Origin of the sequence: Synechococcus sp. OH20 (assembly GCF_047502685.1) — a bacterium.
Classification (GTDB): domain Bacteria; phylum Cyanobacteriota; class Cyanobacteriia; order Thermostichales; family Thermostichaceae; genus Thermostichus.
In genome coordinates this window covers 95379-184185 of the sequence record NZ_JANSIQ010000030.1, presented here as the reverse complement: position 1 = coordinate 184185, position 88807 = coordinate 95379, and the positions used below count along the sequence as shown (strand labels likewise).

General features: G+C 61.0%; 84 protein-coding genes and 2 pseudogenes. 35 read left to right on the top strand and 51 right to left on the bottom strand.

Annotated features, from left to right (window positions below; all coding sequences use genetic code 11):
* Nucleotides 1-657 (bottom strand): ribonuclease PH (gene rph / locus NW826_RS07165; protein ID WP_414509776.1); only part of this gene is annotated, 657 nt, incomplete at its 3' end.
* Between the two features lie 175 nt (nt 658-832).
* The gene (locus NW826_RS07160) at nt 833-1585 is read right to left on the bottom strand and encodes a DUF561 domain-containing protein (protein WP_414509775.1); all 753 of its coding nucleotides are present in this window, start codon (nt 1583-1585) and stop codon (nt 833-835) included.
* 186 nt (nt 1586-1771) lie between these two features.
* On the opposite strand from NW826_RS07160, the gene speB reads away from it, so the two are divergent.
* The 4 genes from speB (at nt 1772) to proC (ending at nt 5499) form a co-directional block, all read left to right on the top strand.
* A complete protein-coding gene (speB, locus tag NW826_RS07155; RefSeq protein ID WP_414509774.1) occupies nt 1772-2677 on the top strand; it encodes an agmatinase in 906 nt (301 codons plus the stop codon).
* A gap of 147 nt (nt 2678-2824) precedes the next feature.
* A complete protein-coding gene (locus NW826_RS07150) occupies nt 2825-3547 on the top strand; it encodes a YggS family pyridoxal phosphate-dependent enzyme (protein WP_414509773.1) in 723 nt (240 codons plus the stop codon).
* A gap of 573 nt (nt 3548-4120) precedes the next feature.
* Entirely contained in the window at nt 4121-4690 is a 570-nt protein-coding gene (locus NW826_RS07145) for a cell division protein SepF (protein WP_414509779.1), read from the top strand.
* Nucleotides 4691-4695: 5 nt separating this feature from the next.
* A complete protein-coding gene (proC, locus tag NW826_RS07140; protein WP_414333444.1) occupies nt 4696-5499 on the top strand; it encodes a pyrroline-5-carboxylate reductase in 804 nt (267 codons plus the stop codon).
* On the opposite strand, the gene NW826_RS07135 is transcribed toward proC, so the two are convergent.
* Nucleotides 5485-6702 (bottom strand): NAD(P)/FAD-dependent oxidoreductase, encoded by a 1218-nt coding sequence (locus tag NW826_RS07135; RefSeq protein WP_414509772.1) that lies wholly within the window; start codon nt 6700-6702, stop codon nt 5485-5487. The genes proC and NW826_RS07135 overlap by 15 nt on opposite strands.
* A 138-nt stretch (nt 6703-6840) precedes the next feature.
* Nucleotides 6841-7353 carry a Holliday junction resolvase RuvX gene (ruvX, locus tag NW826_RS07130; protein WP_414509771.1) on the bottom strand — a complete coding sequence of 171 codons (513 nt, stop codon included), beginning with the start codon at nt 7351-7353 and terminating at the stop codon, nt 6841-6843.
* A 110-nt stretch (nt 7354-7463) separates the two neighbouring features.
* Here ruvX and ahcY point away from each other — a divergent pair, with 110 nt between their 5' ends.
* Nucleotides 7464-8744: an adenosylhomocysteinase gene (gene ahcY, locus NW826_RS07125; protein WP_414333450.1), complete on the top strand. Its 1281-nt coding sequence runs from the start codon at nt 7464-7466 to the stop codon at nt 8742-8744.
* A gap of 78 nt (nt 8745-8822) precedes the next feature.
* Here ahcY and NW826_RS07120 read toward each other — a convergent pair whose 3' ends face one another.
* Nucleotides 8823-10034, bottom strand: a complete 1212-nt coding sequence (locus tag NW826_RS07120; protein ID WP_414509770.1) for an argininosuccinate synthase — start codon at nt 10032-10034, stop codon at nt 8823-8825.
* A 182-nt stretch (nt 10035-10216) separates the two neighbouring features.
* Here NW826_RS07120 and NW826_RS07115 point away from each other — a divergent pair, with 182 nt between their 5' ends.
* Nucleotides 10217-12145 carry an FAD-dependent oxidoreductase gene (locus NW826_RS07115; RefSeq protein ID WP_414509769.1) on the top strand — a complete coding sequence of 643 codons (1929 nt, stop codon included), beginning with the start codon at nt 10217-10219 and terminating at the stop codon, nt 12143-12145.
* A gap of 15 nt (nt 12146-12160) precedes the next feature.
* Here NW826_RS07115 and secF read toward each other — a convergent pair whose 3' ends face one another.
* On the bottom strand, nt 12161-13156 hold the full coding sequence (gene secF, locus NW826_RS07110) for a protein translocase subunit SecF (protein WP_414333455.1): 996 nt from the start codon (nt 13154-13156) through the stop codon (nt 12161-12163).
* Nucleotides 13153-14499, bottom strand: a complete 1347-nt coding sequence (secD, locus tag NW826_RS07105) for a protein translocase subunit SecD (RefSeq protein WP_414333457.1) — start codon at nt 14497-14499, stop codon at nt 13153-13155. Before secD ends, secF begins: the two co-directional genes overlap by 4 nt.
* Nucleotides 14500-14756: 257 nt before the next feature.
* On the opposite strand from secD, the gene tatC reads away from it, so the two are divergent.
* The 6 genes from tatC to NW826_RS07075 all read left to right on the top strand — a co-directional run bounded on the left by tatC (nt 14757) and on the right by NW826_RS07075 (nt 21148).
* Nucleotides 14757-15539 (top strand): twin-arginine translocase subunit TatC, encoded by a 783-nt coding sequence (gene tatC, locus NW826_RS07100; protein WP_414333459.1) that lies wholly within the window; start codon nt 14757-14759, stop codon nt 15537-15539.
* Nucleotides 15529-16140 carry a nucleotidyltransferase family protein gene (locus NW826_RS07095; RefSeq protein WP_414333461.1) on the top strand — a complete coding sequence of 204 codons (612 nt, stop codon included), beginning with the start codon at nt 15529-15531 and terminating at the stop codon, nt 16138-16140. Before tatC ends, NW826_RS07095 begins: the two co-directional genes overlap by 11 nt.
* Nucleotides 16141-16161: 21 nt before the next feature.
* On the top strand, nt 16162-17502 hold the full coding sequence (locus tag NW826_RS07090; RefSeq protein WP_414333463.1) for an NAD(P)/FAD-dependent oxidoreductase: 1341 nt from the start codon (nt 16162-16164) through the stop codon (nt 17500-17502).
* Nucleotides 17503-17610: 108 nt separating this feature from the next.
* A complete protein-coding gene (locus tag NW826_RS07085) occupies nt 17611-18465 on the top strand; it encodes a DUF2993 domain-containing protein (RefSeq protein ID WP_414338548.1) in 855 nt (284 codons plus the stop codon).
* 251 nt (nt 18466-18716) lie between these two features.
* Complete coding sequence (locus tag NW826_RS07080; protein WP_414333466.1) at nt 18717-20153, top strand: hypothetical protein; 1437 nt, start codon at nt 18717-18719, stop codon at nt 20151-20153.
* A 77-nt stretch (nt 20154-20230) separates the two neighbouring features.
* Nucleotides 20231-21148 (top strand): methylenetetrahydrofolate reductase, encoded by a 918-nt coding sequence (locus NW826_RS07075; RefSeq protein ID WP_414338544.1) that lies wholly within the window; start codon nt 20231-20233, stop codon nt 21146-21148.
* On the opposite strand, the gene dapB is transcribed toward NW826_RS07075, so the two are convergent.
* The 6 genes from dapB to rpsL all read right to left on the bottom strand — a co-directional run bounded on the left by dapB (nt 21145) and on the right by rpsL (nt 26960).
* The gene (dapB, locus tag NW826_RS07070; protein WP_414333497.1) at nt 21145-21981 is read right to left on the bottom strand and encodes a 4-hydroxy-tetrahydrodipicolinate reductase; all 837 of its coding nucleotides are present in this window, start codon (nt 21979-21981) and stop codon (nt 21145-21147) included. The genes NW826_RS07075 and dapB overlap by 4 nt on opposite strands.
* Before the next feature lie 91 nt (nt 21982-22072).
* Nucleotides 22073-22390: a 30S ribosomal protein S10 gene (gene rpsJ, locus NW826_RS07065; RefSeq protein WP_414328725.1), complete on the bottom strand. Its 318-nt coding sequence runs from the start codon at nt 22388-22390 to the stop codon at nt 22073-22075.
* A 92-nt stretch (nt 22391-22482) separates the two neighbouring features.
* Nucleotides 22483-23712, bottom strand: coding sequence for an elongation factor Tu (gene tuf / locus NW826_RS07060; RefSeq protein WP_414333470.1), 1230 nt, complete (start codon nt 23710-23712; stop codon nt 22483-22485).
* Nucleotides 23713-23743: 31 nt separating this feature from the next.
* Nucleotides 23744-25867 (bottom strand): elongation factor G, encoded by a 2124-nt coding sequence (gene fusA, locus NW826_RS07055; RefSeq protein ID WP_414338541.1) that lies wholly within the window; start codon nt 25865-25867, stop codon nt 23744-23746.
* 153 nt (nt 25868-26020) lie between these two features.
* A complete protein-coding gene (gene rpsG, locus NW826_RS07050; RefSeq protein ID WP_414333474.1) occupies nt 26021-26491 on the bottom strand; it encodes a 30S ribosomal protein S7 in 471 nt (156 codons plus the stop codon).
* 61 nt (nt 26492-26552) lie between these two features.
* Nucleotides 26553-26960, bottom strand: coding sequence for a 30S ribosomal protein S12 (gene rpsL, locus NW826_RS07045; RefSeq protein WP_414333476.1), 408 nt, complete (start codon nt 26958-26960; stop codon nt 26553-26555).
* Between the two features lie 161 nt (nt 26961-27121).
* Between rpsL and NW826_RS07040 the strand changes: the two genes are divergently transcribed.
* Complete coding sequence (locus NW826_RS07040; protein ID WP_414333478.1) at nt 27122-27823, top strand: ComF family protein; 702 nt, start codon at nt 27122-27124, stop codon at nt 27821-27823.
* Here the strand turns inward: NW826_RS07040 and NW826_RS07035 are convergent, their stop codons facing one another.
* Together NW826_RS07035 and NW826_RS07030 are read right to left on the bottom strand one after the other, a co-directional pair.
* Complete coding sequence (locus NW826_RS07035; RefSeq protein ID WP_414333480.1) at nt 27824-28762, bottom strand: prohibitin family protein; 939 nt, start codon at nt 28760-28762, stop codon at nt 27824-27826.
* A gap of 106 nt (nt 28763-28868) precedes the next feature.
* Nucleotides 28869-29672 (bottom strand): prohibitin family protein, encoded by an 804-nt coding sequence (locus NW826_RS07030; RefSeq protein ID WP_414333482.1) that lies wholly within the window; start codon nt 29670-29672, stop codon nt 28869-28871.
* 236 nt (nt 29673-29908) lie between these two features.
* Here NW826_RS07030 and NW826_RS07025 point away from each other — a divergent pair, with 236 nt between their 5' ends.
* Nucleotides 29909-30190 (top strand): hypothetical protein, encoded by a 282-nt coding sequence (locus NW826_RS07025; protein WP_414509768.1) that lies wholly within the window; start codon nt 29909-29911, stop codon nt 30188-30190.
* 20 nt (nt 30191-30210) lie between these two features.
* Here the strand turns inward: NW826_RS07025 and NW826_RS07020 are convergent, their stop codons facing one another.
* From NW826_RS07020 to NW826_RS07005, 4 genes are all read right to left on the bottom strand, one after another.
* Nucleotides 30211-30354, bottom strand: a complete 144-nt coding sequence (locus NW826_RS07020) for a hypothetical protein (protein WP_414338529.1) — start codon at nt 30352-30354, stop codon at nt 30211-30213.
* Nucleotides 30355-30682: 328 nt separating this feature from the next.
* On the bottom strand, nt 30683-32728 hold the full coding sequence (locus NW826_RS07015; protein ID WP_414333487.1) for a PhoX family protein: 2046 nt from the start codon (nt 32726-32728) through the stop codon (nt 30683-30685).
* A gap of 211 nt (nt 32729-32939) precedes the next feature.
* Entirely contained in the window at nt 32940-34376 is a 1437-nt protein-coding gene (locus NW826_RS07010) for a DUF2079 domain-containing protein (RefSeq protein WP_414509767.1), read from the bottom strand.
* A 174-nt stretch (nt 34377-34550) separates the two neighbouring features.
* Nucleotides 34551-35684, bottom strand: a complete 1134-nt coding sequence (locus NW826_RS07005) for an anhydro-N-acetylmuramic acid kinase (RefSeq protein WP_414509766.1) — start codon at nt 35682-35684, stop codon at nt 34551-34553.
* Nucleotides 35685-35802: 118 nt separating this feature from the next.
* Between NW826_RS07005 and NW826_RS07000 the strand changes: the two genes are divergently transcribed.
* The 4 genes from NW826_RS07000 to fmt all read left to right on the top strand — a co-directional run bounded on the left by NW826_RS07000 (nt 35803) and on the right by fmt (nt 40779).
* Nucleotides 35803-37527, top strand: a complete 1725-nt coding sequence (locus NW826_RS07000; protein WP_414509765.1) for an electron transfer flavoprotein — start codon at nt 35803-35805, stop codon at nt 37525-37527.
* A gap of 73 nt (nt 37528-37600) precedes the next feature.
* On the top strand, nt 37601-39001 hold the full coding sequence (mgtE, locus tag NW826_RS06995; protein WP_414509764.1) for a magnesium transporter: 1401 nt from the start codon (nt 37601-37603) through the stop codon (nt 38999-39001).
* Nucleotides 39002-39077: 76 nt separating this feature from the next.
* The gene (locus NW826_RS06990) at nt 39078-39785 is read left to right on the top strand and encodes a hypothetical protein (RefSeq protein ID WP_414509763.1); all 708 of its coding nucleotides are present in this window, start codon (nt 39078-39080) and stop codon (nt 39783-39785) included.
* Nucleotides 39786-39810: 25 nt separating this feature from the next.
* Nucleotides 39811-40779, top strand: a complete 969-nt coding sequence (gene fmt, locus NW826_RS06985; protein ID WP_414509762.1) for a methionyl-tRNA formyltransferase — start codon at nt 39811-39813, stop codon at nt 40777-40779.
* Between the two features lie 67 nt (nt 40780-40846).
* Here fmt and radC read toward each other — a convergent pair whose 3' ends face one another.
* The 3 genes from radC to NW826_RS06970 are packed head-to-tail and all read right to left on the bottom strand — an operon-like array spanning nt 40847 to nt 44346.
* Entirely contained in the window at nt 40847-41578 is a 732-nt protein-coding gene (gene radC / locus NW826_RS06980) for a RadC family protein (protein WP_414385941.1), read from the bottom strand.
* 7 nt (nt 41579-41585) lie between these two features.
* Nucleotides 41586-43292, bottom strand: coding sequence for an ArnT family glycosyltransferase (locus NW826_RS06975; protein ID WP_414509761.1), 1707 nt, complete (start codon nt 43290-43292; stop codon nt 41586-41588).
* Entirely contained in the window at nt 43285-44346 is a 1062-nt protein-coding gene (locus tag NW826_RS06970; RefSeq protein WP_414338513.1) for a CIA30 family protein, read from the bottom strand. The genes NW826_RS06975 and NW826_RS06970 overlap by 8 nt, the downstream gene beginning before the upstream one ends.
* Before the next feature lie 273 nt (nt 44347-44619).
* Between NW826_RS06970 and NW826_RS06965 the strand changes: the two genes are divergently transcribed.
* A complete protein-coding gene (locus NW826_RS06965; RefSeq protein WP_414509760.1) occupies nt 44620-46038 on the top strand; it encodes a 2-succinylbenzoate--CoA ligase in 1419 nt (472 codons plus the stop codon).
* Here the strand turns inward: NW826_RS06965 and NW826_RS06960 are convergent.
* Nucleotides 46035-46592 carry a DnaJ domain-containing protein gene (locus NW826_RS06960; protein ID WP_414335518.1) on the bottom strand — a complete coding sequence of 186 codons (558 nt, stop codon included), beginning with the start codon at nt 46590-46592 and terminating at the stop codon, nt 46035-46037. The two genes, NW826_RS06965 and NW826_RS06960, sit on opposite strands and share 4 nt — an antisense overlap.
* Before the next feature lie 310 nt (nt 46593-46902).
* Here NW826_RS06960 and NW826_RS06955 point away from each other — a divergent pair, with 310 nt between their 5' ends.
* On the top strand, nt 46903-47658 hold the full coding sequence (locus NW826_RS06955; RefSeq protein ID WP_414338510.1) for an ankyrin repeat domain-containing protein: 756 nt from the start codon (nt 46903-46905) through the stop codon (nt 47656-47658).
* A gap of 960 nt (nt 47659-48618) precedes the next feature.
* Here the strand turns inward: NW826_RS06955 and NW826_RS06950 are convergent.
* From NW826_RS06950 to NW826_RS06935, 4 genes are all read right to left on the bottom strand, one after another.
* Nucleotides 48619-49164, bottom strand: a complete 546-nt coding sequence (locus tag NW826_RS06950; protein ID WP_414336194.1) for a metal-binding protein — start codon at nt 49162-49164, stop codon at nt 48619-48621.
* A gap of 305 nt (nt 49165-49469) precedes the next feature.
* Nucleotides 49470-50441 carry a putative 2-dehydropantoate 2-reductase gene (locus NW826_RS06945; protein WP_414334019.1) on the bottom strand — a complete coding sequence of 324 codons (972 nt, stop codon included), beginning with the start codon at nt 50439-50441 and terminating at the stop codon, nt 49470-49472.
* A 47-nt stretch (nt 50442-50488) separates the two neighbouring features.
* Complete coding sequence (gene pyrR / locus NW826_RS06940) at nt 50489-51037, bottom strand: bifunctional pyr operon transcriptional regulator/uracil phosphoribosyltransferase PyrR (protein WP_414334020.1); 549 nt, start codon at nt 51035-51037, stop codon at nt 50489-50491.
* The gene (locus NW826_RS06935) at nt 51015-51215 is read right to left on the bottom strand and encodes a helix-turn-helix domain-containing protein (RefSeq protein WP_414334022.1); all 201 of its coding nucleotides are present in this window, start codon (nt 51213-51215) and stop codon (nt 51015-51017) included. The genes pyrR and NW826_RS06935 overlap by 23 nt, the downstream gene beginning before the upstream one ends.
* A gap of 204 nt (nt 51216-51419) precedes the next feature.
* Here NW826_RS06935 and NW826_RS06930 point away from each other — a divergent pair, with 204 nt between their 5' ends.
* Entirely contained in the window at nt 51420-51905 is a 486-nt protein-coding gene (locus NW826_RS06930; protein ID WP_414334024.1) for a DUF3531 family protein, read from the top strand.
* A 3-nt stretch (nt 51906-51908) separates the two neighbouring features.
* On the opposite strand, the gene NW826_RS06925 is transcribed toward NW826_RS06930, so the two are convergent.
* A complete protein-coding gene (locus NW826_RS06925) occupies nt 51909-53573 on the bottom strand; it encodes a sulfatase (protein ID WP_414334026.1) in 1665 nt (554 codons plus the stop codon).
* A gap of 82 nt (nt 53574-53655) precedes the next feature.
* Nucleotides 53656-54654, bottom strand: coding sequence for an LPS export ABC transporter periplasmic protein LptC (gene lptC, locus NW826_RS06920; protein WP_414509759.1), 999 nt, complete (start codon nt 54652-54654; stop codon nt 53656-53658).
* A 9-nt stretch (nt 54655-54663) separates the two neighbouring features.
* Between lptC and NW826_RS06915 the strand changes: the two genes are divergently transcribed.
* Genes NW826_RS06915 through NW826_RS06905 form a run of 3 tightly spaced genes read left to right on the top strand, consistent with a single transcriptional unit; the run spans nt 54664 to nt 58817 of the window.
* Complete coding sequence (locus tag NW826_RS06915; protein ID WP_414509758.1) at nt 54664-55626, top strand: branched-chain amino acid ABC transporter permease; 963 nt, start codon at nt 54664-54666, stop codon at nt 55624-55626.
* Nucleotides 55626-56585 (top strand): branched-chain amino acid ABC transporter permease, encoded by a 960-nt coding sequence (locus NW826_RS06910; protein ID WP_414334031.1) that lies wholly within the window; start codon nt 55626-55628, stop codon nt 56583-56585. Before NW826_RS06915 ends, NW826_RS06910 begins: the two co-directional genes overlap by 1 nt.
* 57 nt (nt 56586-56642) lie before the next feature.
* Entirely contained in the window at nt 56643-58817 is a 2175-nt protein-coding gene (locus tag NW826_RS06905; RefSeq protein WP_414509757.1) for an RNA degradosome polyphosphate kinase, read from the top strand.
* 25 nt (nt 58818-58842) lie between these two features.
* Here NW826_RS06905 and NW826_RS06900 read toward each other — a convergent pair whose 3' ends face one another.
* A complete protein-coding gene (locus NW826_RS06900; protein ID WP_414509756.1) occupies nt 58843-59421 on the bottom strand; it encodes a DoxX family protein in 579 nt (192 codons plus the stop codon).
* A 283-nt stretch (nt 59422-59704) separates the two neighbouring features.
* On the opposite strand from NW826_RS06900, the gene NW826_RS06895 reads away from it, so the two are divergent.
* Nucleotides 59705-60694, top strand: a complete 990-nt coding sequence (locus NW826_RS06895; protein ID WP_414509755.1) for a GntR family transcriptional regulator — start codon at nt 59705-59707, stop codon at nt 60692-60694.
* 140 nt (nt 60695-60834) lie between these two features.
* Nucleotides 60835-61269, top strand: coding sequence for a hypothetical protein (locus NW826_RS06890; RefSeq protein ID WP_414509754.1), 435 nt, complete (start codon nt 60835-60837; stop codon nt 61267-61269).
* Between the two features lie 42 nt (nt 61270-61311).
* Here the strand turns inward: NW826_RS06890 and ribB are convergent.
* The 13 genes and pseudogenes from ribB to NW826_RS06825 form a co-directional block, all read right to left on the bottom strand.
* Nucleotides 61312-62460, bottom strand: a pseudogene (gene ribB / locus NW826_RS06885) (3,4-dihydroxy-2-butanone-4-phosphate synthase); the annotation flags it as partial.
* 123 nt (nt 62461-62583) lie between these two features.
* Nucleotides 62584-63741 carry a molybdopterin-synthase adenylyltransferase MoeB gene (gene moeB, locus NW826_RS06880; protein ID WP_414334040.1) on the bottom strand — a complete coding sequence of 386 codons (1158 nt, stop codon included), beginning with the start codon at nt 63739-63741 and terminating at the stop codon, nt 62584-62586.
* 2 nt (nt 63742-63743) lie between these two features.
* Nucleotides 63744-64025 carry a MoaD/ThiS family protein gene (locus NW826_RS06875; protein ID WP_414334041.1) on the bottom strand — a complete coding sequence of 94 codons (282 nt, stop codon included), beginning with the start codon at nt 64023-64025 and terminating at the stop codon, nt 63744-63746.
* Nucleotides 64026-64248: 223 nt separating this feature from the next.
* Nucleotides 64249-64737 (bottom strand): M67 family metallopeptidase, encoded by a 489-nt coding sequence (locus NW826_RS06870; RefSeq protein ID WP_414334043.1) that lies wholly within the window; start codon nt 64735-64737, stop codon nt 64249-64251.
* Between the two features lie 149 nt (nt 64738-64886).
* Complete coding sequence (locus NW826_RS06865) at nt 64887-65168, bottom strand: DUF6464 family protein (protein WP_414334045.1); 282 nt, start codon at nt 65166-65168, stop codon at nt 64887-64889.
* A 121-nt stretch (nt 65169-65289) separates the two neighbouring features.
* Nucleotides 65290-66750 carry an argininosuccinate lyase gene (argH, locus tag NW826_RS06860; RefSeq protein WP_414509753.1) on the bottom strand — a complete coding sequence of 487 codons (1461 nt, stop codon included), beginning with the start codon at nt 66748-66750 and terminating at the stop codon, nt 65290-65292.
* 86 nt (nt 66751-66836) lie between these two features.
* Nucleotides 66837-67055: a hypothetical protein gene (locus NW826_RS06855; RefSeq protein WP_414334049.1), complete on the bottom strand. Its 219-nt coding sequence runs from the start codon at nt 67053-67055 to the stop codon at nt 66837-66839.
* Between the two features lie 86 nt (nt 67056-67141).
* A complete protein-coding gene (locus NW826_RS06850) occupies nt 67142-68782 on the bottom strand; it encodes a PP2C family protein-serine/threonine phosphatase (protein ID WP_414368007.1) in 1641 nt (546 codons plus the stop codon).
* Nucleotides 68783-68883: 101 nt separating this feature from the next.
* Nucleotides 68884-70053: a glycosyltransferase family 4 protein gene (locus tag NW826_RS06845; RefSeq protein WP_414509752.1), complete on the bottom strand. Its 1170-nt coding sequence runs from the start codon at nt 70051-70053 to the stop codon at nt 68884-68886.
* A 112-nt stretch (nt 70054-70165) separates the two neighbouring features.
* The gene (locus NW826_RS06840) at nt 70166-71698 is read right to left on the bottom strand and encodes an MFS transporter (protein WP_414509751.1); all 1533 of its coding nucleotides are present in this window, start codon (nt 71696-71698) and stop codon (nt 70166-70168) included.
* 155 nt (nt 71699-71853) lie between these two features.
* A complete protein-coding gene (locus tag NW826_RS06835) occupies nt 71854-72198 on the bottom strand; it encodes an MgPME-cyclase complex family protein (RefSeq protein ID WP_414334055.1) in 345 nt (114 codons plus the stop codon).
* Nucleotides 72199-72282: 84 nt separating this feature from the next.
* Nucleotides 72283-72729, bottom strand: a complete 447-nt coding sequence (locus tag NW826_RS06830) for a hypothetical protein (RefSeq protein WP_414334056.1) — start codon at nt 72727-72729, stop codon at nt 72283-72285.
* Nucleotides 72730-73022: 293 nt separating this feature from the next.
* Nucleotides 73023-74141: a class I SAM-dependent methyltransferase gene (locus tag NW826_RS06825; protein WP_414334057.1), complete on the bottom strand. Its 1119-nt coding sequence runs from the start codon at nt 74139-74141 to the stop codon at nt 73023-73025.
* Nucleotides 74142-74394: 253 nt separating this feature from the next.
* Here NW826_RS06825 and NW826_RS06820 point away from each other — a divergent pair, with 253 nt between their 5' ends.
* The 5 genes from NW826_RS06820 to NW826_RS06800 all read left to right on the top strand — a co-directional run bounded on the left by NW826_RS06820 (nt 74395) and on the right by NW826_RS06800 (nt 77928).
* Nucleotides 74395-75051 carry a response regulator gene (locus tag NW826_RS06820; protein WP_414334058.1) on the top strand — a complete coding sequence of 219 codons (657 nt, stop codon included), beginning with the start codon at nt 74395-74397 and terminating at the stop codon, nt 75049-75051.
* Nucleotides 75051-75731 carry a queuosine precursor transporter gene (locus tag NW826_RS06815; protein WP_414509750.1) on the top strand — a complete coding sequence of 227 codons (681 nt, stop codon included), beginning with the start codon at nt 75051-75053 and terminating at the stop codon, nt 75729-75731. Before NW826_RS06820 ends, NW826_RS06815 begins: the two co-directional genes overlap by 1 nt.
* 184 nt (nt 75732-75915) lie before the next feature.
* Nucleotides 75916-76101 (top strand): photosystem II reaction center protein PsbZ, encoded by a 186-nt coding sequence (psbZ, locus tag NW826_RS06810; RefSeq protein ID WP_414334060.1) that lies wholly within the window; start codon nt 75916-75918, stop codon nt 76099-76101.
* Between the two features lie 180 nt (nt 76102-76281).
* Nucleotides 76282-76902 (top strand): DUF2808 domain-containing protein, encoded by a 621-nt coding sequence (locus tag NW826_RS06805; RefSeq protein WP_414348942.1) that lies wholly within the window; start codon nt 76282-76284, stop codon nt 76900-76902.
* 192 nt (nt 76903-77094) lie between these two features.
* Nucleotides 77095-77928 (top strand): undecaprenyl-diphosphate phosphatase, encoded by an 834-nt coding sequence (locus NW826_RS06800; RefSeq protein WP_414509778.1) that lies wholly within the window; start codon nt 77095-77097, stop codon nt 77926-77928.
* On the opposite strand, the gene NW826_RS06795 is transcribed toward NW826_RS06800, so the two are convergent.
* Together NW826_RS06795 and NW826_RS06790 are read right to left on the bottom strand one after the other, a co-directional pair.
* A complete protein-coding gene (locus tag NW826_RS06795; RefSeq protein ID WP_414509749.1) occupies nt 77888-79471 on the bottom strand; it encodes an NAD(P)H-hydrate dehydratase in 1584 nt (527 codons plus the stop codon). The two genes, NW826_RS06800 and NW826_RS06795, sit on opposite strands and share 41 nt — an antisense overlap.
* Before the next feature lie 5 nt (nt 79472-79476).
* Entirely contained in the window at nt 79477-79872 is a 396-nt protein-coding gene (locus NW826_RS06790; protein WP_414348853.1) for a VOC family protein, read from the bottom strand.
* 149 nt (nt 79873-80021) lie between these two features.
* On the opposite strand from NW826_RS06790, the gene NW826_RS06785 reads away from it, so the two are divergent.
* Together NW826_RS06785 and rpe are read left to right on the top strand one after the other, a co-directional pair.
* Nucleotides 80022-80243: a hypothetical protein gene (locus NW826_RS06785; protein WP_414509748.1), complete on the top strand. Its 222-nt coding sequence runs from the start codon at nt 80022-80024 to the stop codon at nt 80241-80243.
* 102 nt (nt 80244-80345) lie between these two features.
* Nucleotides 80346-81056: a ribulose-phosphate 3-epimerase gene (gene rpe / locus NW826_RS06780; RefSeq protein ID WP_414509747.1), complete on the top strand. Its 711-nt coding sequence runs from the start codon at nt 80346-80348 to the stop codon at nt 81054-81056.
* Between the two features lie 150 nt (nt 81057-81206).
* Here the strand turns inward: rpe and NW826_RS06775 are convergent, their stop codons facing one another.
* Nucleotides 81207-82061 (bottom strand): hypothetical protein, encoded by an 855-nt coding sequence (locus tag NW826_RS06775; RefSeq protein WP_414509746.1) that lies wholly within the window; start codon nt 82059-82061, stop codon nt 81207-81209.
* Nucleotides 82062-82182: 121 nt separating this feature from the next.
* Here NW826_RS06775 and miaA point away from each other — a divergent pair, with 121 nt between their 5' ends.
* Nucleotides 82183-83199: a tRNA (adenosine(37)-N6)-dimethylallyltransferase MiaA gene (gene miaA, locus NW826_RS06770; protein ID WP_414509745.1), complete on the top strand. Its 1017-nt coding sequence runs from the start codon at nt 82183-82185 to the stop codon at nt 83197-83199.
* Here the strand turns inward: miaA and menD are convergent.
* Both menD and NW826_RS06760 read right to left on the bottom strand, forming a co-directional pair.
* Nucleotides 83123-84925, bottom strand: a complete 1803-nt coding sequence (gene menD, locus NW826_RS06765) for a 2-succinyl-5-enolpyruvyl-6-hydroxy-3-cyclohexene-1-carboxylic-acid synthase (protein WP_414509744.1) — start codon at nt 84923-84925, stop codon at nt 83123-83125. The two genes, miaA and menD, sit on opposite strands and share 77 nt — an antisense overlap.
* Complete coding sequence (locus tag NW826_RS06760; protein ID WP_414367994.1) at nt 84922-85824, bottom strand: cyanophycinase; 903 nt, start codon at nt 85822-85824, stop codon at nt 84922-84924. Before NW826_RS06760 ends, menD begins: the two co-directional genes overlap by 4 nt.
* 187 nt (nt 85825-86011) lie before the next feature.
* On the opposite strand from NW826_RS06760, the gene NW826_RS06755 reads away from it, so the two are divergent.
* Complete coding sequence (locus tag NW826_RS06755) at nt 86012-86254, top strand: hypothetical protein (protein ID WP_011433628.1); 243 nt, start codon at nt 86012-86014, stop codon at nt 86252-86254.
* A 124-nt stretch (nt 86255-86378) separates the two neighbouring features.
* Here NW826_RS06755 and NW826_RS06750 read toward each other — a convergent pair.
* The 3 genes and pseudogenes from NW826_RS06750 to NW826_RS06740 form a co-directional block, all read right to left on the bottom strand.
* Nucleotides 86379-86750 (bottom strand): annotated as a pseudogene (locus tag NW826_RS06750) (fasciclin domain-containing protein); the annotation flags it as partial.
* A gap of 160 nt (nt 86751-86910) precedes the next feature.
* Nucleotides 86911-87132: a DUF3134 family protein gene (locus tag NW826_RS06745; protein WP_414337549.1), complete on the bottom strand. Its 222-nt coding sequence runs from the start codon at nt 87130-87132 to the stop codon at nt 86911-86913.
* A gap of 104 nt (nt 87133-87236) precedes the next feature.
* Nucleotides 87237-88574 (bottom strand): UDP-N-acetylmuramoyl-tripeptide--D-alanyl-D-alanine ligase, encoded by a 1338-nt coding sequence (locus NW826_RS06740; RefSeq protein ID WP_414348847.1) that lies wholly within the window; start codon nt 88572-88574, stop codon nt 87237-87239.
* Nucleotides 88575-88807 lie beyond the last annotated feature (233 nt).

Here is an 88807-nt window from a genome sequence, read left to right as displayed (position 1 = left end):
CAACAATTGCGGTCGGCTGAAGCAGCCGGCTTCGGCAGTGCCCTGAATCTCGATAAAGGATCCCTGCTCGTTCATGACAATGTTCATGTCTACCTCGGCTTGGCTGTCTTCCTCATAGCACAAATCTACGAGGACTTCCCCCTGCACAATTCCCACCGAAAGGGCCGCCACTTGCTGCCGCAGCGGCGATCCCTGAGCCGGATCCAGCAACCCCTGTTTGCATAGCCAAGTGACGGCGTCGTGCAGGGCCACATAGCCCCCCGTGATCGCGGCGGTGCGAGTTCCGCCATCGGCCTGCAACACATCGGCATCGAGGGTAATGGTGCGGGATCCCAGCTTCTGGAGATCCAGAGCGGCGCGCAGGCTGCGTCCGATGAGGCGTTGGATCTCGGCAGTACGGCCCGATGGTTTCAACATCTCCCGTGGCTGTCGTTGTGGGGTGGCTCCGGGCAACATGCGGTACTCCGCCGTCAGCCAGCCTTGACCGGTATTCTGCAAAAAAGGGGGAACTTCTTCCGCCACACTGGCGGTGCAGAGGACATGGGTATCGCCAAACTTCACCAACACCGATCCGGGCGCATAGCGGGTGAAGCGGCGCTGGAAGGAAACCGGGCGCAATTGAGCAGCCGTGCGGCCATCGGGGCGTTGCCAGCTCATGGGCAGTTCAAAAAGGGATCCCTCGCATTGTCAACCATGTCTGGGCTCAGGGATTGGAAACTATACAGAGCATGACTCGGCTGCCGGCGAGAAACGGATGCGGACGGAAGCGATAAAAAAATGCACCAGCACAAGCTGGCGCCAGCAGTTTAACTCTCACCGGTCAGGCATCAACCTAGACAAAGGCAGGGATCCGAGAGTCTCCCAGGGCCTCTACCAGCGCCCGCACTTGGGCCACCATGGCCACTTCATCCTGGAGCCGGCTGACAGCTTTGCCCACCCCCACACCTGAGGCACCGGCAGCGATGGCCAGGCGCACCGTTACCGTTGAGAGGCCGGAAGCGCAGATAACAGGCACCGAGACCACACGGCTGATCTCATAGGCGGCGGCCAAGGTGGGGGCAGCCTTCTCGATCAAGCCCAGGGATCCCCCGTGAACCGGCTCGGCACTGGTGCTGCCCTCGGTTTGGATGAGATCGGCCCCCAGATCTTCCAGTTTCTCGGCCAATTCCGCCTGCTGATCCAAAGGCAGCGTGTGGGGAACGGTTACCGACAAAAGCGTGCGCGGCAGCAGAGAGCGGGTTTGGCGGGTGAGCTCTAGAACTTCCGTAGCGGAGAAGATGCGGCCCGAAGGGTAGAAGCTGTCGTAATTGCCGATTTCAGCCATGTCGGCCCCCGCCTGCACAGCGGCAGCCAATTGCTGCGGCTCCACTGCCGACACACAGATGGGCAGCTCGATCTGGGCGCGCACCTGCTGCACCAATTCGGGACTGGCGGCGATGTCCACCCAAGTGGCTCCTCCCTCCTGGGCGGCACGGGTGACTTTCAGCACCGACTGCAGGTCGAAGTTTTGCAGGCCACTGATGATCTTGAGGGCACGGCGCCGGGCAAGGGCGTCGAAAAGGGCAGCTTGAGAGGCTGTGGTCATAGGCTCGTTAGCTTGTTGAAACGGGATACAAGAGGAGTGAAAGCAAATCGGCTGGGGCAACCTTTGCTCAGTCTAGAGGGTTTGCTGCCATCCTACAAGGGATCCGCCCTTGGCCGGTCACCCCAATCTTTGCGGGCTATCCCAAGATCTTTCAATACAATAGGGATCCCCCCTTCTGCTCTTGCCATGTACCGCTCTCCTTTCCCCTTCTTGGGCCTGGCTGAGCCGGATCCGGAGCTGGCCCAAGCCATTGTGTTGCCTATCCCCTACGAGGCCACCACCTCCTACGGCAAAGGCACGGCCAAAGGCCCTCAGGCGCTGTTGCAGGCTTCTGCCTATGTAGAGATCTACGACGAGGTGAGAGACTGCCAGCCGGCCCTCCACCCCGACTTTGCCGCAGAGACCTCCCGCTACTGGACGGCGCCGCCAGTGGAGTTCGAGGGGCTGGACGCCCACGAGTTGGCCATGGCCGCAATTCAGCGCCGCGCTGCCGAGTGGGTAAGGCCAGGGCGGTTTCTGCTCTCCATTGGCGGGGAGCACTCCATCACTGGCCCCTTGATTGCTGCCCACCTGTCCCACTACCCAGAACTGCACGTGCTGCAAATCGATGCCCACTGCGACCTGAGAGACAGCTACGAGGGATCCCGCTACTCCCACGCTTCCGCCATGGCCCGTGTGGTGGAGCAAGTGGGCGGCCGCCTCACCCAAGTAGGGATCCGCTCCCTCTGCGCCGAAGACCGCCAGGCCATTCGCAAGCACCGCTTGCACACCTTCTTTGCCCACAGCCTGCACGGCAAGCCAGCCCAGGACTGGATCCCCGAGGTGATCGCCACGCTGGGATCCCAGGTTTACCTGACGGTGGATGTGGACGGGTTGGATCCTGCGGTCGTGCCGGCCACGGGCACCCCCGAACCCGGCGGCTTGGGCTGGTGGGAGACCGTAGAGCTGATCCGGGCCCTGGGGCAGCAGCGGCAAATCGTCGGCGCCGATGTGGTGGAGCTGGCGGTCACCGGGGAACGGGAAACCGATCGCCGCAGCGCCTTCACCGCCGCCAAGCTGGCCTATCAGATCCTGGCGGCGGCCTTGGGCTAGGCTCCAGAAGAACTGGGCTATGGCTGGGTTCCCCCTGTTTCCACCTGGCCGCTGGAGCACCGGCTCCAATCTCGAAGTATCCAGACAAAACGAGGACTGGACTCTCTCTGTCGAGATCTTCTGCTAGCTTCCTAGGTGGCCCTAGCCATGTCTCCGCCTTCTTCCAGCTCCCTTGAAGCGTCGCCGCCCCTCGTTGACGAAGAGCTCATCCACAGCCGCATTCAGGCCATCCGCGCCCGGATCCCAGGCCATGTGGAGATCATGGCGGTGAGCAAAGGCTACAGCGTCAACCACATCCGCGCCGCCTATCGAGCCGGGATCCGCCACTTTGGCGAAAGCCGAGTGCAAGAGGCAGCCGCCAAACAGGCGCAACTGCAGGATCTGACCGATATTGTCTGGCACTTGATCGGGCATTTGCAGACCAATAAGGTAAAGCCGGCCCTCAGACAATTTGCCTGGATTGACAGCGTCGATAGCCTGCGCCTGGCCAAGCTGATCAACCAAAAAGCCTGGGAGCTGCACCTTACCCCCAAGCTCTGCTTGCAGGTGAAATTGGCCCCGGATCCCAATAAATTCGGCTGGCTCATCCCCGATCTGCTGCAAAGCCTGCCGCAACTGAACCAACTGCTACAGGTGCAAATTGTGGGCCTGATGACCATTTTGCCTTTGGGCTTGAGCTCAGAGGCAGCTCTAGAGCTGTTTCGCAAGCTGGCCGAGCTGGCCGATCACATCCAGCGCAGCGGCTACGAGCATCTGCAGTTGCACACCCTCTCCATGGGCATGTCCGACGATTACCCCCTGGCGGTAGCCGCAGGCTCCAACCTGATTCGGCTGGGGCGCGCTTTGTTCGCCGATGCCGAACGGAAATAGATAGATGGAGTCTCTATGAAGCCGTTAAATTGTGATTAAATTTTGTGTAAAGCCGCGCAACTCCGGAGTTGCCCTGCAGGGCACGCTCTGGGCTGGAGTTCGGCCTGAATCGGGCAAAAACAGGGCAATCCCGCCCAAAATTTACCCTGTCGGGGAAATTTTAGGGAAACTTGTAATCATTTGCGTCACTCCCGTTAACACGTGTTCAAGCTGGACAAGGAGCGCAGTAGACTCTGGCCAAAGCAGTGGCTGGACAAGTGGGATGACATCTTCACTTCTTCTGGGTAAACTCGACTCGTCGGGCCCATGGGTTTTTTAACCTGCCTCGGCAGCTTCTCGAGCAAACCCTGTCTCGGCCTTCTGAAAGACTTTAACTAAAAAAATAAAGGTTGGAGATGCCCTTTGGCTTGACTGGGCCACTCAAGATCCAATCAAGAGCCTGAATCCTGCGCTTGCCGCAAACCATGACCTGTAGTGAGGATGTGGACGATGAATGTCAATGGAATCTGGAGCAGGGTAAGAGATTTTGTGGGCCTGAATGATCCCGTGGACGGCCTGGAAGAGTACCCTGAGATGGAAGGGCAGGATGATTACCAACTGATCTACGAGGGACGCCGTTCCCAACCGGCTCCTGAAGAGCAGGAAGCCAATACCCTTCCACGCGGACGCCGACAACGGGGAGTGGAAGCCGGAGAAGGGTCTGTCGGTCGAGAAGAGTCGCGGGGCCATCGGCGCAGTCAACATCGGGATCGCTTAGCAGGGGGCAGTATGGGGAGCAACGTAATTGGATTACCGGGCGTCAACCCACCCACCAGCGAAGTGGTGGTGCTGGAGCCGCGCAGCTTTGACGAGATGGCTCAAGTCATCCAGTACCTGCGGGAGCGCAAGACGGTGATCATGAACTTGACCCTGATGGATCCCGCCGAAGCACAGCGCTCGGTGGATTTTGTTGCCGGTGGCACCTACGCCATCGATGGCCACCAGGAGCGCATTGGCGAAAATATTTTTTTGTTCACCCCCAGCACGGTGACGGTCTCCACCCCCAGTAGCCAAGGGGTGCAGCCGCTGCAGCGTCCCTTGCACAGCCCTGCCCCTCTCTGGCCCAGCAGCTATGAACATTTGCAGGCGGTGGGCCAGCACTAGCCAGTATGGAGCGACCGCTGCTGAGTGTGATCGGGGGGGGAGCCATGGGATCCGCCCTGCTGCGGCGTTGGGTGACTGCGGGGCTTTATCCTGCAGCTCAGGTGGCTTTGCGGGAGCCCGACCCGGACAAGGCCAAGACCCTACAGCAGGAGCTGGGCATTCGGCTGTTGGCGGATCTATCTCAGGCGGGAGAGTCTGAGATTGTATTTTTGGCCGTCAAGCCCCAGGTTTTCCCGCAGGTGGTGGCTGAGATGGGCCAGCCGTCCGCCGCGCAGTTGGTGATCTCGATTATGGCCGGGATCCCTTTGCAGCAGTTGCAGCAGGCTTTTCCCCAGCAGAGGGTGGTGCGCACCATGCCCAACACACCGGCGCTGGTGGGAGCAGGGATCACGGCTATCTGCTACGGGCCAGGAGTGACGCCTGATCAGAAGGAGCAGGTGGAAAGGTTGTTTCGGGCTGTAGGCCAGGTGGTGACGGTGGCCGAAAGCCAAATGGATGCGGTGACGGCCCTGTCGGGATCGGGGCCGGGGTATTTGGCGGTGATCCTGGAAGCGCTGATCGACGGGGGGGTGGGGGTGGGTCTGCCGCGTCCCCTCGCCACCCAACTGGCGATGCAGACCTTAGCGGGCACGGCTGCCCTTTTACAGCACGAGAAGCTCCACCCCGCTCTTCTCAAGGATCAAGTGACCAGCCCAGGGGGAACGACCATCGCCGGGATCCAAGTCCTGGAAGAGGCGGGGGTGCGGGGGGCCTTGATGCGGGCAGTGCGGGCAGCCTACGAGCGCTCCCGCCAGCTACAGGGCTCCTAGGGCCTGCCAGAGCGGGCGGGTGATCCAGTTCCATCCCACCTTGAGCTGGTGCTCCAGGGTAGGTAGACGCACCAGGTAGATGGCTCGTCGGGCCAAATAGCCCAGGGGGCCGCTCAGGGTGAGGCCGCCGAGGGCGGAAAGCACCGCCGTATCCGTCCCCAAGCTGAGCATTTCCCCCAGAGAGAAGTAGCGGAACGGCAGCAGGGGCCGCTCCTGCGTGAGCAAGGCCCACAGGTTCCAAGCGCAATAGCCGGCCTGTTGAAAAGCTGCTTGGGCGGTGGCGGGCACCAGCTGGCCTTCGGCATCCACCACCGCCGCTACGTCTCCCAGGGCAAACACTTCTGGAAAGGGGGGAGTTTGCAGGGTGGGCAAAACCTGCAGCCGTCCCCGCTCACTTTTGGGCAGATCCAAGTTGGCGATCACCGCTGCCGGTCGGGTTCCGACGGTCCACAGCACCGCATCCACAAGATCTGTAGCCGTCTCCTGGGCCTCCAGCCGCTGCAATTGTAGGCGGAAGGGGGGGGCGCCGTTCTCGCCCAGAGCCTCGATGCCCAAAACCTTGGTTTGCAACTCCACCTGCACCCGCCGTTGGGCCAACGCCAGTTGGGCCGCCTCCCGGCTGGAAGAAGCAAAGCCCGACAAAATCCGGGATCCCACCTCAATAAGACGGATCCGTCCCCGCGATCCCAGCCGATCTGCCAATTTGCAGGCCAGTTCCACGCCGCTTGCCCCCGCCCCGGCAATGGCCAGAGTTATCGGCTGAGCCGGATCCCGCTCTTCCAACGTTTTCAGGTGGGCCCGCAGCCGTTGGGCATCGGCCAGGGTGCGAAAGGGAAAAGCGAACTCCGCCGCTCCCGGAACGCTCTGCAAAGGGGTTTCTCCCCCCAGCGCCAGCACCAGCGCGTCGTATTCTAGGCTCTGCCCGTCTTCCAGACCCACTCGGCGGGCTTGAAGGTCAATGGCCTGGACAGAGCCGCGGCGAAATTGCACCGACTCCGAGGGCAGCAGATCTTGGAAGCGGGGAGCCACCTCCCAGTCCTCCATTTCTCCGGTGAGCAGCTCGTACAGCAAAGGAGCAAAGACAAACCGCTCCTGGCGATCGACCAAGGTAATTTGGGGTGGCTCTGACCAGGGTTGCCGGCTCAGTTCCAAAGCTGTGTACAACCCGCCAAAGCCGCCCCCAAGAATGCAAATGCGATTCATGCTCAGATGCTCAGCTTGAGATTACCAAAATTGCGCGACAAGCCCCGACCTAAAAGATAGGCCCTGCCAACGCCAGCGGGCCGACCGGGGATGGCACACCTTATGCTTCATGCTTCGAGCTGACTTGCACTGGCCCGGCTAGACCTCTCCAGCGTAGTCTTTGCTGCCCCAGCCCCGCCAGCCCGGCACTTCCGACAAAGAAGCCCGTCGCTCGTCCAGCCAAGTTTGGAGAATCACTGCCGCCGACTGTTGATCGATCAAACCCTTCTGGGCCTTGGCCGGGATCCCGGCCTCGCGCAGATCCCACTCCGCCTGCACCGTGCTTAGGTACTCGTTGACCGTAACCACTGGCAAATCCACTGTCGCGCGCAGAGCCCGTACAAACCGCTGCACCTTGCGGGCCTGGGATCCCACCGAGCCATCTGCCAAAAGGGGGATCCCGACCACCACCACGGTGGCCCGGCGGCGGCGGATCCACTCCTGCACTTGGGCAATGTCTTCGGGCAGGGAACGGCGCCGGATCACCCCCAGGCCGGTAGCCAGCAGCCCCAGCCCGTCGGAGCCGGCCACGCCGATGCGACGGTTGCCCACGTCCAGACCCAGCGCTGAAAAGGGATCCCTTGTGGCAGAATAGTTCAGGTCTGTTGACATCTGTTTATCCCTCTTGCCGACATTGTAACGGCCTGAAACTCCCTGTCTCTAGCCGTGTAGCTCGGCTGAACCTCTATCCTTTTTCGACGACCCTTTTTGGAGCCTTCTCGATGACCAGCGCCACCCTGTCTCTCCCCAAGCACGAAGTTAAAGACCTCAGCCTCAGCTCCTTGGGCAAGCAACGGATCCAATGGGCGGCGCGGGAGATGCCGGTGCTGGCCCAGATCCGGGAGCGCTTTGCCCAAGAAAAACCCCTGGCCGGTCTGCGCCTGGTGGCCTGCTGCCATGTCACCACCGAGACGGCCAATCTGGCCTTGGCCTTGCAGGCAGGGGGAGCCGATAGCGTCCTCATCGCCAGCAACCCCCTCTCCACCCAAGACGATGTGGCCGCCAGCCTGGTGGCCGACTACGGCATCTCGGTCTTTGCCATCAAGGGGGAAGATGTAGAGACCTACCGCCGCCATGTCCAGATCGCCCTGGATCACCGCCCCCATCTCATCATTGACGACGGCGGCGATGTGACGGCGGAGCTGGTTCAGCATCGCCAGGAGCAGGTGTCGGAAATCATCGGCACCACGGAAGAGACTACCACCGGCCTGGTGCGCCTGCGGGCCATGTTCAAGGCGGGGGTGCTCAGCTTCCCGGTGATGACCGTCAACGACGCCGAGACCAAGCACCTGTTCGACAACCGCTACGGCACCGGCCAATCCACCCTGGACGGCATTCTGCGCTGTACCAACATTCTCCTGGCCGGAAAAACAGTGGTGGTGGCCGGCTACGGCTGGTGCGCCAAGGGGGTGGCGATGCGGGCCCGCGGCATGGGATCCCAGGTCATCGTGACCGAGGTCAACCCGGTGCGGGCTCTGGAGGCGGTGATGGATGGCTTTCGGGTTATGCCCATGGCCGAGGCCGCCCCTCTGGGGGATCTGTTCATCACCGTCACCGGCAACAAGCACGTTATCCGCGGCGAGCACTTCGACCGGATGAAAGATGGGGCGATGGTCTGTAACGCCGGCCACTTCGACATCGAGATCGACCTGGTGGCCTTGCAAGAGCGGACGGTTTCCCGGCAGAGCGTGCGCCCCTTTGTGGAAGAATACCGTCTCCAGTCGGGCAAATCGGTGTTCGTGCTGGGGGAGGGCCGGCTGATCAACCTGGCTGCCGCCGAAGGCCACCCCGCCAGCGTCATGGACATGAGCTTTGCCAACCAAGCGCTGGCCTGCGAGTACCTGGTGAAAAACCGTGGCCGGCTGGCGCCAGGGCTGCACCCCATTCCTGCGGAGATCGACGAGGCCATCGCCCGCCTCAAGCTCAAGGCCATGGGGATCCAAATTGACAGCCTTACCCCGGAGCAGATCGAGTACGGCAACACCTGGACGGCAGGAACCTAGAGAAAGCCCCTCACCCCCGCGGTGGAAAACCTGGCCTACCTGCGCCATCTCGCAAGCAGGCAGGTGGGGCGGTAGAGCTCAAGCACCACCGCCCCGGTGCACCTGGGCCCAGACGCGGGTGGGCAGACCCCAGATGTAGATGAAGCCTTCGGCAGCGCGGTGGTCGAACTGATCCCCTTCCCCGTAGGTGGCCAGCTCCGCGTTGTAGAGGGAGTAGGGGGAGCGACGGCCCACGCAGACGGCCTGGCCCTTGTGCAGGCGCATCCGCACCACGCCAGTGACGCTTTTTTGGGTGGTGCGAATGAAGGCGTCCAGGGCCTCCCGCAGCGGCGAATACCAAAGGCCGTTGTAGATCAATTGGCTGTAGGTGGTCTCGATGCCGTACTTGTAGTGGATGACCTCGCGGGTGAGGGTGAGGCTTTCCAGCTCGCGGTGGGCCTGGATCAACACCGTTAGGGCCGGACACTCGTAGATCTCGCGCGACTTGATCCCCACCAGCCGGTTTTCAATCATATCGATGCGACCGACACCGTGGCTGCCGGCTAAGGCGTTGAGCCGCTCGAAGAGGGCTCTGGGGCCAAGGCGCTGCCCGTCCAGCTCCACCGGGATCCCCTCTTCAAAGGCGATCTCCACATAGGCGGGCTCGTCGGGGGTTTGAGAGATAGGCCGGGTGAGGGCGTAGACTTCCTCCGGTGGCTCTTGGTCGGCGTCTTCCAGGATCCCGGCTTCGACGCTGCGGCCCAGGATGTTGAGGTCGATGCTGTAGGGGCTGGACTTTTGCACCGGCATAGGGATCCCGTAGCGCTCGCCGTAGGCAATGGTCTCCTCGCGGGTCATGCCCCACTCGCGGGCCGGGGCCAGCACCTTGAGCTTGGGGTTCAAGGCGGCGATGGCCAGGTCGAAGCGCACCTGGTCGTTGCCCTTGCCGGTGCAGCCGTGGGCCACGGCGTCGGCGCCCACCTCTTCTGCCACCTCCACCAACAGCTTGGCGATCAGGGGTCGGGCCAAGGCAGTGGAGAGAGGGTAGCGCTGCTCGTAGAGGGCATTGGCCTGGATGGCGGGGAAGGCGTAGTCGGCAATCAGGGTCTGGACGGCCTCCCGCACCAGGGATTGCTCCGCCCCGGCCCTCAGCGCCTTGGCTTGGATGGCCTCCAGCTCTGCCCCCTGACCCAAGTCCACCGCCAGGGTGACTACCGATTCCACTCCCCACTCGTGCTTGAGATAGGGGATGCAGACGGAAGTATCGACGCCGCCCGAATAGGCTAATACCACTTTCTTTGCCCGTCCCATGCTGCTGCGGATCCCTGCTGGAAAAAAGTTGCTAGCCCATTATGCCTTGTTGCTCGGATCTTAGTTACTCGGCCTGACCCTAGAGGCAGCTTTGTCGGCTATTCTCAAAGGGATTTCTCCCGGGCCTTGGATCGCTGTCCAAAAGGTTGCCGGCGCAAATTGGGGTGTGAGGTCAGGTGAGTATGGCCGGCAAGAGGATCCCGGCAGCACAGCAAAGACTCAGGCGCCAACGAGTGCTGGGGTTGGGGATCCTGTCTCTGCTGGGCTTCGTGGCGGGGATGGGGTTCGCCGCCCTCTCCCAGCCGGAAGGGGGATCGCCCGTCGCCGCTCCAGAGCCGGAGCCGCCCCGTTTTACGGCCCACGGCTGGCCGCTGCTGGATCCCTTGCCGCAGCCGGACGAGATCTGGGAGTGCGAGCTGGTGGTGGTGGGCGGATCCCTGGGGGGCGTGGCGGCGGCAGGCCAAGCCATGCGGGGGGGTGTGCAAACCTGTCTCATCGAGCTCACCCCCTGGCTAGGGGGGCAGATCACCTCGCAGGGGGTATCGGCCCTCGACGAGTCCCTCCCCATGCGGCAGCGGGGCAATTTTTCCCGCCACTGGCTGGAGTTTAAGGCCCTCATCGAAAGTCAGCCGCTGCATCTGCCCGCCTGGACAGGGATCCCGCCGGGAACCCGCGTGACCAAGATCAACAGTTGCTGGGTAGGGGGGCTGTGTTTTCCGCCCCAGGCAGGTTTGCAGGCGGTGGAAACCTGGCTGCAACAGGCGGCTCAGTCTGCTCCCCAGAGTCGCTGGGCCACCCAGACCGCTTTTAAGGGGGCCACCTTCAGCGCCGACGGCTCCCGCATCGAGAGCCTCTATGCTGTGCAGCGGCAGCCGCGGGATCCCAATTTTGTGCCGCCAGGGCGGCTGTGGCGGGAATTGGTGAGCTGGTATGGCTGGCAGGAGACGGAAGTGTTTGCCAAGCGGGTGCTGCGGCTGCAGGCGCCACTGGGCCGCAACCTGTTTGTTATCGACGCCACCGACACCGGCGAGCTGGTGGGCTGGGCTGGGATCCCCTACCGGCTGGGCTCAGAAGGGCGAGATCTGACGGGGGAGCCCAACGCCGCCCCGGCCAGCAACCCGGAGTGCACCCAGGCCTTCACTTTTCCTTTCGTACTGGCCATCCACGACGATGGCGGGCGCTCCCGCGCCGAGCTGGCCCAGTTGCAGCCGGGCTACTCCCGCGCCGAGCACCGCCGCCAGTTCGACATGGAGGGGTTTCCCACCTTCAGCGGCCAGAGCTTTTTCAACTACCGCCGCATCGTCAGCAAAGGCCGCACGGATCCCTTCCACAGCACACCGGTGCCGGGCGACCTGACGCTGGTGAACTGGAACCGCGGCAACGACTGGGGGATCATGAACCCGCCCCTAATCCTGACAGAAGAGCGGCTGGTGGCCTCAGGGCAGCGCCACAACTGGCTGGGGGGGCTGGACGTCTCCGCCCTCAAAGATGGAGAAAACCACGCCCTGCTCTTTGCCGAGTGGCTGATGGAAACCCAAGCCCGCGCCGGCTATCCCCTCTCGTTGGTGTTTGCCGAGGACTCTTTGCTGGGCACCCGCTCCGGCCTCAGCCTCTACCCCTACATCCGGGAGGGGCGGCGCATCCTGGGGCGAGCTGCCTACGGCCAGGCGGAATTCCAGATGCTGGAGCAAGACATCCGTGTCGGCACCAGTGGGGGACGGGACTTTAGCCCCACCGCCGTAGGGGTGACTCACTACGCCATCGACATGCACGGCTGTCGCTACCGCAACTGGGAGCCTTCCCTGTCGGCCAGCTCGGCGCCCGTCAACGAGTTTTCCGTCCGCCCCATCGTCATCCCCCTAGAGGCCCTGATCCCCCAGAAAGTGGATAACCTGCTCATCGGCGGCAAAGGGATCGCCGTCAGCCACATCGTCAACGCCGCCACCCGCACCCACTACGGCGAGTGGACCATCGGCTCAGCAGCGGGGCTCATCGTAGCCTGGTTGCACAGCCAGGATCCCGGTTTGATCCCCGCCCAGATTGTGCCGCAGGGCAAGATGGCCGACTTGCAGCGCTACCTGGTTGCCCATGGACAGCGGCTGCACTGGTAGGCAGTTGCCGCCGCCCTACCCCTCTGCGCCGGAAGGCAGCGCCTCGGGATCCCCTTTTCCGCCATAGCGCCGCTGCCGCCACCACACCAGCAGAGGGCTGGCGATGAAGATGCTGGAATAGACCCCCAAGCTAAAGCCAATGAGCAGAGCGATGGCAAACCCCTTCAGGGTGGCTCCCCCAAAAATGGCAATGGCCACCAGGGGCAGCATCGTTGTCAGGGTGGTGTTCAAAGAGCGGGCAAAAGTCTGGTTTAGAGATAGGTTCACCACCTCGGCAAAGCTGACCTTGCGGCTGACCAGACGCAGATTTTCCCGGATGCGGTCGTAGATAACCACCGTGTCGTTGACGGAAAAGCCGATGATCGTCAGCAGCGCCACCACAAACAGGCTGTCCACCTCCATGCCCACCGTTAGGCCCAAAAGGGCAAACAGACCTGTTGTCAGCACCACATCGTGCAGCAAGGCCACAATGGCAAACACCGCGTAATCCCACTGGAAGCGCAGGGCCAGATACACCACAATGAGCCCAAAAGAGATGAGCACAGCCACGAGGCCGGAACGCAAGAGCAAGCGCCCCACCGTCGGGCCTACCGTCTCCACTAGGTTGCGCTCAAAAGGGCCTACCTGTTGCCGCAGCGTCTCCTCTACCGCTAGGCGCTCCTGCTCAGTCAAAGGGGGCATGCGGATCAAGGCTTCCTGACTGGTCTGGGTGTCCAGTTGGATGATGCTGCTGCCCAGGTTGTGTTCCTGCAGCGCCCGCCGCAGCTCTTCGGTGGTGACAGGCCGCTCAAAACGCAGATCCAGCAAGGTGCCGCCGGCAAAATCCAGCCCCAGCCGCAGCGGTGTCCCTAGAGAGGCCAGAGAAAAGGCCATGCTGACCAGCCCCACCAGCAACACCGCCAGGGAAAGGGTAAACCAAAGCTTGCTGCGCCCGACGATGTCGAAGCGGTAGTCAAGCAACCGCCGGGATCCCACCGCCGGATCGGGGGGGGATAACTCTTGCGCCGTCATGATTGAGCCGCCTCCATGCGAACGCCGTAAAACTCAGGTTTGCGCAGGGCAGGGATCCCCATTGCCGCCAGCAGCAGGGTGCGGGTGCAGGTGATGGCCGTGAAAAAGCTTACCAGAATGCCAATGGCCAAGGTGACGGCAAAGCCTTTCACCAGCCCCATCCCCAGCCAGAAAAGTACGCCACAGACCAAAAGGGTGGTGACGTTGCTGTCGAGGATGCTGCTGAAGGCGCGATTAAACCCTTCCGAGATGGACTTATAGATGGACTTGCCCGCCCGCAGCTCCTCCTTGATGCGCTCGAAGATCAGCACGTTGGCATCCACCGCCATGCCGATGCTGAGGATAAAGCCGGCGATCCCTGGCAGGGTCATGGTCACCCCCAGCAGTTGGAACAGAGCAAACGTACAGAGGGCGTAGATGAGAAGAGCGAGGTCGGCAATGAGCCCCGGCAGGCGGTAGTAGGCCACCATAAAGACAAAAACCAGCACCAGGCCGCCAATGCCGGCATAGAGGCTGCGGCGCACGCTCTCTTCCCCCAACGTGGCCCCGACGGTGCGGTTTTCAATGACGCGAATGGGAACCGGCAGCGCCCCCGCCTTGAGCTTCACCGCCAGATCGGTGGCGGTTTCCACCGTGAAATTGCCCGTGATCACCGCTGTTCCGCCGGTAATGCCGGTGCGGGCAAACTCCGGCCCCACGATGGGGGCGCTGATCAGCACGTCGTCGAGAAAAATGCCAAGCGGACGCCCTGTTCCGGCCAACTCTCGGGTGAGCTGAGTAAACTTTTCTGCCCCTTCTGGCTTGAACTCCAACAGCACTTCCCAGCTCTGGGATCCGCGACGAGGGGCTTGGGGATAGGCGTTGCGCAGCAGATCCCCTGTCAGGCCGACCCGTTCAAACAGGGCGTCGGGATCCTCCCCCGCCGTTATCTCCCCCCGCTCGTTGCGGGGCAGGGCGCTGACCGGCACCAAGCCCTTGCGAAACTCCAACTGGGCCGTATCGCCCAAAAGAGCAACAGCCCGATCCGGATCCGCCACCCCCGGCAGTTGCACGAACAGGCGGTCTTGGCCGCTGATCTGCACCAGAGGCTCGGCCACCCCCAGGCCGTTGATCCGCTGCTGGATCACCGCCTCCACCCCCTGCATCACCTCAGAGGTGATCTCGGGTACCTCTTCCGTAGGCAAAGCCTGCAGGGTGAGCTGCGTCCCTCCTTTGAGGTCAAGGCCGAGGCGAACTTCGCGGCTAAAGCCCAGATAGACGAGGGCAGCCACCACTGCCAAGATAAAGATCAGCCCTCGCAGAAAAGCGAGGCGACTGAGCCACAAAGCTGGAGATCTGGCCATACTGCTGAAAAAGTGAGGAATACGGGCGCACTCGATCCGAGGCCCTCAGGATTTCGGCACTTTTTGATCCTATCGCACACGGGATCCCCGGCTGGAGAGGGATGTTCCCCAGCCCCTGAGCCGGGGAGGAGCTCATCATGTCTGTCCTGGCAGTTCAACCCATCTCTACAGGCCTTGACCGAGCTCTCGGCAGGCGCTTTTCCCCGAGGACGGGGCAGAGCTAAGATAGCGGGGAATGTTTCGTTACGCCTTGGCCCATGACCCTTGTCTCTGAGACCGAGCCCTCGCCCCAAGCCACGGTAACCCCTGACTCTGAGCGGGTGCCGGATCCGGAGTTTCCCTACGAGGTCGAGATGACCTTGATGGAGCACTTGGAGGAGCTGCGCAGCCGCCTGTTGGCCAGCGTGATCGCGGTGGCGATCTGCATCATTGCTTGCTTTCTGGTGGTGAACCGCATTGTCGCCCTGCTGGAGGTGCCGGCGCGGGGGGTGACCTTTTTGCAACTGGCGCCGGGGGAGTATTTCTTCGTCTCCATGAAGGTGGCGGCCTATTCGGGGTTGCTGTTGGCCACGCCCTTTTTGCTCTACCAAATTGCCCGCTTCGTCTTGCCGGGGCTGAGCGTGAAGGAGCGCAAGCTGCTGGGGCCGGTGGTGCTGGGATCGAGCCTTCTCTTTGTGGCTGGCTTGGTCTTTGCTTACTATCTCCTCATTCCGGCGGCACTTAACTTTTTCATTCGCTATGGCGAAGGGGTGGTGGATCAGGCCTGGTCCATCGACCGCTACTTTGAGTTTGTGCTGCTGCTGTTGTTCAGCACCGGCTTGGCCTTTCAGGTGCCGATTTTGCAGGCGCTGCTGGGGGGGTTGGGGCTGGTGAGTGCTGAGCAAATGCTCAAGGGCTGGCGTTACGTGGTTCTGGGCTCGGTGGTGGCAGGGGCCATTCTCACCCCTTCCACGGATCCCCTCACCCAGAGCCTCTTGGCCGGGGCGGTGACGTTTCTATACTTGTTTGGCATTCTGCTGGTGAAGATCCTTGGCAAATGACCTGAAGCTGCATGCGCTGATCCTGGCGGCTGGGTTTTCCACGCGGATGGGAGAACCGAAAGCCCTGGTGCCCTGGAAAGATGGGCAAACCCTGCTTTCTTACCAGATTTTTCAGTGGCGACAGGCAGGGTTTCAACCTTGGGTGGTGCTGGGATCCCAGCATCTGGCGGCGGCCCAAGTTCACTTGGCGGGGGCAGAGGTGCTGATCAATCCGGCTCCTGAGCTGGGCAAGACCCACTCTATTCGGGTGGGGGTGGAAGGGATCCCTGCCGATTTTCGCGTGTTGGCCATTTCGGGGGTGGATCAGCCCCGTCCGGCCTGGATCTACCACAGCTTGCTGGAGTACCATCTGCGCCATCGCGCTTGGGCGACGGTGCCGGTGCATCGAGGACGACGAGGACACCCCGCCCTGATCGACGGGCGCTTGCGGGAAGAGTTGCTGTGTCTCCGAGAGGAAACCCTGGGCCTGCGGCGGTTGTTGCAGGATCTGGGTAAACGGGTACAGGAGGTGGAGCTCTATACCCCCGAGATCTTCTTGGAGTGCAACACTCCTGCCGACGTGGAAGCTGCCGCTGGCGGTCGCGACAGCGTTGCCCAGTAGGATATTCTCTTTCTTGTTCGCATGAGAAAAGCCCTTTATCCTGCCAGCACCTACGATCCTGCTTGTCCGGTCGGCAGCTACTGGGACAGCACGATAGAGAATGCCGGTTGGCGGCATCCGGCTCCTTTGCTGGGGCAGGTGGGCGCCGAGGTGGTCATTGTGGGGGGCGGATTGACGGGCCTATCGACGGCTCTGCACCTGGCCCGCGACCACGGCATTTCCGCCTGCCTGTTGGAAGCGGGATCCCTGGGGTGGGGGGCCTCAGGGCGCAACGGCGGCTTTTGCGGGGTGGGGGCGAGCCATCTCACCCATGCCCAGATGGTGCGGCGGGTGGGCCTGGCGGAGACGGAGCGCTACTACCGGGATCAATGGCAGGCGGTGGAGACGGTGCAGGAGCTGGCCGCCGTCGAGGGCTTCTCGCTGGAAGTGCAGGGACAAGGCTGCTACGCGGTGGCCCATCGTCCACAGGCTTGGCCGGAATTGGAGGCCGAATACCAGATCTGTACTCAGGTGGCAGGCTACCCGGCCCAGCTCCTCAGCCCCAAAGAGCTGCGGGAACGGGGCTTTGACAGCCAAGAGAACTATGGTGCTCTCCACATCGGGGTGGGGTTTGGCCTCAACCCCCTTAAGCTCACCCAAGGGCTGGCCCAAGCGGCCCACAGGTGGGGAGCGCAACTGCACAGCGCCAGCCCGGTCATCGCCTGGGAAAAGGTGGGATCCCAGCACCTTTGCCACACGCCAGGGGGAACGGTGCGGGCCCGGCACCTGGTCATCGCCACCAACGGCTACACCCCAGAGACCTTGTACCCCCAACTGGCGGGATCCCTGTTGCCGGTGCTGTCCAACATCCTGGTCACCCGCCCTCTGACGCCTGCGGAGCAAAAAGCGCAGGGGTGGTGGGATCCGACCCCGGTTTACGACACGCGGCGGCTGCTGTTCTATTACCGTCTTCTGCCGGACGGGCGCCTGCTGTTTGGGGGGCGCGGCGGCACCCGCAATACTCCGGCAGAACGACAGCGCCTGCAGGCTTGGATGACTCGGCAGCTCTACCGCCTCTTTCCCACCTGGGAGGGGGTGGAGATCGAGTACGCTTGGAACGGCCTGGTCTGCCTTTCGCGGCAGCTTCACCCCCATATTGGCCCTTCGCCGACGGATCCCAGCTTGTGGTATGGCCTGGCCTACCATGGCAGCGGCGTGGCCACAGCAGTGTGGGCGGGCAAAATGCTGGCCCAGGAGATCGCCGGCAGCCGGCCCCCCATCAGCGCTCTGTTTCGCCAGCCGCCTCGCGTTTTCCCTTTGCCCTGGCTGCGGCTTCACTACCTGCGGCTGGGGTATCTCTGGTGGCAGTTGACGGATGGTTAGCTCCGCCAAGTGTGCGGGGGATCCCTCTGTTCGGTGGAGCAGTCCTGCCTTAGCCTAGTCGTAGTTTGGGCAGAAAAATATCGCTTGTCGTCGCTCCTGAGGTACCCCGTGCTGTTCCCGTCTTGCCGTCGGCCTGCTCCAGATCCCTCTTCTCTTGCAGCCCGCTGTCGCCAACGGCTCTCGCCAGTAGGGCAGCGGCTGGGATTGGCACTGCTGCTTGGCTTGCCCACCATGTTTTGGCCTTGGCCCGGATTTGCCCAGATTGCCGGATCCCTGCTCAGCCCTTTGGTGGCCGCCTGGATCCGCTCCGAGGTGCAGCAGGTGGACAACCTGCAGGTGCAGATCGCCGGCTCTGACGCGCAAATCTTGAACGGGCAGATCCCTCAGGCCCAGGTGTCGGGGGATAACCTCAGCTATCAAGGCTTTCAGGTCAGCCACCTGCGGCTGCAGGGCCAGGATATTCGCCTCAACGTGGGCGAAGCCATCCAAGGACGCAGCCCGCTGCGGCTGTTGGCCCCTGTGCCGGTGCAGGTGAGCTTGCGCCTCACCGAAGACGATCTTAACCGCACCCTTCAGTCTCCCCTCATCCAGTCTCAACTGGCCCAGGCACAGGTGCAACTGCCCTTTGGAGGTCAAGCGGTGCCCTTCTTGATCCGCCAGCCCCAGGTCACCTTGGAGCAAAATCGGCTGCGCATCCAGGCCCAATTGGTGACTCCCGAGGGGGTGGAGGTGCCGGTTACGGTGCTAACCGGCCTAGAAGCCCAGGGCCCCAACCAGTTGCGGCTGGTCAACCCTCTGTGGGTGAACGAAGGCCAAGAGATCCCCATCCCCGGCCTGGCGGATTTCCCCATTCAGTTGGATCCGGGCGTGCGCATCGACCGCCTGGAGTTGCAGCCCAGCCAAATCCTCTACGAGGGCATGTTGGTCATCTACCCGGAAGCGGCGGCGGTGCCGCAGGGGTAGGGGCCGGCGTTCCCCGCTTTGGCCCGCCTTCAGACGGTGCGGGCGGGCTCTGCTGCGACCAAGGATGTGATCGGGATCAGACCTGGAGAGCGGGCCTTTGCGGCAAGATCCTGCTAGCGGTTAGCGGGAAAACCCTTTGCGGGCCTCACGTAGGAGTGGTGTATTGAGGTGAAGCCATGATCCAGGGATCCCGGAGGCAGCCATCCAACTGCACACTCAAGCCCTTAATCTGCTGGGCGCTGCCGCTGATCTTGTCGGTCGTTTTTTTGGGGAGCTGTGCCGGCGATCCAGTTTCTACGCTGCCTCTGGACGGCACGGCTGCCGGCACCCGCACGGCTACACCCCCAGGGCGAACTTTCTCCGATATTCCACCCGGTCGGGATCCCCGTCTGAAGCACCTTTGGGCCAGCTTTGTCATCACGTCTGAGCAGTTGCAATCTGCCCGCGAGGCTCCCGTTGCGCTCCATCCGCAGGCTCTCCTTCCCTGCACCGACTGCGAGGGTATTCCATGGCAACCGGGATCCCCACCCCCCACCCCCTCCTCCCGCGCCTTGGGCACCTATCGGCCTGACCAGCTCACCTTCTCCTTCCGCGTTGAGCCCCACGAGACGTCCACCCGCCTCAGCGGCAGCTTGCACCTGGATACTACCACGCCTCTGATTCACCCCGGCGAGGGGGTGCGCCTGGCGATCCAACGGGCTTTCTGGGGAGAAGACGCGCTGGAGCCGCTGCCGCCTCCCCAGGACTTCCACCCTCAGCAGATCAGCCGCGGCTGGTTCCAGGAGCGCAGTTGGATCTTCCCCTTCCCGCTGCCGGCTGCCAACACCACTGCTGCCTTGCGGCTGGATTGGCTTCTAACCTCCCCGATTCCGCCCGATTCTGCTCCCTTTCAACGGGGCAGGCCGCTGCCGCCCCCCACGGGCCGGCTGTATCACGGGGTCGCCTGGTCGGGCATGCCAACTTGGGAGCAGCTCTTGTCCTATCGCCAGGCCATCGGCCAGCCCCCTGCCTGGGCAGCCGTAGAACACCTGTGGGATCCCCGCCAGGACTTTCCGCAGTCGTTGGCCAGTCGCCTGCGGGAGAGCGGCTCTGTTCCCTACCTGCGCCTGCGGCTGGATCCGGCTCAGCTTTCCGCCTTGGCCAGTGGGGAACAGGACGAGACTTTGCGCTCTTGGGCCCGCGCCATCCAGCGCTTTGCCACTCCCATCATCCTGGCCGTCGTTGTGGGAGACGGGGATCCCGAATTGCAACGACGGGCCTACCGACACCTGATGCAAACCCTGCGCTCCGAGGCCAACTTGCTCTGGGTTGTGGAGCTGGAGGGAGAAGATGCCGCAGCCGTGTCCGCCTGGGCTGGGTTCTCTGAGATGGATTGGCTGAGCCTACCGGGGGATCCCGCCACCTTTGAACCGATGTACCGCCGCCTTGTGGCTCTCAACCCGGAAGTGCCTGTGCTGCTCCGCGGGCCGGCCTTGGGCTCAGAAGCCGCTCAACCTCTGCTGGCAGGTCTAGAAGACCAACGCTGGCCCCAGGTAATTGGCTGGAGCTGGGCCCTGGGCGCGGATGGGATCCCGCCTGCAGCAGCCCAGGACTGGCAGCAGCATCTGCAACAGGGGGATGCCAAGATATGGCTGGGGGAAATGCAGGTGCAACCCCCGCCCAGCCCCCTTCCCTCGCCCAAGCCCTAAAAGAGGGCAACCTGTCTGGAAAAATCGCCCGGAAAAGTCGATAATAGGCCAGCCGTTTTACCTTTTCTTCCGCAATTGTGGCCTTGACCCCCTCATCACCCCCCTTGTCTCGCTTTGCCCAGGCCATCCAGGAGGGGGAGTTCCTGCTCACCGCCGAGATCACACCCCCCAAGGGATCCGACACCAGCACCCTGCTGTCTCTGGCCCAGCAGCTCAAAGGTCGGGTGCATGCCATCAACATCACCGACTCCAACCGCGCCATGGCCCGCATGAGCCCCCTGGCCGCCTCGCTGCTGTTGCATCAGGTGGGCGTTGAACCCATCCTGCAGTTGGCCTGTCGGGATCGCAACCGCGTGGCTCTGCAGGGGGATCTGTTGGGGGCCTCGGCGCTCGGCCTGCGCAACGTGTTGGCCCTCACCGGGGATCCCATCCACATCGGCGATTGCCCCGACGCCCGCGCTGTGTTCGACCTGGAATCGGTGCGCCTGCTGCGGCTTATCCAGCGGCTGAACAATGGCCTCGACTGCAACGGCAAGCCCCTCCCCGACGGCGGCACCTGTCTGTTTCCGGGAGCAGCGGTAGAACCCCAATCCGGCAGCTTTTCCGGCCTGGAGCGGCGCTTCCAGCGCAAGCTGGAAAACGGGGCCCAGTTTTTCCAAAGCCAGATGGTGACCGACTTCGAGCAACTGGAGCGCTTTATGGACAAGCTGGGTCGCCCCGCCGGCAAGCCCATCCTGGCCGGCATCTTCCTGCTCAAATCCGCCAAAAATGCCCAATTCATCAACTGCAACCTGCCGGGGGTACGGATCCCGGACGCCATCATCCAACGGCTGGCCAACGCTCCCCATCCCCTAGAAGAAGGGATCCGCATCGCCGCCGAACAGGTGCGCCAGGCCCGTCAGATCTGCCACGGCGTGCACCTGATGGCCGTCAAAGCCGAACATCTCATCCCGCGTATCCTGGACGAGGCCGGGATCCCCCCTCTGGCTGGCTAGCTCAACACCTGCTCCAGCCCGTAGACCAATCCCTTGAGCTGCAGCACCTTGCGGATCCCCAGGATCACCCCCGGCATAAAAGCCACCCGATCCGTGGTGTCGTGCCTTAAGGTAAGGGTTTGCCCCATGCCGCCGAAGATCACCTCCTGGTGGGCGACTAGCCCCGGCAGGCGCACGCTGTGGATGGGAATGTTGGGGCCGGGGATCCCGCCCCGCGAGCCGGGGAGCAGCTCTTTTTCTTCCACTTCGGGCGGGTTGAAGGCTTTGCCCAGTTGACCCAGCCGTTGGGCCGTCTGCAGGGCCGTGCCGCTGGGGGCATCCGCTTTGCGGTTGTGGTGCAGCTCGACGATCTCAACATGGTCAAAATATTGCGCCGCCTGCAGTGCCATCTGCTGCAACAAAATCATGCCGATGGCAAAGTTGGGCGCGATCAAACAGCCCACCCCCGACTTATCCGCCAGATCCCGCAGCCGCTCCACCTGCTCCGGCGTCAGGCCCGTTGTCCCCACCACCGGGCGCACCCCAAAGGCAATGGCCGAGCGGACATGTTCAAACACCGCCTGCGGATGGGTGAAATCCACCATCACACCGCGGCTGCTCCGCTGCGACAACCTCAGCAACTGCCCCGCTAGGTCATCGGTAATCTCCACCCCCAGGGATCCCAGGCCCAGCACCTCGCCGATGTCCAAGCCCAGTTGCGAGCGGGCTACCGCCCCCGCCAGGGTCATGTCGGGCGTCTGGGCAACAGCTCTCACCACCTCCCGCCCCATCTTGCCCAGTGCCCCCACCACCAAGACCGGGATGGGGGATGGGTTGGCTTCTGGAGTTGCCAACCCCTGATCGACCGGATCAACCGCTGCCGTCACCCCTTGCCACCCTCATCCACGCTCTACAACTGCGAAGACCGGGATCCCCGGAGAGCCATCACAACTTCACCTCAATATCCACCCCCGCCGGCAGATCCAGCTTCATCAAAGCATCGATGGTTTTGGAAGAGGGGGAATAGATGTCGATAATGCGGCGGTGGGTGCGGGTTTCAAAATGTTCCCGCGAATCCTTGTCGGTGTGCGGAGAACGCAACACACAGTAGATGCGGCGCCGGGTAGGCAGAGGGATGGGGCCCACGGGCACAGCATCGGTACGACGGGCCGTGTCCACGATTTTGTCGCAAGAAGTATCCAGCAGCCGATGATCGTAGGCTTTCAGGCGAATGCGGATTTTCTGTTGGGTCAGGGTAGGCATGGCCGGAGAAAGAGAACGCTACAACAAAAAACCGACAGGGATCGAGTTGATCTGGGGCAACCAGCGCTCAATCCCTGCCGGGAAAAGACAACTTACTTCAGGATCTTGGAGACAACACCCGCCCCGACGGTACGACCACCCTCGCGAATGGCAAAGCGCATCCCCTGCTCGATGGCGATGGGCTGGATCAGCTCCACCGTCATCCTGACCCGGTCGCCGGGCATCACCATCTCCGGCTGCGAGCCATCGTCAGCCGTAAAGGAGGAGATGGTACCGGTTACATCGGTGGTGCGTACATAGAACTGGGGACGATAGCCGGCAAAGAACGGCGTGTGGCGACCTCCTTCCTCTTTCTTGAGGACATACACCTCAGACTCGAAGTTGGTGTGCGGGGTAATGCTCTTGGGCTTGGCCAGCACCATGCCGCGCTCCACCTCGTTCTTCTGAATGCCGCGCAGCAGCACACCGACGTTGTCGCCAGCGATCCCTTCATCAAGGGTCTTCTGGAACATCTCTAGACCAGTAACGGTGGTGGAGCGAGTTTCCCGCAGCCCCACCAGTTCCACCGTTTCGCCCACCTTGATGCGGCCCCGCTCGATCCGGCCTGTGGCCACCGTGCCCCGACCGGTGATCGAGAAAACGTCTTCTACGGCCATCAGGAAGGGCTTGTCCACATCCCGCTCCGGCGTGGGAATGTAAGAGTCTACCGCATCCATCAGCTCGTAGATCTTATCCACCCAGGGATCCTCGCCGCGCTGAGTTTTGGGGTTGGCCTGCATCCTTTCCAAAGCCTTGAGGGCGGATCCCCTGATGATGGGGATGTCATCGCCGGGGAAGTCGTATTTGGAGAGAAGCTCCCGCACTTCCAGCTCCACCAGCTCCAGCAGCTCTGGATCGTCCACCATGTCCACCTTGTTGAGGAAGACCACCAAGCTGGGCACCCCCACCTGACGGGCCAACAGGATGTGCTCCCGCGTTTGGGGCATGGGGCCATCAGCCGCAGACACCACCAAGATGGCTCCATCCATCTGGGCTGCACCCGTGATCATGTTTTTCACGTAGTCAGCGTGGCCGGGGCAATCCACGTGGGCGTAGTGACGCTTCTCCGTCTGGTACTCCACGTGGGCGGTGTTGATGGTGATACCGCGGGCTTTTTCTTCCGGCGCTGCGTCGATCTCGTCATACCGTTTGGCTGTTGCCTGACCCAAAGCAGCCAAGGTGGTGGTGATGGCAGCCGTCAAAGTGGTCTTGCCGTGGTCAACATGGCCGATGGTGCCAACGTTGACATGGGGTTTGGTACGTTCAAACTTAGCGCGTGCCATGAATCGTCACTTCCTTTTTGGTTTCAGTCAGCTACTCATTTCCTTTGTTTTTGGCAATGATGGCTTCGGCGATACTGCGAGGAACTTCCTCGTAGTGGCTGAACTCCATCGTGAAGGTGCCTCGACCCTGGGTTTTGGAGCGGATATCGGTGGCGTAGCCAAACATCTCTGCCAACGGAACTTTGGCATTGACCTTGGTGATGCCGCCTTCCGTATTCATCCCCTCCATCTGGCCGCGGCGGGCGTTGATGTCCCCGATGACGTCCCCCACAAAGGCTTCAGGAACTTCCACCTCGACCTTCATCATCGGCTCCAGAAGGACAGGGCTCGCTCTGCGAGCTGCCTCCTTCAGAGCCATCGAACCGGCGATCTTAAAGGCCATTTCGCTGGAGTCCACCTCATGGTAAGAGCCATCCACCAGGGTGGCGCGGATGTCGATCAGGGGATAGCCTGCCAGCACGCCGGATTCGCAGGCTTCCCGGATCCCTTGCTCAGCCGGCCCGACATATTCTTTGGGCACAACGCCACCCACGATTTTGGAGACAAACTCAAAGCCTGTACCCGGCTCTGCAGGCTCCAGGTCGATAACCACATGGCCATACTGACCCCGGCCACCACTCTGGCGAACAAACTTGCCTTCGACGCGGCTGACCGGCTTGCGAATGGTTTCGCGGTAGGCCACCTGCGGGTTGCCGACATTGGCCTCTACGTTGAACTCCCGCAGCATCCGATCCACCAGGATCTCCAGGTGCAGCTCGCCCATGCCGGAGATGATGGTTTGATTGGTCTCGGGATCCACCGAGACGCGGAAGGTGGGATCCTCTTTGGCCAAGGCCTGGAGGGCCTTGGAGAGCTTATCGATGTCGGCCTTGGTTTTGGGTTCTACAGCCACTGAGATCACTGGCTCTGGGATAAACAGAGACTCCAAGATCACGGGAGCATTTTCGTCGCAGAGGGTGTCTCCGGTGGTGGTGTCCTTCAGGCCCACCACAGCCCCCAGATCGCCTGCCCGCAGCTCATCCACGTCCAAACGTTCATCTGCTTTCAACACCACCAGGCGGGAGATGCGCTCTTTTTTGTTTTTGGTGGAGTTGAGCACATAGGTGCCTTTGGTCAACACTCCCGAATAGACGCGAATGAAGGTCAGATCCCCGTACTTATCGCTCATCAACTTGAAGGCCAGCGCCGAGAAAGGCTCATCGTCGCTGGCCTTGCGCGCCACCTCCGAGCCATCCGGCAGCACCCCCTTGATGGCGGGAATGTCGATGGGAGAAGGGAGGTAATCCACCACCGCGTCCAGCAGCATCTGCACACCCTTGTTCTTGAAGGCAGAGCCGCACAGCATCGGCACAATTTGGCCGCTGATGGTGCCTTTGCGCAGACCAGCCATCAGGTCGGCTTCGCTCAGGTCTTCCTCGGCAAAGTATTTCTCCATCAGGGCTTCGTCGGTCTCGGCCACCGCCTCCACCAGCTTGGCCCGGTATTCCGCCACGAGATCTTTCATCTCCTCCGGAATGGGGGCGGGACGAATGTCCTTGCCGATCTCATCCATGTAGATACGGGCCTGCATGCGCACCAAGTCAACAATGCCGCGGAACCCGTCTTCAGCTCCAATGGGCAGTTGGATGGGCACAGCGTTGGCCTTGAGGCGCTCCCGGATCTGGTTGTAAACCTTGAGGAAATTGGCCCCCATGCGATCCATTTTGTTGACAAAGGCAATGCGGGGCACGTTGTAACGATTGGCTTGCCGCCAGACAGTCTCAGACTGAGGTTGCACGCCGCCCACCGAGTCAAAGACGGCGATTACCCCATCCAGCACCCGCATGGAGCGCTCAACCTCGATGGTGAAATCCACGTGCCCAGGCGTGTCGATGATGTTGATGGTGTACTCCGGTGCGCCAGCGAGAGGTTGGGAGGGGTTTTCGGGATCCCGCTTGGTCCAACGGGTGGTGATGGCCGCAGCCGTGATGGTGATGCCCCGCTCCCGCTCCTGAGCCATCCAATCGGTTACCGCAGTTCCGTCGTGCACTTCGCCAATTTTGTGCACCAGACCGGAATAGAAAAGGATCCGCTCTGTGGTCGTGGTCTTGCCGGCATCGATATGAGCCGCGATGCCAATGTTTCGGACTCGTTCCAGGGGAACTGTGCGTGCCACGTCAACCTCCCAATCCTCGTCGCCCTGCGATTTGGGCAACCTAAAAAATCCTTTACAATTCTAATCTTTTTTGCCGATTTTGCTCCACTTGCCCGAACTCTGGGTGGACAGAGCAGGGATCCCAGGGACTACCCACCGCCCTGCCAAACGGATTCAGTAGCGGTAGTGGGCAAAGGCCTTGTTGGCCTCGGCCATGCGATGCACTTCCTCCCGCCGCCGAATGGTGCTGCCGGTTTCGTTGGCCGCATCCATGATCTCATTGGCCAGCTTGGCGGCCATGGTGCGGCCGGGACGGGCGCGGGAAAAGGTGACCAACCAGCGCAGCGCCAGGGAAGTTCCTCGTTCTCCCCTCACCTCCACCGGGACTTGATAGGTAGCCCCGCCCACCCGACGCGCCTTGACCTCCACCAGGGGGGTGGCGTTGCGGACAGCATTTTCCAACAGAGGCAGTGGCTCTTGACCGGTGCGCTCCCGCACAATGTCCAGAGCCTCGTAAAGGATCCTGGCAGCCAGGGAGGCCTTGCCCCTCTGCATCAATTTGCGGATCAGCATGGTGACCAAGCGGCTCCCGTATTTGGGATCCGGTGGCACATCACGGCGAGGCGCACGGTTGCGGCGAGACATAAGAGGTGGGTTACCTGTTGCAGAAAGGGTTGGGAAAGGAGGACAAGCGAGATGCCAAAGGCTATTTTTTCTTGCCGGCGGCGGCTGGGGCTTGGCCGGGCTTGGGCCGTTTGGCCCCGTATTTGGAGCGGCCTTGCTTACGGTCTTTTACCCCTGCAGCATCGAGTGTGCCGCGGATAATGTGATAGCGCACGCCGGGCAGGTCTTTGACTCGTCCTCCGCGAATCATGACCACCGAGTGCTCTTGCAGGTTGTGGCCGATGCCGGGAATGTAAGCTGTGACCTCAAAGCCAGAAGTGAGGCGAACGCGAGCTACTTTTCGCAGCGCCGAGTTGGGCTTTTTGGGTGTTGTCGTGTACACTCGGGTGCAAACCCCCCGCCGCTGTGGACAACCCTTCAGGGCAGGGGACTTGGTTTTGCGGACGGCGACGCTGCGCTCCTCGCGGATCAGTTGCTGGATGGTGGGCATGGGCTGGCAAAGAAGGCTACAACTCAAGTTATCCGGCAGTATTGAATCCTAGCAAGGCGGGATCCCAGCGTCAACTTAGGGATCTGCTGCCGGGGCTGTGACTTGAGTCTTTTGACTAGACTGGAGCCATCGGCAGGAGGTGGGGAGAGGGGCAACAGGCGATGGGCTGGCTGGATTGGTGGATTGCGCTTCCCTGTCCGCTCTGCCAGCGCCCGGCCAAGGCTGTGTTTTGTCGAGACTGTCAGCAGCGATTGCAGGCGGAGCGGCTCGACTCTTGGCCAGTTACCACTTCGCCTTGGCCGCTTTATGCTTGGGGGATCCACCGGGGAGCGCTGCGCAGGGCCCTCTATTGCCTGAAATATGAAGGACAGCGGCGCATAGGCGCGGTTTTGGGGGAATGGCTGGGATCCCGCTGGCTCGAAAGCCGGCAACCTTCTTCAGGCTCTCGTAGGGCCTACGGCTCGGACTATACGGTCGTCCCCATCCCTCTGCATGCGGAGCGCCTGCGGCAACGGGGCTACAATCAGGCGGCCCTGATTAGCCAAGCCTTTTGTGAGCGGACGGGTCTAAGACATTTACCTGAAGCTTTGGTGCGGGTGCGGGCCACGGCGGCCCAATATGAGCTCAACCCGCTGCAACGCCAGCAAAATCTGGCAGGCGCCTTTGCCCTCCAGTACGCTCCCGCCACGCCAGTTCTGTTGGTGGATGACATCTACACCACCGGCTCCACCGTCCAAGCAGCGCAGCAGGTCTTGGTTGCCGCTGGGATCCCGGTGGCCGGGGTGATTGTTGTGGCCAAAGCGCAGCCGGCTGCCCACCACCCCACCCTGCCCCAGGAGCTCCGACGGCGTGGCCAGGCCTGACTATTGGGCCTGTTGCGCGGCTGCCTGTCGGGGATCCACGTTGAGGAACACGGTGGCATCCCCCTCGACGCGAATGATGCGCAGAGGTGGCAGTGAGTCCGCCGGGTTTTGGATGCGCTCCTGCAGCTTTTCGTAAAACAGCAGATCCGCCAGTTGCGCGTTTTCCGCTGCCGCCTGTCCCTTTAGCTCGATGGCCCGCTGGTTGGCTGCCGCTAGGATCAACAGCCGCTCGGTTTCTTTTTGTTGAATTTGCGCCCGCACTGCTGCTGTTTGTGCCGTGATCGAGGCCACCTGTTTGCGTTCAATGGAATCTCGCAGGGCTTGTGGAAAATCGGGGTTGCCCAGAAAGAGGCCCTCTACCTGGATCAAGGGCAGGGCTTGGCCATCGCGGTTGACGGTGGGCATCTCTTGGCGGATCAAGTCCAGGGCCCGCTGCTCGATGGCTGTGCGCTGGCTTTTGCGGTAGAAATCCTCGGAATCGAAAGAAGCAGAGATATCGCGGATCTTGGAGCGCACCACCGGCACCACCACTGTCACAAGATAGTTCTCGCCGATGGTGGCGTGCAGCTCGTCCAAAGTGGCAAGGTTGGGCCTGAGGGCAATGGCCACATCGACGGCAAAAGCCTGCCCGTCAGCAGTGTTTACCGTGATGGCATTGCTGATGGCATTGGCCGAGTTGGGGTTGTTGGTAAACTCCCAAACGCGGGTGAGCACGCTGTAGGTGATTGGCGTCTCGATCCCCGGGATCCGGAACATCACTCCCGGCAATTCTACCCGCCCCTTTTGCAACCCCGAAAAGGTATTAAACACCACAGTGGCATGGCCGGGCAAAGTGACATACAGGCAGGCGCGGAGCATCCCCAAAGCTGCCAAGAGGGCAATCCCGCCCAAAGTTAGCCAACCAACTTTACTCTGGTGTGCTTCTTCTGTTGAATACATAGTGGCTGATCCCGTTTTGAGGTCTGAGGGAAGAGCTGGAGCAGATGGGGCCAGGCCCGAAAACTGTTCGCGTCAGCGGGACGGAGTCCTTTTTCTATTAGGTTTTCTATTTGGTTATCAAAGTTTCCAGCCGGGATCCCAGGACGGAGGCTTTCACCACCTCTAGGTACTTGGGATTCTGGGTGAGGGCCTGGGCCTTGGCTCGCAATTGGCCGGCTTCTGCCTCGGCTTGAGCAATGATGCTGCGAGCATCTTGGCGCGCCTGCTCGATCTCAAATTGTTTTTGCGCCAGTTGGTTTTCGGCGATAGTTTTTGCTTCAATAGCGGCTACAAAATCGGGATCGAAATCCACATCCCGCAGCAGAAAGTCCAAAACCTCGACGCCGTATTCCTTCAGCAAAAGGGCCACTCGTTCGCGAATTTGTCCTTGAAGCAGAGGGCGTTCGGTGGAATAGAGAGCTTGGGCGGAAAAGCCGCTGGTCTCATTCAAGATGACCGACCGGACGATGGGGGCAATGCGATCCAAGTAGTTCTCCCCCAGTTGGGTGTAGACCTTGGGGGCATCGAGAATACGAAATTGCAGCGTCGCCTCAGCCGCAATCTGCTGCCCATCCTGAGAGAGGGCCACCAGCCGCGGCGCATAGGCAGTCGGGTCGTTGTCCTTCCAGGTCAGAGCCTGAGTTTTTACGTCGAAGGTAACGGTGCGCGAGACAAAAGGCGGCACCCAATGCAGCCCTGGCTGCAAAGCAGTCGGGCTCACTCCCCCACCCCAGGTAAACAGCACCATATTCTCGCCGTTGCCCACCAAGCGCAGCGGCCTGCCCGCCGCCACCAGGATCAACGCCACTCCCACAAGGGTAGCTTTGGGCAACCAGCGACCCACCCGGCTTTCCCAACCTTCTGCTCGCATCTCTCCATCTCCTGCCAATGCAGCCATTCTCGCGGCTGTGAGAAGGTCGAGCTGAGAAACGGCTGCTATCTTTTAAGCTTTCTGCAGGGATCCCCGTCCTCTTTCTCAGACCCCCAGACGATGTTACTCGGTATCAAAAAGTTTACAAAAGATCACTTCACAATTCGCAAAGACCCAGGATAAGCCGGCAAAAAGGGAAGAAGATTAAAACATAATAAAGATTTGGGTTGCCGTTCATGCTGCCTACTATCGATTACGAGCGGCGAGATATCCAGGTGCCACCCTCCTGCATTGCCGTTGCGGCTCGGGCCTTGATCCGGCAGGGGGTATCCGTCTGCTGGCGGGAAGAAAGTCTATCTGCCCTGATTCGTCTGGGATCCAAAGGAGCCGGCGATCGAGCTGCCATTTTGCTGGTGGAAATGAGCCTCATGGGCCAGCCGGAGGAGCTGAAAAACTGGCTGGAGATGTGCTGGCGACTGCCCGCCTATCGCCGCGAGCCGTTGCGGGTGCGCGGATAAAGGATCCCTGTGGAGGCGCGCTAGCCTCGTTCGGACTCGTCGAAGAGAAACTGCCCGCCGTAGCCTGTGACGATGCGGGTTCCATCTTTGAGGATATGGATTTCCACCTGGTCGCTGGCCCAATTCAGTTGACCCTCACCCCCGGCCCCTCTCCCTGAGGTCACCCAAGCGCTCCGCGCCGCTTACGCGACCACCCCCGGCCCCTCTCCCTGAGGTCACCCTCACCCCCGGCCCCTCTCCCTGAGGGAGAGGGGAGTTAGAGCGGCGCGTTCGCGACAGCGTTGCGAAGCAATAACAACGTAGAGAAAAGTTTCATGGCTATTTGAATGACCATACGTCCCGCTATCGGAATCGGCGCCATTTAGCTATTTGTTGTACTTGCTGGCGTCTCATTGTTACTTGAATGTTATCTGAATTGACTACAAGAAAGCGGCAGAGAAGGGATCCCTGCCGCCCGATTTCCTGGGGAGTTGGCAACAGAATCAGTATTGATTAAGTACCGATAATGCCACCGTCATTTTTGGTAATCACCACCACCGCCGAGCGGGGGTAGATGTTGTTGTCATAATTGGGCCAGCGAGAAATGATCTTGCCGGCGGCAAAGTCTTCCTCGCTGGTGCTGGCACCAGGGTGCTGCACGTTGATGAACAGAGTGCGCTGGTCGGGAGTGGTGACCACGCCGGTGATCTCCTGTCCGATCGGCCCGGTCAAGAAGCGGCGAATTTCGCCGGTATCCGGATCGGCAGCCAGCATCTGGTTGTTGCCGAACTGGGCAAAATCTCCCTTGTTGAGGTTGCTCTCGCTACAATCCGTTTGGATCCAGAGGCGACGGCTGGCATCGAACCACAACCCATCGGGAGAGTTGAAGATGTTGTCCGAGCTGAGAGCTTGGCCGGATAAGGTGCGGCTATCTCCTGGCGGGCCGGCCAGGACGAAGATGTCCCACTCAAAGCGGGTAGCTTGGGGCTGGCCATTGGCTTCCTTCCAGCGGATGATGTGGCCCCACTGGTTTTTGGGACGAGGGTTGGCGGCGTTCACCTGGTCTTGTTCCCGCTTGCTGTTGTTGGTTAGGGTGAAGTAGACCATGCGGGTCTTGGGATCCACTGCTCCCCACTCGGGCCGATCCATCTTGGTGGCGCCGACGAAGTCTGCCGCGGTGCGGGTGTTTACCAATACATCCGCCTGGCTGGTGAAACCATTCTCGGGGGTGAAGCCGTTTTGCCCAAACACCAGCGGGATCCACTCCCCTGTGCCGTCTTCGTTGAACTTGGCCACGTACAGGGTGCCGTTGTCCAGCAGGTGGCCGCCTGCCGTCTCCTTGCGGTAGGGCTCGGCAGAGACGTACTTGTAGATGTACTCAAAGCGGGCATCGTCCCCCATGTAGAGCACAATCGGCTGCCCTTCCACCGGCGGCTGGAACACCACGCCCTCATGGGCAAAGCGGCCCAGAGCTGTGCGCTTCTGGGGCTTGCTGCTGGGATCAAAGGGATCGATCTCCACCACCCAGCCAAAGGTGTTGGGCTCGTTGCGGTAGTCCTGGGTGGCATCTGCAGCGGTGGGGGTGGCGTTGAAGCGGATGAACTCGTCGGCCTTGTTGCTAGCCAGCTCCCAGCCGTAGCGGGAGGTCTCGGTGCTCACGCCGTAGCGCTTGTGCTCGCGGGGCAGGTTGGGCTTTTGATCCGGCCCTTTGCTGGTGTTGGTGAAGTAGCCGGCCCAGTTCTCCTCGCAGGTGAGGTAGGTGTTCCAGGGAGTAACCCCGTGGGCGCAGTTGTTTAAGGTGCCCCGTGTCATCGTGCCATCGGGGCTGAACTTGGTCTTGACGAAGTCGGATCCCCGCACCGGGCCCTGGATCTCCATGAGGGTGAGGCCGGTGATGCGGCGGTTGAGGCGATCCCGCACCACAGTCCAGTTACCGTCCGCCTCCCGCTTGATGTGGACAATGCTCACCCCGTGGGCGTTTAGCTCTTTCAGCACTTGATCGGGATCGCGGCTGCCGTCGGGGTTGACTGGGTAGCTCTCGTCGTTAAGCTTTTGACCCTTGGCGGCAGCATGCATAAAGCGCGGCTCCACATACTCGTGGTTGAACACCAACAAGCCCTCGGTGGAACTGCCCTGCCAGGGATCCTTGCCCTCAATGGGGAAGAAGTGCATGCCGTCGTGGTGGCTGCCCACCTGCATCCCCTGCTCGGCGCCGGTGTTCTCCAGCTTGAACTCAGGGTAGGTGCCGGTGATAGGGGTACCCCAGGCCAGCAGCGGTCGAGCCGTGTAGCCTTCCGGTACCACCACTTTGTCCTCTGCGCTCACGGGGATCGCCTTGAAACCCAGCAAGGCACTACCACTGGCCGCTTTGGCCGATTTACTAGCGTTGTTTAGCGCCGGTAGGCCAAAAAAGGTGGCCACTGCCGCGGCAACTCCCCCCTGCAACACTTGGCGCCGCTGCAGGCGAGTTTCCAGGATGCTGCTAAAGGTGGGGTTGGGCGAATGATTGCACAGAGGCTCGTCCCCATGGCGAAGCCTAGAATCCTGTGGATTATTCATGTTGAGTTCTCCCCTTCTCTTGTCTTGTCGATCTTTTATTCCCTGCGTTCTTCACGCATTGGGACAGGCCCCCCAAAGCTAGTACCTAGAAGTTAAGAAGAGACCAAGACCAAGTTAAGCCTCGCCAATATGAAGAATTTCTTTAGGTTGAGGCAATAGTTTTTAACAATTTGTTGGGCCGTTTCGACTTGTTTAGAGTGGCCAGCTAAGCCTAAAGTTCTTGTCGTATCCTAGAGAACAAATACACCCCATCGCGATGGTAGAGAAGCTGAAACGAGGTTTCTTTTTGTAAAGCGGCAAGCAGGGTCTGGGAGAACTCTGGGCTGCTGCGCCACCCCGGATGGCGGCTGTTAAGCAAAACGTAGTCAAAGGGATCCCATTGTGCAGGGGGAGATCCCTTGAAGCGGATCTCGTCAGTAAAGTAGATAACTTGCCGGTGGGTGAGGTGGGGGCTAATCTCGTGGGTAGTGAGGACGCCCCCTTGGGTGGTGATGTGGGCAAGGGCCTCGCGAGTGGCCTGCCAAGTGTCAAGAGACTGAAGATAGATGGAGCCGAAAAAGGGGTATTTTGCCAGGGCCAGAAAAGCCAGCAAAGACCAGGTTAGCGCTGCTTTTCTGCTTTTTACAGGGCAAAACCAGAAGGGGACTGCTTTCGCGTTTTCGATAACAGCTAGAAAGAGAAAAGGAACAACAGGTAATGCATACTGATGCACCAGATCCCGATAAGCAGGATTGCTAGAAAGTATATTCAGCCCCAGGGTTGGCAGGGCAGGGATCCAGGGATCCCAGTGGCGCCAGGAGAGGCCCCAAGCCACAGGAATGATTAACAAAAATCCATAGAATAGGGTGTCGAGAGAGAAGACTTTGCCTAAGACTAATGTTGGCTTGAGGACCAAGTTTTGGATAATTTCAGGAACGGAACTGCCCAAATAGCTATAGTGAGAAACGGCTGCCGGCTCGCTGCCACTGAAGTGAGGAATAATCCAAAAAGCGGCCATGCCAAACCAAGCCGACCCTGTCGCTATGGCAAGCCAGCCGGCCACTTGGCAGCGCCTTTCAACTCGTCTGCTTTCAAAGAGCAACAGCCAAGCTCCCAGGGCAACGACATTGAGAGACAACACCGCCTTGCAGCCGAGGATACCGCCTAGGCACAGCAAAAACCCCCACAACTTGCCAGAGCGAATACAGAGTATAGCTGCCAAAAAAAGGGGAACGGCCAACACTTCTGGATGAAAATCAAAAAGGTTGGCGTTGAAGATGGCCGGGTAGAGAAGATAGGCGGCGGCAATTGTTCTCGCCCTGCCAGAATCAATCTCGACCTGGAGCGCCAGATGGTAAACGGCCAGCGCTCCCAACGTTAGTGCCAGAGCTTGAATGCCGAACAGCCAATATACAGAGGGAACAATGCGATACAAAAGACTGAGAGGATACAAGATAAAAGCTGCGTGATCCCCAAGAATGTGGATCCCGCGAATAGTAGAAAAAGGAAACTCGCCACGGCTGATTAAATAAACAGCTTGATCGAAAATACCGAGATCATATCCTCCTGACTGAAACAAGTGATGCCGCGCAACACTGCAGCTCAAGAGAATGAAGAAATTACAAAGCGCCATTGCCGTCAGGCACAAAGGTAGAGGACGATCTTTCATAAGAACCAGGGCTCTTGGATCCTGTGGATCTCGGCAAGGCAACTTTACCGTCTTTCTCAGCCTTGCGTCACATCCCAGCGAGTCTGGATTGGGCAGATGAACCGTCTCAAGCCCGGGCCTCTCTCTTTCTTCAGGAGTATGAGAAAGCTTATTGGGGACAAGGGTACAGATGAGCTAGGACTGGTTACGACAAGAGGGTGTAATTTGGCCCAAGATGGTAGCACGTCTTGCTCCAGTTGCTTCCGGCAAACTGTTGGTCTCACCCTGCCAGGTTTTATAAGCTAATACCGCAAAAGCAAAGGCTTCTTTGGCTGCAGAAGGGATCCCCACTTGGTCGGAGGTAAGCAGGGTTGTGGCCGGCAGTTGTTCCTGCAACAGTTGCATGAGGACAGGGTTTTGGGTGCCGCCACCGCTGACGATAACTTGCTCTGGGATCGCGGGCAAGAAGTCTCTGTAAGCTTGGGCAATGGAGCGAGCGGTAAACCCCGTTAGCGTGGCAATGCAGTCGTGGGCGGAGGCAAATTGGGGCCAAATTCGTTCCAAGTAAAGGGATCCAAAGTACTCTCGGCCAGTGGTTTTGGGCGGTGCTTTATGAAAGTAGGGATCCCGCATCCATTCTGTAATTTTTTCCCAGTGGATCTGGCCTTGGGTAGCCCATTCTCCGTCGCGATCAAAAGCTTGTTGTCCTTGGCTGGCCCGCATCACCGCCAAATCGATCAACACGTTGCCGGGGCCGGTGTCGAAAGCCAAAGGGGATCCGCCGCTGCTGAGGCTAGGGAGATAGGTAAGGTTGGCTATGCCGCCGATGTTTTGGGCCGCCCGATGGAAGTGGGGATGACTCAGCAACAGCCAATCCACAAAAGCCACCAAAGGTGCGCCCTGGCCCCCTGCTGCCATGTCCCGCGCCCGAAAGTTGCTCACCACAGGGATCCCGGTCAGCTCGGCAATCACCGCCGCTTCACCGATTTGTAAGGTCGAGGCTTCTGGCCCATCGGGGCTGTGCCAAAGGGTTTGGCCGTGGCTGCCGATGAGATCGACCTGTGGGGGGGTGAGGTGGGCCGCTTGGATCCCTTGCAGGGCCGCTTCCGCAAAAGCGCGACCCAAACGAAAGTTTAAAGCGCAGATGTGGTCTACCGTGCCGGTTTTGGGATCCGCAGCTCGCAAAATCTCTGCCCGCAGCAGCGGGCAATAGGGGATTGTTTGGAAATGCAACAGCTCCCACCGGAGAGGATCGTTGCCCTCGATGTGGACGATGGCTACATCGATCCCGTCCACAGAAGTGCCCGACATTAAGCCAATGACAATCACCTATCCTGTCGAGGGCTCGGCGCAGAGGCTTGAGAAGGTCTAAAGTTTTGCCCCCTTTTGGCCTTCCCTCTTTAGGATACAGGCAGGGTATCCAGAGCCGCTGCGTGGGGAATTCTGCATGAGTGACGCCATCCGCTACGACCTGCTTTTGGTGGGAGGAAGCTCCTCCAACCTGATCCTGGCCCATCGCCTTTTGGATCTGGCCAAGCTCTCGGGGCTCAAAATCTCCATCGCCATCTTGGAAAAAGCCCGGCAATTTGGCGGGCACATTGTCAGCGGCGCCATCTGCAATCCCCAGGCCATCGCCAGGCTCTTCCCGGATTTTGAGAGCCAAGGATTTCCCCACGAGGGGCGGGTGGAAGTCAGCCATCTGAGCGTACTGGGATCCCAAGAGCGCTGGGATCTGCCGGAAGCAGCGATCCCAAAGGGGTTGCGCAAGCAGGGGCAGTTCATCCTCACCCTTAGCCATGTCATCCGCTGGCTGGCCGAAACCCTGCAGGAAAAGGCCAAAGGGATCCCCAACGTTACCCTGGATCTGTTCCCCGGCTTTGCTGCCCACGAGATCCTCTATGAGGGGGAGCGGGTGATTGGGGTGCGGGTGAGCGACTCCGGCCAAGTTTACGAAGATTGCGTCTTTGCCGACCTCACTTGTTTTGGCGACAAGGGATTTATCTCCAAAGACCTGGTCGAGAAGTTTCACCTGCGCCCTCGGCCGCAACTGTGGTCGGTGGGGGTCAAAGAGCTGTGGCAGATCCCTTGCTCGCTGCAGGGTCAGGTGTGGCACACCTTGGGCTATCCGGTTTTGGATGGCAGCTTCAGCGGCGGCTTTGTCTACGGTCTCAAAGACAACCGCCTGGCCCTGGGCCTGATCATCGGCCTCGACAGCAAAAACCCCAACCTCAACCCGCAGCAGCGCCTGCAGGAGTTCAAAGCCCATCCCTGGATCCAATCCCTGATTGCCGGTGGCAAGTTGCTCAAGTACGGGGCTGCCGTCATTCCTGAGGGGGGCTACTACAGCCTGCCCAGCCGCTTTGGCGTCGAAGGGGCTTTGCTCTTGGGGGATGCCCTGGGGGTGCTGGATGTGGGCAGCCTGGCCGGGGTGGATAATGCGATGGAGACCGGCTACCTGGCAGCGGGCCTCATTCACGACGGCTTTTTAAAAGGGGATCTGCGCATCCAAGAGGCCTACCAAAAAGCCGTGATGGAGAGCTCGGTGGGGCAAGATCTCTACCGCAGCCGCTATTTTCGGGAAGCCTTTTTGGAAAACTCCCGCCTGCTGGAAGCGTACCTGCCCCAGCTCTGCCGCAGCGTCGATGCCGGCCACCCCTGGCTGGGATCCCTGCGCTGGGGCCTACAGGATCCCGTGCGTCGCGGCGGAGAACTCCTGCGCGCCTACACCCTGCTCAGCGGACGGGTCAGCGCCGGCGAGCCGCCCCCACGGGGGTATGTTGCCCCCCATGCCGCCATCCAAGCGGACTTTGTGGCCCCCACAGGTCTGGATCCTGAAGCATTGACCACGCGAGCGGGCTATTTCTCGCGGTCAGATGCCGTCTTTTTTGCCGATCCCCGCTACCCGGAAGGCAACCGCCACATCCTTGAGTTCAGCGCTGACACCTGCCGCCAGTGCATTGCCACCTACGACAAGCTGAACCGCCCTACCCCCTGCGTGGCCGACTGCACCGCAGAAGTCCACCACATCCGCGAACACAATGGGATCCGCTCCCACGCCATGTCGCTGGAAAACTGCATCCAATGCCGCACCTGCGAGATCGTCTGCCCCCACCTCAACCTATGGGTTAACCCCAGCTACGAGGGATCCGGCCCCGACTTTTATGGGCTCTAGGAAAACGGGGGCAGGGAGCACAGACTCAGCTTTGCTGGCATAGTTAAAGCTAGAGTTGCAGGGAGTGCAGCCATTGAATTCCGCTCCGCTGATCCCACCCGCCCCCAGCCCTGAGTTGAGCCGCGAGCAATTTTGTGAGCTCTTGCGCGGCCAGCTCAGCTTGGCCCTAAGGGAAGACAACTTGGAACAAGCCAAATCTCTCCTGCTGCCCGTACAAGCGGTGGACATTGCCGAGGTAATCGGGGAGTTGCCGGAGGCGCAGCAGGCTCTGGCCTTTCGCTTGCTGCCCAAGGATCTGGCCATCCGCGTTTACGAACACCTGGACATAGATCTGCAACAGGCGCTGCTGCGCGAGTTCAGGAGCCACGAGATCCAGGACATCTTGGACAAGATGTCGCCGGACGACCGGGCCCGCCTCTTCGACGAGCTGCCGGCCAAGGTGGTTGCCGAACTGCTGCCCCAGCTCAGCCCCCAGGAACGGGAAGCCACGGCCCTGCTGCTGGGCTATGCCCCCAACACCGCGGGGCGGATCATGACCCCGGAGTACATTTCCCTGCGAGAGAACCTGACGGCAGCCGAGGCACTGGAGCGGGTGCGCCTCTTGGCCCGCGAAACCGAGACCATCTACTACCTCTACGTCACCGACCAGGAGCGACACCTGACGGGAACCCTATCCTTGCGGGAGTTGGTGATGGCCGATCCGGCCCAGCGGCTGGAGGAGGTGATGAGCCGGGAGGTGGTGTTTGTCAGCACCCACACCGACCAGGAAGAGGTGGCGCAGGTCATCCAGCGGTACGACCTGTTGGCGGTGCCGGTGGTGGATGCCGAGCGGCGACTGGTGGGGATCGTTACGGTAGATGATGTACTGGACATCGTGGAGCAAGAGGCCACCGAAGACATCTACTCCTTGGGGGGGTTGCAGTCTGGAGAAGATGACTATTTCGACCTCAGTTTTTGGCAGGCAGCCCGCAAGCGGGTGGTGTGGCTGCTGATTTTGCTGCTTACCAACACCTTTACCAGCACGATTATTGCCGGCCAGGAAGAAGTCTTAAGCCAGGTGATCGCCCTGGCGGCTTTTATCCCACTGTTGGTGGATAGCGGCGGCAACGTCGGCTCCCAGTCTTCGACGGTGGTGATTCGCGGCCTGAGCACGGCAGCGGTGCGCCTCAAGGACGGGTTGGGGGTACTGGCCCGGGAAGCAGTGGTGGGAGCCATGCTGGGGATCATGCTCAGCTTGATCACCATCGGCTGGGCCTATGCCCTGCAGCGGGATCTCCTGGTGGCGGTCATCGTTGGGCTAAGCCTATTTGGGATTTCTGTTCTCTCTTCGGTGTCAGGGGCGGGGCTGCCCTTTCTGTTTCGCTCCTTTGGTCTGGATCCGGCCTTGATGGCTGCCCCCTTCATCACCACGATTGTGGACGTGCTGGGGGTGTTGATCTACTTCTACGTTGCCCGTTTAATCCTGGGAATCTAGCCCTAGCCGCCAACCCCTCCAAGCCCTTGCCGAAATTGGGCTAGGTTGGATCTGGTCTTGTTGCGGATCCCTGTCGGTGTCTGCCCATTCTGTGGATGTCCAGGCGGCTCTGCCGGAGATCGTGGCTCGCTTGCAAGCAGCCCTGGGATCCCTGGGGCTGGGACATCTGCAGGTGCAGGCGCGTCTTTCCGGCCACCGTCTGTTGCTGCGCCTGGAGGGGGATCCCCTCCCGGATCCGGAGCGGCTGCTGCAGGGCCTCTTGCCAACCCTGGAACAACTGGCGCTGAGCTACCGGCAGCGACTGGTGGAGCTGTTCGGCTTTCCTCTGGGAGAAGGGATCCCGGAGTGGCACCGCGAGTGGCGCTACCAGCCGCCGCCCAACCCCAACAGCCCGCTGTACCGTGCCCAACGCGGGGATGGAGAAGCCATCCAGTATGTGCTCAACTACCTGCTGCGCCCGCAAGGGCTCCAGGCCCGCGTCCATCTGCACCCCAAGCTGAGCCTCTTACAGGTGAACTTGCAGGCAGCGGAAGTTCCGGATCCGGCCTGGGCCAAGGATTTTGTGCGGCGGGTCTTGACCCGTCTGGAATGGACCTTTGTGCAACGGCTGCGGCTTTCTGGGCAGAAGCTCGGCTCCTTCTTGCCGGCCTGGAGCCAAGAGTTCGATCTCAAACAGCCCGTCTTTTGGCAGGCTCCCCCGGCCAGGCTTTCTCCCTTTCCCTCTCCGGCAGCCGACACTCTAGATGACGAGCCCTCTCCGCCTTCCCCTGCCCCTCTAGACTAAAGGGCAGGGCTCAGAGGGGTCGGTCATGCGGGTTGTTTTCTTTGGCACGCCGGAGTTTGCCCTGCCTTCCCTGCAGATCCTGTTGCAGCGGCAGTCTTCCTTTGAAGTAGTGGGCTTGGTCTGCCAGCCGGATCGGCCGCAGGGACGAGGGCAGAAGGTGCTCCCGCCGCCCACCAAGGTCCTTGCCCAAGCCCATGGGATCCCGGTGTGGCAGCCTGTCCGGCTGCGGCGGGATGCGGAGGTGCTGGCGGCGCTAGAGGCGCTGGCTGCCGATGTGTTTGTGGTGGTGGCCTATGGCCAAATCCTGCCGCTGGCGGTGCTGCAAATGCCCAGGTTGGGCTGCGTCAATGTCCACGCCTCCCTTCTGCCGGCTTACCGCGGCGCTGCCCCCATCCAGTGGGCCATTGCCAACGGCGAGACCGAGACCGGCGTCACCACCATGCTCATGGACGAGGGCCTGGATACAGGAGCCATCTTGCTGCAGGCCAAGCTGCCCATCGGGCCGGAGCAGACCGGGCTGGAACTGGCCTCCCAACTGGCCCAACTGGGGGCCGAGCTACTGGTGGAAACCCTGGTGAAACTAGAAAAAGGAGAGATCACCCCCATTCCCCAGGATGACTCGCGGGCCACCTATGCCCCCCTGCTCAAAAAGCAGGACTTCCAGCTCGATTGGCGGCGCCCGGCCCAGGCCTTGCACAACCAAATCCGCGCCTTTTCTCCCGACTGCTTTACCGGCTTGCAGGGTCAGCGGATCAAGATTGTCCGCTCTGCCGCTCCCCAGTTGCACCCGCCGCCCGACCCTCTTCCCCAGGGCAGCCCCGGAGAAGTGGTGGGGTTGGCCAAAGGAGAAGGGGTGTATGTGGCTACCGGCGAGGGATCCCTTCTCATCCGGCGGGCCCAACTGCCCGGCAGAAAAGAACAGTCGGCCTGGGACTTGGTCAACGGCGGCCAGCTCAGGGTGGGCATGCGCTTTGAGGCGCTGCCGGATCCCTAGCCCCCCTCTCCCCCTGGGAGAGGGGCCGGGGGTGAGGGCTGGCTACCCTGGGAGAGGGGCTGGGGAGCTACTCTGGCTGGGGAAACTCCTCCCACAGGCGGGTGTGCTGGCGCAGGCTGAGGAACTGCCCGCCGCCGAGGATGAGGTGATCCAAAACCGGGATCTGCAGCAGTTGCCCCGCCTGCAAGAGTTGCCGCGTCAGGGCAAGATCCTCCGGGCTGGGATCCAAACTGCCGGAGGGATGGTTGTGGGCCACCAGGATGCGGCTGGCTCCTTGCTTGATGGCGCTGCGGAAGGTTTCCCGCGGGTGAGTGAGAGTTTCCGTGGCGGTTCCCCGGGTTACAATCTGCTGGCCGATAAGGCGGTGTTTGATGTCCAGGTGCAGGACGGCAAAGTGCTCTTGGGTCTCCCACATCAGGTCGCCGCTTAGGGCCATGGCCGCCTGTTCTGGCGATTCAATCACCGTCCGCTCGGGTAGTCGGGCCAAAAACACCCGCCGCCCCAGCTCGATGGCGGCCAACACTGTTGCGGCTTTGGCTGGGCCGATGCCCTCAATTTGCAGCAGCTCCCCGGCTTCCAGCTGGCGCAGTTGGGCCAAGGGATCCCCCTGGGCTTCCAATTTTTTCAAGAGCAACTGGGCCAGGCCAACGGCCGAGAGCTTACCTGCCCCCTGGCCGGTGTTGAGCAAAATGGCCAGCAGCTCCGCGTGGGAGAGGTTTCTTGCCCCTTGGTTAAGCAGCCGCTCGCGCGGGCGATCCTGAAGGGGAAGGTCGCTGATACGCAACACGTACTGGCTCATCTTGCGGCTAGGGGAGAGAAGAGGTTTTTTTCAACAGCCAAAAGGGGCTGCGGCGCTCTACGACCTGCCAAGTTGCTGCTAGCTCAGCTACAAAGGGATCCCAGGTCACCAGATAGTCGGGCACCTGCCAGGCGGCCAGCTCCTCCGGGTTGGCGGCATAGGGCACCCGCAGCGGGCCATAAAAATAGGGTACAAACGACCGCAGCCCATAGAGGCCAACCCTTCCCGAAAGAGCCGGTTCTGGGCCGGCAAACTGGCGGAAGAAGTGGACGGATCCCCCCTGGGTATGCTGCAACACCCTTGGGAAAACCCAGCTCCAGGCCAACTGGGCGCTTAGTCCGGTGGCCAAGAGCAAGATGGCCCATCCCCGAACGTTGTGCCGAGCTCTAATCCAGGCCAGTCCCCCCAGCCCCAGGAGCACAGCAGGGCCATAGGTGAAGAAGGGCCACTCCACCTCAGCCTGGAGATATCCAAGCGCCAAGCTGCCCGCTAGGCTCTTGAAAAGGTCGGAAAGCGGGATCCCCAAAGCAGTCAATCTCTTCTCGGCCACCGGCAGCAGCAGGACGGGATCCTGGGATCCCAGCCAGGGCAATAGCAGCCACAGGGCTAGCCAAAACAAACCGCTCAGCAGGATCCAGCCGCCTTCCCAAACGCTGAGTTGAGCCTCTCTTGATCCCAGGCGTTGCAGGCGCAGGGCAGCAAAGTAGGCGCCGATGGGATAAAGCAGCGAGGTGTAGTGGATCAACTTGGTTTGCACTAAGAGCGAAAACAGAGCCAGCACCACCCCGAAGGCCACCAACAGCAGGCGTTCTGCCCGCTGAGTTAAATCCGCCGCTGCCGAGTCACTGCTCCTGCGGAGGCTGGCCAAGATCTCGGCCAAGGCCGGAGCCGCCCAGGGAAAACACCCTAGAGCAAAGGCCAGCAGATGAAAATAGACTGGGCCGGGGTGGCCGCTGGGGGTACTCACCAAACCCCACTGGTAGTGCCAAAACGCCGCCAGCCACTGCAGCCCCCGCGCCGCTGCTTCCAGCGCCAGCCAGGCCAGAGGAATAGCCCCCGCCAAGCCGAGGAAGGCCACCATCTCCCCCCACCGCCTTGGCGGATCCCGCTGCCAGAGCTTGTAGAGGGCCCAGATGCCCAGCGGCAACACCAGCCCCACCGGCCCCTTGGCCAACACCGCCAGGCCCAAGGCCAGCGCGCCCAGGGCGTTCCACCCCTGCTCGGAGCGGCCGGCCCGGCAGGCCTCGTCAGCAGCCCAAAGGGATCCCAGCCCCACGCCCATGCCCAAATTCAGCAGCGGGTCGATGAGGCCGGTTTTGTAGAAAAACAAAGGCAGGTAGCCCGTCAGGAGCAGGATCCCCCAGAGGCAGCCAAACCCCACCCCGCGCAGCCGACCTCCCCACGCCACCAAGAGGGCCACCGTGATGCCGCCAACCCAGGCATTGGGCAGCCGCGCCGCCCCTTCGTTGATCCCCAGGGCTGCCATCGCCAGGGCCTGCAGCCAGAAAAACAGGGGCGGCTTCTCGTAGAAGGGCTCGCCGTTGATCTGCAAAGCCAGGGGATCGCCGCTGGCCAGCATCTGCCGCGCCAAGCTGGCGTAAATGAGCTCGTCCCAGTCAAATAGGTAAGGGATCCCCTGGCCCGCCCCCAGCCACAGGAGGGCCAAAAGCCCCATTCCTAGGGATCCCTGGAGGCCGCCAAGAAGCTTAGCCATGGAAGGCTTGCAGGGGCACCACCCGGCCCACACTGGCGGGCGAGCGCAAAAGGCGCAGTAGGTGAGCGGCTAAGGTGGATCCCTCGATCTCGGCGGGAATCTCCACCCCACACCAACGGCTGGAGCTCTCCTGCAGGGCCGCCACCCAATCGGGCGCCAGGGATCCCCGCGCCACCCCAATCAGTTGCGGCAGCGGCTCCTGGCGATAGAGCCCGATCCAACGCACGCCCAGCCGAAACGGCCCAGGCCGAAAACGGGGGTTGGGGCTGCCGTCGGCTTCAAACTTGCTCAGCATCAGTTGCAGCGAATGGATCTGGCGGGTATTCAAGGGGGGAGCGGCAACCCGGCGGGCGCGAAAGGTGGGCACCATCTCGGCAAAAGGAACTTGAACAGTCTGCTCCTCCCCTGGGGTGGTGTCGAAAGCATAGCTGTAGGCCGGGCTGTCCCAGCCCCCTTGATCCCGCAGCAGAACCTTGTAGCGCTGTCCATCGCCCCGTAGCCGCAGCTCCAGGCCGGCAAACCCTGAGGCATCCAAGGGCGGCTGCCAATTGCGCGTGCGGGTGGAAACAAAGCCGCCGAAGTTGGCCGTGGAAACCTGGCCCGTAAACAGCAGCTCGCCCTCTCCCCAGAGCAGTTGGCTTTGGCTCACCCCGCCCATCACCACATCGTCCAGGATGCCCCAGAACTGGTTCAACTGGGGATCGGGCCGGCGGAAGTCAAAGAGCATCTGTTCCGTCTGTCCACTGCGGCGTAGCCGCTCCAGGTGAGCCTTGGCCGTCTCTGGCGCTCCCAGCCCTAAGATCACCCTGGCCGTCAGCCAGTCCTGGCTCTGCCCCACCGCTGCTCCCTGCCGGTGCAACGCCTCTGCCAAACCTTCGGGCAGGCCATCGCCCAAAAGAACCACCGGAAGGGAAGTGGCCGGAGTCAGGGAAGGAGGCATACAGTTAACTGCTGGGCTTTGCAACCCATTCTGAACCCAGCGCCAGAAGTCGGCAAAGGGCAACGCCTCGTAGTAGGTCAGCGTGTTCCAAAACCGCCCCAGCTCCCAAGGCATGACTTTACCTCGTCCCTTTGTCCAGATTATCCAAATTATGCAGATCTTTTGCAGAACGCAATTGGCTCACGAGCAGGGCCAATGGCCAGCCGGACTTCCAGCAGCATTCTCAGCCCGGTGAGGTTTTGCAGTGCGCGGACAGAGGGCGGGGCTTCTCGACGGATGAGCTCAAGCCACACAACAAAACTGCCTTGTGGAGTCCAAGCTATTCTGTGTCTAGTGTCGGCGGTGCTCCGCTTTAGTTGCATGATGACCGACCAAACCGGCCCAAGCATGTTTCCGAACCCCTGTTGCCACTCCGTTACTTGGCGGGAGCGCCTGTCTGGACTGGAAGAGCAATTGCGCCCCTTGGCAGAAAAGACAGCTCCCCTGCTGCTGGCAGACTCAGATCCGCTGCAGGTGTGGGCCGCCGTTTTGACCTGTCAAAAACTGGGGATCCCGCTCTTCTTGGGCAATCCCAAGTGGGGAGAACGAGAGTGGGCCCAGGCTGTGGCTGGCCTGGGAGGCGGCTGGCGCTGGCGGCAAGGCCGGCTGGAGGGGGATCCCAGCCCATTGAACCCCTCTCTGCGGGAGGCTGTACCCGGCTCCCATTGGCCGTTGATCGGGATCCCTACCGGCGGCTCCGGCGGCCAGGTGAAATGGGCAATCCACTCTTGGCGTACCCTCAGCGCCTCGGCCAAGGCCCACCAACAGCACTTCGGCGTGGACTGCGTCCATAGCTATTGCCTGCTGCCCCTGCACCACATCAGCGGCCTGATGCAGGCTGTTCGCTCCTGGCTGACCGGTGGGCAGTGGATCGTCTGGGATTGGAAACGGCAACAGCAAGCCGAGGCCTGGGATCCCCCCTTGCCGGGGAGTTTTCTATCGCTGGTACCCACTCAGTTGCAACGGCTGTTGCTCAACCCCCAGCCGGGAGTTGTGGAGAGCCTGCGCCAATTTCGCGCCATTTTGGTCGGTGGTGGCCCCACCTGGCCCAGCTTGCGGCAACAGGCCCGACAACTGCACCTGCCCCTTGCCCTCACCTACGGCATGACCGAAACGGCTTCCCAAGTCTGTACGCTTCTGCCGGAGGCTTTTTGGCAAGGAAACGACAGCCTGGGCCGGCCCCTGCCCCACGCCACGCTCCAGATCCGCAGTGAACAAGGGGATCCCTTGCCCAGCGATGCCGTGGGATTCATCCACATCCGGGCCAAGTCGCTGGCACTGGGCCATTACCCCCAGGCCGCCCTTCGCGTCAGCGGTGCGGAGCACTTTGGTTTGCGCCAATGGCATCAGCAAGGCTTCACCCCCGGCGATTGGGGCTATCTGGACTCGCAGGGCCACCTCTTTTGGTTGGGTCGCGCCGACGACCTGATCCTGACTGGCGGAGAAAAAGTGATGGCTGCCGAGGTGGAAGGAGAGGTTCGGGCCAGCGGCTGGGTGGACGATGTGTGGGTGCTGGGTCTGCCCGATGCCGAATGGGGGCAGCAGGTGGTGGCGGTGGTCGTCCCCAAAACCGGGCTCCCGGCGATCCCCCAAGAGCTGGAGATGCACCTGAAGCAACACCTGAGCCGCCAACTGAGTCCCTTCAAGCATCCGAAGCGCTGGCTGTGGTGCACCGGGATCCCGCGCAATCTCCAGGGCAAGGTGAACCGCCAACAGCTCCGGCAGTGGGCCGCCCAGCAGTTGGGGATCTCGCCCCAGGTAAGCTAGCGGGATCCCAGACGAGCCAAGTCTCGCCGGATTTCAAAGGTCAATTCCCGGTTGTGGGGCTCCATAGCCAAAGCCTTTCTCAGGTAAGCTTCCGCCTGCTGGTGGCGACCCTCGTAGATCAAGTGGTTGCCGAAGCGCTGGTAGGCCAAAGCCAAGAGGTGGATGGCCTCGCCGGAGTTGGGAAACCGTTTCAACAGCGCCTCTGCCAGAGCCACTGCCGTGGGCAACTTACGCTCGCGCCAGGCTGCCTTGACGCGGGCAATCCCTTCTTTGAGCAATTCCGGATCGAGGTGCTCTGCCGATGAAGAGCCGGCGGTGCGGATGACCACCCGCCTCTGGCCGGCGGCAGGAGGAGATTGACGCTGGGCATCGTAGCGCCGCCGCTGCTCGGGGTCGCTCAGCACTTGGTAGGCCTGATAGATTTGCTGGAACCGCTCTCGAGATCCCTCCCCTGCCACATCGGGGTGAAACTGCCGCGCCAACCGGCGAAAGGCTTGCTTGATATCTTCGATGTCCGCTTCCGGCGATAGGTTGAGAATCGCGTAGTAGTCCATGAGCGGTGGCAGAAGGAAGGGAATTGAGAGTGGCAGAACCTGGGCCAAAAGTCAGCTCCGACCCCTGATTATGCCGATGATCATGCCATGCCAAGCCGGGCTAAACCAAGGGATCCTCTCGGCGCTCATGCGATCTCATGGAAAGTTGTTCTCCTAGCTGGGGCTTGATGCTGTAATGCCACTTTGACTGAGCACGCAGAGGTCTCTCTTCCTGTAGCTACCTCAAGGGTAGGGATCCGGTGTTAGACTTTGCCCAAGTTATTTGGAAACCCCATTCCCAATCGGTTTCTTTGACTTCTATCGATCGACTATGAGTGAAGCCCTTCATCAAGCTCTTGCAGATCAAGATCAAGAGCAATTATTAGCCCATTTGCAGCAAGGGGAAGATGTGAATGCTGTCGATGCTCAAGGACTGACCTTGCTTCATAAAGCAACACTGCTTGGCAATTTGGAACTGCTGGATTTGCTCTTAGCCCATGGTGCTTCTCCCAATGCCTTGGATCCCACAGGTGTCACCCCGCTCCATTTGGCCGCCGCCAGCGGTCGGGTCAAGCTGGTGGAGCGTCTTTTGAGGGCAGGCAGCGACATCAACCTTCCAGATGGCTATGGATATACCCCTCTCCATCGGGCTGCCTTAACCGATCAGGCAGAGGTGATCGGTCTGCTCATCCAAAAAGGAGCCAATACCTCTGGCGTTCTCCATTGGGCCACGACCACCGGACGAAAAAGCATCCTGGCCCGCCTGTTATCCAAAGGAGCGCCGGTGGATGCCGCCGATGCAACCGGTCGAACTCCTCTGCACGAGGCTGCTACCCAAGGGCAACTGGGCATTGCTCGCTTTCTGCTCTTGTATGGGGCCAATGTCAATGCGCGCAACCGATTTGGGGCAACACCGATGCACTGGGCCGCTTGGGAGGGGCATGTGGCAATCCTGGAACTTTTGCTGGAAAATGGGGCCGAATTGAACCCTCGCAATGAAGATGGGCATACTCCTTTGGCCTATGCCCAAAAACGCCAACACAGCTTGGCTGTCCAATGGTTACAAGACCGAGGTGCAACCCTTTAGTATCAAGTTTGCTATTGCCGCCGACCCAAGCGCTCCGCGTCGCTGCCCTCACCCCCAGCTCCTCTTCCTGAGGGACATCCCTCACCCCCAGCCCCTCTCCCTGAAGGAGAGGGGAGTTAGAGCGGCGCGTTCGCGACAGCGTTGCCTAGCAATAGCGATGTAGAGAAACGTTGTGCTGCTACTTGAAGTGACTATAGAGGTTGAAAGTGAGAGTAATTTCTACAGAAAAAAGGAGAGAGGCTGTTAGGTTTTCCTCCCTCCGATCTCTTCGTCGCGGTTAGCGTTAACGCCAGCTAGATTTTAACCGATTCTTCCCGCACGATTCAACTTTTTTCTAGATTTTTTCTCGATTTTTTCTCGAATTTCTCTTTGACTCAACACATTTTTTTAAACAGCAACACAAGGTGTAGGACAGACAGTTTGTCCCAAAAAGTTAGCCCTTCCCCTTAGCTTGCAACGGGTTTACAAAGACAACTGGCGCAGCGACTTTTGTATGTATTAGGTCTTGTCTTCCGGCCCTCAGCCGCTGTTATTGCCGCACACCGCCACCTCCGCAGCTCGACCCACTCCAGCAGAAACTATCCCCTCATTAACTAGGACTGACTCTCATTAACCCAGAAGCTCGGCTAAAGCCGAAGAAGAGAGAAAGGGATCCCTGCCAAAGGCAGGATGGCCAGTTCCGCCGGCGCGGGATCCCTGTCACATCCAAGACAAGAGAGGAAGACTGATGGATAGAACTCCACCACTCAACTGAGTAACAGCATAACTCTATTGAGACTAAATTGCAATACATAGCCGACAAAGTAGGAGTAATTTGCATCAAGCCACGGGAGTCGGACAGAGGGGGCGGGGGCAATTGACAAAGATTGGCCGTTAAGTCTTCTCAGGAGGGCGGGCTTGCAGGCACAGGACAGCAACAGGTTCAAGTGTGGGGTAGTTTACTCTTGGTCCAACGGGGATCTAGCGACGATAGCCGAGTGGCCTGGAGCGAACCTGACGGCGTTTTTTGCGCCAGCGTTTCCAGTTGGAGACCATCCAATCGCTGAGGCTGTGGTTGGCCGATCCCAGCTCCAACCCCATCCCAATCCAAAACAGGATCTCGGCGTGAACTTGCAGCCATTGCCAGAGATCGCTGCGCCACACCCAAGGCTGCCACATCCACCAGCCCAACCGGGATCCCAGCCAAGCCACCGGCAGGCCAACTCCGCCGGCCCATAGGCTCAAGTACAGCACCCGCAGGGCGGTGCCCACGATGGGCCCATGCGACCAGAAGGAGCGATGCCGCATCCACTTGCGGTAGGGCAGCCAAATCCAGCGCAAGAACAGCCAGCGTTGGTACTGTCGAGAACAGGTGTCCAGATCTCCAGAAAACATCAGGCCACTGAACAGATAGGCGGATCCCACAGCCAGAGCAACGGTGGTGCTATTCCCCAACAAACCGGCGGCCAAGGTGATGCCGGGGGCCGTCCAGAGGGTGATGCGATCGTGGGTGGATCCCAGCGGCATAAGGCCAGAGCAACGGTACCCGACTGGCGCTCAGTCTACCCGCCAGCGGAGGAAAAAGCCTGACCTAGCTTCAGCTAGAAACCGCAGGAGCCCGGCCCCGTAGGGTCAGGCTCGGGAGGAATGCGGACGACGTATAGTTGTGACATGGCCCAAGTCCTGACTATCTCCTGCAAGCTCAAGGTGTCTGCTTCGCAAGCCGTGAAGCTAGAGGCAACCTTGTCGGCTTTGCGGAGCGCTTAAGCCCAGTCCGTACCGCTGAGCGGTCGGAGTCGGGTAGTTTACAGGCGCCGCTGATCTTGAAAAACTCAAGCCTGCTGAGCGACAGGGATCCCTCGATTCAGGCGATCCAACACCTGCAACTGCCGGTGGAGCATTTCCACCCGCGGCAAGTGGATCCCGGCTTGTCGGGCATAGCGCAGTGGGTTGCCAAAGATTGCCTGCAGTTCCAGAGGACGTTTGCGCTCGTAGTCGATCTTCATGCTGGTGCGGTAGGGAGCCATCTTCTCGGTGTTGGTGAGCATTTCTGGGATCAGGGAATCGGGAAGCAGGCGATCACAGGCCGCCGCTCCCTGGATCACCTCCTGCATCAGCGTTTCCGCCAAAGCACGAGCCTCAGGGTCGCGGATCATCTGCTGCGTGTCGGCGTTGAACACCACCGAGAGGCCGTTGAAGGGAATGTTCCAGACCAACTTTTGCCAGCGGGCCAACATCAGATCCGGAGAGAGTGTGGTGGGGATCCCTGCCCGTTGAAAATCGGCTTGAACTTGTTGAAGACGGGGCGTGATCCCTTGGGGGGCATAGTTAGGGCCGTATTCTGCCAGCAGCACCGACCCATAGTCCAGATGATGAATGTGGCCGGGGCCAACCTTGTTGGAGCTGATGAAACACAGGCCCCCCATGACTCGTTCAGGGCCGACGCACTCGGCAACCTCCGGCTCCGCCCCCAGCCCATTTTGCAGCACGATCACCACGCCATTCTCGGCCAACACGGGCGGGAGCAACTGCGGCAGCAGGTGATTTTGGGTGGCTTTCAAAGCCACGATCACCCCTTCGCAAGGGGGCATGTCCTCTACTGCTGCGTAGGCATTCACCTGCGGCAAATGAAAATCCCCCCAGCAGGACTGCACCCACAAGCCGTTTTGGCGAACATAGTCATAGTCGCTGTGCAGCAGAAAATGCACCGCAAAGCCTGCCTGTTGCAATTTCGCCCCATAAAATCCCCCCAGGGCGCCCGTGCCCAAAACAGCGTAACGGCGGGTCTCCGGCAACCAAGACATAGCGGTGAGTTGCGGCAGATCATCCCCAAAATACCCCAAGCACCAGCTTAGGGATCGCTCTTTGCTGTTTGGTCTATCAACAACACCCGCTCTTCTGCATCGGTTTCCCGCAGATGAACCCTCACCCTTTGCTCAGGTTCCGTGGGAAGCTGGTAACCGCAGTAATCCGGTTGGATGGGGAACTGGCGGTGACCACGGTCGATCAGCACGGCCAAGCGCACCCGTTCCGGTCGCCCAAAGTGATGCAGGGCTTCCAGAGCCGCGCGGACGGTGCGACCCCGAAAGATAACATCGTCCACCAGCACCACCTCCTGGCCAGTCAGATCCCGGGGCATCTCGCTGCGATCGGGGGTGCGCAGCCCGCCGGCGCCCAGGTCGTCTCGGAAAAAGGTAATGTCCAGCTCCCCGACCTGGGGCGGGATCCCCAGTCGAGCGGCAATCCGATCCCGCAGGCGGTAGGCCAAGGGGACTCCGCGAGTGCGAATGCCGATCAGAGTGAGCTTCTGGGGGTGGGGGTGATCCCTGGCGATCGCTGCTGCCAGGCTCTCGATCAGCCCGGCCACCTGCTGCGCATCAAAGACTTCGATCGTAGACATGGATCCCGGTCGCTCCCTCACCGATCGCAGATCTGGTCTGTAGAAGGCTCTGACGCGAAGCAACCCAGTCTTTGAGTTCGCGCAAAGCGTAGTGATACCCGCCTCTGCATGTTGCAAGCCACTCCAGCAGTTGGGCTTGCTGTGTGGCATCTGGGCAGATTCGGTAGGTGTAGTGCATGGTCAATATGGGGTCGTTTTACCACAACCGGAGTGGGGTGGTAAATGCTTGCTTCGGGGGCATTGAAAGCAAGCAGCGAGACTCCATGTATCCCGGCGCTGTAGCTTGCTTCCCGCAGGGTTGCTACGCATACAGCGCGGGACTTATGTTCTCGCGCTCTTGGCAGTTAAGATCAAGGGCTAGGCCGCAGCAGAGGAGCTGTCCATGCAAGTGGAGTTTCGCGAGTGCGATCCGGGAAATCTCTGGATCTGGTTTGAGTTTGCCGAGCCGCCGGTCGAAGCTGAGCTGGAGTACCTCAACGAGGTGCTGGAATCGTGGTATGTGCTGGGCAAGTTGGGAGGATTCAACGCCGAGCGCCTGGTGGCCCAAGAGGCGGAGGTGGATCTGAGCTATTTGGAGTACCCCAGCGACTCGGATCCTCTGCCCTCTCTAATGCACAACATGGGATCCCTAGAGGAAAAGGACAACTGGGCCCGCTGCTGGTTTGATCTGGGCACTGCCGATGCCTTGGCGCTGGACGTGTTGATCAACGCCTTGCGCACCCTTAGCCTCGAGTACATCCACCTCAGCCGCGTCATTATCGGCGGGCAAAACGAGGACTGGCCGACAGCGGATCCCGAGGAGGCGGATGACTACGATTTAAACGGCTATGTGCGGGATCATGTGGGGGAAGCAGGAGAGCTGGAATAGCCTCTACTCCAGGTAGCCCAGCTCTTGCATCTGCCGTACCAAGTCTGCATCGCTTTCCACATTTACCTTGCGAGGAGCCGTGCTGGGCCGGCGCGACTCTGCCCAGTCCAGCCACTGCCTCAAGGCTTGCCGCAGGCGGGTCAGCCAAGTTTGGGGGGAAAGGGAAGGGCTACCAGGCTCAGAAGGGATCCCGGCCAAGAGCAGATCCCGCAGTTCCGCCGGATCCTGCTCCAGGTTGTAGAGGCTGGGGCGATCTCCGGTTTGGATCAGCTTGGTCACCCCTTCGTAGAGGGCTCGGCGGGTGTCGTAACAGGCGCGCGCCTGCAGCAGGCTGTCGTTGCGGTTTTCCATGGCCCGCAGGAGAAGGTGGGGCGGGAAGGCCTCGCTGAGCACCACCCCCTGCTCCGGATCCTCACCGGCCAGGGTGCGGGTCAGGCTGAGGCGGGCGATCTCGCGGCGAAGCTTGAGGCTGATACGGGGGGCGCCGTTGGCTAGAGAAAGGCTGGGGCGGAAGCCGGCAGCTTCCAAGAGAGTATGAAAGAGGCGGCGGGTGGAAACGGGGGTGGCCACGCGCTTTCCTGCCGGAAAATAGCCGGGGTAATGCAGGATCAGGGGGACGCGGATTAGCTCTTCGTAAACCACAAAAGCATGGCCGACGAAGTCGTGCTCCCCCAAGCCTTCGCCGTGATCCGCGACGATAGCCACCAGAGTGTTCTGCTCCAGGCCAGTGTGGCGCAGGGTGGCGAAGACGGATCCCAGCAGGTGATCCTGGTAGGCCACCTCGGCATCGTAGATGTCCCTGAGCACCTGCGCTTGCAGGGGAGAAAGCGGCTGCGGCAGGGGCGCCATCCAGCGGTAGGGCTGGGCGTTGTACTGGCGCAAAAAGTCGCGCGCCTCGCGGTTGGTCTTGAAGTAGGGGGCGTATTTCTGCACAAAGGGCTCCGGCGGCCAGTAGGGCAGGTGGGGCTCCATTAGGTTGACGAAGCAAAAGAAAGGCGGTGCTCCGGCAGGGCGGCGGGCTATCTGCTGCAGGTAGCGGTTCAGGTCGGCGATGGAGGCAGCCGTGTTGCCCTTAAAGTTCATCAGGCGGGTCCAGAGGGAGGCAAACCAGGGGTGCAGCGCCAACTGAAAAAGGGTGTCGGAGCGGGCAAAGGCATTTTGCACCGGGTAGGAGAGACGGCGCCAAAACTGGGTGTAGGCGGCCAGCCAGCGGTTGAGGGGAGCCGGCAGAGGGTTGCCTTCGGGAGGGCGGGTGGGTAGGGCCCCGCCGTAGTTGTAGAAGGTGTCGAAGCCTCGCCGCAGGCCGTTTTTCAGGATCCCGACCAGGGGGTTGTTGCAAAAGCCCACGGTGGTGTAGCCGCCCAGCTTCAACAGCTCCGCCAGAGTGGGTAGAGCAGGGCTCAGCTCCAGGTCTGCCTGAACGGTTTGGTGGGTGCTGGGGTATTCCCCCGTAAACAGGGAGGCGTGGGAGGGGATCGTCCACTGGGCGGGGGCGATGGCCCGCTCGAAGAGGGTGGACTCAGCGGCCAGCCGATCCAGGTTGGGGCTGGTGGGCACCTGGCGGGCCCGCTCTTCCTCTGACCAGTAGCAGGAAAGGCGATCCGCCCGCTGGGTATCCAGCACGATCAACAGAATGTTGGGGCGTTCCCCCCAGGCGGTCTCTGCCATTGCTGAACTCCTCACCACAACCCACCCAACACGGTTCTTAAACTATCTTGACATGCTCTTGTTGGCCCTTTGCCGCCGGCTCCTAGGGCAAAGTGAGCCGGGTTTGGCTGTTGCCTTGGATCCGGGCGGTGTTGGCCTGCCAATCCAGGATCCCTTGGTCACCGCTCACAGTCAGGGCTTGTCCAGGCTGGCGGTAGCGCACATTGCCCAGGGCTTGCAGTTGGGTGGAGCCGATGCGCCAGCGGATCTCTTGGGCTTCCAGCTCTTGGCCGGTCTGCAGGGATCCCGTTCCGCCAACGGGAACGGCTTTGGCTTTCACGTTGCCCAGCAGGCGCAGCTCGGTCAGGGGCAGCGGGGCCCGCAATTGCTCGCCGCTGAGGCGCACCCTTTGCTGGGGCGCATCCACCTCGACTGCTCCCAACGCCTGCACCTCGCCGGCACCAAAGTTCCAGAGCAAGCGGCTGGCGGTCAGCTCCAGCTCCGGATCGCGATACTTGGCCCGCACCGGTTGGCTTGGATCCCAATTCTCCAGTTGCATCTGGGCCTGGCCAAAGTCGATGCGCAAACGATCCCCCCACAGGGATCCCTGGCCGTCCAACAGCTCCACCTGTACCTGGCCCTCGGCTTCGAGGAGGCGCTGTTCCGGCAGCCACTGCAGCCGCTCTGCCTGCAGGCGTAGGTTGTCCCGCTCCGATTCCACCGCCACTTGGCCCGTCAATTCCAGCCGCCGCTCGTCTGGGTACACAGATCCTCGCTCGGCACGGGTGCGGATGGCGCGATCGTCTGCGTCGAAAAACTCTCCCTCGATAGACTGCAAATGGGCGGATCCCAACTGTACGGGAGTGGAGCCGTTTTCTGGGGGGGACTCGTATTCGGCCAGGCGCGCCTGTAGGCGCCAGAGCAGGCCACCGTCAGGTTTGGCCTGGGTGAGAGTGATGTTTTCGTAGATTAACTGGGGGGTAGAGACGGGAGCTGCAGGCGTGGGATCCCTGCTTGGAGGTGGCTCCGGCCCACCACAGGCAGCGCTCAGCAGGGCCAAAACCACTAGCCAACCTGGGATCCGGGAAGAGTTGGGCTGCATGGATCTCTCTTGCGCGCTTTCTCCTACCCTAGCTCTACCCTGCCGCTGGGCCGGATGGGATCCCGCTTTAACAAACCCGTGGCATCATCAGGGCAGGGTATTGCGGGGGCAAGGGTGGCCCAACTGTTGCAGCTTTTTATCTACGGCCTCGTCCTGGGCAGCATCTACGCCCTGGGGGCGATCGGGGTGTCGCTGACGTTCGGCATTTTGCGTTTTGCCAACTTTGCCCACGGGGATCTGATGACCTTGGGGGCCTATTTTGCTCTAACGTTTGTCGGGTTGGGTTGGCCGATTGGGGTGAGCTGGATCCCGGCGGCCTTGGCGACGGCACTTTGCGCGGTGGGGATCGACCAACTGATCTATCGCCGCCTGCGCCGGGAAGCACCGGTGATTTTGCTCATTTCTTCTTTTGGCACGGCCCTGATCTTGCGCAGCTTGGTGCAGATCGTCTGGGGGCCCAACAACCAAGTGTACCGCAGCGGCATCCAGTTGCCCTGGCAGTTGGGGGGGCTGCGCATCAAGCCGGATTGGGTGGTGGTTCTGGTGGGAACGGCCTTGCTGGTGGTGGCTCTGCACCTGTTTTTGCAGCGCACGCGGGTGGGCAAAGCGATGCGGGCCATGGCCGACAATTTTGACTTGGCCAAGGTGACCGGGATTGAGACGGAGCGGATCATCCTCTGGACTTGGGTCATCGGCGCCGCCTTGGCCTGTGTGGCGGGCATCTTCCTGGGCCTGGATACGCGGCTGCACCCCACCATGGGCTGGCGGCTGTTGTTGCCCGTTTTTGCGGCAGCCATTCTCGGCGGCATTGGCCGTCCCTATGGAGCCATTGCTGGGGGGCTGGTAATTGGCCTGGCGGAGGAGTTCTCGACTTTAGCGATCAATCCGGCTTACAAAACAGGGGTAGCCTTCGCCATTTTGGTGCTGATGCTGATCTTCCGGCCCACAGGGCTATTGGGGGGGCGGGCCTGATGTTGAGCTACGCCATCTTCTTTTTGGTTTTGGTGGGGATCTACGGCGTGCTGGTGCTGGGCCTCAATATCCAGTGGGGCTATGCCGGCATGTTCAACATCGGCGTGGGGGCCTTTTTTGCTGTGGGGGCCTACGCCAGCGCCATAGCCACGACGCCGCCCACCCCTGAACATCTGGGCGGGTTCAATCTGCCGTTCTGGGTGGGCTTTGCCATAGCAGTAGCCGCCGCCGGTGCGATCGCCTTCTTGATTGGCTTGATCACCCTGAAGCTGCGCTCCGACTATTTGGCTATTGCCACCATCGGCATTGCCGAGATCATCAGCCAAATCCTGAGGAATGAGGGCTGGCTGACCAACGGGGTGCGCGGCATCACCCGCATTCCGCGGCCCTTTCGCGGCTGGATCCCAGGGCAGGATACACTGCTCTACTTGGGCTTGGTGCTGCTGGTCTTGGCGGTGGTTTACTGGCTGAGTGAGCGGGCCTATCGCTCCCCCTGGGGACGGGTGCTGCGGGCCATCCGCGAGGATGAGCCGGCAACCCTGGCCGCCGGCAAAGATGTCCTCCAGTTTCGCCTGCAGGCGTTTGTGCTGGGATCCATGCTGATGGGGCTGGCGGGGGCGCTCTATGCCCACTTTGTCAATTTCATCAGCCCGGAAGCCTTCCAGCCGGAGTTTGCCACCTTTATCGTCTGGGTAATGTTGATCGCGGGGGGCAGCGGCAACAATCGCGGCGCCCTGCTGGGGGTGCTGGCCATTTGGGGGGTGTGGTCGGGCAGCGAGTGGTTGACCAACCGTCTGCCGCCCCAGTGGGCCACCCGGGCCGGTCCCTTGCGCATTTTGTTGATCGGGATCCTGCTGCAGGTAATTCTGCTTACCCGCTCCCAAGGGCTGTTGCCAGAACGCCCGCCCAAGCCTGTTTTGGACACTTCCGCCTCCTCCAAGCAGAACCCAGCAGGATAGGATTGGGTCGGCTCCAGCCGTTGTTGACGCTTTGAGACAACCCAGATCTCGGCCACCATGACTCCGCGCCCCAAGGAAACGGACTCCTCCTTGTCGCCCCGCAACCCCGATGCGACAGGTTGCCCCCCCAATGCCGGCCAGCCAGGGATCCCGACTGCGCCCATCCAGGAGGGCTATGCCTTGCCGGAGCACTACTTCAACCGGGAGCTGAGCTGGATTGAGTTCAACGCCCGGGTTTTGCACGAGGCCCTGGACGAGCGCACCCCCCTCTTGGAGCGGCTGAAGTTCCTGGCTATTTTCGAAAGCAACCTGGACGAGTTCTTTATGGTGCGGGTGGCGGTGATCCGCCGTCAGTTGGAAACAGGCGTGCTGCTGCCGACCCCCGATGGCCTCACGCCGCAGCAGCAGCTGCGGCAGATTTCCCAGCACCTGCGCCCCCTGATTCAAAAGGTACACGAGTGTTTTCGGCAGGAATTGGTGCCTAAGCTGGCGGAACAAGGCATTCACATCCGCGATTTTTCTGAGCTGGCCGAGCCGGAGCGGCAGGAGCTGCGGGAGTATTTCGACCAACGGTTGTTTCCCGTGCTCACTCCCTTGGCGGTGGATCCGGGCCATCCTTTCCCCTACATCTCCAACCTCAGCCTCAGCTTGGCGGTGGTGGTGCGGGATCCGGAAACCGGCAGGGAACACTTTGCCCGCATCAAGGTGCCCAGCACCCTGCCTCGCTTTGTGCCGCTGCGGGACGGGGTAAGCTTTGTGCCGCTGGAGCAGGTGATTGCCCACCACCTGGAGGCGCTGTTCGTGGGCATGGAAGTGCTGGAGTACTACCCCTTCCGCATCACCCGCGGTGCCGATCTGGAAATCCAAGAGGACGAAGCCGACGATCTGCTCGCGGCCATTCAAGAAGAGCTGCGCAAGCGCCGCTTCGGCTCGGTGGTGCGCATGGAGATTGCCAAGTCCATGCCGTCTGCCATTCGACAGCGGCTCTGCGAAGAGCTGCGCCTCGACAGCGACTCCGTGTACGAGGTGGATGGCCTTTTGAGCATGGGGGGGGTGATGGCTTTTCTCAGCCTGGATCGACCCGATTTAAAAGATCCTCCCTGGGGGCCCGTCACGCCGCCTCGCCTGCGTACCGCTTCGGTGAGCGACGAGCCGGTGGATATCTTCTCCGTCATCCGGGAAGGGGATCTGCTGGTGCATCACCCCTACGACTCCTTTGCTGCCAGTGTGGAACGGTTTCTGGAGGAGGCGGCCAACGATCCGCAGGTGCTCACCATCAAGCAAACCCTCTACCGCACCTCTGGCGATTCGTCGGTGGTGGGATCCCTCATCCAGGCTGCCGAAAACGGCAAGCAGGTGGCCGCTCTGGTGGAGCTGAAGGCCCGTTTCGACGAAGAAAACAACATCCTCTGGGCCAAGAAGCTGGAAAAAGCCGGGGTGCACGTGGCCTATGGCCTGCCAGGGCTGAAGATCCACTGCAAGTTGGCCCTGGTGGTGCGGGAAGAGGGGGGATCCCTGCGGCGCTATGTCCACATCGGCACCGGCAACTACAACCCCAAGACCGCCCGTATCTACACCGATCTGGGCCTGTTCACCTGCAACGAGACCCTCTGCAACGATGTAACCGAGTTGTTTAACCTGCTAACCGGCTACTCGCGGCAGCGGCACTTCCGCAAGCTGCTGGTGGCCCCCCGTACCTTGCGCCAGGGCATGGAAGCCTTGATCCGGCGAGAGATGCGCCATGCCCAGGCAGGACGCCAAGGGCGCATCATCGTCAAGGTCAACTCCCTCACCGACCCACGCATGATCCAAGTGCTCTACGAGGCTAGCCAGGCAGGGGTGGAGATTGATCTCATTGTGCGAGGCATGTGCTGCCTAAAACCAGGGATCCCGGGCCTGAGCGAGCGCATCCGCGTTATCAGCATCATCGGGCGCTTTTTGGAGCACTCCCGCATCTTCTACTTCTACAACGACGGCCAGGAAGAGTACTTCATCGGCAGCGCCGACTACATGACCCGCAACCTGGATCGCCGCGTCGAGGTGGTGACCCCTGTAGAGGATCCCCTGTTGCAGCAAGAGCTGAAGGCGATCTTGGAGATTTGTCTGACGGATAACCGGCAGGCCTGGGAGCTGCGCCCCGATGGCACCTATGTGCAGCGGCAGCCTAGGCCGGGAGAGCCGGTGCGCTCCACCCACCAACGCCTGATGGAGCGAGCCGCCAGCCGCCTTTAGCCCTCACCCCCGTCCCTGAGTTGGCTCAGGAGCGAGGGGTTTCGGCGGCTTCAGCCTCTTGATCCCCCAGCGCAATTACCTTCTCAGTGGCCTGCAACGAAGACTCCAGGCTCTCCAACTTTTGTCGGCTGGAGCGGTTCAGCCCCGCCTCAATACCGTTCGCCAAGAGCTGATCCAAAGAGAACCAGCCGCCGCCATTCACCGCAAAGGCCAAGAAGATGGCCGCGTAGATAGCCGATAGCTCCAGATAAGGAACGCTGAAGCCGGCCACCTTGATGTGGTGGAACATGGCCACCGCCATCGTGGCGAACAAACCCAACGCCGCTGCGCGGGTCAACAAACCCACTGCCACCAGCGGAGCTGCGATCAGTTCAGTATAGGCAGCTACATAAGCAAAAAAGACCGGGAAAGGCAACCCGATCACTTCTACATAAGCCGTTGCAAACCCCTCGATATCAGCCAGTTTGTCGAGGCCGTTGTGAATCATGAATAGCCCTGCCACCACCCGCAAGACGGTCCACGCCACTTGAGACCAGCGCGGGGCTACGCTGTCGTGACGCAAAACTGAAACGAACAGCACGGGAAAGCGCTGAGTGAGTGCCATAAGATGAAACCTGCAATGCAAAGATGCTAACTATTGTAACGATTCTAAATTTCTGTAACAAGGCCAGGGCGGGATCCCCCGCCTTGGAATGCAGAGGCCGGATCCTCGGCCATCGGGTTGGGGGTGGGCGCGGCAACAGAGGGGATCCCTGTGCCCGTCTGGACAAAGCTCGCCAGAGCAGTTCTCGAGTGCCTATCCTTAGGGGTGTTGGTGCAATTCTTTTGGCAAAAGTCCCGTGTCTTTGGGTCTCTCTAACAACTAGGTTCGTTTCTTCAGGCGGGCCATGATGCGCATTTCTATTCAGCCGGAGAGCGGGATCCCTGGCTCTGTCCAGCTCTTCAACTTACTCTGTTTTGGCATTGCCTGCGGGCAATTTCCTCCCGGCTATCGCCTGCCCAGCACCCGTCAGTTGGCCATGCAGACGGGCCTGCACCGCAACACCATCCACAAGGTTTACCACCAACTGGAGGCCATGGGTCTGGTGGAAACGCGCGCTGGATCTGGCATTTACGTCAGCGGCTCCGCCCGCCAGGCGGTTAACCGCTCTTGTAGTCTGGGCGAAAACCTGGATCGATCCCAACAAGCCCTGCAGCAGGTGCGCCAGGGTATCGATCAGCTTCAGCAACAGGGCTTTTCTCTGGAGCAGGTGCGGGATCTGCTGCTGGCGGAGATCGACTGGCGGTTGCGCTGCAGTGCCCAAGTGCTGGTGTGCGTGCCCAATCGGGATCTGGGCACAGGACAACTGATGGCCCAACAAATCCAACAGACTTTGGGCATCCGGGTGCAGTTGGTGCCCCTAGAGGATCTGGCCGCCGTGCTGGATCAAATCCATTCCGGCACTGTGGTGACGCTCCACTATTTTCTCAGCGCCGTCGAGGCCATTGCCCAGCCGCGGGGGGCCCGTGTTCTCCCGGTGGAGGTATCTGACTACGCCCGCGAAATTGCCCTGATTCGCCAATTGCCTCCCCACGCCTGTCTAGGGCTGGTGAGCATCAGCACCGCCCTCCTGGAAGTTGCCGAGGTGATTGTCCACAGCCTGCGGGGAGACCTGCTGGTGCTGACGGCGGTGATTTCCGATGCCGAGCGGGTGGGATCCCTGATCCGCCGCGCCCACACCCTCATCTGCGACGAGGCCAGCTACCCCACCCTGCGCGCCCTAGTGCGCCAAGCCCGACCCGACCTGATCCGCACGCCCCACCTGGTCTGCGCCACCCCCCACATTGGAGAAGCAGCCATGGCCGAGCTGCGACGGGAATTAGGCGGGATCCCATGAGGAGCAAGGGCGAGAAAACGCCTTAAGTCTTGTTGCAGGCAGGCCATTTCGCGGATGACGGGCTGTGCAATGGTGTGCTTAAGTGGAAATACGGTGAAGGCCAACCTAATCTGATCCATCGCTAATCAGTCTTTACACGTATGGTGATCCTCGACTACGCCGCCGCCGATCGCGACCATGTGGCGGTGACACGGGAAGGTTTCTGGGAAGCCATCCGCTTTCAGGGCCATTTTTACGTCTTTAACCGCAGCTTTTCTCGGCTGCAGGACGCCATCGACAGTTGCCGCTACGACATGGATCGCGGCTCCCTGATCAGCATTGTGGTGGTGCGATCCCAGAGCTACGAGGTGTGGTCGCAGGTGGGATCCGACATTCCCGTCTTGCCAAAGCCCCTCTTGAGCCCCACGGCCAGGGACTCTGTCTTGCCAGCGCGCCTGGCTCCATCTTTGCCCAAACGTCCTTCCTGGTCGTTCTGGCACTGGGGATGCAAGGCTTATGGGGTCGAGGACGAACCGGCTGCACCGCGGCCCCTGTTCCACCACACCGCCCGGCCCTACAACGCTCTACAGGCTTAAGCCGGAATGGGTCGCGTTTTCTAGAGAACAGGATGGCTGCACGTGCAAATTGAGATCCGGCTCTTCCACCAGCAAGGGCACCCGCTCGGCCACTTCCAGGCCAAATCCTTTCAAGCCGCTGATGTGGCGAGAGGTGTTGCTGATCAAGCGCATTTGGCGCACCCCCACATCGCGTAGGATCTGGGCGCCAATGCCGTAATCCCGCAGATCCATCGCTGCCGGCGGCGCGGTTTCAGCTAGCCCCAGATCCTGCAGGGCATAGGACTGAATTTGCTGGATGAGGCTAAGCTCCTGCTCTTGCCGGCGCAGGTACACCAGCACCCCCTTGCCCTGGTGGTCGATCATCTTCAGGGCGGCGGTCAATTGGCGGCGGCAGTCGCAGCGCAGGGATCCCAGCGCATCCCCCAGGGGGCATTCCACATGCACGCGCACCAGGACGGGCTCGGCGGCAAATTGGGTCGGATCCCCCTTCACCAGCGCCAGGTGCTCCACCTGGTTGAGGCTGTCGCGGTAGCCGTAGACCTGAAACCGGCCAAACTCCGTCGGCAAGGTGGCAGTAGCCCCCCGATGCACCAGCCGTTCGGTGCGCAAGCGGTACTCGATCAGATGGGCGATGGTGATGATCTTCAAATTATGCTGGTGGGCGAACTCGACCAACTGGGGCAGGCGGGCCATCGAGCCATCCGGGTTTTGGATCTCGCAGATCACCCCTGCCGGGTACAGCCCGGCCAGCAGCGCCAGATCCACCGCCGCTTCTGTGTGGCCGGCCCGTTTGAGCACCCCGCCTTCCCGCGCCCGCAGCGGAAAGACATGCCCAGGGCGACGCAGATCTTCCGGTCGCGTATGGGGGTGGATGGCCGCCTGGATGGTGCGGGAGCGATCGGCGGCGGAAATGCCCGTCGAAACCCCTAACTCTGGCCCGGCGTCGATGCTGACGGTAAAGGCAGTCTGGTTGCTGTCGGTGTTTTGCCCCACCATCAGCGGGATCTTCAGCTCGTCCAGACGGGATCCCTGCATGGCTAGACAAATGAGGCCCCGCCCATGGGTGGCCATGAAGTTGATCACCTCTGGCGTGGCAAACTGGGCAGCACAGATCAGATCCCCTTCGTTTTCCCGATTTTCGTCATCGACCACGATGACCATGCGGCCACACTTGAGGTCTTCCAGGGCTTCGGGGATGGAGTGAAAGATGGTTTCTGTCTCTGCCGGCAAAGTGGCACTCATGGAAAAAGGGACGCAAAAGGGAGATATTGGGCACAGCCGGTTCTGGGCAGCGGAGCCATCATATCCTGGACCAGGGATCCGGAAGTTGTCTCAGTACTTGGGAATCGAGGGATCGTAAGCCTCAGCCCAGGCGAGGATGCCACCGCGTAGATTTTTCCCCGCGATCCCAGCAGTTTGTAGGATCTTCAAGGCCTTAGCCGAGCGCACTCCACTCTTGCAGTGGACGATCAGCTCCGAGCCATTGAGCAGCTTGCGCACCTGCTCCACCCCATCGCCATTTTCGATTTGCGGCAACGGGATCAGGTGGGCGCCAGGGATCCGACCGATCTCCCACTCGTTGGGGTTGCGCACGTCGATCAACACAAAATCTTTGCCGGCATCCATCCGCGCCTTCAGCTCGGCCACACTGATCTCCGGGATCTCCGCTTGGCTGGCTTGCGCTTGCGGGATCCCGCAGAACTGCTCGTAGTCGATAAGTTGAGTGATGGGCGGGGTGGCAGGGTTTTTGCGCAGCTTTAGCTCGCGGAAGCTCATTTTTAGAGCATCGTAGAGCAGCAGCCGCCCGCTCAGGGTCGTGCCGATGCCCAACAGGATCTTCACAGTCTCCGTAGCTTGAATGAGGCCGATGATGCCGGGCAGGATCCCCAGCACTCCCCCCTCGGCACAGGAAGGCACCAATCCTGGTGGGGGTGGCTCGGGGTAGAGATCGCGGTAGTTGGGCCCATCCTCGTAGTTGAAGACCGTCGCCTGCCCTTCAAAGCGGAAGATCGAGCCGTAGACATTGGGCTTGCCCGTCAGCACACAGGCATCGTTGACCAGGTAGCGGGTGGGGAAATTATCGGTACCGTCCACGATCACGTCGTAGTTGGCAAACAGCTCCAGGGCGTTGTGGGCCTTCAGAGCGGTGTTGTAAACGTCCACCTGGCAATAGGGGTTGATCTCCAGGATGCGGTTCTTGGCCGATTCCACCTTGGGCTTGCCCACCCAGGAAGTGCCGTGGATCACCTGCCGCTGCAGGTTCGACACGTCCACCACATCGAAATCGACGATGCCGATCCGCCCCACGCCGGCTGCCGCCAAGTACAGCAACAGGGGTGAGCCGAGGCCGCCTGTGCCGATGCAGAGCACCTTGCCCGCTTTCAGCCGCTTTTGTCCTTCCAGGCCCACCTCCGGCAGGATCAAATGGCGAGAAAACCGCTCCATCTCCTCGCGGGAGAGGCTGACTTGGCTGGTGTCCAGGTTCAGCATAGTCAAAGCCCTCCGGCAATAGCAGGAACAATGCTGATGACGGCTTGTTCTCCCACGGGGGTGTTGTCGCCTTGGGTCAAAGTGCGCACGTCCTCGTCATTGAGGTAAACGTTGACGAAATTGCGCAGCTTGCCGTCCTCGGTGTAGAGGTGGCGCTTCAGTTCGCCGTAGCGGGCGATGAGGTTGCGCATCACTTCGCCGACGTTGCTGCCCTCGATCTCAACAGCTTCCAGGTTGTCGGTGTAGGGGCGCAGGGGGGCGGGGATTAAGATTTTGGTTGCCATGGGAGTTCAGGGAAGGATTCTAGCGATCTCTGGTTCATTTTTGAGGTTCCGAGCCGATCTGGCGGACCTACCTGCTTGCAGTTATGTCACCTCTCCAGTTCAGACTACCGCTTTTCCGGCACCACTCACTCTCTCCACACCGGCTTGTCCAACCGGGATCGCAACGGAACTCAGCCCCAGATCTCACCTCAAGCTAGAAGATCAGGGCCACCGACGCCCGGCCCTAGCCGGCCAAAACTGGCAGCGCGGCAAGGGCCGCATCTTCCAAAATTTGCATCGGCTCCCGCTGGGGTTGCTCCTGCTCATCCAAAACCCAACTGACCACCTCTTCTGCTTTGCCCTCGCGCACACTGACGATCACACAGGAAAAGCCCCAAGGAAAGGCGTGCTGCCGATCGAACTCCGAGGGAATAGCCGCATGGTTGGGGTGAGAGTGATAGGTGCCCAGGATCCCCAACCCTCTGCGCACAGCATGGTCGTTGGCCCGCTTGAAAACTGCCGGCTCGATCAAGAAGCGGCGGCGGCTGGATTCTCCGTCTGCTAAGGGGTTTTCAGCTTGATCCCAGGTGTTGGCCGCCGGCCACAGCTCGTGGACGATCTTATCCGATCCTTTGAGCTCGCCAATTAAAATGCCGCAGCCCTCGTAGGGAAAGGCCTGCTCGCCCTGCTGGCGGATGGCGCGAAGGTGCTCTGCCGAGAGGTGAAGGGCCATGAATCTCGCTTTTGTCGATGGAGTTACCGTTCTTTTATTGTGGCACAAATTGGCCGGGGATCCCTCAACTTGGCTACAGCGGGGTCCTCGACTCGACGCAGCTTGGGGGAGCGCGGCCCGATGGTGCCGACGCCAGCGGTCGGATCCCTCTAATGGAGCGACTCTAGAGTTGGAGCGGGTTTTGGAGCCGCGGCATAGTGGGGGCAGCCCTGGCACGGCCCCCGTGGATTGACGGCGCAGCGCAACCAAGCCGAGTGGGCGCTGAAAACACAGGTGGGATCCCCCAGAGGGGGGCCCAGTTCCCCGGCCCGTTGACGGCGCAGCAGCACCACTTGTCGTCGCCAGTCCTGCAAAAATCGGCTGTAGGCGCGTTCTCGCCAGCGACGCTTGGCCGCATTTTCGAGGATATGGGCGGTGAGGTTATCCAACATGAAACGGTCACCCAGAGCAGAGGCCAACAAGCTGGGAATTGTGTTGGAGCGGCTCAGAACCTCAGGATGGCACACCCTGGCGAGGAAAACCCAAACATTGCAAACGCTCCTTGAGTTAAGTTTAAGTTTGTGACGTTCCTTCCGAGGGCGCTGGCTGCTGGTGGCGGGCCTGGGCCTGTTGTAGGGCTTCCCGTACTACGGCAAAGCCCGTTCCTCCGGCGCTGCGCCGCGCCGCCACCACCTGGCGGGGATCGATGGCCGCCGCAATGTCCTCCTCAAAAGCCGGGTGGAAAGTTTTCCAGCGCTCCAAGGGCAGATCCTTTAGCAGGATCCCCTCTGCCAAACAAATGCGCACGATCTGGCCCACCAGGTCATGGGCAGCGCGAAAGGGGATCCCTTTGCGCACCAAGTAGTCGGCCACATCGGTGGCGTTGGAGAAATCCTCCTGCACAGCAGCGGCCATGCGCTCAGGCTGAAATTGGATCCCTTCCCGCAGCAGGATGGTCATCGCCTCCAGGCAGGCTTTTAAGGTCTCGACCGTATCGAATAGCCCCTCTTTGTCTTCTTGGAGATCTTTGTTGTAGGCCAGCGGCAGCCCCTTCAAGGTGACCAGCAAAGCTTGGAGATGGCCAAACACCCGCCCCGCCTTGCCGCGCACCAATTCCGGCACATCGGGGTTTTTCTTCTGGGGCATGAGGCTGGAGCCGGTGGCACAGGCATCGGTGAGGACGACAAAGCCGAACTCCTGCGAGGCCCAGAGGACAAGCTCTTCCGAGAGGCGACTGAGGTGAACCAAAATCAAGCTGGCGGCGGTGTGAAACTCCACCAGGTAGTCGCGGTCGCTGACGGCATCCAAGCTGTTGGCGCTGATGCGCTCAAATCCCAGCAGATGGGCAGTGAGCTGCCGATCGATGGGCAGGGAAGTGCCGGCCAAGGCCCCGGAGCCGAGGGGACAGACATTCACCTCTTCCCGCACCCGCCCCAGCCGTTGCCAGTCTCGCCAGAGCATTTCTTCATAGGCCAAAAGGTGGTGGGCCAGGCTGATCGGCTGAGCCCGTTGCAGATGGGTGTAGCCGGGCAGGATCGTCTCCAGATGCTGCTCGGCCAAGTCCAGCAAGACTCCCCGCAGCTCCCAGAGGGCCTGCCGCAGGTGATCGATGTGATCCCGCAGATAGAGGCGCAGATCGGTAGCCACTTGGTCGTTGCGGGAGCGCCCCGTGTGCAGTTTTTTGCCCACCTCCCCCACCAAGGCCACCAAACGGCGCTCGACGGCATAGTGGACATCCTCGGCCTCTGGATCGGGACGGAAGGTGCCGGCAGCCGCTTCCTGTTGGATCTGCTCCAGCCCCTGCCGGATCTGGTCGGCCTCTGGCCGGGTCAGAATGCCGCAAGCGGCCAACATCTGCACATGAGCCAGGGATCCGGCCACATCGTAGGGCAAAAGGCGGATGTCGAAGCCGATGCTGGCGTTGAAGCGGGCGATGGCAGGATGCAGGGATCCCTCAAAGCGCTGGCTCCAGGGGCGTGGGGTAACCGTCGCTGTCGGCTCAGAACTGGGAGAATGGGGAGAAGGATTGACCACCGCTGCAGTTGTGGAAAAAACACAAAAATCAAGAACCGACGGCTAAAACCCCGCCGCCTCAGGCCAACTGGATCCGGCCAGAGCAACTAGTGGGAGCTGGTGATGCTCTTGAGCATATAGCCCACCACGATCCCTATCAAAAGCGCCCAAATTTGGCCCGACTCCACAAAGCCATTCCAACCCTTGCGGATATCGCCCAGCACATCCTGCCGGAACACCTGCCCGACCATCATTTTTGTCTGGAAAGCAGCAGGAGCCGGCAAGTAAACCGAAGTGGTTTCAGACCCAGAGGAAGAGAAGTTCATGGCTATGCCTAAGGTGTAGATAACCGGGAAGCAGGGGAGCCAGCCCTGTACTAGCTAGAGCGTACCCTGAGTTCGAACTTTTTTAGCTATTTTGGCTCAGAGTCGGGCAACACCTTCAACACCACCAGTGTGGTATCGTCCACAGGCTCAGGCCGCAGGGAAATCTCATCTTGCAATAGCAGCTCTGGATCGTCCGGCGGCAACAGGGTCAGAGGAGGGGATCCCTGGCGACCTCGGAAAGCATCCATCTGCTCAAACAAGCTCTCCAAGATGTCTTCGGGGGAGTCGTAGCGACAGGCAGCATGCTGGATGGCATCCATGAGCCCAGAGGTTTCCAAGCGCTCCCCGCGGCTGTTGGCAGCCTCGGTGTAGCCGTCGGTGTAGTACACCACCACATCTCCGGGTTGCAGTTGCACGCAGCTTTCCGAGTAGTGGCTGTTTTCCTCCAAGCCGATCAGCGCCCCTTCTGTGTCCAGGGGTTGAATCTCGCGGGTGCGGGCCTGCCACCACAGGGTAGGGTTGTGGGCCGCGTTGCTAAAGCAAAGGCGATGGGAGTGGGGATCGTACTCTGAATAAAACAGGCTGATGAAGCGATTGGAGTGCTCCAGGTCGCTGTACATGGCCCGGTTCAGATGTTGCAGAACGCGGGCTGGGGAATGACGGTTGAGAGCTTCTGCCCGCACCATGGCTCGGGTCATGCTCATCAACAGGCCGGCGGGCACCCCTTTGCCCATCACATCCCCAATGACGATGGCCAGCTTTTCAGATGAGGGTGGAGAGGCAGCCGGATCTGATTTTTCTGGAATCTTGATGAAATCGTAGTAGTCGCCTCCCACTTTGCTGGCCACACGGCAACGAGCTGCCAGGCGAATGCCTTTGACTTGCGGGTACTCCTGCGGTAGCAATTGAGCCTGGATGTAAGAGCCGATCTCCATTTCTTTTTCTAGGGCCACTTTGCGGCGCAAGGCTGCCGTCAAGCGGTCGTTTTCGATGGCCACGCCTGCCTGATCGGCGACCAGGCGCAACAGTTGTTGGCGGCGTTCATCCCAGTGGTAGCCGGGCTGACGGCTGAAGACGTACAAGCGACCCTGGACAGAGTTGCGGATCAACAAGGGCGTGCCGAAGAGGCGCACATCTGGCCCTAAGCTCTGGCGAAACCGCTCGTCCAACAGGTGTTCGAGGGCAGGGATTTTGACGGACAGGGATCCCGCCGTTTTGAGCATGGGCTCCTGAGCCGAGAGGGTTTGGGCAATCTGCTCCATCTCAGCCCGAATCTGTTCGCGGTGGTGGAGATCCGAGCAATGCAGTTGATCCAACTGAATGGTGCCGTTGGGGTTGAACAAAACCAGGGCTCCGCCTTCGGCATCGGTCAGTTGGCTGGCCACAAAAGCCGTCAGCTCCAGGATCTGATTCAAGTTGTTAAAGGAGCGGAGGGCAAAGGCTAACCACGCCAGCAAATACTGCATCCGATACTGGTCTCTCCCCATTGCCACCCGATCCGGCATTGCAGGGGCAGGCACAATGGCAGGCTTGACCTCCGGCAGCTCCACCTCATCAGACGTAACGCCAACCGGATCCGGGCTGGCCTGAGCTGAGCGTAAGTCGCCCGAGTTCTCCAGGGAGGGAACTGGAGGATTGGGGGGCAAATCCTGGCCAAGCAAAGGCTCCGACCACGAGGAGCCGGATAGCTGTGCCGAAACGGCCTTTTGGGGGCTGTGAGCATCCATCGGGAAGGCTGGCGTTAATCCCTTGGAAACGTAACGAAACAGCTTAGCAAAAATATCACAAGCTCTACACAAAAGTTCTGCCTCGCTTTCGACTTCCTCCTTTAGGCCCGGCGATGCTGACGGGATCCCTGGCACAGCTCCCGGTAGAGCTGTTCCACCCGACTGATGTTGTGGCTGAGGGTATAGCGTTCCAGCACCCGCCGGCGGGCCTTCATCCCCAGCAGTTGGGTAAACTCCCGTTGATCCCGCAGCAAAGGCAGCAGGGTTTGCAGCTCCGCCGTCACCCGTGTCGGATCCAACAGGATCCCGGCTCCATCCGCCAAAACCTCGCCATCGGCGCCCACATCGGTGGCCACCGCCGCCAGCCCGCAGGCCATCGCCTCCAGCAAGGACAAAGAGAGCCCCTCGATCAAAGAGGGCAAAACAAACACATCGGCCCCGCGCAAGATCTCGATGCGCTGCTGCTCGTCGGCAATATACCCCAGCCAGTGGATCCCATGTTGAAGGGTATAGAAGGGCTTGAGGGTGTTGAGCAACGGCCCATCCCCCACAATCAGCAGACCGCACTTCTCCCCCATCTGGGAGTGTTTCCAAGCCTTGAGCAGGGCTTCCAGGTTTTTCTCCGGCGAGACCCGCCCCAGATAGACAAAGATCCGCTCCAGTCCCAACCGCTGTTTGAGCGTTGAAGGCCCAGGCGAATACTTGTCCACATCCACGCCATTGGGAATGACCACCACCTGCTGGGGACGCACCCCCAGTTTGACCAAGATCTCCCGTTGCGTCTCTGAGAAGACAATGGTGCGGTGATAATTGGCCAGACAAGGGGCGTAGAGTTGATAGGCCAAGTATTGGGTGCGGGAGGCGATGTTGCGCCGCCGCCGGTCGAAGGCCGGGTGAAAAGTGGCCACCAGCGGCTGGTTAAGCTCTGCACAGATCTCCGGCAGCACGAAGTCAATGGGAGAAATCGTCAAGGAGGCATGTACCAGATCCGGCTGCAGTTCCCTGAGGGCCTGGGTGAGCACCCGCTTGGCGTTGGGGGCCGGGATCGTGTAGATTTGCGACTTATACAGACAGGGGAGGGAAACGTCGCGGCGATCCAGCTCTGCCCGCCAGCCTTCACCTCCAGGATCCAAAGCGGGCGGTTGGCCGTCGTTGGTGAAGTGAAAAAAGCTCACTTGATGTCCCCGATCCAACAGGCCGTTGGTCACCTCACGGCTGTAGGTGACATTGCCACAGAAAGGTGTTTTCTTGCCTATCCAGGCGATGTGCATGGGCGGATCCCCGCAAAGGCGAAGCGCCGAGCTGCAAGGAGGGTCTCGACTTTTGAGCCTCTACAAGAGTAGCAGAGTTAGCTGCTGCCTTGGCCCCAGCTTTGAGAGGGTTTCACCGGCCTTCTCTGCCCAATAGGCTCCAGGTGTACAGCCCCGCCAGAGCGGCCAGAGCAGACAGGCCTAAAAACATCCCGGAAAGGCCAAAGTAGGTTTCCGCCAACCCCGTCAAGACCAGAGGCAAACTGAGGGCGATATTGGCCACATTGTTCTGGAGCCCAAAAATCTTGCCTCGCAGATGATCTGGCGTTTCCTCCTGGATCAAGGTTTGCATCGGCACCGCCACCAAAGCCCCGCCACAGCCTAACAGAGCAATCCAGCCCAAGCTGAGCAACAACCAGTGGGTCGTCCAAGATAGGGCTGCCAGAGACCCACAGAGCAGCAGGGATCCCAGCCCGCTCCAGGCGCGGCAGCTCACCCGGCGGCCCGCATGCCCCACCCAAAAGGCGCCGATCCCCATGCCCAGGCCGGCAGCGGCCAACAACACCCCAAACTGATCCGGCCTCAGCTCCGGCATCACTTCGGCCATGCGCACCGCCAAAACGGCCAGTGCCGCAAACAGCGAGTAGAGCACCACCACCTGCAGCAGAGCAGCCCGGATCAGGGGCATCTGGCCGACATATTGCAAGCCCAACTGGAGATCTTCCCAAAGGTGGGGGGCTTCCCAAGGCTGGGGCTCCAGCTTCTCGTGGGGTTGTAGCAGCAACAGCAGGGATCCGGCCAAGAGGTAGGCTCCCCCCACCAACAGCTCCGGCCCCACCTCCCAGCCCGGCAACCAATGGCGCACCCAATGATCCGCCAGGGTTAACAGCGGTTCCCCCACAGCAAAGCCAACAATCAGCGAAGCCATCATCGTGGTGGTGTAGAGGGAATTGGCCGCCAGCAGCTCTCGCTTCGGCAGGATCAAGGGCAAAATCGCCTGTTCAGCAGGAGCAAAAAACTGGGTCAGGGTCGAGACGGCAAGGCTCACCAGCAACAGCCCGACAAACCCCAAGGGGATCCCCGGCCAAAGGTCGCGCCCGGCGGTGAGCCAGAGCAGCAGCGGCAACAGCAACACCAGGATCCCGCGCGCCAGGTTGGAGAGCACCAACACCCCTTTTTTTAGCCAGCGATCCACAAATACCCCTGCCAGGCTGCCCAGTAGCATCGCCGGCAGCGTAAAAGTCAGCATGATGGCCGAGACCCAACCGCTAATAGAGGCTCCTTCTGGCTGAAACTTGCGGGCAATCAACCCAATCAGCAGCACCAACAACACTTTGTCCGCCAACTGCGAACACACCTGCCCCGTCCACAGCAGCAGAAAATTGCGTCGGCGCAGCACAGCAACAAAGTTTCTCAGGCCCGGCTCAGATAAACCTTGATTTTCCTCTTCTTTTTGGGGATCCTCGGGAAGTGGATCTGGTGAGGGATCCCCAGAGGAGCACTCCGGCGAGCTCAGGGTGGGGCTTGCTGTCGGCTCAGGCAAGAGAGCTTCTGACTTCAGCACCCAAGTTGGCGCTGATGCAGGCTGGAAATCCCGAAGGCAGGAGTTGGGGTGGCAGACCTCTGCCCCTCCTTCCGGCCTGTTCCATTGTTGCTCCAAAGTCATAAAGTCATAGTGCTCCGCGGCTGACCTGCCCCCCTCCCCGACGTCGGCCCCACAACGGAGGATCCCGTCAGCCAAGGAGGGCAGGTATGGGGTGCCCCGATCTTATCCTGGCCTGCCCTCCCCTCAACCCATTCAAATCTTAGGAATCGGCAGGCTTACCCTTTGTCGGCAGATAAGGAGCGCAAGGGATCCGGGATCGACTCGCTAGGAGCCACGAAGCTGCCCATTTCTACAAAAGTCAGGCGCACCTTCAGCCAGCGAATGAAATCCTCGTTGGTTGAGACCACTGCCCCCAGTGGGCCGCTCAGCTTGTCCCGCAAAGGCTTCAACGGTGGGGCTTCCATAAAAGCCGGCTGCGGCACCCAGAAGAAATCGACAGGGCGGCGGCGCTCCTCGTAGTGTCGGCGACGCTCCTCCAGCACCTCTTCCAGGGGCTCAGAACGTAAGAAAGACAGGCTGGCAACGACAAAGTGATAGGTCATCGGCTCGACAACAGACATAAAGTTGCTATGAAGCTGCTAACGATAGAGGCTAGGGCCGGACATCCACGGCTAAGAGGGACCCTTCCCTGCAGGCCCTCTCCCTTAGAAATGGGCAGATTTAAGCAGATGCGGGGCCGGATCGCGGGAGCTACAGAGGAGCCGACAGTCTTCCAACTGCCGCAGGACGGGCAGCCGCGCCATCACTTCTTCAGGCGGCATGGCGTGTTCGGAAGCCTGTTTGAGGGTGGGCAGAGCCTGGGCTGCCCATTCCCGAGCCCAGGTAGTGGACTCAACTGTTTCCTTCTGCTCCAACAGCTCTTGGCAAAGGGCGATTGAGCGCTCCAGGTCACCACTACCCTGATAGGCCATGACCAGAGCCACACGAGCCAAAGCGCAGTCTTCCGGATTTGCCCTAGAGCCATTGCGCTCTTGCTTCTCTTGGATTGAGCAGCAGTAGCAGAACGACTCGAGAAGATTGATCGCCTCCAGGTAGCGCTCCTGCTTGAGAGCAGTGATGCCGGCGCGGAGGGATCCATGGGGGTGGGACATGAGCCTAAGCGGAAGAAAAGAGTTTAGACGGACTTGCGCCCAAGGGTTATCCAGTTAACAACCCGTCTTCTTATCCAAGGTTTCGTGTCTAAAACTACTATACACCCTCTGGACAAGTGACCGCCGATTTACCAGCTAGCGCCGTAGGGCCCCACCTTGCAAGGCGGGGATTAGAAGCTGATATCTTGCCTGCTGGGATGACCTTGTGCCGTCCCTCCCTGGAGGGGCACGGGTGGTCAACCGCCTTAAAAACCCAAGCTAGCTACAGGCGGCGGATTCCCCTAGAAGGGTGCTCAACTTTTGCGGGCCAAGGTGTAGGCGCTGACGTAGTGGGTTTCTCGGCGCAACACTTCACAGCCCGCCTGCTGCAGGCGCGCCCCCAGATCGTCGCGGATGTAGTCCCGGTAGTAGGGTTCGTGGAAGGTTTGCGCAAAAGCTTCCATCGTCTCCTCCAGCTCCGGCGAGTCCAGCAGTTGCACCGAGTCGCAAATGACGATCACGCCCCCCGGCTTCACCACGCGGCTCATCTCGTTGATGACATTTTGGCGGGCTGGGCCGGGCAGCTCGTGGAAGAGAAACACGCTGACAACCGCATCAAAGGTGGCGTCGGCGTAGGGCATGGCCTCGGCGTTGGCGCGGATGAGCTGCGGCAGCTCCCCCGGCAGCTCTTGCAACAGCCGGTTGGCCTTGCGCAGGTAGGCAGGGGAAAGATCCAAACCATACAGCGCGGCTTTGGGCAGGGATCCCCGCAGCAGGCGCAGCGTGCGCCCGGTGCCACAAGCTACATCGAGAATGTGGGGAGCCGACAGGGCGGGATCGAGAGCATCTTTGAGCAGGCGGATCACCCGCCGCCGCATCGCATCTGCCGTGCCACCAAACAGCAGTTCCACCTGCAGGTCGTAGAGCTCAGCCGAGCTGTCGCTCAGGTAGCCGTTGGTTTGGTAATGAAAATTTTGCAGGTAGTATTTTGGATAGCCTTCTGTGGAGATGTCCTGAGAAAACTCTTGGTAGCGCTTGCTGTGTACCCGCTGAGTGATCTGCGGCAGATCCAGCCATACCTGCGGGTAGTAGCGGGCAAAGTCCAGCCAGGGGTTGTCGAAAAGAAGCGCGTGAGGGTAATAACCTGCCTCGGCATCTTGCCAATCGACCTGGAGCAGCCGTTCGTAACGAGCCCGCAACTCTTGCAAAGTAGCTGCGCTGAGCTTCACTCGCTCCCGCGGCGGCAGGGTTTTCCCGGAGGAGAAGCTCTGCAGATCCCTAAGTACCGAGAGCATCAGCTCCGAAGCCTGGGTGGAGAGAGCCTTATGGGCAAAGCCAAAGAGATTTTTACCCCACTGAAAAGTGCGGTAGGCAGCTTCTCCGACTGGAGACGGGATCGGCAGCGACAGCTCGGAGCTCAACTGTAGGCTCATAACCCTGCAAGGTGCGAATGCTTAATGTTTGTTTACGTTAGATTATAGCAAGGCAGCGATGGGAAACCGGCAAGTTCTGGGCCTTGGGAGAGTCGGCGAAGTTGGAGCTGTAGATCGCCAATCACACCCCACTTCCCTAAGAGGGAGAGTACTCTATTGGTGTCCCCGGAAGGACGTCCCCGATGCCCCATGCACTGGAGGAAGGGGCTGAGCAGGTCGAGCAGATGGGAACAGAAAAGGGAGTGCCCCGAGCATGACAGCCAAGACGGTGTTGGTCATTGACGATAGCATCATGATCCGCAAGATGGTGGCCAGCATCTTGGCTGACCAGTTTCAGGTGCTGGAGGCCAAAGATGGCCTAGCGGGCTTGGAGGCTGCCAAAAAACATCACCCCGACCTGATCTTGCTGGATTTTGTCATGCCCAAGATGGACGGCTATGACACATTGCAGGCCATCCGGCAGGAAGAGAGCCTGAAGAATACCCCCGTCATCATCATGTCGGGGATGAAAGAGCAGGTAACAGCCCGCATCCCTGAGCCTTTTGTCGATTTTGACTTCATTGAAAAGCCGTTTGAGGCGGAAGCCCTTCTGGCTCGCATTCAAAAGGCCCTGCAAGTGACCCCGGCGGCTGCGCTGGAGCCCGGATCGGAAACCAACACTCAATTGCTCTTGAACAAGCTCACCGCCATCGAGACGCTGCTCATCCAAGGTACGGAAAACCTCATCCAGCGGGAAGTGGTGACGCGGCTTGCCAGCCTCAACCAGCGCCTGGAGCGTCAGGAATCTTATAGCGCTAACCTGGAAGAGCAGATCCGTAAGCTCACCAGCGAGGTGGAACGGCACAGCCAGGGCCTGGCCTTGATCGTCAGGGAGCTGCGCCATATTCGTAAACTGTTGGGGGGATCCTGATGTCTGAGCGCGCCTATCGGCACCTGGATGCGGTGACGGCCCTGTTCGTGGCCGTGCTGCTGATTTCCAACATCGCCTCCACTAAGATCATGCTTTTGGGGCCGTTTACCTTCGATGGCGGCACCATCCTCTTTCCCCTCAGCTACATTTTCGGCGACATTCTCACGGAGGTCTACGGCTATGCCCGCTCGCGGCGGGTGATCTGGCTGGGGTTTTTCTCGGCGGCCCTGATGTCGGCGACCTTCATGATCGTGGGATCCCTGCCGGCAGCCCCCGACTGGCCCTATCAGGAAGCCTACAACCAGATCCTCGGCCTCACCCCCCGTATTGTGCTGGCCAGCCTGATTGCCTACTGGAGCGGCAGCTTCGCCAATGCCTACGTGCTGGCGCGCCTGAAGGTGTGGACGCGGGGACGCTGGCTGTGGACGCGCACCATCGGCTCCACCCTGGTGGGCCAAGCGGTGGACACGGGCCTGTTTATTCTCATCGCTTTCTGGGGGGTGTTTCCCGGTCTCGTGAGCCTCATCGTCTCCAACTACGTGTTCAAGTGTGCCGTTGAGGCAGTCTGTACGCCTCTGACCTACGCCATCACCGGCTGGCTGAAGCAGCAAGAACAGGAAGACTACTTTGACGTGGCAACCGACTTCAACCCTTTCCGAATGCAGTCTGTATCTAGATAGTTCATCCATCCAGCGGCTGCCCCGACGGATCTGGCCTTGAGAGGGATCCCAGTTTTGGTATAGTCAGAGCGTTATCTATCTTATCTACCCTGCCGCCGGTGCGCAGCGAGCCGGATCAGGTTGGGTAGCCCGGTGTTGTCGGGAGCTTTTATCCAAGACAAGACTTTTGTGAGGGATCCAGACCATGATGCTCATTTTCCAAATTGCTTTGTTGGTGTTGGTGCTGTACAGCTTGCTGCTGGTGGTGGCGGTGCCGGTGCTCTACAGCTCGGCCAGCGACTGGAGCCGGGCCAAGAATGTGATTTTGGTGGGATCCCTGCTTTGGGTGCTGATGGTGATCGGGGTGGGGGTACTCAGTTTCTTTAAGTGATCCTCCCAGCAGGATCCTTCGACGCCCATCCCCCAGGCTCCTGGACGTTCCAGAGCATCAGGGTTGCGACTGTGAGGTTCTGGTGGTGGGGAAAAACTGCGCACCTCCGCACCCGAGTGGGCCCTGGGCGCTCCCGGTGGAAGGGATCCCGCCCCTTACAATGGATAGCAATTCAATCTCATGGCCTTGCTGCTCGCTCGGCCGGCGGCAAGGTGCGCCTGTGCCGAAGTCTTTTGGGAGGTTTGGGTGTTGAGAGCAGTGAAGCGTTCGTGGGGCCTCCGCTTGGCCCGGCTGGGGACGAGGCTGATTTTGGCAGGCTTGTTGGTAGGGGCGCTATCCCCTTTGGCAAAGGCACAGTCGGGCTTTGTCATCACCGGCAGCGAGGGGGTGCCTGTCCTCAGCTATCGGCTGGATTTTCGCGGCATTCGCGGTCGGCTGGATCGCTATCGCCTGAAGATCCCACCGCAGGATGTGGCGGTGGCGGAGGTGCAGATTAGCGCGGATAGGAACTTTGATGCCGTCATCGATCCCCAGAATGTGCGACTAGAAGTGGAGGGCAAGTCGGTGGAGCTGGCGGAAGTGTACTGGAACGAGGAGTTTCGCTCTTTGGAGGTGGTGGCCCGTCAACCCATTGCCGCCGGCCAGGAGATCCGCTTGGTGCTCTCCAATGTGCGCAACCCTTCCGCTGCCGGCATCTACCGGGTAGAGGCGCGGGTACGGGGAACAGAGCCCAACCCGCTCTTCCGCAAGGTGGGCAACTGGCTCATCACCATCGACGATCCGGAGCGGCTCACCTTCTGATGGCCGCTGCCTCTGGCTTCAACAACCCCAAGGGATCCCCATCTCCCCTCTCCCTGAGGGAGAGGGGCCGGGGGTGAGGGCCTCTGGGAGAGGGGCTGGGGGTGGTCGCGTGAGCGGCGCGGAGCGCTTGGGCCTCAGGGAGAGGGGATCTCCCCTCCAGACGGTAGCCTGGCATACAGGGAGAGGTTGTCTTTGGTGCTAGCCGACACCTGGTATCCCAACTGGTGGCAGGCCCTGCTCTTGGGCATGGTGCAGGGGATCACTGAATTTCTGCCCATCAGCAGCACGGCGCACCTGCGGGTGGTTCCGGCTTTGCTGGGCTGGCCAGATGCAGGCGCTTCCTTTGCGGCGGTAATCCAGTTGGGCAGCTTGGGGGCGGTGTTGATCTACTTTGCCTCTGATCTGCGCCAGGTGCTCCTTGGCTCCTGGAAGGCTTGGCAGGAGCGAGATTTCCAGCAGGAGTCTTGGCGGCTGCTCATAGGGATCCTGGTGGGGACGTTGCCGATTGTGGTTGCCGGATGGGCCGTCAAGGCCATCTGGGGATCCCCACCCCGCCAGTTGGGGGTAATTGCTGCTGCCGCCATTGGCTTGGCGCTGGCTTTGGGCTGGGCGGAACGGGTGGGGAAACGCCAGCGAGATCTGCACAGCCTGGGCATTGGGGATGGGCTCTGGGTGGGGCTGGCCCAGGCTTTGGCGTTGATTCCAGGGGTATCCCGCTCCGGTGTGACGCTGACGGCGGCTCTGTTGCTGGATTTGCAGCGCTCGGCTGCCGCCCGCTACTCCTTTTTGCTAGGGATCCCGGCCCTCTTTTTGGCGGGGGTGGCGGAGTTCATCTCCGAGTTTAAGGCAGAGGCGCTGCTGTCGCAGGGGTTGGGGACGCTCTCGGCCTTTGTTTTCTCCTACGGGTCCATCGATTGGCTCATTCGATTTTTGCAGCGCAGCAGCACCTGGCTGTTTATCGCCTACCGGATTGGGTTTGGCCTGTTCATTTTCTTGGGACTGGCCCTGGGGTTCTTGCAACCTTAAGCCGACTTAGCGCCTTGGGCAGGTACTCCCCTAGGTGGGCCGGATCCACCCCTGTTAGACCCCGCTCCCCCGCCAGCTGGATAGCGGCTTGGGCGTGCCACCACACTCCAGCACAGGCACAACTGAGCAGCTCCGCGATCCCCATCGACTGACCCAGTTGGGCCCTTCTGCGCGCCACCAGGCCGCCGATTAAGCCAGTTAGGACATCGCCGCTGCCACCGCGGGCCAAAGCCGGTGTACTCTCCGGGTTGACCCAGCATTCCCCCGTAGGAGAGGCGATGACCGTCCGTGCTCCCTTTAAAACCACCACCGCTCCACTCTGGGCTGCTGCTCTCTGGGCTGCCTCCATGCGATCCGCAAGCGGGATCCCTGGAAAAAGCCGGCGAAACTCCCCCAGGTGGGGGGTGAGGATGGCTTGGATCCCGTTTTCTTGCAAGCGCTCCACCCCCATCTCCGCCAGGGCATTGAGGCCATCGGCGTCGATAACCCAAGGGATCCCGGCCCAATCCTGCAGCAAGCTCTCCAGCAGTCGCCGGCGGGTTTCTCCTAGGCCGGGCCCCACTGCCACCGCCTGGAAAGGTTTTTCGCCCAGCGGCGGCAGAGCCGGGATCCCTTCCCAGGGGTGAACCAAGGCTTCCGGCAAAGTGCTGTGGATGAGCCCCTTCAATTCCGCCGGCACCGCCAGGGTTACCATGCCCACGCCACTGGCGCGGGATCCCAGCCCGGCCAACACCGCCGCCCCGGCATAGGCCGCCGACCCTGCGACCACTAGCAGGGATCCCTGGCGATATTTGTGGGTATCCAAAGGTGGGTCAGGGGGAAAATGGGGCCAAGGGTTCAGCAACAACTGGGGAGCCGCCTCTGCCGGGCAGACCCAAGGGGGGATGCCAAAATCAAGGCGATGCAGCCGTCCCACCCAGGGCAGAGCCGCCTCCTGCCACAGGCCCCGTTTCCAGAGGCCGAGGGCATAGGTGTGGCTGGCGCGGATGCAGCAGCCCCAGATCTCACCTGTCTGGTCGTTGAGGCCAGAAGGCAAGTCCAGGCTGAGGATGGGAATGCTGCTGCCGTTGGCCCACTCCACCGCCCCCGCCCAGGGATCCCCCAGGGGCCGGTTTAGGCCAATACCAAAGAAGGCGTCAATGAGCAGATCGCAGTCGGCCAACGCCTCCACCCGCTCCACAAACTCCGCCCCTAGAGCCCTGAGGTAGCGGGCGTGGTTGGCGGTTAGGGGTTTGAGATCCGGCTTCCCCAGCCAAACCTTTACCCCCTTTTGGGCTAGCCGCAGCTCTCGCCCAACCACCAAGCCGTCGCCGCCATTGTGCCCCGTGCCGCAGAGGATGCCGATGCGCTGCGCCTGGGGAAAATCCTGCCGCAACCGGGCAAAAACGGCCAGCCCCACCTTCTCCATGAGGGCGGCCACGGGCATGCCGGCAGCGAAGATCTCCTCCTCGAGGCGCCGCATCTGCGCCGAGCTGACCAGGGCGGTGGCCGGGTCAAGGGAGTTGAGGACGCTGCGCTGCTGGGGCAAAGAGGGCTCTGGCATGGCGGTCATGGCTGAGGGGGGCTTATGGAGCTCAGCTCGATCACATTCCCGTCGGGATCCCGAACAAACACAGCCGCCCGCCCGGAAGCGCTGGGCTGCACCTCGTAGCCTGCCTGCAGCAAGCGGGCCTTCACCGCCTCCAGATCTTCCACTCCCAGCGCCACGTGGGGATGGCGCCCCCACTTCGCCTTGCTGCCACGACTGGCTTGCTGCCCTTGGTCAAGTGGCTCCTCAGTGACAATCAAATGAATCTGCGAAGACCCCACCTGGTACCAAGCGCCGGGAAAGTTAAAGGGAAACCGTTCTGCCTTGGGGATCCCGAGCACGGTTCCGTAGAAATGCTCAGCCCTGGCCAGATCGCTAACCCAAAGGGCGGTGTGCAGGTGCTGATAGGTGCTCATGACGTTGCTTGGGCGCAAGTTCCTGAAGCTGTCGAGAGAAAGTGTAAGGATTTTCTCCAAAAGACCTGTTCCGCCTGTGCGCTAAGGTGGAACTAGGGCAGCGGCGACGAGAATATCCTCTATCTTGCTTCTTGCCTAGGGGTTGGTCTATGGGATCCCGCACCAAGTTTTTCGGCACCGTCTTGGCCATGCTGGCCGTCAACAGCATCTACATGCAATTGCAGCAGCTTGCCCTGCGGCTGGAAGAAGAGGTAAACCCGGCTCCCTCAGAGCAGGCTGCTCCAGAGTCCCAGAGCAACGCTCAGCCGCCGCATCCCTGGGGTCATCTGGCCCAAGTTTTCCGGCATTGGGTCGAGGCCAGTCCCCTGTAACCCTAGCCTCGGAGCCAAGAGGCAGTTTGCAAAGGGGATCAAACCCCGTACCATAGAGGAGCAGTCTCCCCTTTCTTGCGGTTCACAGTTCGGATACTCACCATGACTCAGCCGTCAGCAGCCTCTGGGCAAAAGCCGATTGTTGTCGCCCCTTCGATTCTTTCGGCGGATTTTAGCCGCTTGGGGGAAGAAGTGCGGGCGGTGGACGAGGCGGGGGCCGACTGGATCCACGTGGACGTCATGGATGGCCGCTTTGTGCCCAATATTACCATCGGCCCGCTGGTGGTGGAAGCGCTGCGCCCGGTTACGGCCAAGCCTCTGGACGTCCACCTGATGATTGTGGAGCCAGAAAAGTATGTGGTCGACTTTGCCAAGGCGGGGGCCGACATCATCTCCGTTCATGCCGAGTCCAGCTCTACCATTCACCTGCACCGCACCCTCAGCCAAATCAAGGATCTGGGCAAACAGGCAGGTGTGGTGCTCAACCCCGCTAGCCCCCTGGAGCTGATCCAGTACGTGCTGGATTTGGTGGATCTGGTCTTGATCATGAGCGTCAACCCCGGCTTTGGCGGCCAGAGCTTCATTCCGGCGGTGGTGCCCAAAATTCGCCAACTGCGGGCCCTGTGCGACGAGCGCGGCCTGGATCCCTGGATTGAAGTAGATGGCGGCCTCAAGGCCAGCAACGCCTGGCAGGTGATCGAGGCAGGGGCCAACGCCATTGTGGCCGGCTCGGCAGTGTTCAAGGCCAAAGACTATGCAGAGGCTATTCGCGCCATTCGCCACAGCCGCCGTCCCGAGCTGGTAACGGTTTGATTTGAGCTTATCGATTCGGGCAAACCCTGCTCTTGTGCTTCTCTCAGGCCAAGGCGCAAAAGATAGGGGGGAAAACCTAGCGCCCCTCACCCTTGGCCCGTTGGGAATGGCCACAGGGATCCCTTCTGGTGGAAGAACGGGCTCGAAATTCTAGCGCAGAGCGGCGGTCTTCTTCTGGGCAGCCGCAGGGGCTGCACCATCCTCTACGGCAGTCTGGCTGAGGCAATGCGGAGGGGCAGAGGTGGGAACGATTGGCTGAGGCGAGGTAGGGCTGAAAAAAACTTGGCAGAACGGCAGGCGGCTGTTGCGCTGAATGTCAGCAAGGTAAGGAGAAGGGATGGTGCCCCAGTAGGCGCCCAGCACCTGCCGGTCGGGATCCTCCGGCAGCACCTGGTAGTGCAACATCAAGCGGTTATCGGGGAACCAAGCGCGAACAAGCCTTTGCAGTTGCCTCAAATTGAAGCCCGGCTCTTCCGGGTTATGAATCAGGTGCATCCCCGCCAAGCGTCCGCCGACAAAATAGGCTTGCACATAAAACCCGCGGGCGTAGAGGGGGGGCTCTGAGGGATCCCGCGATGAAGGGGCATCCGGCAGGTAGAGGGCCTCACCGCCTGGGCGCAGTTGCCAGCGGCTCCAGCGGGGATCCTCGCGGTCGCTAGCAATGGTCTCCCAATTGTTGGCGCGGGCGTAGCTCAAGAAGCGCTCCTCCACCATGCCCAAATAGAGCATTTCCATTTGTAGGGGCAGTCGGGCCCGCGTTTGCAATAGGGGCAGAGTGCGCACTTCTCCTTGCTTGAGCACCAAAACTTCCGCCAAGGCAGGGCGCGGTTCCCACGCCAGCAGCGCCGCCAGGATACCGGCTCCGAGGGCTCTGCCAAGGCCGGCCAGCCCTCGCCGTGCCGAGGCCCGCAGCAACAAGAGAAGGAGTTTGACAGGGGGCAGCTCAAATCGAGGCTGCGCCCCGCCCAACACGGCAACGGAAGCAGAGACGTAAGATGAGATCACGGGGAAATTCGAAGAGCCGGGAAGACAATAGAGGCTATGGATGTCCTATTTTATCCACAGCGCTAGGGTTCTTTGAAAATTTTAATCTGCTGCCCTGGGTGAACTTTCTTGCCGACAGCGGATGGATCAAAACCGGTCTCCAAATGGGCGCGACTGCCGAGAACCTCCCTCCTCGACCGCAGGGCCGGGGCTCGTCGTCATTGCTGGCCCCACCGCCACCGGCAAGTCGCGCCAGGCGCTGCTGCTGGCCCAACGGCTGGGATCTCCGCTGTTAAACGCCGACTCTCGCCAGGTGTACCGGGAGTTCGACATCGGCACCGCCAAGCCCACTCCCGCCGAGCGGGCCCTTTGGCCCCATGAGTTGATTGACTTTGTGGATCCCCGCCACACCTACACCGTGGCCGAGTTCCAACGAGCGGCCCAAGCCCGCATTGCCGAGGCCCATCGGCAGGGACAGACTCCCATTCTGGTGGGGGGGACGGGGCTCTACATCCAATCCATTACTGCAGGGCTGGGGATCCCGGCAGTTCCCCCTCAGCCCCAGTTGCGCGCCCAACTGGAAACGTGGCCGCCCGAGATCCGCTACGCCTGGCTGCAGCAGTTGGATCCCGTGGCCGCTCGGCAGATCCACTCTCATGATGAAGTGCGCACCCTGCGGGCCTTGGAAATTATTTACACCACCGGGAAACCGGCCTCTTGCCTACGGCAGGCCCATCCTCCCCACTACCCCATCTTGATCTTGGGGCTGCGCTGCTCGATGCCCCGTCTGGAACAACGTATTGCCCGGCGCACGGCGGAGATGATGGAGAGGGGGTGGATCGAAGAGGTAAAAACTCTGCGGGAGCGCTATGGGCCGGACTTGCCCCTCTTGCAAACTTTGGGCTATGCGGAGATCGGCGCTTACCTAGAAGGGCGGATCCCAGAGGCGGAGCTGCAGCCTTTGATTGTGCGGCGCACCCGCCAGTTTGCCAAGCGGCAGATGACCTGGTTTCGGGCCATGCCAGGGATCCAGTGGCTGGACTGCGAGGCCGAGGATCTGCCCGAGCAGATCTGGGAGCGGGTTAAAGCCTGGATGGCAGCTCAGACCACTGCTGAAACCACTCCCGCCGCCGCTGAGCATCGGCTTTCCGATCGGTGAGGATCTCCAACACTCGCACCCCTTGGGCGGGCAAGGGATCCAAGGCTTGGGCCAGCTCTTCCCAAGTCTCTAGCCGCCGGTGGGGAATGCCGTGAGCCTGGCAGAGGAGGGCAAAATCCACCGCCTGGGGAGTGGCGAAGTAGGGCTCAAAGGGTGGGCCCGCCTCAGCAATGGGCAGCAGCTCGAAAATCCCACCCCCCCGGTTGTTGATGAGGAGGATGGTCAGGGATCCCTGCAGGTAAGGGCTAAGCCGCAGGCCGCCGCAGTCGTGCAAAAAGGCCAGATCCCCGGTCAGCAACACCGTCGGGCGCTGGCGGTGGGCCACCCCGAAGGCGGTCGAGAGAATGCCGTCAATGCCGTTGGTGCCGCGGTTGAAGTAGGGCCGGATGCGGCGGTCGTTGGGCGGCCAAAACCACTCCACATCCCGCACCGGCGTGCTGTTGGCAATCACCAGGGGCGTCTCCGGCGGCAGGTGGTGGGCCAGCCACCAGGCGATCTTGCCCTCAAACCACTCCGGCAGGTCAGCCATGGTCTGGTCTAGGGTGGCGCGGATTTGCGCTTCGGCTGTCAGCCAGCCCTGCAGAAAAGCTGTTCGGGGGGCTGGAGTTTTGAATGTTGCTTCCGGGATCCCGGCGGCCAGCTCTTCCACAGCAAAGGGCAAATGGGTGGTGGGGTTGTGCAGAGGATCCCCGTTCTCGGGCCGGGGATCGAGCAGCCAGGTGCGGGGGCGAGCTTTGGCCAGGGTTTGCCGCAGCGCTTTGCTGGTGGGCAGGGATCCCAGTTGGATGACTTGTTCCGGCCAGAGCTGGGGGCCATCCTGCTGCAGGAGGAGGTCATAGGTGGTGATGAGATAGGGGTTGAGGGAAGCGTAGTTGCGCAGAGGGGAGAGTCCCTCCGCCAACACCGGCCAGCCCAGGGCCAGCGCCAAGCGGGCCACCGCTTCTGCATAACGCTGGGGATCCGCCGGTTGGGCCGGCCCCGCCAAGATCACCCCCCGCTCACAGCCGCGCCACTCCTGCCAAAAGGAAGCTGTTGACGCGAACGCAGAACCGGCAGCCAGGCCAGATGGGGGGATAACCCCGCGGAAAAAGGTCTTCTCAAACTCCGGATCTTCCTGCAAATGAACCAGGGGCGCAGTGCTGCCATCGGCAACGGGAGCTAGGGGATCTCGCAAGGGCACATTCAAATGCACAGGGCCGGGAAAGGGGTAAAGCGTGCGCTCCCAGGCGTGAACCAGGGCTTGGCGGAGATAGGCCAGGGCTTCTGGCTCCGCGCTGGGCAGGGCCAATTCCGCTTGCCAGTTGGGGTAGTGACCGTAGAGCTTCACCTGGTCGATAGTCTGCCCGGCGCGGCAGTGGCGCAGCTCTGGGGGCCGATCCGCCGTCAGGATCAACAGGGAAAACCCACTTTCGGCTGCCTCAAGGAGAGCCGGGAAAAAATGGGCGCCGGCGCTGCCGGAAGTACACACCAGAGGGATGGGCTGCCGAGTTCGCTGGGCCAAGCCGAGGGCAAAAAAGGCCGCCGACCGCTCATCCAGCACCGGAATGGCCTCGATCTCCGGATGCTGCGCCAGGGCATAGGTGAGGGGGGCAGAGCGGGATCCCGGGCACACCACCGCCAGGCGACAGCCCAGCCGGCTCAGGGTCTCGGCCAACAGGGATCCCCAGAGGGCGTTGAGGTTGCGCCAATCCAGCCGCCTTGGCGAGACAAAGTTTTCACCGGTCACAGCGGAGTCAACGTGTTGAGATCAAATCGGGATCCCGGCGGCAAAAAGTGAAGGCGGGCATTGTGCAGCCGAAAATACTCGTCCGCTGCCGCCTCCTGAACGGTCGAGTACAGTTGCGTCCCGTCCACAATCGTCACCGTGCCCAAGCCGATTACCTCCATCACATTGTTGGCCTGGATCACCACCGCCGTATTCTCATCGATGCCGATGCCCAGACACTGGGGGTAGTGGGCCACCGCTGTAACCAACCGCACCAGGCGATTGCGCTGATGGAAGTGCTGATCGATGATGACGCGAGGCAAAAGGCCCAGGCCCGTCTTCACCGTTACAATTGCCGGCGTGGGAGGTTCCCCGCTGTAGCCGCGGGAGATCATCTGCTGTCCCAAGGCAGAAGCTCCGGCGCTGGTTCCGGCAATCACCGTCTGTCCTCGCTGCCACTGCTGCCGAATGGCCTCCATCAACTCGCTGTGGGCCAGCACCTCCGCCAGCCGCTCCTGATCCCCACCCGTGAAGTAGATGCCGGTGGAGGAGCGGATTTTCTCGACGTTATCGGGATCCCTCGCCTCCATCGGGTTGCGGATATCCAGCACCTGCAGGCTGGCCGCCCCCATCTGCTGAAAAATATTGGCGTAGACCTCCCCCAGCACCGCCGGGATCCCAGAAGCCGCAGGCACGATGGTGATGTGGGCCGACCTTCCCCCCGCTCGGCGGAAGAACTCCCAAAGGATGTGGCATTCCTTTTCCTTGTCCTCTGCTCCCCCAACGGCAATGAGGTCGGAACGGGCGATGCTGGGATCCCTCACGGTAGGGTAGGGTTGGGCAGCGTGGGTCGGGGTGGAAGGAACTCCGTTCCACCCCAGCTCACGGTGGGCAGCAGAGACATCAGGCAAATGGGGCATGGAGCGCGAGAAAGATTAAAATGGACACATTTCACTTTCACTATGCTACGGCTTGAGATTCGGTTTGGCGCAGCGCCATTCCAGATTTCACGGCGGAGCTAGGAGTGGGTTAGGGGTCGCGAAAGGGGGAATAATGTTCATAAGAACACCCCTCGTTTCGTCCTTCGGTTACCCAGCGGGAGCATCCATGGCCAGAAAACCTGACGGATACCTTGTCCACATCATGCTGGAAGGTGGACAAACCATGCAAGTGCGGGTCAAAGAGGCCAGAGAATACACAGAGTTGATCAACAACCTGATGGTGGGCGGCGAAGAGTTCATCACCTTGCCCAAGCAGATGGACAATGAGTACATGATTGTGCGTCCGCAGCGGGTCTCGGGCGTGTCGGTGGAGGCGATCTACGCTTCCAGCGTCGGCATCGACCTATAGAGCTCAAGGTCAGGGATCCCTTGAGGGTCGTCGGCCTAAGTTACAACACAAAGCCCCCACCACCGGGGGCAGGGGCTGCCAGAGAACTAGACCCCGCAGGATCTAGAACTTCCCTACCGACAGGTTAGATCTGCGGGGGCAGGATCACCTTGTCGATGACGTGGATGACGCCGTTGACGGCCTCGATATCCGCGGTCACCACGTTGGCATCGTTGACCTTGACTCCATCAGCCAAAGAGATCTCCACAGGGGATCCCTCGACCGTGACCACTTCCCCAGCTTTCAGATCGTTGGAGAGAACTTTGCCGGGCACCACATGGTAGGTGAGAATCTGGGTCAATTGCTCACGGTTTTCCGGCAAGAGCAACTTCTCCAAAGTGCCTTCCGGCAGCGCTGCAAAGGCCTCGTCGGTGGGAGCAAAAACGGTGAAGGGGCCTTCCCCAGCCAGTACCTCCACCAAGTCGGCAGCCTCCAAGGCTTGGATCAACGTGGTGAAAGAGCCGGCCTCAGCTGAGGGATCCGTTACGTTTACTTACATTTATTGTTTTGTTTGTTCAAGTTAGCGATCCATTGGCAGCGCAAAAGCCGACGCCCTCGACGTGTCGGGCGAAGGGATCAACGAGCTGGTGATCTCGTAACGATCTCGGCCGTCGTGCCTACTCTTCTTCTGCCTCGAAGTCTTCGCTGTAGTCGTCCCCGATCAAGTCGTCGATGTCGTCGATGTCTTCTTCCAAAACAGCCCCAGAGACTTCAATAGGCTGCTCGATCAACCGGCCTTGCTGGCGCAACCAATCGAGAATGGAAAGGCTACTAGGGGAGGGCACCACTGTTGGCGGTTGATTGCGGGGTTCTTCGCGTAGAGAGGGATTGAAGTACATGCCGTACGCAGAAGGGGTAGTTATCGACAAAGAGAAAGCCGCCCGGGCTGATCCCAGCCCAACAGAGAGATGCAGGCTTGCCATCAGCTGTCTTTTAGCTTAGCCTACCGCTGCCAGGCTTGCAAAAAGCGGTGCAGCACCTGCTCCAGCTCAACGGCTCGTGCCGCCTTGAACAGCAACCGATCCCCGGCTTGCACCTGATCTAGCAAAACTTGCAGCACTGCCGCTGCATCCCCGCAGCGTTCTGCCTGGGCTGCCGGTTTTTGGTCGAGCAGCGGCTGCATTTCTCCTTCCGGATCCAGGAGCAAAACCCAATCCAACCCCAAAGGGGCAGCCGCTCGTCCCACCTCTGCATAGAGCTGAGGTGCATGCTCTCCCAGTTCCCGCATGGGGCCGAGAACGGCCCAGCGTCGTCTCCCTGGGGTTTGAGCCAATAGGTGCAGAGCCGCTATCATCGCTTCCGGCGAGGCATTGTAGGTTTCATCCCAGATTTCCACATCTCCTGCCAGCTTGAGATGGCGATTGCGCCCCTCCAGAGGCGTGGGCAAGGCGATGGGTTCTCGGAGCGGCTCCCAATCCAGCCCCAAGCTGCGCACAGTCGCCAGCACCCCCATCCAGTTGAGGGCGTGGTGTCTTCCGGGCAGGGGCACCGGCAGGGTCAGGCCCGCCACGGTTACCGTTTGGGCTTGGGGATCCCATTCTCCTCGCAGGTCTCCTCGCTCCAGGCCATAGGTGAGGGTTGGTCCCGACCCCAGGCCGGCGGCGGTGGACAACAGCAAGGGATCTTCTCCGTTGAGCAGGGCCACTCCCTGCCCCAGCTCCTGTAGCAGCTCGCACTTGGCGGCGGCAATGGCGGCGCGGGATCCCAGCCTGCCGATGTGGGCGGTGCCGATGTGGGTAATCAAGGCGTGGGTGGGCCGGGCCATCTGCGCCAGGCGGCGAATTTCCCCAGGGCCGCGCATGGCCATTTCCAGAACCGCAAACTGATGTTCCGGCTGCAGCCGCAGCAGCGTTTGCGCCACGCCAATGTCGTTGTTGTGGTTAGCCTCGCTTTTGAGAACGCTGCCGTAGCGGGATAGGGCAGCCGCCAGCATTTCCTTGGTGGTGGTTTTGCCGGCTGAGCCGGTGATGGCCACCACCGGGATGGAGAATTGCTCCCGCCAGCCCCTGGCAAGGCGCTGATAGGCCCTCAGCGTGTCTGAAACCTGAAAATGAGGGCCTGAGGTCGGACGCTGGCTGATGACGGCAACGGCTCCCTTGCTCAGGGCTTGCGGAATAAAATCGTGTCCGTCGAAGCGTTCCCCCCGCAGCGCCACAAAAACGGATCCCGGCTGCAACTGGCGGCTGTCGGTGCAGAGGGCCTGAACCGGCAACCCCAACAGATGGGGATCTCCCCGGAGAGGGGTTTGCAGCAGATCGGCTACAGCTTGTAAGGTCAGCATCGGGCATTCTTCATAATCATTTCAAGTCATTGAGACAGTTCCCAAGCGCTCCCTCACCCCCAGCCCCTCTCCTAGCGGGAGCGCTCCCTCACCCCCGGCCCCTCTCCCAGCGGGAGCGCTCCCTCACCCCCGGCCCCTCTCCCAGCGGGAGCGCTCCCTCACCCCCGGCCCCTCTCCTAGCGGGAGCGCTCCCTCACCCCCGGCCCCTCTCCTAGCGGGAGCGCTCCCTCACC

What these genes read in the sequence shown, in the direction of transcription:
- NW826_RS06965 (WP_414509760.1), top strand. Translation starts at nt 44,620, where the DNA reads ATGTTTCCGAACCCCTGTTGCCACTCCGTTACTTGGCGGGAGCGCCTG.
- tatC (WP_414333459.1), top strand. Translation starts at nt 14,757, where the DNA reads ATGACCCTTGTCTCTGAGACCGAGCCCTCGCCCCAAGCCACGGTAACC.
- lptC (WP_414509759.1), bottom strand. Translation starts at nt 54,654, where the DNA reads ATGCAGCCCAACTCTTCCCGGATCCCAGGTTGGCTAGTGGTTTTGGCC.
- NW826_RS07135 (WP_414509772.1), bottom strand. Translation starts at nt 6,702, where the DNA reads ATGAATCGCATTTGCATTCTTGGGGGCGGCTTTGGCGGGTTGTACACA.
- NW826_RS06825 (WP_414334057.1), bottom strand. Translation starts at nt 74,141, where the DNA reads ATGAGCCTACAGTTGAGCTCCGAGCTGTCGCTGCCGATCCCGTCTCCA.
- tuf (WP_414333470.1), bottom strand. Translation starts at nt 23,712, where the DNA reads ATGGCACGCGCTAAGTTTGAACGTACCAAACCCCATGTCAACGTTGGC.
- NW826_RS06865 (WP_414334045.1), bottom strand. Translation starts at nt 65,168, where the DNA reads ATGTTGGATAACCTCACCGCCCATATCCTCGAAAATGCGGCCAAGCGT.
- NW826_RS06785 (WP_414509748.1), top strand. Translation starts at nt 80,022, where the DNA reads ATGGGATCCCGCACCAAGTTTTTCGGCACCGTCTTGGCCATGCTGGCC.
- psbZ (WP_414334060.1), top strand. Translation starts at nt 75,916, where the DNA reads ATGATGCTCATTTTCCAAATTGCTTTGTTGGTGTTGGTGCTGTACAGC.
- NW826_RS06760 (WP_414367994.1), bottom strand. Translation starts at nt 85,824, where the DNA reads ATGCCCCATTTGCCTGATGTCTCTGCTGCCCACCGTGAGCTGGGGTGG.
- secD (WP_414333457.1), bottom strand. Translation starts at nt 14,499, where the DNA reads ATGGCCAGATCTCCAGCTTTGTGGCTCAGTCGCCTCGCTTTTCTGCGA.
- NW826_RS06945 (WP_414334019.1), bottom strand. Translation starts at nt 50,441, where the DNA reads ATGTCTTGGTTGCCGGAGACCCGCCGTTACGCTGTTTTGGGCACGGGC.
- NW826_RS07015 (WP_414333487.1), bottom strand. Translation starts at nt 32,728, where the DNA reads ATGAATAATCCACAGGATTCTAGGCTTCGCCATGGGGACGAGCCTCTG.
- NW826_RS06960 (WP_414335518.1), bottom strand. Translation starts at nt 46,592, where the DNA reads ATGGACTACTACGCGATTCTCAACCTATCGCCGGAAGCGGACATCGAA.
- NW826_RS06970 (WP_414338513.1), bottom strand. Translation starts at nt 44,346, where the DNA reads ATGCCTTGGGAGCTGGGGCGGTTTTGGAACACGCTGACCTACTACGAG.
- ahcY (WP_414333450.1), top strand. Translation starts at nt 7,464, where the DNA reads ATGACCAGCGCCACCCTGTCTCTCCCCAAGCACGAAGTTAAAGACCTC.
- NW826_RS07150 (WP_414509773.1), top strand. Translation starts at nt 2,825, where the DNA reads ATGTCTCCGCCTTCTTCCAGCTCCCTTGAAGCGTCGCCGCCCCTCGTT.
- NW826_RS06935 (WP_414334022.1), bottom strand. Translation starts at nt 51,215, where the DNA reads ATGCACTACACCTACCGAATCTGCCCAGATGCCACACAGCAAGCCCAA.
- NW826_RS07040 (WP_414333478.1), top strand. Translation starts at nt 27,122, where the DNA reads ATGGGCTGGCTGGATTGGTGGATTGCGCTTCCCTGTCCGCTCTGCCAG.
- NW826_RS06930 (WP_414334024.1), top strand. Translation starts at nt 51,420, where the DNA reads ATGCAAGTGGAGTTTCGCGAGTGCGATCCGGGAAATCTCTGGATCTGG.
- NW826_RS06905 (WP_414509757.1), top strand. Translation starts at nt 56,643, where the DNA reads ATGACTCCGCGCCCCAAGGAAACGGACTCCTCCTTGTCGCCCCGCAAC.
- NW826_RS06755 (WP_011433628.1), top strand. Translation starts at nt 86,012, where the DNA reads ATGGCCAGAAAACCTGACGGATACCTTGTCCACATCATGCTGGAAGGT.
- NW826_RS06815 (WP_414509750.1), top strand. Translation starts at nt 75,051, where the DNA reads ATGTCTGAGCGCGCCTATCGGCACCTGGATGCGGTGACGGCCCTGTTC.
- NW826_RS06795 (WP_414509749.1), bottom strand. Translation starts at nt 79,471, where the DNA reads ATGCCAGAGCCCTCTTTGCCCCAGCAGCGCAGCGTCCTCAACTCCCTT.
- NW826_RS06845 (WP_414509752.1), bottom strand. Translation starts at nt 70,053, where the DNA reads ATGCACATCGCCTGGATAGGCAAGAAAACACCTTTCTGTGGCAATGTC.
- NW826_RS06820 (WP_414334058.1), top strand. Translation starts at nt 74,395, where the DNA reads ATGACAGCCAAGACGGTGTTGGTCATTGACGATAGCATCATGATCCGC.
- ruvX (WP_414509771.1), bottom strand. Translation starts at nt 7,353, where the DNA reads ATGTCAACAGACCTGAACTATTCTGCCACAAGGGATCCCTTTTCAGCG.
- NW826_RS07035 (WP_414333480.1), bottom strand. Translation starts at nt 28,762, where the DNA reads ATGTATTCAACAGAAGAAGCACACCAGAGTAAAGTTGGTTGGCTAACT.
- NW826_RS06855 (WP_414334049.1), bottom strand. Translation starts at nt 67,055, where the DNA reads ATGAACTTCTCTTCCTCTGGGTCTGAAACCACTTCGGTTTACTTGCCG.
- NW826_RS07160 (WP_414509775.1), bottom strand. Translation starts at nt 1,585, where the DNA reads ATGACCACAGCCTCTCAAGCTGCCCTTTTCGACGCCCTTGCCCGGCGC.
- rpe (WP_414509747.1), top strand. Translation starts at nt 80,346, where the DNA reads ATGACTCAGCCGTCAGCAGCCTCTGGGCAAAAGCCGATTGTTGTCGCC.
- NW826_RS06740 (WP_414348847.1), bottom strand. Translation starts at nt 88,574, where the DNA reads ATGCTGACCTTACAAGCTGTAGCCGATCTGCTGCAAACCCCTCTCCGG.
- NW826_RS06790 (WP_414348853.1), bottom strand. Translation starts at nt 79,872, where the DNA reads ATGAGCACCTATCAGCACCTGCACACCGCCCTTTGGGTTAGCGATCTG.
- NW826_RS07025 (WP_414509768.1), top strand. Translation starts at nt 29,909, where the DNA reads ATGCTGCCTACTATCGATTACGAGCGGCGAGATATCCAGGTGCCACCC.
- rpsL (WP_414333476.1), bottom strand. Translation starts at nt 26,960, where the DNA reads ATGCCCACCATCCAGCAACTGATCCGCGAGGAGCGCAGCGTCGCCGTC.
- NW826_RS07145 (WP_414509779.1), top strand. Translation starts at nt 4,121, where the DNA reads ATGGAAGGGCAGGATGATTACCAACTGATCTACGAGGGACGCCGTTCC.
- speB (WP_414509774.1), top strand. Translation starts at nt 1,772, where the DNA reads ATGTACCGCTCTCCTTTCCCCTTCTTGGGCCTGGCTGAGCCGGATCCG.
- NW826_RS06950 (WP_414336194.1), bottom strand. Translation starts at nt 49,164, where the DNA reads ATGCCGCTGGGATCCACCCACGATCGCATCACCCTCTGGACGGCCCCC.
- moeB (WP_414334040.1), bottom strand. Translation starts at nt 63,741, where the DNA reads ATGCTGAACCTGGACACCAGCCAAGTCAGCCTCTCCCGCGAGGAGATG.
- NW826_RS06745 (WP_414337549.1), bottom strand. Translation starts at nt 87,132, where the DNA reads ATGTACTTCAATCCCTCTCTACGCGAAGAACCCCGCAATCAACCGCCA.
- NW826_RS06910 (WP_414334031.1), top strand. Translation starts at nt 55,626, where the DNA reads ATGTTGAGCTACGCCATCTTCTTTTTGGTTTTGGTGGGGATCTACGGC.
- NW826_RS06850 (WP_414368007.1), bottom strand. Translation starts at nt 68,782, where the DNA reads ATGGATGCTCACAGCCCCCAAAAGGCCGTTTCGGCACAGCTATCCGGC.
- NW826_RS07090 (WP_414333463.1), top strand. Translation starts at nt 16,162, where the DNA reads ATGAGAAAAGCCCTTTATCCTGCCAGCACCTACGATCCTGCTTGTCCG.
- NW826_RS06895 (WP_414509755.1), top strand. Translation starts at nt 59,705, where the DNA reads ATGATGCGCATTTCTATTCAGCCGGAGAGCGGGATCCCTGGCTCTGTC.
- NW826_RS06925 (WP_414334026.1), bottom strand. Translation starts at nt 53,573, where the DNA reads ATGGCAGAGACCGCCTGGGGGGAACGCCCCAACATTCTGTTGATCGTG.
- NW826_RS06955 (WP_414338510.1), top strand. Translation starts at nt 46,903, where the DNA reads ATGAGTGAAGCCCTTCATCAAGCTCTTGCAGATCAAGATCAAGAGCAA.
- miaA (WP_414509745.1), top strand. Translation starts at nt 82,183, where the DNA reads ATGGATCAAAACCGGTCTCCAAATGGGCGCGACTGCCGAGAACCTCCC.
- NW826_RS06890 (WP_414509754.1), top strand. Translation starts at nt 60,835, where the DNA reads ATGGTGATCCTCGACTACGCCGCCGCCGATCGCGACCATGTGGCGGTG.
- proC (WP_414333444.1), top strand. Translation starts at nt 4,696, where the DNA reads ATGGAGCGACCGCTGCTGAGTGTGATCGGGGGGGGAGCCATGGGATCC.
- NW826_RS07000 (WP_414509765.1), top strand. Translation starts at nt 35,803, where the DNA reads ATGAGTGACGCCATCCGCTACGACCTGCTTTTGGTGGGAGGAAGCTCC.
- NW826_RS07010 (WP_414509767.1), bottom strand. Translation starts at nt 34,376, where the DNA reads ATGAAAGATCGTCCTCTACCTTTGTGCCTGACGGCAATGGCGCTTTGT.
- radC (WP_414385941.1), bottom strand. Translation starts at nt 41,578, where the DNA reads ATGAGCCAGTACGTGTTGCGTATCAGCGACCTTCCCCTTCAGGATCGC.
- NW826_RS06805 (WP_414348942.1), top strand. Translation starts at nt 76,282, where the DNA reads ATGGCCTTGCTGCTCGCTCGGCCGGCGGCAAGGTGCGCCTGTGCCGAA.
- NW826_RS06830 (WP_414334056.1), bottom strand. Translation starts at nt 72,729, where the DNA reads ATGTCCCACCCCCATGGATCCCTCCGCGCCGGCATCACTGCTCTCAAG.
- NW826_RS07115 (WP_414509769.1), top strand. Translation starts at nt 10,217, where the DNA reads ATGGCCGGCAAGAGGATCCCGGCAGCACAGCAAAGACTCAGGCGCCAA.
- NW826_RS06870 (WP_414334043.1), bottom strand. Translation starts at nt 64,737, where the DNA reads ATGGCCCTTCACCTCTCGGCAGAGCACCTTCGCGCCATCCGCCAGCAG.
- rpsJ (WP_414328725.1), bottom strand. Translation starts at nt 22,390, where the DNA reads ATGCCTACCCTGACCCAACAGAAAATCCGCATTCGCCTGAAAGCCTAC.
- NW826_RS06835 (WP_414334055.1), bottom strand. Translation starts at nt 72,198, where the DNA reads ATGTCTGTTGTCGAGCCGATGACCTATCACTTTGTCGTTGCCAGCCTG.
- NW826_RS06900 (WP_414509756.1), bottom strand. Translation starts at nt 59,421, where the DNA reads ATGGCACTCACTCAGCGCTTTCCCGTGCTGTTCGTTTCAGTTTTGCGT.
- fmt (WP_414509762.1), top strand. Translation starts at nt 39,811, where the DNA reads ATGCGGGTTGTTTTCTTTGGCACGCCGGAGTTTGCCCTGCCTTCCCTG.
- NW826_RS06840 (WP_414509751.1), bottom strand. Translation starts at nt 71,698, where the DNA reads ATGACTTTGGAGCAACAATGGAACAGGCCGGAAGGAGGGGCAGAGGTC.
- rpsG (WP_414333474.1), bottom strand. Translation starts at nt 26,491, where the DNA reads ATGTCTCGCCGCAACCGTGCGCCTCGCCGTGATGTGCCACCGGATCCC.
- NW826_RS07120 (WP_414509770.1), bottom strand. Translation starts at nt 10,034, where the DNA reads ATGGGACGGGCAAAGAAAGTGGTATTAGCCTATTCGGGCGGCGTCGAT.
- NW826_RS06875 (WP_414334041.1), bottom strand. Translation starts at nt 64,025, where the DNA reads ATGGCAACCAAAATCTTAATCCCCGCCCCCCTGCGCCCCTACACCGAC.
- secF (WP_414333455.1), bottom strand. Translation starts at nt 13,156, where the DNA reads ATGACGGCGCAAGAGTTATCCCCCCCCGATCCGGCGGTGGGATCCCGG.
- pyrR (WP_414334020.1), bottom strand. Translation starts at nt 51,037, where the DNA reads ATGTCTACGATCGAAGTCTTTGATGCGCAGCAGGTGGCCGGGCTGATC.
- NW826_RS07030 (WP_414333482.1), bottom strand. Translation starts at nt 29,672, where the DNA reads ATGCGAGCAGAAGGTTGGGAAAGCCGGGTGGGTCGCTGGTTGCCCAAA.
- NW826_RS06975 (WP_414509761.1), bottom strand. Translation starts at nt 43,292, where the DNA reads ATGGCTAAGCTTCTTGGCGGCCTCCAGGGATCCCTAGGAATGGGGCTT.